Below are 110,530 nucleotides of genomic sequence, written 5' to 3'. Positions count from 1 at the left end.
ACCGCTTTTCGAAGTCAGCCAGCGAGCCCGCCGCAGATGCGGCTGACGCTGCTGCGGCCAGCGCGGCGGCCTCGGCGGCCTCCGCAAAAGGGGCAATCTGCCCGACGGTCACCGCATCGTGCAGGTCTTGGCCGTCGGCCAGATTGCTGATCTTGTTGCCGTTCGCGCGGTATGCGCCGCTGCCGTTCACGTCGCGCGGCCCCAGCATCAGCACGCGCGACAGCGACCACGAACCACCGCCCAGCGAATTCCACAACTGCTGACAGATCATCGTGAGCTTGTCCAGCGCGCGCTCGGTTACCTTGGCCGGGAATGCATCGTTCGGCTGGTACTGCGTCACTTGCGTGACAGGCACCACGCGGTCAATAACCAGCGAGCGGCCGGCGGGGTACGCAATCGACGTCGTGATGGAACCCCCGGCTTCGTTCCCAGCGCCGGCAACCGAGTAGTCCGTGCCGAGCGTGAGAACGACGCCATCGGAGCCGCTGCCATTCACGACCAGCGTTACTACCAGGTTTGTGTCGGCCAGGAAGTAGTAGCTGACCGGGAAATTGACGGATATCCCATCACAGTTGTGCGTGATGGAGGTATCGCTACTGGAAACTGTCATGGGCTCACCCTTGGAAGAATGCGCCCATGTTCATCGCGCGCGCGCGTAGAGTTCTGCGTTTAAGGACTGAGCGCGCGAGACAGATCCGGCGCACGGTCTGGCGCGGCGCTGCCCGGCCGCCAGTAGTAGGACTGGTTGAACTCCTTGCGCGCGCGCTGCTCCATGCGCTGGGTGTAGCCTGGGGACGCCATTTCCTGGAGCTTGTTGAAGATCAGGCGATCCGTCACCGCCTTGGTGTACCAGAGATTCGCACCGGGGACATGGCTCTTCAGCAACTTGACCGCCTCCGCGCCCAGGTCCAGCTTCTTGCCCTCGGCGCCGCGCTGCACATTGCCCATGGCCAGGCGCATGATGTTCTCCGCGTCCCCGATCAGCGGGCCGCCAAGCGTGGCACCGATGGACGACCCGTACTTCGTGTAGTCGGCGAACAGGAAGTCACCGTACAGACCCAATGCTCCACCCTTCAAGAACGCCTGTCCCCAGAACTTGGGGTCAGCCATGTTCTTGGGGTCGCGGCCGCTGGCCACTTCGTTCAGTTGCATTGCGATGCCACCCATCACCGTCGTCATCGCCACCAGCCCGGCGATGTATGCGCCCTTTCCAATGGCGCCCTCTTGCGCCAGCGCGCGGGAGCCGTGCCGCATGAATGCGGCAATCGGAAACCCCTTGAACTGCAGCACGCTGCGCCACAGCTCGCCCGCAAGTGTCCCGCGCTGGATAGCCGATCCCGTGGCAACGCGCTCCTTCACGCCTGGCTCGATCACTGCCATGCCGGTCTCCCCCTCCACATACGCCATGAGCCGCGTGGCAGCCTGCTCGCGCAGCGTCGTCGGGGTCTGCCCGGTCGCGCTCGAAAGCGCAGCCAGCGAGCTGTCCGGGATGCGATAGATGCTTTCGGCCGTCAAGACGGTATCGCCCAGGCCGCGCCAGTCTTCAGGCTGAGCCAGTTTCCAGACGTTGAACTCGGCGTCCGATATGCCCGCCTCCCTCAGCCGGCGCGCTAGGCGAGCGTCGCCGCCTTTCCCAGCGGCCACTGCCCCGAGATCCGCACCGCCGCGCGTCAGGCTTCCAAGGCTATCCATCAGCACGGACCCGAAAGCCTGCTGCCCGGCGCCGGTAAGGGCGTTCATGCCGGAAAGCTTCATCACGCCCGCGGCCGCGCCCTGTGCGTAGCGCGCGATCCTGCTGGATACCTGGGCATCCTGGGCCAGGCCGTCCATACCCCAGCGGTTCACCGCGCCAATGAACTGCTGCACGCCCAGACCCGCGCGCAGAGCCTGGCGGCGATCAGCAGGGTTCGCCGGGTTCAGCGCCCGCAGCTCGTTCATGAAGACCGGGATCGGATTGATGCCGTTGTGAATTGCCGTCAGGGCTGACGTTCCCAGGTCCGTAACGGACGTGATGACCGCCGACCCCAGGCGCGCGGCCACGTTCAACGAACGGTAGGTATCGAACCCTTCGGCCAGCGCTGCCGACGCCGGCGGCCGCTTGCTCCCGCTGACCTCGTCGTAAATGGTTTGCAGCTTCTGTATGCTGGATTCGATCTTGGTGGCATCTTGCGGCGCGCGCGCGGTCATCGCCTTTCGGGCCTCGTCAGACCAGTATTGCATCATCAGGTTCGGATTCGGGCCGAGGGATTCGACCAGGGCAATATCGCGCGCGAGGCGGTCGATGTGGCCGGTCAGCGTCTGCATCACCGCGGTATCGCTGTATTGTCGCTGCGCCTGGAGATAGGATTCGGCATCCTTGTAGTGCACCTGGCGCTCCATGCTGCCGCGATTGGCTCGCATGCCGAAGCCGCTGGCCTTGCCGGGCTCGATCTTGTTGGCGCCGTTCGTGGAGATCGTTTGCCATGCCGCCTCAAGAAAGGCGCGCACCTGGTCATCGCTCATGAGGCTGCCATCCTCATTCACGTAGCGGTTGCGGTCAACCCAAGCCAGGTGATCGCTTACCCATTTGTCCTTGCCTGCGCGCGCCACTAGCATCTGGCTGTGGCTCTGCGGCATGCCCCAATCCTCCAGGCGCCCGATGTTGCCGCCCGCGCGGTTGAAGCGCTGGCGCATGCCTTCGGCGACATCCCGGAACGTCTGTGCCGCGCGCGCCGCGTCGGCATTCCCCGATCCCTGCCCGCGCAGCTCGCGCACCAGATCAAGGACGCCTTGCTGGTTGGTGAACAGGCCCAGCACGCTGCCGCGCGTCGTATCAAAGACATCCAGCATCGCGCCCAGCGATTCGTTGCGGATCGCCTGCGCCGTCGATTCGACGGATATCGTGCCGCTCTTGCCGTCTCCGTAGAACACCAGCAAGCGCTGCAGCGCCTCGACAGGCGAATAGACCGAGCCCGCCAGGTAATTGCGCACCGCGTCGTGCTTCAGTGCCGTCAATGCCACGCGCCGGCGCTTGAGCGCTGCATCGGCCGCCACGTCCTGCGCAGCGCGCGCCGCGCCGGCCTCCATGCGCTCGGCGGCCGTCAGGGTGCGCCACGCCGGCAGATCGCGCGCGGCCTCCTGCCGCATGGCCTGCATGATGCGGTTCTCGATGTTCTGCGCCTCGGCGGCGGTCAGGTTGCGGCCGAGCGCTCGGGAAACGGCTTCTATACATTCGGCGCGCATCAGGCACCTCCACGAAGTTGACACATGACGGCGGCGTCCAGGGTGTCACGGTTTACATATTCCAGCTCTGCGTTGGCTTCTGCCAGGGCCTGACGCAGCGATAGCTGCACTTCATTGCCTTCAGCGTCGACCGCGGGCACGGTGATATCGCCACGCTCTTCCAGCAGCGCCAAGCCGGCGCGCGTCTCTATATCATCGGCAGCGCCTGCTGCGTCTGTGGCGCGCCCAGCTTCGGCCCCGGCCGGCACCGCACCCTCAGCAACGGATGCCCGTGGAGTAGCGACTTCTGCCTGGCGCGCGGCTGGCGCCGAAGCTTCACCGCGCACTTGCCCACCACCAGCAGGCGCCGGCGGACGAGGCTCTGACGCGCCCGCGCCAATGGCGCCGACCTCTGGCGCGGCCGATACGGTATCCGCCTGCGGCGCCGGAGCCTCCGCGGCGCGCGTTATGGCATCCGCATCCCGCGCAGCCTGGGCAACTGCCGCATCGCTGGCCATGCCCGCGTCGCGTAGCGCGGCCGCCACCGGGGTAAACGGTGATGCCGGCGTATCGATGGAAGCGCGGTTGGCCTGCAGGTCAGCTATCCGCTGGTCGATCTCGGCGAGCTGTTGCAGCGCCTGCGCGGCGCCCCGGTTCTGATCAAGCGAATCCTGAAGGCGGCCGATCCTCGCGTCCAGATCTGCGGCTTGGTTCGACAGGTCGCGCTTTGCGTCGGCCAGGGCTTGCTTGTAGCTGATCATGGGGCCGGAGCCCTGGATTTCCTTCGCGCGGTCGCGGAGCGTGGCATCCCCGTCCAGGGCGGCCCGCTGCTCCTGCGTAGAGGCCAGCTCGTCCTGGATCTGGCGCACCTGGCCAAGTTCGGCCGCGTCGCCTGCGGTGGCTGTAAGGTCGGCCCTGGATTGCTCAGCCTGGGCGATCTCATCCTCGATCGCGCGCGCGGCGCGGGCGCGGTCCTGGGGTATCGGCTGGATCGCGCCATCGGTCGGGCCGTTCTGGGACCATGCCCGCTCGCCGCCCAATTCTTCCCGCACACGCGCCAGGTAGTCACGGGTTTCCTTGGCGGGCGGCTGCCGGCCGGCAAGCACCTCGCGCGCCGCGCGCGGGCCGCCGTTGTAGTCGGCGATCACCGCGTCCACATCGCCGCCGTACTGGCGCATGGTGTCGCTCAGGTATCGTCCGGCCGCATCGATCATCTGTACGGGGTCAGCCGGGTCTGTCACCCCATACTTGCGCAGGTTCTCGGGCATGAACTGCATGACGCCGCGCGCGCCGGCCGGGCTGACCGACCTGCTGCCCGACCGTTCGCCGGCGTTCTTCAGCGCATTGATCAGGCCGGGCGGCAGGCCGCGCTGCTGCTCAACGTGGGCGGCGTATTCGTTGAGCTCTGGTGCGTTGTAGCGGAGGTCGGGCCGCTGAGCCGATGGGATATCAGCGAGGCGCGTAGACGGCACCACCGGCACCGGGGCGGTGCCATAAACCCGTGCGGCCTCGTTCACCGCGGTATTGTCCCGGCGCCCGAACACGAAAGCCTGGTTCTGGACGCCCGTGCTGGACACGTCGATCGCGCGGCCATCCCAGACGTCACGCAACGCCTGATTGAGCGCCTTCCCGTGCGCGCCCGCGGCGGCCGGGTCGGAAGGGATGCCGGGCGCGGTGGTGACTGCGGCGTGTTGCGCATCGCGCGCGGCCATGGCGGCGTCGACGCTCCCTTGCGCGCGTGCCGGCAGGTTCAACGCTGCGCCCGCGCCGCTGAAGATTCCCCCAAGGATGCCGTCTGCGGCCATGGCCGCGCCATCCATCGGCGCGTACTGGCGCGCCATCGTGTCATATCCGCCCGCGCGCAACGCTTCCTCGATGGCGCCGCGCTGGGCAATCCCGATGCCGATGTTCGAACCAGCCCCCAACGCGGCATTGGCGGCCACAAACCCCGGCCGGGAGAGGCGAACGCCGTATCCCAGCAAAGGCTCTGCCAGGCCGCTGTACCCGATGCTGGCCGGTAGCAGCGCGCCGCCGCCGGTCGTCACCCCGTCGATGAAGGCAGCGTTTACCGCCGTGGACGGATCCACCCCTTTTTCGATCATCTCATGGTAGGTAGTCCGGCCCGTGGCGCCGCCGGCCATCGAGGCACCACCCCACAGCATGCCAGTGCCACCAGTGAGGCCAGCCAGCGCGGCACCTGCGGCGACCTCCGCACCGATGGTGGCGATGCTGTTGACGATCTGCCCAGCGGTGCCGACGGTGAGGGGATCAGGCGCGAGCTGGCGCACCGTGGCGTCAGACGCCTGGCGCAGGTAGCCAAAGGGGTTCGCCGGTGTAACCCCGGTGGCGCTCTCCAGGGCGTTGTACAGCGGTTGGGTGGCCTGCTCGGCGGCGCTTGTGATCAGGCCCTGCGCAGCGGCCAAGCCTCGGCCAACACCGCGCGGGACCTCTGACAGCACACCAGACATTACGCCGGGCTCGGCCGCACTGCCCAGAATGCCGTCCACCGTGTTCGCCTGGCCGGCGATCTCCCGCGCGCGGCGGGGGTCGAAATCCATCATTTGGGCATATCCTTGGGAATCTGATCTGACAGCTTGCGGCCGAAGCTATCGCGGCCGGCGTCTTCGTCAGGTGTCAGGCGCAGGACCAGCGGGCGCCCCTGATCGTCGGCAATGGGGGTTCCGGCCAGCGTCGGGAAGTACACGCCGCCGCCCGCCCCAATCAGCCCGACGTTGCCCATATGCTGGCCCACCTTGTCCTGCACGCCGGCCGCCTGGAACAATTGCGCCAGCCGGCCTGTCGCGCGGGTGGTGAAATCGTCTGCGCTCATCCCCCACGGGGCCAGCACTTGACCGTTGCCGTGGAAATTCACCGGCGCGCCCAGCACCGCGGTAATGGCCTGGTCCATCCTGTCGCTATCGACCTGACCGGTAATGTCGCCCTGCTGTGCAGCGCGGCCGACGTAGTAGGCCTTGATCGCATAGGCGTCGTTCATGTAGCCCGCAGCATCGCTGGAGCCTGGCCCCGTGCCGCGGTAGAGATCCGTCAGCTTCGCTTGCAGCGCGGTCATGAACTCCTGATCCTTCGGGATCGGGAATTTCTCCGCGCCAGCCTTGCCACCAGCTTTCAGGATGTCGTCACCATGCAGCGCGATGGCTGCAACGTCGCCGGCGGATTGCACGACGTCAGCGCTTACCCAGTTGTTCGTGAGCTGCGCCTGGGCATAGCTGGCCGCGCGCTGGCCCATGCGCGCCATGAATGGATTCTTGGCGTCAATCTGCGCCATGGCCCCCTGGTAGGCCACAGGATCGCCGAAAGCGCGGTACAGCGTGCCGAGCAATCCGCTTTTCTCGGCCGCCGAGCCCTGGTTTAGGGCTTCACCCAGCGCGTCCGCCTCGGCCGGCAGTAGCGGGCGCATGCTGACCGTGCCGGGCGGGTTCTGCCGTTGCAGCGCCTGGATGGTTGTCACCCGGTCACGCAGTTGCGGGCCTATCGCGGCCGCGCCTTCCGGAGTAAAGGCGGTCTGCAGGTCAAGGGGGGCAACCTGCGCATCGATGCGCTGTGCGGCGTACACCAGGGGGGTTTCCTGCAGAGTCTTGACGTTCTGCGCCACGGCGGTTGTCAGGCGCCGCAGGTTGGCTTGATCAGTCAAGGACGCGCCATTGGTGCGCTGGTGCGCGGCTCGCTGGGCAATGAACGCTTCCTGATCGGCGATCGGCATGCGCAGCACTTCCTGAACCTGCTGCTCCGCCTCCATGCGGTCCTTCATATCCTGCTCATACACCGTTCCCGCCGCCGCACCCAGCCACCCGATCATCTTGTCCGGCGGCGCCGGCACGCCGGAATTGATCTGCGCATCGTATTCGGCGATAGCGCGCGCGCCCTTGGCCTCGGCGCGGTCCTGGGCGAGCTGGGCGCGGTTGTCCAGCGCGGTGACTTGCGATTGCGCCCGCCGGCGCAGCACTTCAATTTGCGGCGCCTGCAGTCGGCTGATCCAGTCATAGCCGGCGGTAGCCTCGCCCTTCCCTGCTCGCGTGAAGGCGTCCAGGGAGCCGTGGGGGTCCATATCGACCATGGAAGAGCCTGCCGCGTAGGCCAGCGCGCCGTCGCTCCTGCTGGCCAGCGTCGCACGCACGTCGGGCGGGAGATTCGAAACGCTCAGCGCCGCCATGCGCGCAGCCCGTCGGTCGTCGTACAGGGAAGGATCGAGCGATACTGCGGCGGCGTCGGCATCCGCGCCCTGCTGGTACTGCGAAACGGTGTTCGCCCGGTGCTGCTGGGCCTGCCACGAAATCGAGTTCGTGCCGACGTAATTGCCCAACTGGTTCAACTGCGCTTCATAGAACCTGCGCGCGCTGGCCGGCGCCGCCGCCAATGCCTTGGTTCGGTAGTCGTTGAACTCGGATAGCATGCCTTCGGTGAAGCCAGGGGCGCCAGGCTGCGCCTGCGCCTGGGCCTCCTGCATGCGTGTCATCCATTTGAGCTGGTCATCGCTGGCGGTCTTTGATGCCCACGCGCGCCCGTCCTCGTCCGCGATGGCGATAGCCGCCCGGCCAAGATCGGAAAGGCCTTGCGCAACGTCATTGGTCTGGAATGAGCGCTCAGGCATCATGACCGGCCCAGCGCTGCTGGTGGTGGTCTGCTGCTGTTGAATGACGGGTAGCGGTATGCGTGGCATGGTGCCGGACTCCGGGAATGGTCTAGAACAGCTTGAAAATCTTGCCCAGCGTGCCCTTCTTGAGATCCTTGAAGGCCTTGCCGAACTGGAATGAACCTATGTCAGCAGCGAACGACATGTCATGACCGAAGCCAAACCGGTCACTCTTGCCGAACAACATGGGCGACCAGCGGTTATCCACGTCCTGGCTCAGGACACGGCCCGTGGCCAGGTCCTTGTAATAATCGGAACCGCTTCGGCGGTATCCGTGGTTTTTCGCATAGGATTCGTTGCCCACGATCACAGCGGCGAGCGCGGCCCACGGCCCGGCCGCTGCCAATGAGCCGCCCAGGCCGCCAGATGCAGCCGAGCCGCCACCACCACCGGCGAAGGAACCCAGCGATCCGCCAGCGCCAAGCCCGGAAGTTGCCGTACCGCCTCCCACGAACGCAGGCGACACAGACAGGGCGCCAGCACCACCGCCCGCCGCCGCGCCGCCGCCCAACGCGCCACCAGCCGACGAAGAACCGAACAGGCTTGAACCAGAGTTCGCCATCGAAAGCACTTGGCTCGCAGAGCTGAGCAGCGTTCCGCCCAGTGAACTGCCGCCCTGAGAGCGGTAGCCCTCAGCGTTGAATCGCTCGATCTGCGCCTGGTTGTCGTAGTTCGTACCGCGCAGCAGGCCCACATAGCGCTGTTGCAACGCATCGAGTTCGGCATTGCGCGCGCTGTCGGTCTGAACCTGCAGCATCGACCCGCTCGACGGGTTGAAACCAGACTCGGCCGCGGCCGCGCGCAACTGCCCCATCTGCTGTGCCGACTGCCGGCGCGTCGCCAGCTCAGACGCCAGACCCGCGTCGCGTGCCTGCTGCGCGGCCTGGCTCGCCATGGTGGCGTTGTATTCCGCCGCGTCCGCCTGCGCGTTGTAACCGGCCGATTTACCAAGCCCGCCGGCAAGCCCCCCCACCAGTTGTAGGCCCTGGCCAGCCATTGCTGCGTATTGCATTAGCGCACCCTCGCGTAAAGAAAGCAGTCACGCCCATCAGCGGTGTATGCACGCATCAGGCCCTCCCGCTGAAAACCAAGACGCTCAGCCCAGCGCACGCCGGCCGCGTGGTTGCGGTCCACTGCGATTTCGATACGGCGCCAGGGGCAGTCCGTCAACACTTTGCGCGCGACGCGGTGAATCGCGATGAAGTTGGCCAGCGCGGTGTCGGAGAAGAGCGCCCAGCCCAGCGCGCGGCCAGACCAGACTTCGAACATGCCGGCCGCAGCGATCACCTCCCCGTCCATAACGGCGGCCCAGGCAACGCCGCCCTGGGCAACCAGGTCAGCGCCATAGGATTCCGTCAGCACCGCTTGTAGGCTCGCCTGGTTGTCTTGGAGGCGTAGCCGCGGGAAGTGGTCTGGGCGAAGTCTCTCTAGGATGATCATCGGTCGTCCTGGGTCTCGATAATCGGGTAGAGCGCAAGCAACGTGACCGGCAAAGGCTGGTCATTCACGTAGCTCATCACCGCATGACCCTGATAACCGTCGGGCCAGGGCTCGGCTGGCATGTCCCCGCTGAACAGCGGCGGCGGCTGGTCCATACGGTCGGACGGCTTGCGGAAGTTCAGTTCCGCCGGCGTGACACTATCAGGCGACCCGACCTTTCCGCCCAGAGTGCGGTATAGACGAAGCACCACGTTGGTGATCCGCTTGGTCTTGCCCTGCGACGTGCCATTGGCCGCGCCCGCCTCGATGTCCGTGGTGTCCAGCCGGCACGGCGCCGGAAGTCCCACGTGCACAATGGACGCGGGGGCCTGCAACTCGATGACGCCGCCCGAGACGACACGCCGCGGGTGCGCGGCGCCGTCCACCAGGATATCGACCGTCTGCCCCTCCAGGTGGCCAAGACCTGTGATCACCGTGACGAATGGCGGCCCCCGGTAGGTAAGCCCGCAATCCACATAGAACGATTCCCAGATAGGCTGCTCGTCGTCCAGGGGCGGCTCCATGCGCTCGACATAGCGCTTGGTCTGCCCGTTGATCACGCGGCGCACGACCATCCACAGCTCATCCGTCGTGCCGTTCGGCGAGGGGATCGTTTCGATGGCCTCCACGGCCCCATTGATCATGGGGTGGCGATGCCAGCCGTAGATGTCGCTGCGCTCCTGCTCGCGGTCATAGGTCACGCCCACCAGCAGCCCGTCGGTCCGGGCCGCCCATACGATGGAATTCGGCTCCTGCTGGTATGCCAGGTCGATGATCCCGGTCTTGGTGATCCCGGGGTTCAGCTTCGTGGTGTCGGTCGATGGATAGCTGTTGGAGGTGTAGTCATAGACATAGTCGCGCAGCTTGCGCCCGCTGTTCTGGACAAACAACAGGCGTTCGCCAACCTTCACCGGCTGGATGCCGCGCGACCCGTTCGCAGTCTTCGAGTCGGCGCGGATGTTGCTTGCGCTGACCGCCTGGCTGTCCTGGATAGGTCCGATGATCCACTCATCGCCGTTCGTGCCCAGCAAGAGGTTTTCCGACGGCACCATCCACGTAATATTGTTGATCTGCTCGGAATCCAGGGTTTCGATGATTGCCGAGTCCGCCGTGGCTTCGTCTGGGTCCTTCTCGGCGAAGTTGTCGAAATCGTTGGAGACGGAGCCGGCCAGGCGGCGGCCGGCGCCAAGCCACAGCCGCTTACGCCAGAATGCGCCATGCTCCGGCCAGCCGTCGATGTTTGAGAAGAGCTGCAGCGCCCATTTGGCCGTGCCGGTCGTGACGATATCGGCGGGCAGCACGCCCTGGACGGTGCCACTTATCTGCGTCGGGGACACATAGGCGTCGATCATCAGGACGCCATAGCTGGAGTGCTGATACTCCCACTCGACGCCGATGGGGCCGTAATCGCCATCCCCGACGATGTCCACCCCGTCACCGTCCCATGCCTTGCCGTCCGTGTGCGTGGGCGTGAGCGTGCCGGTGTAGGCTTGCGGGCGATCGGGGTTGGTGATGGGGCCGGTGCCGGTGCATTTGTACACGCGCGAGCCCACGCGCCGCATGTTGCCGACGCCGACGGCCTGCATCGTGGCCCACGGCTTGATCGCGGACAGGTCCTTAGATTGCAGCAGCAGAAGCGTGCCGTTGTACTGCGGCGAGAAAATGCCCGACGTCGAATTCACGAACACCGCGCCTGTCGTACCGGTAGGCGTCAGGATGATGTTCGGATTGAGGTTGAGATCCCGGAACGGGCCGCCCGACATCTGCATGGGCTGCAACGTGAACGTCGTGCCGCTGGTGCGAACCAGCTTCTGCGGCCACACATCAGGATGGAAGATATACATCGTGTCCGCGCTCTGGGCGACACGAATCCGGCAGGTGCCATCTGCGGCCGTGAGCATGGCCGAGTTGTAGGGCGTCACCACCTCCACAGGAGCCCCGCCACCGTCGACGAGCTGCCCGTGGTTCACATAGAAGCGGATATAGAGCGGGCCGAACTCCAGCAGGTAGGACAGCGTTTCCGCCACCTGAAACTTGATGAGCCAGACCCGATCGGCCGAGTTCTTCACCTCGCCCACGAAGCGCGTGCCGCCGCGGCGCTGCGCCGGCCCCTGGATCAAGGGGATGAAGTTCTCCATGCGTGAGCAGGCATTCGGGTACTTGGCCAGGTCAATACGGCCACCCAGAAGCGGCGAAAGCTCGCCAGCGTCGAACGTGACAAGCGCGGGCGCAGCCTTGGGCATGCTTACCTCCGAGAATCAAGCCAGGTGTCGTCGTCTACAGCCTGGGACGGCCTTTCAATGGCGTTTGCAGAAATGGCTTCGCGCAGAGCGCGAGCGTACAGCTGGGACGCCACCTGGAACTTTGACGTGCTCTGTGTGAGCGTTTCGCATGCCTCCATGGCCAGCCGGCCGGCGAAGGCTTCGATAAAGGTCGAGTCGAATTGGTTGGGATCGCCTACGCGCTTCACGTAGCGAATCTGCAACGGCGCGTCCAGGTTCGTCAGGAGCCTGCGCCCCTCGATGCTGTACAGCCCTTGGCAGCGCCGCGCGTGATGGCGGTAAAAGACTTCGTTGCCGCCGATCTCGATCAGGCGCAGGAAGTCCGCGGGCAATTGGTATTGCTTCGAAAAGCCGAAGAGCGGCGCCTCTGCCAGGGCTGGCAGAACGGCGCGCGCCTTCGAAAAATGCCACAGGTGCGCCCGCAGCTCGGCGTCCAGCACCGTGTCGTACATCGCGCTGATGGTCGTCGCCGGCTTGCTCGGGTCATCGAGCGAGACGATACGCGACTGGCCCAGCTTGGCCAATGCACGGTTGGCGATGAGGACGGCCGAGGTCACAGGCTACTCCGTTAACGCGACGCGGGGCCGCTTTCGCTGGCGCCGGAAGCTTGCGCTTGCGAGCCAGCCAGCCCCGTCTGGCCGTCGTTCCCGTCCTTGGACGTCGAACCCGAAGCCGTCGAACCCGTCTCGGATCGGCGGCGACGGGCGTTTCCCGTCTGGCCGTCGTTCCCTTCGGTGACCAGCTCCATCCACTTGCCCGGCTTGCCGCCGTACTCGAAGATTTCGCCGGCCTCGATCATGCGCATGACCTGCCGACCATCCGGCTGGTCTGCGCGCTTGACCGCGGCGACATCGATGGCGGGGATCTGCCCCCGCTGCAGAGCGCGGTAGATAGGCATCGTTACACCACCGTATAGCCGGACTTGTAGCTGCGGCGGCTGGCCTGCACGTCCTTGACCAGGAAGGCCGAGAACGCGCCGGCGGTCAGCGGGCCGGTGCCGACGGTGTAGCGCACGCCCAGATAGCGCTTGTAGTCGCCGGCCGGCAGCTTGAACTTCGCCAGCTCGGCGCCCGCCGTCATCGTGCCCAGAGCAACCGCGCCCGTGGTGATGTGGACGGTCGACGAGGTCAGGCCGGCGTTGTCCGCCGATTCCAGGCTGACGGTCACCGTGGCGGCGCCCGCGGCCGTGGCCGTCTGGTCGACCTGCACGACCAGATAGACGTCCTCGCCGGTGCCGATGTCGCGGATGGGGTTCTCGCCCGTGGGCGAAATGTCGATAACGTTGGTCGAGATCGCGGTAGCGGTCACGGCCTGGCCGTCAGAAAATTCGTTGGTCTTGTCCAAGATCATGATGTTCTCCTGATTCTGCTTTCAGTGGCGACGGGCCGCCCGTGCTGGCGCGGCCTGACGGGCTTAGCTGATCGCAGCCTCCGTATTGAGCAGTTGATCGACCAGGCGGATGGGGATGCCCAGGAAGGCGGTTTCGAACTGGCCGGCGGCCTCGCGGATCGACAGCGCATTGCTCGACTTGTTCAGCGCCATCTTTTCCAGCGCCGACTTGATCGTGCGGTTCACGTAGAAGCGCGGGCGAACGGCGCCGGTCAGCATCGGCAGGCGGTTCTTGGCATCGATCATCAGCTCGATCAGCTTCTGATTGGTCATCGTGCCGGTCCCTGCCGCAGCGTCCGAAACATCGATGTTCGCAATGCGCGAGACATAGCGCCAGTCCTTGACCACCAGGCCGCAATCCCATTCGAACAGGTCGCCATAGGCGCGGTAACGGTCGTTGTTCGCGTCGAACGCATCCAGCTCGCCCAAGTCCTGATGCTGCAGGCCAGCCTTGGAGTTCTTCGGGTAGATGCCGAACACGCTGCGCGAACCCCAGCCGATGATGTAAATCGACGTGTTGTCGGAGCCGCTGCCGCCGCCGTTGATCACGTTCGCGGTGCTGGGCGCCGTACCAACGCCGGGGAGTTGGTTGTAGCGTGCCTGCAACCCGAAGAACTGTTCCGGGTTGAGCGACGTGTCGCCATACAGCAGCGCGGTGCAGAAGTCCTGGCCCATGGCTTCAACGAACGACGAGGCCTCATCCAGGCGGAAGCGGGCCGGATCATTGGCAAGGCGCACAGCCTTGACGTCCGGTTCGCTGCGCGCGGTCAACATGCCGCATGCGTCATCCACTTGGGACGTCTGGGACTTGGACACCGGCGTTCCCTGATATAGCTTGCGCCAGGTGGTACTGGGCAGGCCCGTGCGAATCGTCGTGCGGTTACCGGTGGCCAGGTTGCCCTCGATCCACGGTACGTCCTGCACGATTTCATTGGTTTGCGCCAGCAGCTCGGCCACATCGGCAGTATCGCCATTGGGGTCGAGTCGCTTGGCGACGTCGATAATGTTCAGCGAGTTGGAACCGATGGTGGCCATCGAGATCTCCCTATAGGTTTAACTGCGCATGCTCGGGAACATCCGAGATGCCCGTGCAGCTTCAGGATCCGAATCCGGTGCGGTGGTGCTGCTTGCCCCCGCGCCGGGGTTGAGCGTGGATTCGCTCATGCTCTTGCCGATGGTGGAAAACAGCTTGATGGTCGCGGCATCGCCCATCTGGCCGGCTATCTTGTCGATCATGTCGGTTCCGACACCGAAGGCTTTCATGGCCTTGCGCGCCGTTTCGACATTGGCGGTGTATTCCGTCCCCCACTCGCCCTTCAGCGCCTCTACCTGGCGCGCACCTTCGGCTTGCTGGGCCTGCGCCTGGGCGGTCTGGAATTCGTTCCACTGCGCGGCCACTGCCTGCGCCTGGGCCACGTTCAAGCCGGCTTTCTGGAACCATCCGCTTGCCACCTGGGCAAACTTGCCGTCATCGCCTTGGGGCACCGGGAGCTGGTAGGCGGCGGCATCAGCCGGTGCTGCGTGCTTGCCTTCCAGGTCCTGCAGTGCCTTGGCAGCGTCTGCCGCGGTCTTGAAACCCTTGCCTTCTGCGTACTGGCGCAGCGCTTCGTCAGCGATACTTTGCGTCCAGGGCTGGTCAGAGTTCTGCGAATTCGGGGCCGCAGCGGGTGCCGGCTCGGCAGCGGCAGCAGCAGGCGCAGCAGGAGCGCCAGCAGGGGCGGCGCCAGCATCACCACCACCACCGCCACCAGCGGTGCCGTCGTTGGCTTGGTTGAACAGTCGGTAATTACGCTTCCTCATTTGCTCGTTCCTTTAGGTTGTGAATCTCGTCTTCGGTAAGGCGGCTGTAGTACTTGATGCGGTTGTGGACTTCGCGCCGGCCCTCGGCCAGCATCGTCGCGTGCGTGTCGACCACTCGGCTGACCGGTGACACCACCACGGTGGACGTGTCGGCCCGGGAGAACCGGGCGATGTCGGCCAGCACGACGGCGCGGGCACTCTCCAGGGACATGCCGCCCTCGCCCTTGAACAGGACGGCGTAGGCCTTGCGGAGGCGGAACATTCGCCGCATGCGTTCATAGATGGCTGTCATAGCTGTGCGCTCTGTGCAGTTGCTTGGGCTTGGGAAAGGTCTTTTGCTGCGCCGGCGGCGATCGGTGCGGCTTCGAGCATTGCGGCGGCCTGCGCCTGCTCTTCCTCGGCGGCGATCTGTTGCTTGGTCACGTCATCGGGGTTCACGAAGCGCGTGGGCACGCCAAACGTATCGGCCAGGCCGCGCACCGATTCCACCGCGTTGACCACCTTGGCGGCGCGCGGGTCCAGGCTGAAGAACGGCGCGGACGCCTCCATCCAGCGCAGCACCGCCGTGCCCTCTTCGGTGCGCATGGCACGGTTGAGCGGGCTGTCATATTCAATATCGACCTCACCCTCCGCCTGGTAGATCTCCTGCGGCATATCGGGTAGCAGGCCGACGTACGAGCCCAGGATGTCCAGCTCTCGGGTGGTCAGCGAACCCAGCATTTCTGACTGAACCCGGCCCATGGTCGGCGCCAGCAGAAAGCCTTTTTCCTGTTGGCGCTGCAGCACCTCGGTGGCAGTCATCTGCGGGTTTTCCACCATGATCTGGAACAGGGTGACGTAGAAGGCCAGGTTGATCGATTCGCGCTTTTGCTGCGCGTAGTCGACGCCAAGCGGCACGTTCTTGCCGAGTTCCAGCGGGCGCACCATCTGGTCGCCGCGGTCGCTGATGCCGCCATAGTTCAGGGCGCCCGACCGTAGATCGAAGCCCTCAAGCGCGCCGTCCTCGGGCAGCAGGAGGGGCGGATCCACCACCTTCTGCGCGGCCCGAATGTTCGTGCGCTCCATGTCGTTGAGCATCTTGATGTCGGGCAGCGCGTCCATGGCAGGGCCATAGGCGTACTGCGAGCCATCCGCGACCGCCAGGCGGCCGATAGCCACCGGGAAGGTGCGGAAGCCGCCATGCTCGATGATTTCTTTGCCTTGCTCCAGGATCCAGACGGACTGGAATGCCATGTTGCGGCCGTCCACCTTGCGGGGGTCGCGCTCGCGGCGCGGGCGCACGGCATGCAGGAAGGTGTATTTCTGCTCGGGGTTGCGGTCCAGCTGCAACTGCATGCTGGGCGGCAGTGCGGCACGGCCCCACCGTTGCGCAGCTTGGCGCACGGTCAGACACCAGCGCATGTGGGCTTTGTCCACCAGCCCGCTCTCCCCCTCGGTGTAGAAGAGGTCAGCAAGGCGGATCTGGCGGTAGCGCAACGGGTTGCGGCGGTCGCCGGTATCCTCGACCATCACGCCGCCGGCGCCGAATGCCACCTGGTTGCCGTACACCTCGTTGATCGCAGAGGCGAACTGGGCGCGCCACTTGTAGCGCATCGAGAATTGAATGTCCCCAGTCTGCTCCAGGTACGCCTTCACGGCGTCGGATTGCTTGGTCGCGGGGTCGGACGCCACCAGGCGCTGGTACTTCTGCGTGCGCGGGGTGATCATCGAATCCATGGCCGCCGACATGTGGCGGTGCGCTAGGGCCGGCGTCGCGTCGAAGATCTTGCTGGTGTTCTTCTGCCCCGGCTGCTCATAGCCTTGGCCGAAGCGCCGATAGCGCGGCAGCATGATCTCGATGACCTCGTTCCACTGCGCCTCGAAGGCCGTGCGCTCGGTCTTCATGGCCTCCTGATCGGCCATGATCTCCCGCACCAGTTCGACGTCTTGGTTGTTCACGTCTTACTGCCCGAGGAGGGTTTTGGTGGCGACGGAGGATTGCGGCACCACCGCGGTATCACCCGCGATGATGGTGGCAGCAGTCCCCCGCCGGCGGCGCAGGCGATCAGCTTCAGCATCAGCAGCCGCCGCCGCGTCCGTCGTTGCTGGCGGCGCGGGCGGCGTCACCGGGTCCGGCGTGCTGATTTTGGGGCTCTTGAATGGATTAAGGCCGCTCATGTGGCTCTCCGTATTCGACCCCTGAACTTTATGGACGCGCGCGCGTAGAGTTCTGCGATTTACGTGTCCTGGGATGCCAGCTCGTACATCTCAGGCAACGCCAGTAGCTCAGCCGCCATGAATTCGCGACTTGCGCCGGCTTTGTCGACGATCTCGGCATAGGTAAGGATCTGTCCATCCAGGGTCTCTACGGCTACAACCAACTGCTTGACCTGCCGTGAAGCGATGGCAGACAGGAGATCGTCGATGCTCGGGGTTTGCGGGAAATCGACGTTTTGGCTTTCTTCCATGGTCACTGCTCCTAGTAAACGAGCCCTTCGCGATGACCGGCCAATCCGGTATTGCGGTGGGCTCGGAAATCAATCTGTGGTGGCGCGCGAGGCACGCGGCGGTGCGTCCCGGTCGCGGGGTCGGCGCACCAGCGGCTTGTGTTCCCCGATGCCCACCAGCAGGTACTGGCCCGCCTCCGCGACGTGGGAATAGGCGTTCTTGTCGGGCTTGTCAGCGTAGCGATCGCCAGAAACGGCCAGCCGGCGGTAGCAATAGCCGCCCGCCAGCGCCTTGCGCAGGGTCTTGCAGTCCGGGTGCACCAAGAGGCCCGGTTCGTCGTCGATCATGAGCCCCAGGGCGTTGTCCACCGCTCCGGCGCGCAGCAGGAAATCGTTCGTCGGCGCCGGGACGGCCGGCAGCCCTGCCGCGCGCAGCATCTTGAATGGCGTCTGTTCGTCGTCGGCTTGGCTGCGGCTATCGCCGGACGGGTCGCCCCAGAATCCGCCCAGCTCGAAACCCTGGTACTGGATGGCCAGATGTGCGTGGATTTCGCGCGCGAATGCCTTGGCGCCCATACTGGTTGCCACCAGCTCGGAACGGATGCGCACTCCGCCCATGGGCCGCCGCTGCCCGAACACCGCCGCTGGCGTGAGCCCGAAGTCCATGCCCATCAGCAGGGGCAGGCGCGGATCCAGTTCGAACGGGCGGCAATGCCTGCTGTCCGAGTAGCCCGGATGAATGGGCCGGCCGTCCATGACGAAGCCGTATTCGTTGGCCAGGTTGACCTTGATCCAGTCCTCTTTCTTGCCCTGCAGGCCGCGCTCGTAGTAGCCCGGCGGCAGGTTCGATATGTTCTCGGCGTTCGGGTTCACCTTCCAGCCGTCGCCGTCGCGCACAACGCCGCCAGGCTGGGCGAGGAATAGCCAACCGTTCGGCCGGTCTTCCTCGGCCAGCTTGTAAAGCCAGTGGTCATTGTCGGGGGAGTTGGTGTCACCGAACATGCCGTACCACGTGGGCGGCACGTCCTTGGGGTAGCGTCCGACCCGCAGGTCGAGCATGTCGACCACCGGCTTGACCAGCTCCTTGACCTCGTTCAGCCATACCCAGGTGGCCTGCAGGCCGCGGGCCTTCTTGACGTGTTCCTCGCGGTCGAAGGCGATGAACACCACCTCGGCCTCCACGCTGGTGCCGTCGTCCAGGTCGAAGGACATGTGATGCGTCGGGGGCTCGCGGCCGCCGCCCACGTATCGGCCCAGATCCCCGAACATGTCGAGCCAGTCCTTGATGGTCGTGGACAGCAGATCGGAATAGGTATTCCGGACGGCAATGCCGCGAGTGCGCCGCACGCCCTGCGCGTCGGGCTGCTGGTCGCACATGATGCGGAAGCCCTTCCAGCAACTGCCGTTTGTCTTTCCGCTGCCCAACGGCCCGCGAATGATCGTTCGCTGCTCCTGAGACAGGATGTAGCGCTCCAGCGTCTCGCCCTGGGCTTGATAGCGGAATTCGACCTCCTGCTGGCTCATTGCTGGTCGTCCTTCGGCTTGCGGCCCGTCATGTCCTTGATGATGGCCTTCGGCCGCTGCACCAGCAGCTTGTCGTTCAGCAGGCCCAAGTGGCGCATCAGCAGCGTGCCGACGGCCACTTTGTCCAGGGCCTTGACCTTGATGCCCTCTTTCGAGCGCTCGACGCCGGCCAACTGGGCGCGCTGCTCGATCGACAGCTTGCGGGTGTCGTGGATGAACACCTCGCCATGGCCGTCGCCGAAACACTCCGGACATTCCGGATTCGGGTCGCGCCGCGGATCCCAGCCCGTGCCACCCTTTTCGTCGAACGGCGGCGGCACTTCCTTGCCTTCGTCGTGCGCTTTGGTCGTCGCCGCGGCGTGCGCTTCTCGCTCCCGCTCCATTTCGCCAGCCGTGCGCTGGTAGCGGTAGCCGGCGCCGTAGCAGTACCGGCAGCAGGTGCGGCGGTAATCCACCAAATCATTGGGATCCGCCGTGTACGCGTCCCACAGCGGGCGCACCACGTCGTCCTGCTCGATCCTCAGCCTGGCCGCGCGCTCAGTCTTCGCCTGGTTGATCGCTGCCTGAATTTCCGGCCTGACCATCAGTTCGACGGCAGACTGCCGATTCTTGTATCCGGCGCGCCGCGCAGCCGCGGCCCCGTTCAGGTCCACAAGGTACTCGTCGACGAAGCGCTGCATCTTCGCCGAGATCTTGAAGGGCTTTTTCTTCATTCCGTGTCCATCCCTGGCAACGTCAAATTGGTGTGGACCCTGGCGCGCGCACGGCGCTGCATGGCCTTGTGCAACAGGTTCATGACCGCGACGGGCGACAGCCGGTACTGTCGGCACAAGTCGTCCAGCGCGTCAGGGTTCGTGATTCCGCGATTCCGGCGCGGGCCGCGCACCGCGTGGGTAAGGTGGGCCGGCCTGGTGGGCGCTTCTTCGCGGGCATGCCCCGTGCGCTCGCACCAGAGATTCAGAAGCAACTCGCCGCGCCAGTGGCTGGGCGCGCTGGTGCCGGCCATGTACTGGCGGATCATGCTTTCCGTGAGGCGACGGTTCAGCGCAGCACAGATCCGGGACTGGTCCATGCCGCTTCGCTTGAGGTCGAAAACGATCTCCGACCAGTCGAAATCCATCACCTCACCCGCCAAATTTCGAGCCCTCCGCAAGGTTGCGCAATGTTTCATTCATTTTCACGCATTGTGCGCAATATTCGTTTCGCTATGCCTGAGCCTCTAGGCACGCCGCTCCTGTATGCCGGCTAGGGAGCGCAATGGTTCTTGCGCGGCGCGCGCTCGTTGGGCGGCCAGCGCCATAGCCGGGGACATGGTCAGGGCGCGCGGTGCCGCCTTCGTGCCGGGGATGACAATGACCGGGCCGCGGTAGGGCTGCTCGGGCTCGATAGGCTCCGGCGCCTTGGCCACCTTGGCCGCGTAGGGCGCCAGCTGCTTGTCGAACTCGCTGACCAACGAGGCATTGAGCCAGCGGTCGTAGGCTTCCCTGGGTGTCTCGCCGCGGCGCGACATGCCGGCATCGAAGCATTCCCACAGGCCCAGTTCGTCCTTGCGCAGGCGCGGGCGGATTCGTTCGGCCGCCTTCTCGCGCTTGGCGGGTGCCTTGGTCCGCGGCCTGGCCGGGATCTCGCCCGCCTTCTCCCGGTGGCGGCGCACCAACTGCCCGATACGCGTGGGCGTCATGCCGTACTCGCGCGCCAGGACGCCTGTCGTCTCGCCACCCAGCCGGCGCTGGACGATTTCCGCGTTGCGCGCGGTCTGTTCGTGGGTGGTCATGATTTGCGCTCCTGCGGCTGGCGGCCGCTGCGTGCATTCGAGGTAATCGCCACGCCCAGCGCAGGCCATGCGTGAGTGCTGACGCCGTACAGTGGCCCAGGCTGTCCCTTGGTGCCGACCTGGGGTGTGGCCCCGCCGCCCGTCCGGGGGAACAGGTCCAGAATGGCCTGGCGCACGTTTCCATCTTTCGCCTTGGTCGTGCCGCACAGGTGCATCTTCACGTCCTTGCGATAGACCAGGTCGACGGACTCGGGCAGCGCCAGCGCCTGCATGAACCGGCCGATCCATACGCAGGTTTCGAACACCTCGCGGCCCACGGGCATGCCGTAGCTGGCGATCATTTCTATGGCGATGCGGCCGTAGCTGACAGTCTGCAGGCGCTCCAGCACCACTGCGTTTTCCTCCACGCCGCACGACAGAACACGGTGGGCGTCTGGCAGGTAGATGCACCAGCCGGTTTGCGTGGGACCGGGGTCGATGCCGAGGACGGCATAGACGGGTGTCGCGCCCATCGTGGGCACCACCCTAGATCCAGCATTGGCGCGGCGTGGCGAGGCATCGGGGGCCGTTTGGGCACCATCCTTCGCCCAGGTGTCGACGCTGTACGGCACGCGCGCGAAGCTGTCCGAAGCCGCGCGCAGCGCGCACGGGCAAAGCTTCTCGCCCGGCTGCGGGCCAATGCAATGGCAAGGCGTCGGAACGTTCGCCGGGCTGGGCAGGCTTCGAAAATCCGGGGCGTAGGCAATGCACCCGGTCTGCAGCGTTCCCGCCATCGGGTCCAGCGCCACGTCGGCGGATTGGGGGGTGAGGTTCGGTGGGGTCATGCTTCGTTTGCCTCCGAGGGTGCAGCGACCGCGTTTTTGGCCAACTGCAGCACGGTTGGGGAAATGGACTCACCCTTCTGAGCCCGATCGATAAGGCGCTGGGCCCAGGCACGGTGGTCAGTGACCTGGGGAAAAAGGCCGTGGCCGGTGCGTTTCTTGATCTCGCGCAGGAACGCCTGGGCTTCGTCGCGGGTTGCGACGTTCTGACCAGGCGCAACCAAGGCGATAGTCGGAGCTGGGATCTGTTCCCATCTGCCCTGCTCCATCACGTCGCGCAGCGCGTATTCCCAACGCCCGCGAATGGCCTGCCAGCCCATGTTCAGCAGGTCGTGGTGCCCTATACGAACAGCGGCCCAATAGACACCCGGATGCGACCAGGTGCCCATGGCCCCGCTTGCTCGCGCAGCCACGCCGGCGACGGCCTCGTGATACGCGGCCTCCGGGTTCAACGTCGGGCGGCACAGGCCCAGGAATTCGGGCAGCGTGGGCGGGAAAGTGCGGCCACGGCACGAGGCCAGTCCCCGCTGGATTTCCTCGGCCGTGTAGTCGGCGATCTCCTGCGCCCATACCTCGGCCAGCCTGGCGGGCGCGATGCCTTCCCACTGCTGGGTGAACTTGGCGCCGTACAGCGCCTGCATGCGCTCGATCAGACGCGCAGCCCAGGCGAGCGGCACAGGTGCCGTGGTTTCAGATGAGCGTGCCAGTTGCATCGATCACTCCCATGTCGACCTCCCGCCGCGGTCCCGCGCCGGCCTGGTCAATGACGGTTTGCAGTTCCGCATTCCACGCGGCTCGCCGGTCAGCACCGGAAGGTGGCAGGCCGGAACCGGACCGCCGGCTTGGTTGGCGTGCTATGCGCTCGTTCAGTGCCTTGGATAGCCAAGCAGCTGGCTCCAGCGCCTCGGCGCGCATGCATTCGGACGCCAGTTCCCACGCACCCTGATCGCCCAGCTGCTTACGCGCACCGCCGAGCAGGGACCGCGCACTGCCGTCGCGCACGCCGCGGGCAATGAGCCATGGCACGGCGACCTGAAACAGGGCTTCGGCCGGAGCTAGGCCGACAGGCTCCGGTTCCGCAGGTTCGGCAGGAGGCGGAGCTTTGCCCGGGACCGCGCCAGCGGTCGTATCACCGTCAGGTGATACGTTCTCTTTTCCCTTCCCTTCCTTATCCACTCCACTCCCTTCCGGGGGTGAGACCTCGTCGAGCGCTCGACGAGCAGCTGCAGGATCACCCGGCTTATACGGCGGATGCTTGTAGGTCGGGCGGTCTATTTTCTGGTGATGCCAGCCCGTTACGTGTAGGAAGTCCTTGTTTTCAAAGGAGTAAAAGGCGATTAATCCATTCGACGACAGCTCGTCGAGTAGTTCCTGAATGCTCGACGACGTAATGTCGTCTCCGGGGAACACGTTGGCCTTGATCGTCTTCGGACTGGCGACGTGGTTACCGGCGTCGTCGCAGAAATTCCACAGGCCGATGAACAGTAGCCGAGCAGTCGGCGAGCAGTTCATGACCTGTTCGCTGGTCCAGAATTCGGGTTTTATGGAGCGTATGCGGGCCATGATGATCGTCCTACCCGCCGAAGCCGAGGGGGTCTTCGGCGTCATACTCTTCGCGCACACCGAAGAAGACAGCGAGCAGTTCTAGCGCTTCGTACGCAACTTTGAACGGATCGGCGCAGACCTCGCTGCCAGTAAAGTGCACGACCCTGAGACCCTTCTTAACCAGAAACCTATCGCGGCCCTTTTCGTAAGCGCGTTGGTGTTTGTCCTTATCGTGGAAAGCGTGGCCGTCCAACTCCACCACCACCGGAGTCACGATGTTCTCCGGCCCGATTCCAACCTGACTCAACAGGAAATCAACGCGGTACTTCCCCACCATGGCCTGGGTTTCCATATAGACCCCCGGCTGTAGCCGCAAGACCCCATCAGGCCCGCTGCGAGGAGACGGATTCACCTCGTAACGCTCGGCGGCGCACATTGCATGCACAGCGATGAAAAACAGGTCTTCGATGGGCGATTCGCAGGCCCCATTACTGAGGTGCCCATACATGTCCTGGGAGAATTCTTCTTCACAGCGGCGGCCATGTAGCGCTGCCGCGCGCTCCATAAATTCAAAGACGTTGGGCGCAAGTTTTCGGCTTTCAGCCATGAGAGTTCTCCATCTTGCTGGCGCGCATTGGCACCCACCGGGTGTATGCCCAGTCGAATGCGGCGCGCTTGAATTCCCGGTTGATGCCGGATTGGTCGTACAGGGCGTGACAGAAATGGCACGCGGGAACGGTGAAACGGTCGTGAACCTTCAGGCCGGTGCCCTTTCCCTCGTTCTGGTGCGCCGGTACGACAGTGGGGTCGTCCTGGTAGCTCTTGCAGCCGGGGAAGTTCAGGTAGCAGCACTCGCCGCGGCAAGCGGCCAGGTACTTGGGTTCGTGGCCGGCGCGCTTCTTCGGTGCGCGGCGCTTGATGGCGGCACGCTGGAGGGTTGCCTGCCGCTTGATACCGGCGGTGAATGGGGTGGGCCGCTGGAATTCGGTGGCGCGCAGCGGGGTCTTGCGGGTGAGAGGTGCGGAGCGTTTGAGCATCACGGCGCCTTCACTTCAAGGAGAACGCCGCGCGCCGCGAAGTCATCGCGCACTGCGTCGGCGTACTTGGTCAGCTGGCGGGTGTTCATCCGGGACGTAACCGGGAACACTCGCATGGCCAGCAGCTTTTTCTCGTAGGACAGCGGCTTGATGGCGCCGTCATAGGCTTCGCGGAAGGCGGCATCCTCGGCGCGCAGAATCGGCACGCCGTGGTGCAGCTTGCAGTAGCACTTCCAGCCGAGCGTGTCGTCTTCCGGCAGGGCTAGGGCAATCTCGCCGTACCAAGCATGGGAAAAGGCGTTCTGGGCGCGCGTGCGCGGCTTCTGGCGCTCACGGATCAGTACTTCGTAGGGACGCTCGGCATCCAGTGGCAAACGCGGCAGCAGCTCCAGCAACGCCGACAACTGGCTCGGGCCGACCAACAGGAAAGATTTGGGGTTGAGCAGGCGCGCGCGCATCAGTGCCTCGTCGCGTATGTGTCGTGCAGGCCCACCACGATGAAGGCCTCACGCAATTGGGGGTTCAGGTCTTCGCGCAGCATCATTTCCTCGTATGCCTTGGCGCGGTCCCATCCGTGCAAGCGCAGCGCTTCCTCGAATGCGCGCTTGGTAATGGCCAGGGCTTGCTCATAGGTCATGCGGCCCTCTGGGCGATGACTTCTTCCATGATCGTCAGCCGGCCCAGATGGTTCAGGTACTGGCGGATGGCGTGGTTGCCCACGGCTTCCTCGAAGGCGTCGATACGGTCAGCGGGAAGGTTCAGCCGTGGGCGGTTCTTTTCGTCGTAGGGCTCCGGGTGCAGGTAACTGCTGACGTGGGGCGCGTACAAATCGCACTCTTCGGCCAGGCTGCGCTGCGTCATATTCGGGCGCGTCCGGTTTTCCCAAGCAAGGCGCACGGCCTCGCGGAAGGTCCTGCACGCGGCAACCGTCGACTGCGGCAGGAACCGTTTTCCGGCGGGCGCCGCTGCGGTACTGGCGCTGTATACGACTGCGGGATGGGTGTGCATTTCTCTTCGCTCAGTAGGAAAAATTCATGGAGTTACAAGGTGAATTACAGGGTCGGACCCGGGCAAAATTTTTTGCATCGACAACAACGCGCGAAACGACATGACCGAAACCGAAAAGCTTCTGCAGCACGCCCAGGACATCGCCCGCCGGACCTTCGTGGACCCGAGCGAGAAAGCTGTGCTGGATATCTTTGACGAGCTGCGTGCCGAGCGTGACCGCACGGCATGGGCTACCGATGGGCGCGAGAGCGCCACGGTGCATTGATGGGTTCATTGCTCGCTCCGGCGAGCGCTTTGCATCGCGGGCCGCGACCCATATGAGAAAGCGCGCAATGCCATAGCCAGTTGCGAAACCGAGCGTGGCCGATCCGGCGGCCTGAAGGAGCAGGTCCATTTACGCCGTCTCCTGCTGGCCGGCGACCTCTGGCGGCGGCAGTGATCGAGCCAGTTCCGCCAGCTTCAGGGCGTCGTTTGCCCCCGCCGATGGCGAGCCTGCTTCCCAACGAGACAGGCGCGGTTGAGGTATGCCCGTTCGTCGTGAGATTTCCGACTGGGTCATTCCGGAGGCGCGAATGCGCTTGATGAGATCGGTAGCGGTGTCCATGGGTGCCAGATTATACGTTTCCGAATAACTAAGCAATACCCAACCGAATTATTCATTCATGCATAGTTTCGCCATGAACTCCCGAGAATTCCTCCAGGCCCTGATGGATCGTGCCGGCGACACTGCGAACTCGTTGGCGCGCAAAGCCAAAGTGCCGCAGCCGACTATCTACCGATTCCTATCTGGCACGGCGGCAGAGCCGCGTGTGTCCACATTCGAACCAATAGCGCGCCATTACGGCGTGCCTGTCGAGGCGTTTCTCAGCGACCGCGCGCGGGCCGACGTGGTCGACACGATCTTCAGCGGATTCCCTGCCAAGGAGGTAACCCCTACGCCTATACCAGTGAGCGACGACATTCCGATTCCGCAATTCGACACGGGGGGAAAGATGGGAGACGGATTGGAGCTGCGTGACCAGCCAGGCATGATCAAGAGCTGGCACGTGGACCCCGAATGGCTGCATAAGAACGTGCGCGGCGCCTCGGCGGCCTCGAACCTATGCATAGTCACCGGCTTCGGCGATTCGATGAAGCCAATGTTCAATCCCGGCGATCCGTTGCTGGTTGACCGCGGCATTACCACAGTCGAGTACGACGCCGTCTATTTCTTCCGCGTGTGCGACGAGGGTTTTATCAAGCGGCTGCAGCGCATTCCTGGTCGCGGATTGACCGCCATATCCGAGAACAAGGCCTATGAGCCTTGGATTGTGGAGGCGGGCATGGACTTCGAGGTCTTCGGCCGGGTGTTGAAAGTGTGGCGCAGCGAGGACTTCTAAGGGGAATCTCCGATGGGAAAAGCCAAGTTCATCCCCCTGACAATGGACGCGTTCAGAGCATTGCCAGAGGCTGATAAGCAGCTCTACCGCGAACGCTTTGCCGCACACGAAGCGGCCAAGGCGAGACTGGCGTTCTGGGGTGCCGGTGCAGCTTTAGCGGCGGGCCTCGTTTACTGGCACGACACTCCAGACCTGTTCGAATCCGTCATCACGATGGTCCCGCTCTGGATAGTGTGGGCGTTCAATCGGCTTTGAGCCCCAGCACCGCCCGACCAAGTCGCCATAGGGCGGCTTTTTTTTGATCTCGGGTATACCCTTACGAATTATTTATTCGTTTTCGTATTGACGGCACTATTCGTTTGCGAATATTCTACCCCCATGCACTCACCACCCGGTGAGCAGACAGGGAGAACAGCATGAGCAACGCAGAAAATCTGAAACGCGAGGTAGCCGATGCCCGCGAGTACGTAGGGAAGATCGGCCGGCCGCAGCATCACTTCCGCGACGGCTCCGTTGGCAGGCTTCACCGGCTGGACGTTGCCAGCGAGATCGGCCACCAAGAGTCGACGGGTTCCACGAATTACTGGAAGGACAAGGCCTTCGATCTGGCGCTGGCGAAGATTGTGCGCGACCGCTTCGCCGAGCTGTCGGCCGCAGCTCTGGAGCTGATGGAGCAGGGATACAAGGCTGCACGCATCGCCGAGAAAGACGCATTGCTTGCCAGCCTCGCCGAAATCGAAGCGCTGGAATCCGAAGCCTGACCACCCCGCCCCGGGTGCCGGGGCAAGGAGACATCCATGTCCATCATCTTCGAAGCGACCACCGCCGAGCAGGCCATCAGCACGATGGAGACCTATGGCGGCAAGTTCATCAAGCAACTTGCGCACCTGTGGCGCCTGGCTGACCCGGTCAATCGCGGCCGCCTGCAGCTGGCCTTCCGCGCTGAGTTCGACAAGTACGCCGAGGACGCCAAGATCCTGAAGCATTACCAGGGCATGGCGCGCGAGGCTGAACTGGCGGCGAGGAACTGAGCCATGAACGCCCGCCAAGCCTTCCTTGATGACCCGACGCGGGTTGCGGACTTCGGCCTGCTGGCCGATGAGGTGGACGCCGACGCGCCGACCGTGACGCGCGAGCGCGCCGTGGCCCTGGTCCGTGCATGCCTGGAGAACGAGACGGCCGGCGCCTTCGGCCAGTCGGCGCGGATCTGGGCTGATTGCCTGCTGGATGAGGTCAGCGACAACCAAGCCGCGGCCGCGCTGGTGCTGCTGGCCGGCACGGTGAACATGAGCATCCACAGGTTCCTGTCGCAGCACCTGGAGAACTATATCCACGCCGAGGCCAACCGCCTGCTGGCGGACATGGACCCCGACGAAGCGGAGGCCTGCAAATGATCCTCTTCATTTTCATCGGCGCGCTGTGCCTCTACGACGCGATCGTCGAATGGCGGGCCGGCAAATGACCGCCGCCTACGCCATCTGGGGCCTGTGCGCCCTTTATCTGATTGCCTTGATAGGCGACGAAATCGCGGCGCGCCGCAGGAGAAATGTATGACCACGATCACCCACGGCGGTCCGGCGTTCCCCGTCCCCCTTCACCCGGGGCAGTCATACCAAGGGCATGCGCCATGCGACGGCATGACCCTGCGTGATTTCTTCGCCGCCAAGGCCATGCAGGCGTTTCTGTCTGGCCACATCACGCATTACGGTCATGAACGGCATTGGCCCTATGCCGAAATGGCCTCAGAAGCCTTCGATGTGGCTGACGCCATGCTGGCCGCGCGAGGTGCCCAATGATCCGCCGCCTCCTGCGCTGCCTGCTGCGCCTCGACCGCTATGAATGGGTCGGCATCGCCTGCGGCGTCATCGTGCTGGCCGCCGTCACTGGCGTGCTGGGCCCGACCGTCGACAGCAAGTCCCCCACCCCCACCCTCACCGCCTGCGAAGGCTGCGGCAAGACCGCCGTGGCCGCGCGCGAACAGCCATGAAAGCCGAAGACTTCTATGCGCCAGGCCTGCCCGACCAATTTCTGCGCGCCCACCGCGGCCGCTCGGTAGCACTCGCAGCAATCGACAAATCAGGAGCACTCAATGAGCACCGTAACAATGATCCTCGGGCAGTCTGGCACCGGCAAGACCACCAGCCTGCGCAACCTCGACCCCACGCAAACGCTGCTGATCCAGGCCATCAAGAAGCCCTTGCCGTTCAAGAGCGGTGACTGGAAGCCAGTGACGAAGGACACGCCCGCGGGCTCGATCTTCGTCTGCGATTCGGCCCAGACCATCGTCGGCGCCATGAAGCGCACCAAGCGCCCGGTGATCGTGATCGACGATTTCCAGTACGTGATGGCCAACGAGTTCATGCGCCGCAGCGCCGAAAAGGGCTTCGAGAAATTCACCGAGATTGGCCGCAACGCCTGGGACATCCTGGCCGAAGCCGCCCGCCTGCCGGACGACGTGCGCGTCTACATCCTGTCCCACGTCGAAACCACCGACGACGGGCGCACCAAGATCAAGACGATCGGAAAGATGCTGGACGAGAAGATCACCCTCGAAGGCATGGTTTCCATCGTCCTGAAGGCGGTCGTGCAAGACGGTCAGCACTTCTTTGCTACGCGCAACAACGGCAGCGACACCGTCAAGACGCCTATGGGCATGTTCGACGCAGACCTGATCGACAACGACCTGGCCGCCGTGGACACCGCCATCTTTCAGTACTACGGCCTCACCGAAGCCGCCTAACCCAGGAGCAAGCATGTACGCACTCGACCCCGCAGCCGCGAAGGCGGCCGAATCGACCGGCAGCCGTATCGCCGAGAAGGGCAAATACAAGGGCAAGTTCACGCGCGCCCAGCACGTCGTGTCCGAAAAGGGCACGTTCGGCATCGACTTCGATTTCGTTGCCGAAGGTGGCCAGAAGGCCCGTTTCGCCATCTACACGCAGCGCGAAGATGGCACGCAGGTCTACGGCTTCAAGCAGCTGTCCGCAATCATGGCTTGCCTGGCATTGCGCGGCCTCGCCGACCCGAAAGAAACGCCGGCCAAGGTCTATGACTACGACCAACAACGCGAGGTCGATGTGGTCGTCCCACAGTTCACGGAACTGCTGGGCAAGCCTGTGGGCCTGCTCTTCACGATGGAAGAGTACAGGCCGGGCAAATGGCGGCCCAACCTCGCTGGCGCCTTCCAGGCCAGCACCGAGCTGGTCGCATCCGAGATCCTGGAACGCAAAACCCAGCCCCTGCAGCTCGCCAAGATGGTCCAGGCCCTGCGGGACAAGACTTACCGCGGCGCGGCGGGCGGTTCCATCGACGAAGGCAATCGCGCAGCCGCTGCCGCTGGCGCAGACCCTTCGGATGACATTCCCTTCTGAGGACCCTGCCATGAACATGCCTCTCTACGCTCTCACGCAGGAATACCGCACGTTGGCCGTGCGCCTCGCAGAAGGTGAATTCGACGAAAAGACGGTGGCCGACACCATCGAGGCCAGCGGCCTGCCGGAGCAGATCGGCGAAAAGGCCCAGGGCTGCGAAATGGTGGCTCGCACCTTCGAGGCCGACATCCCGACCATCGACGCGGAAATCAAGCGCCTGCAGGAACTGAAGAAGGCGCGCCAGGCCCGCGCGGACGCACTGCGCGACTACCTGCTGCGCAACATGATCGCCGGCGACATCCAGGTGATCGAGTGTCCGCTGTTCCGCATCAGCATCGCCAAGAACCCGCCCGCGGTGGAAGTGTTCGACGAGAAGCAGATCCCGGTCGACTACTTCACCAGTCCGCCCGCGCCGCCGCCCGTGCTGGACAAGAAGCTGATCGCCCAGGCGCTGAAGGACAACCACGACGTTCCCGGCGCGCGCCTGCGTCAGGGCCTCCGCCTCAACATTCGTTAACCGCTGCACCCATCCCTGGAGAACACCATGAGCAATCCCATCGTTGAAATCAACGGCGTGAAGCTGGAACTGGACCAGCGCACCGCCACCGCCACCCGAATTGACACCTTGCGTATCGGCAGCAAGGTCAAGGTGCTCAAGAAGGAATACAGCGACTTCCGCGTGCATGCCGGCGTGGTTGTTGGCTTTGAAGCCTTCCAGGCACTACCCACCATCATCATCGCCTACCTGAAGAACGGCTACGGCGAGAACCCGGTGGATTTCATCAGTCTGAACGCTCAGACCAAGGATGTTGAGGTCATGGCCACCGAAGAAAGCGAGCTGATGGACCTGCAACAGGAAGCCATCCTGAAGACGCTGGACCGAAACATCGAGTCAAAGCGCGCGGAACTGGCGAAGGCCGAACAGCACCGCGAACTGTTCGTGAAGCACTTCGGCGCAATGGTTGGCCTGGCTGAGCCGGTCAGCGCCTAACCCTTCCCCAGCAGCACAACCTACGGAGCAATCCCGAATGTTCTCGATCACCGAGCAAACCGCAACCCTGGCGCATATCAACGTGCGCACCGAGCGCCACGGCGAAGAGCCGGCGGGCGCGGCTGACCTGAAGATCCAGTTCACCGCTGGCAATGGCGGCCTGTCCGAGTTCCACCCGCGCCTGCGCCACGCCCTCTACAAGGCCGAGGAAAACCCGGACCAGGCCAGTGTCGAAGGCGTGCATCCCGAGCCGACCGTGCGCGTATTCGGCGACCTCATCGAGAAGATCCGCCTGAAGCACGAGCTGGTGGGCGCCAAGGTCGTGATCGACTTTGGCCTGGGCGGCGATTCCGATATCGAACTAGACCCCGCCGACGTCGATGGATTCGCTCTGGAGTTGATGGAAGGCGGCAGCGTGATCACCACCTTCCGCGTGAAGTGCCACCCGAGCGGCGAGCAGGTCAAGAAGCTCTACGAGGTGCTGGGCAACGACATCACGATCAGCATCACACCGGCAGCCGAGAAGCAGGGTTCGCTGGGCCTGAACCTGGAGCCGGAGACGGCGTAACTCTTTGGCCGGCCCGGCGGCGGGACTCCCTCCCTACTCCGACCGCTGCCGGTGCCCGGCCTCCTTATCCCGAGAAGAACATGCCCGAATTCAAGCCCGCCACGGTCAAAGTCGCCGCCCAGCAAATGATCGGCGAGTACATCCAGCAGGTCGGCGCCTACGGCGATCCTGACAAGGTGCGCAAAGCGCTGGAAATGCTGATCAGCTCGGCGGCGCTGGGTTACGGCTTCGTGTCGAACCAGAAGGCTGTCATCGACCTCTTGCTACGCACGGCTGCGCACGTCGCCCACCGTATGGAAAGCGGCGACGCCTACCCTGAAACGGTGCAGCAATGACCCACGCCCGCAAGCCCCGCAACAAGGCCTACAAGGGTCCGACTTTGCCGCGCATCCCCGTCATGGGCCCGCTGCGCGACGAGTTCGGCATGAGCCTGCACACCGCGCTGTCCTGCCTGGAGCATGCCCCCACAGAGGACGCCTGGAACACGCTGGCGCGATCGTTCAACCTGCTGCAACTCACCCTTGAACACGACGAGCGCCACGCCCACGAAGCCCGCCTGATCACCGGCGGCGCGTCTGCGCTCATCCAGGTTGAAAAGCGGGCTTGCCGCGGCGTGATCTTGCACGACTACGAGCTGGCGCCGATCCGCGTCGGCGTCAACACCATCGACGGCCTGCTGGGAAAGCTGGACGTCATCAAGCTGAACTACGCACGCATGCGCCTGAACGCCATGCAGATCCAAGGAGCCTGACCATGACTACCCTCCCCGCCGGCCTATTCCGCAAGAAGCCGATAGCTGTCTCTGCCGCGCATTGGCTCAAGAACGGCGACCATCCCCTGGACTACAGCAAGACGCATGACGGCCTGGAAAATGGCGAGCTGCGCCAGTTCTCGCCAGAAGAGCGCCGGGCCAATGGCTGGGAAGGCGACATCGTGCGCTACTACCGCCACCCGGACGATTCCGGCGAGCGAGCCTGCCAGCACTGCGGCAAGACCATGCACGTGCACGGCTGGATCGACACGAAGGAAGGCGGCCACATCGTCTGCCCTGGCGACTGGGTCATCACGGGCGTACAGGGCGAACACTACCCTTGCAAGCCTGACATCTTCGCCAAGACCTACGAACCGGCCAACACCCCTCCCGCCACCCCCCAGGACGCTCCAATCACCGTATCCCTTGACCCCGACCCTCGCGGCGTAAGCGTAGGCGTATGGCAGGGATCGCGCTGCATCTATAACGGCGCGCCTGCGGTGCCGGTCAGCGCACAGGACGATGCGAAGGACGAGCAGGCCGCATTCGAAGAATGGCTTGAACGCACCTGCCCGTCTGGCGACGTCGAAGCCGTGCAGCGGCAATGGGAGGCCAGCAGCGACTACGCCGACTTCCACGCTCCCGCTGCTGGCGATGCGCGGGATGATCTGACGCTGGCCCAGAAGTACGAAGACGCTTGCACCTTAGCCAACGCCAATGCGCGGGATGCGGAGCGGTTGGAATTCCTTATTACCCACGGGGCATGGGTTGCGTGGTCGAAGGATCACGAACTGTGTCGCGTGTTCCACCGGGACGAAGACGGCGATATCGAACCGTTCATGGGCTGGCACAGGTCCGAGCTCGCGGCGTCACTCACAGCGAGAGACGCGATTGACAAAGCGATTGCAGCCTCTCAGCAGCAGGAGGGGTGATGTGCCGGGCGCCTACTACAACGAAATCGACCCCTACGCCGCCGACTGGCTCCGCAACCTGATCGCAGCCGGCCACATCGCGCCCGGCGACGTGGACGAACGCAGCATTGAGGACGTATACCCTGATGACCTTCGCAGCTACACACAGTGCCATTTCTTCGCCGGCGTCGGCGTCTGGTCGTATGCCCTTCGGCGCGCTGGGTGGCCCGATGATCGACCTGTTTGGACTGGTTCCTGCCCGTGCCAACCTTTCTCCGCGGCAGGCAAAGGAACTGCGTTTGATGACGAGCGGCACCTCTGGCCGGCCTGGCATTGGCTCATCAGCCAGCGCCGCCCTCCAGTCGTCCTTGGTGAACAGGTTGCAGGCACGAACGCGGAGCCTTGGCTCGACCTTGTATTCACTGACCTGGAAGCCTTGGGCTACGCCAGCGGGGCGGTCCCTTTCCCGTCTGCGGGCATCGGTGCGCCGCACATCCGAGATCGATTGTTCTGGATGGCCCACGCCGACCAAGGGCGACGGGGACGGCGGGCACTTGATGGGCAATGCCTCGGCGACGGGCCGACGCCCAGACGGCACCAAAACACAGGTGACCCTTCCGGGCGTAGCGCAGTTCGCGGGCTGGCCCACCCCAAGCAGCACCGTCGTGGATGCGAAGCCGCAGCCACCAATCATCGGCAACCGCAAGCCGACAGATCCGCAGATTGGCCTCGCGGATGTAGCTGTGCATCTGGCGGGGTGGCAGACACCCACCTCGATCGACGCAAGACGCGGGGACTATCAATACGACCAGGGGCAGAAGGATCGCCCGCGTGCGTCGAACCAGGGAGTATCCAGGGTAAGCAGCCCGGCCCGGTTAACGGCTTCTGGCGAGCTGCTGATTGGCTCCTCTGCCGCGATGGAAAGTGGCGGCCAGTTGAACCCGGCACATTCCCGCTGGCTCATGGGGCTGCCGCCCGAGTGGGACGCCTGCGCGCCTACGGCAACGCGATCAACGCGCAGCAAGCGCAAATCTTCATCGAGGAGAGCATGAAATGTCTCTGACCGACCACACCCCCGCCGCCCAGGCGGCAATGCAGGAAGCCGACCGAATCGCAGCAGCCGATGAGTATTTCGCGGCCCGCACGTGGATCATGGACACGAACGATAACCGGCGCATCTTCGAGGCCGGATTCGACCGCGCCTACGCCCTGCTGTCCAAGCTGCGCGCCCCTGTAGCCGATGAGCGGGCGGCGTTTGATGACAACGATCTGCTGGCGCTGGCCCGAGACAACGGCATCTGCGCAACCGATCAAGCCGATATGTACAGCGCCCACAAAGGCAATTTGGTCGACTTCGCTCGTGCCGCTCTGGCGAGCGCCCCTGTAGCCGGGGAGGCGAACTCGACGAGTTGGCAAGACGCGTTGCGTATCTCCGAATTGCCGGAAGTGGATGAGGTGCTGAGCAACTTCGCCAACGACAGCACGGGGGACAACGCCGTAGGACTGGTACAGGCGATTTTGAATGCCGCGCCCCAGGTCAGCGAGGCGGTGCGCGATGCGCTCTGGACTCTCACCGAGCACAACGCTCTGCATTTCGGAGAGCAGCACAACACCGTGATTCAGGGACGCGCCGCCCTGTCCGCGCAACCGGGCGCGCAGAAGGAGAGCCGTGATGCAGAGTGACCGCGAATTGCTGGAGCTGGCGGCGAAGGCTGCTGGACTGACCATCGTGCATATGCCGCTGTCAGGCCCGGGCATCTTGGAAGGCCCTGGAATGGGGTCTTCCTGGAATCCCCTCACCGACGATGGTGACGCGTTGCGGCTGGCCTGCGAACTTCGAATACACGTGGGGTTCTTTCGCGGGATGGTCGCCGTTCAAGGCCCTAAAGGAGGTCAAAAATCTGTCCCAATTCGTGAGAATGGAGCAGGAGAACCTACTCGCCGTGCCATCGTTCTTGCTGCCGCCGAGATCGGTATTCAGACGAAGGAGGTGAATGATGCCAACTAAGACCTATCCACTGAAGATCGAGAACGTGGGCGAGGACACCTATATCCTCATGTCCCGAGGCCACCACGACCCGCACGAGTTCATGCGGCAAGCACGCGCCGATGGCTACGACTGGCCCGTTGGCATGCCCAAGCACTATTGGACGAAGCGAATACCTGCGGCTCCCAGCTCCGGATACACCTGTCACTACGTGATTGTTGACCAGGGCACACGCGGAGCCTTCCCGACCACCTACGCGCATGAGGCATATGGTGCAGACCAGTACGAGGCCCTATGCGCCCGGGCCCACCCCGACCACAAGGACGGAGGCGCCGTATATGAATGAGCTGAAACGTTGCCCGTTCTGCGGGTCCGAAGCGTTTGCGACCTACAAGACCGGCGACGATGACATCCGCCGTCATTCGGTGCATTGCCGTGATCGCTGCGGCGCGCAGATGGGCAGCAGATTCGTCGGTCACTACAGCGAGGAAAGCGCCGTCAACGCGTGGAACCTGCGCGCATCAGAGGAGCGCCTAGCGGCCCAGCTCCGCGAGTGCGCCGACACCCTCGGGGCCGACCAGATCGACGAGCAGCGCGCCATGCGGGCCTATGCCGACGTGGTGAAGCTGCTGGATGAATTGAAGGAGAAGCCGTGATGGGATGGCCTGAAGCAACCGTGGCGTGCGTCGGCATTGCGACCGCCGGCGCCATCGTTTGGAAATTTCTTAGCGTGCTTGGTGGCTCCCAAGCACGGGACGACAAGGAGTAGTCATGACCGAGCGCGATCTGATCGACACCAACAAGATCGCCGAACTGCTCGGCGGCATGAACCCAGCCCACGTGCGTAATCGGATCTGCACGCGCGAAGACTTTCCGCGAGCGTTTCGAATCGGGGGCCGGAAGCTCTACGACCGGGGTGAGGTCCTCGAATGGATCGAGGAGCGCCGGCAGGCACCCGACGGGCGGCGCACGCCATCATTACGCCAAACACCCTCGCAAGCCGCATAACTATTGGGTTTGTGGTGTCCGGCCCCGGGCACCAGAATTCAAAAAGCCGTTGGCGTTTACCGTCAGCGGCTTTTTTCTTGTTCGACTTGGGCACGGACCGCTGTAAACAATCTTGGGGTGCTGACAGTCCTGTGCCCAGTTCCGCGCGAGTCGATCAATTAACCGTCACGCCCGCCTCGCGCACCACATCGCCCCACAAAGAAATCTCCTTCACGATCTGATCGCGAAAGTCCTTCGGGCTACCCGGCGCGGCCTCTTCCCCTGTCGCCTTCAGACGATCAGCCATCTCAGGCATGACAACAGCCGCATTGATCGCGGCGTTGAGCTTGGCCTGCACCTGCGGCGGCACGCCCTTGGGCGCGATGATGCCGTACCACACCGTCACGTCATACGGCACGCCAGCCTCGCGCACCGTCGGGATGTCCGGCGCCGAGGACACGCGCTGCGGCAAGGTCACGGCCAGCACCTTCAGGCGCTTGTCCTCGCGGTAAGGCAGGGTCGAGCCGGCCGTGGTCAGCATCGCGTTGACCTGGCCTGAGACCGTGTCCGTCAGAGCCGGCGCGGACCCTTTGTACGGGATATGGACCATGGTGATACCGGCCGTCTTCAAGAAGGCCTCCATCGCCAGATGCGATATGCCGCCCGTGCCGGACGATGCATAAGTCAACCCGCCGGGCTTCTTCTTGGCCAGAGCCACCAGATCGCCCAAGCTATCCGCCGGCACGCTGGGATTGACCGATACGAAGAACGGCGCACGCGCGATCATGCCGATCGGCGTCATGTCCTCGACCGGATCGAACGGCAGCTTGTACAGGCTGGGGTTGACGGAATAGCTATTGGAAATCAAGGTCAGGGTGTAGCCATCGGGCGCTGCCTTCAGGCCCTGCTCCACACCCAGCTTGCCGCCTGCGCCGGGGCGGTTCTCCACCACCACGGGCTGCTTCAGGCCATCGGACAGCAGCTGCCCCAGAAGACGCGCGATCCCGTCATTGCCGCCTCCGGCGGCAAAGGGCACGATCAGTTTGATCGGCTGCGAAGGGTAGTCATCCGCCTGCGCATTGGAAACCGATGCGGTAAACGCCACGGCAGCCAGCGTCATCCCCAGTACCGCCTTGCCCAGCTTGGCGCCGGATCGCGTTGTCATAGTTATCTCCTCCCTGATCGGCCGCAGCGCGGCCATGTTTATTGGCGAAAGGCGCAAGACTACAACTTAACGAGTGAAGTTGCAGGCTGGCCCAGCCTATCGATGGCGTTGAAAGGCTTCTCTATGTTGTATGCCTGGCCCGGACCGCAGGATCCGCGAGCCGCTCCACCAGCGTTGCCACCACCGACTTGTCCAACGATTGCACTGCATAGCAAAGTCCGATGCGCCGCGACATCTCCAGTCCTTCCAGCGGCCTGATCGCCACGCCGGCCTGGCTACGGGCGAGGGATTCCGGCGCCACGCACATGCCCGCGCCGGCGGCCGTCAACGCCAAGGCCAGGCGCAGCGATCCGGCGTGCGTGGCCGGCGTATTTGCACCGGCGCCATAGAAGGGCAGCAGGCGCTGATGCGTCGGGTGGCTCGGGCACACAATCCACGGCAATGCCGCGTCGGCGCCGCTGCCCGCGGGCAGGGCCAGCACATAGGGGTCGACGGACAGCGGCAAGAACAGCTCGTCCTCGCAACGCTCGTCTTCGGTCGCCAGTCGGGCATCGCCCTGGCATCCTTCAAGCAGATTCACGAAAAGCCCCGGCACGACTTCCTGTGCCGCGCGCATGAAGGCCGCGATGTCCGGCCCTGCGATATCCGCCTCCACGCCGATCTCGATGCGCGACGCAGACGAACCATGGCGGAACTGATGCGTCATCGAGTCCGTCTGCGACAGGATGCGCCGCGCCTGTGGATACAGGATGCGGGCGTCCTCCGTCACGGCCACGCCCCGCGCCTGGCGTGCGAACAATTGCGTGCCCAGCAAGTCCTCCAGGCTCTTGATCGTGCCGGACAGAGCCGGCTGGCTCAGGTGCAGGCGACGGGCGGCGGCCGTGATGTTGCGCTCTTCGAAGACGGCGACAAAGGCCTTGAGCTGGCGGCTATCCATAAGATTTTCCGATTTCTTCCAAAGGAATAAACCATTTCTCAGGGAGAATCCCCGGGAATAGAATGATTTCCGATCACTCAAGCATACATAAAACCGATATCAGGAGCCCACCATGTCAACCATGAAGAAACCGCTGGTCATCATCACGGGCGCCAGTTCCGGCATCGGCCTGGCCACCGCCGGCCTGTTCTCGGCTCACGGCCACCCGCTACTGCTGCTGGCCCGCCGGCTGGAAAAAATGCAGGCGCTGAACCTGCCCGACACCCTGGCGCTGTCCGTGGACGTGACCGACCGCGCCGCGCTGGCCGCCGCCGTGCAGCAAGGCGAAGCGCGCTTCGGGCCGGCCGATGCGCTCATCAACAATGCGGGCGTCATGCTGTTGGGCGACATCACGCGCCAGGACCCGGACCAATGGGACCGGATGCTGGACGTGAATGTGAAAGGCGTGTTGAACGGCGTCCATGCGGTCGCGGCCGGCATGGTCCAACGCAAGCGCGGCAGCATCATCAACATCAGTTCAGTGGCCGGGCGCAAGACCTTTCCCAATCACGTGGCTTACGTGGGCACCAAGTTCGCCGTGCACGGCCTCTCGGAAAACCTGCGCGAGGAACTGTCGGCGCACAACGTGCGCGTGACCACCATCGCGCCGGGCGCCGTGGAAACCGAGCTGCTGGGCCATACCACCGATGCGGACATCAAGACGGGCTACGAGGCCTGGAAGGCCGAGATGGGCGGCAAGGTGCTGGCCGCCGAGGACGTGGCCAACGCCATCCACTACGCCTATGCGCAGCCGGACGGGGTTTGCGTGCGGGAAATCGTGCTGGCGGCCACGCGCCAACAGGCCTAATGCATCCGTTGCCGTGGCCGCATGACGTTCAACCCTGCGCCTCTGCGCGCAGCGCGGCCCGCACCGCAGGGCGCTCTCCGATGCGGGCCGCGTATGCCGCCAGGGAAGGCCAGCGATCCAGGTCGGTCGCGAAGAACCTGCACCACCCCAGCACGGTAAACAGATAGGCATCGGCCACGCTGAACTGCTCGCCCATCAAGTAGGTGCTTTCGGCCAGGGTGCCGTCCAGGTAGTCGAAGCGCTTGAAGAGCCGTTCGCGGAAATGCGCCTTGGCGGCTTCGGGCAAGGCCGACTGGAACAAGGGCGCCGATCCTGCGTGGATCTCGCTGGTTAGGAAGTTCAGCCATTCCTGCAGCCGCGTGCGTTCGCGCGTGCCATTGGGTGGCGCCAGCTGCATGCCAGGACGCAGGTCGGCCAGGTACTGGACGATGGCCGGCCCTTCAGTGAGCACATCGCCATCTACCAGTTCCAGCGCGGCGACATAGCCTTTGGGATTGATGGTGCGGAAATCGCGGCCGTCCGCGGTCTGCTTGGTCTGGTTGTTCACCTTGACCAGTTCGAAGGGCAATTCAAGTTCGCGCAAGACGATGTGCGGCGACAGCGAGCAGGTATGCGGGGCGTAGTAGAGCTTCATGGCATCTCCGGGAAACAACAGAGGGCAGTCTCTCGCGCCACGGTGCATCAGTAAAATTAATGCTCTAATTCCTTATCATTAGCTCAGCTACTTAATATGTTGAACCTGGGACATTGGCGCCTGCTCGTCGCGACGGCCGACACGGGCAACATCTCCCGCGCCGCCGAGCGCGTGGGCATCACCCAGTCCGGCGCCAGCCAGGCCATTGCGCAGCTGGAAGCGTCGCTGGGGCTCCAGGTCTTCACCCGTTCCCGCAAGGAAGTGGCGGTAACGGCGCTGGGCGAACAGGTCATCGATCACGCCCGCGCGATGCTGTCTCACCTGGAGTCCATCCGCGCCCTGGCCGACGACAGCCAGGGACTGAGCCAAGGCCGCATTCGGCTGGGCAGCTTTCCCTCGGTCATCTCGACGCTGCTGCCGCCCCTGCTGCACGGCTTCCGGCTGCGCCACCCCGGCATCGAGGTGGTGGCCTTGGAGGGCACGGATGAAGAGGTCGAGGAATGGCTGTCGCGCGGCGCCATCGATCTGGGCGTGGTGATGAACCCCGCAACGCAAAGGCAAGCCCTGATCCTGGGCCGCGATCGCTGGATGGCGCTGCTGCCGGGCATGCATGCGCTCAGCCGCCGCGCGTCGTCGCGGGGCGTCGCACTGGCCGAGCTGGCCGATGAACCGTTCATTCTCGCGACCGGCGGCTGCGCCGTGAATGGCCTGAGCCTGGCGCGCAAGGCCGGACTGGAACTCAACGACATCCGCGTCACGGTCCGCGACTGGGCCAGCGCCTGCGCGCTGGTGCGCGAGGGCATGGGGGTCGCGGTGGTTCCCGAGTCCACGCTGCCCGCGGACATGCGCCAGTTGCGCGCCTTGCCGCTGAGCCCGGCGGCGCGCCGGGAGTTCGGGCTGGTGCGCTCTGCCGCTGGACGGCAATCCGCGGCAGTGGGCGCGCTGTGGCAGCATGCCGCCCATGCCCTCAGCTCAAAAGCTTCGGCCAAAGTACGTACCCACTGAGACGAATCGCACGCGTATCCCAACCGCCAGCCGAAACTCCGCGCTACGATCTGATCATCGTTCCATCCCGCTTTTTCCGGACACGATCGCCGAAGCGCTGCCCAAGGGAAACACCGCGCCATGACACCCCGCCTGTACGCGCTCACCCTGCTCTCCATGCTTGCCTTCGCCGGCAACTCGCTGCTGTGCCGCCTTGCGCTCAAGCAGACCGCGATCGATCCAGCCACCTTCGTCGCCATCCGCATCGCTTCCGGCGCATTGGTGCTGTGGCTGGTGTTGCGCCTGCGCAAGCCGACGAAGGCGCTGGAAGGCAATTGGCATGGTGCGTTGGCGCTGCTGGCCTATGCCGTGGCCTTCGCCTATGCGTACACCCAGATCCCGGCTGGCACGGGCGCCTTGCTGCTGTTCGCGTCGATCCAGATCAGCATGATCCTGTACGGATTCTTCATCGGCGAGAGGCTGAGCATCACGCAGGGGCTGGGCATAGGCCTGGCGGTGGCCGGCCTGGTGATCCTGATGTTGCCCAGCGTCAGCGCCCCGCCGTTGTTCCACGCCTTGCTGATGATCGCGGCCGGCGTCGCGTGGGGCGCCTATTCGCTGCTGGGCCGCAGCGCCAGGGACGCGGCCTCGGCGACGGCGGGCAACTTCATCCGCGCCACCCCTGTCGCATTGTTGCTATTCCTGCTGCACGGGCTGAGCTCACGCGTGGGCTACGACGCTGCGGGCGTGGCATATGCTGTGGCTTCCGGCGCGGTGACCTCGGGCCTGGGCTATGTCGTCTGGTATGCGGCGCTCAAAGGCCTGAAAGTGACTCACGCCGCCACCGTGCAGCTCAGCGTGCCAGTGTTGACGGCATTTGGCGGGACCCTGTTCCTGGATGAGCCCGTGACCGGAATCCTGGTGACGGCGTCGGTGCTGATCCTGCTCGGCATCGCGTTGGTGGTGCTGGTCAAGCGGCCGGCCTGACGGCGCGATGCCTCGCTAATCGCCTGCCTGCCGTTCCAGGTAGGCGCTGGCGTCTCCGTCGCGCTTCATCGCATCCCATTGTTCCACGCTGGGCGTGCCGACCTGAAAGGCCGACCCGATACGGCCATACCAACCAGGGTTCTGCATCCGCGCGATCAAATCCATGGGATTCGGATCGAAATGCATGCGCTCGGCATTGAGCACGGCGGCATCCATCACATGGACGGCCAGCACGTCTGCAAGCACCAGGCTGCGCACCCCATCGATGTCGAACAGCTCGCGCACCCGGCATTCGAAAGACGCGGGGCTGTCCTCGATACGAGGCGGCTGCACCAGCCGCGACGCAGCCAGACACAACTGGGCCTCGGCGGATTCGTCCACTTTTGGTTCGAATTCGATGGAGGTGGCCACCATGCGATGCACCAACGCCCCGGAAACAAGGTTCACCACAAACTGGCGGGTCGTGGCGATGTTGTGCGCCGTGTCCTTCGGACGGCCATCCTTCTTTCCGATGCAGACGCAAAGCAGCGGCGGGTTCCCGGAGATCACGTTAAAGAAGGAAAAGGGCGCGGCGTTGACGTTTCCTTCGGGGTCGGTGGATGTGATCCATGCGATCGGCCGCGGAAGCACGGTCGAATGCATGATTTTGCTGCGTTGATCGCCGCTGAGTTCGGCCATGGGAAAGTACATGTTTTCTCCTGATCGTTTAATCCCGATCCCGTCGCCCTTGCTCGCGCGATGCCGTTCCCCCTGGGGAAATCCACTACAATTTGAAGCATCAAAGAGGAGCTTCAATTGACCAAGGAAACGCGGCGCCGGGACAGGATATTCCTAGCCGCAGAGTCGCTATTTGCCCTCCACGGATACAACGGCGTGTCCATACGAGACATCTCGAAGTCGGCTGACGTGAATTCGGCGCTAGTCCAGTACTACTTCGGTACCAAAGAATCTCTTTACAGAAGCATTTTTGAGCAACGCTACCGCTCGGTGACCGACGAGCGGCTGTCCAGAATCGAACTGATCTCCCCCGATAAAGACAAGCGGGCCTGGACTCATGCCCTGGTGCAAGTCTGGGTGGCGCCTTCGCTGCTGCTGACGAAAAAACGCGGCGGCGCGCGCTTCATCCGCCTGCTTGCCCGCGAATACTATGACCCCGAGAGCGAACAGCGCGGCATCATCAAGGAGTACTTCGATCCTTCGGCCCGCGTGTTCATCGGCAAGCTGCGCCAGGTGTTTCCACAGGCATCGAATTCGGACATCGCTTACGCCTATCAATCGATGATTACCTTGCTGCTGACGCTGGGCGTGAGCGCACGGCAAGCCATCAGATTGTCCGAAGGCGATGCGGCCAAGAACCTGGAGCAACGCGTCGCCTATATCGTGGACTTCGTTGCGGCGGGCGTGTTCGAGTCGCTGTCCCGGTCCAGCTGACGGCACTCAACCAGGCAGGTTGTCCAAAATTCCACAGATCAGTTCCTCCGCGCCCGCCAGGGTCTTCAGCGCCAGGGGATTGGCGAATGGCAACATCTGCATCATCACCTGCACGGCCACGCCTCGTTTCTGATCAATCCAGAAGAACGTATTGGCGGCGCCCGCCCATCCCACGCTGCCCGCCGAGCGCCCGGCGGCGCCGACCTGCAAATTGACCAATCCGCCTAGCGCCCATCCGCTTTCCGCGCCGGCATGCAGGTCGACGTCGGCCGCAACGCGAGGCATCGCAGTACGCAGGATGCCGATGTGCGTCCCGCTTACCTGAGGCTGCAGCAACAGGGCTACCGTTTCAGTGCGCAGTATCCGCCGCCCTGCCAGCTCGCCGCCTCGCAGCAGCGCCGTCAGCAGCTTGGAGAAATCATCTTCGGTTCCGTACAGCCCGGATCCGCCCATGAACGTCTCGGGCGTGGGGAATGATCGCTCTACTGGAGCCATCGCGCCCGTGTCATCCCTGGACATGAGATCGACCATTCGTTCACGCATGGAGGCGTTTACGAGGAAACTCGTGTCGCGCATCTCCAGCGGTTGAAAGATCGCTTCCTGAAAGTAATCCTCCAGCGTTTTCCCGGAAACGCGCTCGACGATTTGGCCAGCCCAATCCAGGCCTATCCCATACATCCAGCTGGTTCCTGGATCGAACACCAGCGGCAAGGCCAACGATTCGATCTTGCCGCTGCCCGGCATGGGTATGCCGCGCTGACTTATGTAGCGCGCAATATCGTTTTGCCAGATGGGATATGCCAGACCGGACTGGTGCGTCATCAACTGGCGTAGCGTGATCGGGCTTGCCGCGGGCCGAAGCGCCGGCTCCTGCCCGCTAAACCCTTCGAGCACGCTCGGCGACGCCAGCTCAGGCAACCATGTGGCAACCGGCGCGTCCCATTGCAACAAGTCCCGCTCCCAAAGCTGGAGAACGGCGATGGCAGTCACCAGCTTGCTCATCGATGCCAGCCAGTAAACCGCTGGCGCCTCGGACGACCGGGTTGGGGAACCGTCGGCTCCTTGTTGCCGGGATCCTCGGTAAATGAGCCCGTCGGGCCCGACCACCGCCGCCGCGAGTTGCGGCACTCCCCAGGAGACGGCATCTTCAATGTAACTATCCAGCTCAGGCCAGCGCGCCATGGTTTCCTCAGTATTGTTTGCCGGTGTTTCAAAGGCCGTCTCGATGCACGCTTTCGGGCGGCATTGAAACGGCGAGAACCCCAGCTCAGTTGATCAGCAGGTTGCCGCGGTCATCGACCGAAAGCCCGGTGTCCCGCGCCTCGACGATCACGGACGGATGCCAATCCACGCGCCCGGCATCGGGGCCGCCGACGATCGCCATCAACAGCGAATTCTGGTCGTCGTTGGCGCTGCGGAATCCGCGGAAGACGCCGGGCGGCACGGCCACGAGGTCGCCCTGGTTCAAGAGGATGGATCGCTCCTCATCTCCCTCCAACCACACCACGCGCCACGCACCGCTTATCGCCACGAATATTTCTTCCGTGGGATGGCGATGCAGGGCTGCTCCATCGCCGCGACGCACGCCGCGCACGTAGGCGATTGCGAAGCCATGCGCGCCACCGGCGAGTTTCGGCGCCAGGGCGGACTCCTTGACGTTCTCGGTCACACCCATTCCGATCACGTTGATGATTTCCCGCTGATACCGCGGAATGCGCTGATCGAGAAAACAGAGATCGGACCCTTCCTCGTTTTCCGCGCGGAATACGCAATCGCGTTCCATCGCCTCCACCGGTACGACGGGAACGGTTTCACCCAGGAACCTGCTGTCCATGTATGCCATGTTGTCTCCTCTTTTTTACACGACTGTGTAAAACGAACTATAGGGACTGGCCCAACGGGTGTCAACAGCAATGCGGCCCGGGAAAACGCGCAGGCGGGACCCCTCGCCCGGCTCGCGTAGCGCGGGGGCGGATCCGTGGATCAGGCGGAGATGAAACGGGGCGTAGCGGCTGGCGCCGTCAGTTCACGCGCTTGGGCAGCACCGCCCGCATCCAGCGCGACAGGCGCGGCCGGATGCGCTGGTTGTGCAGCAGCACGGCGCCCACGGCGCCGATGAACGCGCCGACCACCGTATCCAGGAAGCGAGCCTCGATGACGGCCGCGGGATAGCCCTGTCCCAGGTGCGGCGCCTCGGCCAGGAAGATCGTCAAGGGCGTGATCAGCACCACGGCGCTGGCGTAATGGCGCACCACCAGCGTTTCTATGCCGAACGACAGCGCCATCATCACCAGGCTCAAGGTCCATACGTTCAGCGGCAGGCTCAACAAGGCCCATGCCACGCACAAGCCCACGGCGGTGCCCAGGATGCGATGCAGCTGACGGTTCCAGGCCGCCATCAGGGTCGCGCCCTGAATGATCGCCAAACAGCTGACGGGCACCCAGTAAGGCCGGGGCAGTTGCAACAACTCGGCCACCAACAGCGACACGCCCACGAACAGGCCAATGATTACGGAGTCGTAGACCACGAAGTCGAACGTGGGCCTGGGCAACGCGGTTTCGGGCGGCGGCGGCGCGACCCGCGTCATGTGCAGGGAATACACAAACGCCACCAGGCACGCGACCAGGCTGCCCAAGGCCACCATGCCGACACGTGTGGGGATTTCTTCCACGCTCCCCGGCGTGTAGGCCGCGATCGCAGTCGCCATGATGTAGAACAGGCTGCCCGGCGGCCCCAGCCGGTAGCAGCGGCAGACCATGTTCACCACCATGGCGATGAAGGTCAACGCCACCAGCATGACAGCAGGCCAGAACTGCGTCAGCGCGCCCACCGCATAGCAGGCCACCATGCCGAAGGACGCCGCCAACAGCATCATCATGCGGTGCTGTAGCGAGGAATTGGGCAGGCTCAGGAACACCATGCCGCCCAGGCTCGACATCAGGCCGTAGTCCATGCGGCCGAAATAGGCACCCACCAGCAAGGGCAGCCCAGAGGACAGGGCCGCGGCCAGGGGCATTTCCCAGGGCCGGTCGCTGGCGTTGACCCGGATCAGTTCGCGCCACACGCCCAAAAGGCGCGCTTTTGCAAAGGCGAATGAACGCCAGGAATCGGGACGGCCGCCGCCGCCCTGCGGCTCATCGCTATTGTTCATGTACAGGCCCGATCGGAAATTCCATGCTTGCCATTGTCGCCGCCTGGCTGCAATGTGGATAGAGGCGGCAAGGACGCCCAACCGGCGGCATCACAGTAAAATCCGTGCTCAGTCCGTACGTTCAGCACGTCCAATGCGTGTGCCGTTGACAAAAATCATGATGCTCATTGCATTGCTTCGGATAGGCTTATGCGCAATATAAAAGGCAAGTCCTCGTCCAATACGGATGGCTATTTGTTTTCTGATCAAGTCGGTCACCTGCTGCGGCGCGTGTACCAGCGGCATACCGCCCTATTCCAGCAGTACATTCCCGATTCCCAACTCACCGCTGCGCAGTTCGTCGTGCTGTGTTCGGTGCGGGACAAGGGCGCGAGCTCGCTGGCCGATCTGGTCAAGGCCACGGTCATCGACCAGGCCACGGTGCGCGGCGTGGTCGACAGGCTCAAGCAGCGTGAACTGGTCCAGGTGGACCATGACCCCGTCGACCGCCGCAAAGTCGTCATCAACCTGACGCCCATCGGCCAGGAACTGGTGCAGCAGATGGAGCCGTTCGCCAAGCAGATCACGGAAAGCACGTACGGCAACCTGAATCCTGCCGAACGCCTGGCGCTGAACTATCTATTGACGAAAATGCTGAACGGCGACGAACAGGGTTGACTGTTCGCCGCCGTTCGTCAGGCAAAGGTCAGTCCAGCGCGCGGTTGCGCGATTCCACGTCGACAGACCAGATCGCGATGGCGCCTGCGACCAGCATGCTGGACAGCACGGCCAAGGACAGCGTGAAGTGGCTGGCCATGATGGGCGCGATGATGGCCGGCGCGAAAAGTCCGCCGAAACGCGCCACGGCTCCCGCCATGCCCATGCCGCTGGCACGCAGGTCGGTCGGATACACCTCCGGCGTGAACGCGTACAAGGCGCCCCACGTTCCCAGCAGCGAGAAACTCATCAGCAGGGTAGATCCGATCACCACGAACGGCGACGTGCCCAGGCTGTACAGCATGCATCCCACCGCGCTCAGCAACAGGAATCCGACCAGCGTGGGCTTGCGTCCCCAGCGCTCCACGCCGTAGGCGGACAGCGCGAAGCCGGGCAGTTGCACCAGCGCCAGCACCACCAGGAACTCCTGCCCGCGCATGAATGCGAAGCCTTCAGTGCTGAGCTTCACCGGCAGATAGACAAAAACGCCGTAGTACGCGATGGAGATCAGCGCCCATGCAAGGAACAGCCCGATACTGCGGCGCCGATAGTTGCCCGAGAACAGCGCGAACATGGACTTATGCACCGGCGTCTCGGGCTGCAAGTGGGGCATGTCCACATCGCGGCGGTTGACCCGCGCCACCCTTTCCAGCACCTTGCGCGCCCGGTCCGACTTGCCGTTGCGGTTCAAGTACATGGGAGATTCGGGGATATAGAAGCGCAAGGCCACCCCGACCAGCGCCGGCAGGCCGGTCACGAAGAAAATCACGCGCCATGCATCGTCGCCCCACGACGTCGCCGCCAGCGCCAGCAGCGCGAGAAGAATGGTGCCCACGGCCCAGAACGATTCCAGCAGCACCAGCCAGCGGCCGCGGCGGTCGCTGGGCAGGAACTCGGCCATCATCGTGTAGTCCACCGGTAGCGTGCCGCCCACGCCGATGCCGGTCAGGAAGCGCAGGAACAGCAGCCAGGTGAATTCAGGCGCAAAGGCCGACGCCACGCCGGCGCAAGCGTCGATGATCACCGCAATCATCAGGACAGGGCGGCGGCCAATGCGGTCGGCCATGCGTCCGAACACGAACGCGCCAATCAGCATGCCGATGAAGAAAAACGTGCCGCTTTGCAGTGCCTGCGGCACCGTAATGCCAAAGGTCTTGGCGATCGACGGCGCGCTGAAGCCGATCGACAGCACCTGCATGGCATCGGCCATCCAGACCAGGCCAAAAATCACGAATAGCCGATACTGGAACTTGCCGACGCCGGCCACCAAAATGGCCTTGTCCACTGAAACCAATGAAGCTGACATAGATGAAACCCCTTGTTGTGATCAACACAAACTGCCGCACGCGTTGTGGCCGCGCTTCCTTTAGTTCAGCTCCGCGTGCTCGCGCAGCTTGCTAATCGTGTTCGTCGTGTCTGGCCAGGCGTCTTTCCCTGGCGCGTGGCGTTCCCGCAAATAGCCGACCAGGTCCGCGATCTGTCTATCGTCAAGGCTGTCCTTGAATCCCGGCATGTAGCCCAGCTCGTCATTGGCCGGATTCTGGATGCCGTTAAGAATCACCTGGATCAGGTTGTCGGGCGTAGCGGCGTGCAGATTGGTGTTCGCGTTCAATTGGGGTTTCACGCCAAACAGCGTCGGGCCGCTGCCTGCCTCGTGACAGACCGCGCATGCGTTCTGGTAGACACGTTCGCCGTTTGCCCGCCGGCCCTGTAGGGATTGGATCGTGGCTGCGGCCGGCGCGGGAGCCGACGAGGCCTCAGCAGCTTTGGCCCCGGCAGCGCCCGCCGCTTGCGGCAGATCCAGCAAATACGTGGTGATGGCCCTTACGTCGCTGTCCGGCAGCTCGGCCAACCCCTGGATCACCGGCGCCATCGGACCCGCCGCCACACCGTGGCGGGGCGAGTACCCCGTGCGCAGATACTGGAACAATTCCTCTCCCGTCCAGGCCCGCGAGCCCGCAGCCAATTGGTTCAGCGCGGGTGCGGTCCAGCCCTCGGCCTCGCCGCCAGCCAGGTAATGCACGCCCGTCTTTTCCGCCCCCAGGCGGTTGCGCGGCGAGTGGCATGCCGCGCAGTGTCCGGCCCCCTGCACCAGATAGGCTCCCCGCAGCCACTCCGCGCTGCGCGACGCATCGGGCGTGAACGGCGTGGCGTCGTGAAACAACGCATTCCAGCCTGCCAGCAAGGGACGGAAACTGAAGGGGAAGGCCAGCTGCGTCTTTGGCGGCTCGGCGCGCACGGCGGGCTGCGACATCAGATAGCCGTACAGCGCCTGCATGTCGGCGTCGCTCAGCTTGGCGTAGGCCGTGTACGGAAAGGCCGGGTACAGCTGGCGCCCGTCCTGATGCACGCCTTGGCGCATGGCGCGCTCGAACGCCGTGTATGACCACCGGCCGATGCCTGTCTCGTTGTCGGGCGTGATGTTGGTGGTGTAGATCGTGCCGAATGGCGTGTCCAGCGCCAGGCCGCCGGCATTGGCCTTGCCGCCCGGCGCGGTGTGGCAGGCAATGCAATCGCCCGCGGCCGCCACCAGGCGACCGCGCTCGATCGCGCGTGACGAATACAGCGACACGTCGGGACCGGCCGTCAACGGCAGCGCCGGTTTGACAGGCCAGAGCGCGGCGGCCATGCCGGCGACGCCCGCCATGCCTGCCGCCAGCCAGACCCAGCCGCGCCTCAGCGGATTGCGCATGCGCTCGCGGCGACGGCTGGCGAGCGCCAGCCGCAACTGCTCGGAATCGAAAGGCGCCTGCCGCAGGCGCACGCCCGTTGCGTCCTGGATGGCGTTGGCAATGGCGGCTGCGGCGGGCAGCGTAACCACGCCATCCATGCCCAATTGTCCCTGGACCAACACGCCGTTCTCGGTTGCATCACGGCGCGACAGGCCATCGTGTCCTTCGTATAGGCTCAATGCGCCGTGCTGTTCGTCTTCGGCATCCGGCGCTCGACTGCGCCAGTCATCGAAGACTGGCGGCCCCGCCAGCAGGCGACGGGCATTGGCCAGCAGCCGGGGCGACTGATGCTCGATTGCCGCACATATCGGCGCGCCTTGGGCCTGCCGCAAGTGCTGACTGTCATGCCCGGCGACCACCCGCGTCACATCGACCTGACCGGTAAGAGGCTGTACGGTGACCTCGGCCACCCAGGCGCTCCATACCGTCCGCGCGGCGCCCGTCTCGTCCTCGCACTGCACCTGCGCCGTGGCGAAGCCTGTGCCGCGCAACGCGCCGATCCGCGGCGCGTCGTTGTCGTCCCTGGACAGCTCCGCCCGCTCCACCACCTGGCGCGCGAGTTCGAGCCCCGGTCCTTCGGGCAAATGCCGCAGGCGCCACGCGAGCGGTTCCTCGCCGCGGGCCAAAGCCTGCTCATGCCACAGGCTTTCCTGGGCAAACACTTGCGCCGCATTCAACTCGTCAACGCTGGCGCGCAAGGGGAGCGCCGCCCGAGTACCGGCCTGTACCGCGAAATCGCTGCGCACCGTCGCTTGGGCGGACGCGCGCGCGTGCCCGGGCTGGCTCAACAAGCGCGCCAGGCTCGGGCGCATGGCCCAGGATGCGTCCGCCCACAGGATCGCGGGCTGATCGCGAGTGCTCTCGACGCCAGGCGTCGTTGCATGCGGGTTCGAGGCAGGTTCCGGCGCTACCGCTGGTTGAGGGGCTTGCAACACCAGTTCGTCCGCAGCCTCTGCGCGGCAGGCCACGCAGACAGGCCGGCCCACGGCCTGCGACAGCAAGGCAGCGTCTGCAGCCGCATCCATCAGATCCAGCGGATGCGGCATGTTCTGGTGGACTGCGGTCGCACCATTGGCGTCAACAATGTTCAGCCGTATCGCCGCCTCGGGCAGCTGTAGCAAGGCCGCGAGCTCACGCCGCAGAATATGCTGCACGCCAGGCGCACACGCCGGCAGCCATACGCCTGCATACCCATCGACGCTCCAAGCCGTGACGCGAACGCCGGCTTGCGGCTCGGCCGACGGCAGGCGCAAGCCGTAACGGATCTGCTCCGAGCCGGACGTGGACATGCGTGTTGTCTCGCCCGCATCAGCCGATTGCCACACGGGGGCCAACTCTGCCGCGGCTTGCCGGGCATACAGCAGGGTCACCGCAACCACGCCGATGAACTGCGCACGCTGCGTCGTCGCCACCACGCCAGCCAGGGCTCCGGCCTCTGCCAGTCTCGCGCTCAGCAGCCGGCTGCCGCGATAGCGCACGCCGTCCCACGCCAGTTCAGGCGGCCGCAGCGCAATGCCATGCAATATGTCGGCGGGTAAAACCGTCGGCAGGCCGCCATTTGCCGGCGGGGCCCCGAAAACGTGCGCGCTCATGGGGCGGGATCGTCCGCGACGCCAGCCGTGCGCAATTGCACGGCGCGCACGGCCGCCTGCATGATCTCTACATGGGTGCCGCAGCGGCACAGGTTGTGGTGCAACTCGCTGCGCAATGCTGCTTCAGTGGGGCAGGGATTGCGCCGCAGCAGCGCCTCCACCGTCATGATCATCCCGTTCAGGCAGTAACCGCATTGCGCCGCCTGACACTCGATGAAGGCTTGCTGGGTTGGCCCGGGCCGTTGCCGCGTACCCAGGCCCTCCAGCGTGGTGATCGCACGCCCAAGCGCGGCCTTGACTGGAATCACGCAGGACCGCGCCGCCACGCCATCTATCAACACTGTGCAGGCCCCGCACTCACCCAGGCCACAGCCGTACTTCGGGCCATTGAGTTCGAGATCATTGCGCAGCACGTGCAGCAGCGCCGTGCCGGGCGCAGCCGGCACATCGTGCGCGCATCCATTCACCATCAGGCGGATCGGCTGCGGGGCGCTGCTTGGATAGACGGTGGATCCCATGGGCGTGGCACGTGGCTGAGTTTGAAAGGTAGGAAGGTTGCCGCTACGCAGGCCGGGGATCAAGTCCATTTTTCCCCACGCAGCGCAAACCCTTACGCCACGGCTCGCGCCTTGGGTTCGACCAACGGTTCGTTGAACACGTCATAGCCGAAGCACCACGAAGGGTCTTCATTGGTGCGCAGCCAGGTGTTGTCGTGCGAAATGCGCTGCACCTTGCTGGCGCGTTCCGCGCGGTTCGCCTCATACAGTGCAAACGCCAGTTCATGCTTGTCTACGCCTACTTCCCGGAAGCAGCGCGCCAGCATTGCGCCGTCCTCGATCGCCATGGCTGCGCCCTGCGCCATGTGCGGCTTCATCGGATGGCAGGCGTCGCCCAACAGCACCATGCGCCCGCGGCTCCACAGCGGCAGCGGATCGCGTTCCAGCAACGACCATTTGGTCACTTCGACGGTGGCGTCGATCAGCGCCTGCACCGTGGGATGCCAGCCGTTGAAAGCCTCGCGCATTTCATCCTTGCTGCTGGGCAGCCAGCGGTCGTTCAAGTCCCAGTGTTCTACCGGCACGCCGGTCACGTAATAGAGCTCGTCGGCCTTTCCTGTCACGAAATAGACCATCATGTGGCGGTCGTCGCTCCACCACTTGACGCAGGAATCGAAGGGCAGCATGCCGTTCTTGACCGGCGGCGTGGGGAACACCGCGCGGTGCGCCAGATAGCCCGCGTACTTAGGCAGTTCCGGCCCCAGCAACTCTTCGCGGATGCGGGAGTTCACGCCGTCGGCGCCGATCACGATATCGGCCTCTTCGGACGTACCGTCGGCAAAGTGCATCACCACCACATCGCCCCGGTCCTCGACCTTGGTCAGCGATTTGCCGTAGGCGACGGCGCTTTTCGGCAAGGCATCGATCAGCAGCGCGTGGAAGTCGCCCCGATGCACGGTGAGATAGGACGCGCCGTAGTTCTTGACGGCGTAGTCGCCCAGCGGGATCTGCGCCAGGATATCGCCCGTCTCCCAATGGCGGCTATACCAGTAGTCCGGGTGGGAGCCTTGCGCGTTCAGCGCATCTTCGACGCCGATCCGCCGCAGGATCTTCATGACGTTCGGCCCCACATGGATGCCAGCCCCTAGCCGCGAAAACCCCGACGCCTGCTCGTAGACACGGACGTTCAGTCCTTCCTTGAGCAGCAGCGCAGCGGTTGCGGCGCCGCCAAGACCGGCGCCAACAATGGCGATACGAGGGGATTTGGACACGGGGGCTACTCCTTGCTGAATGATGAATGACTGGACAAGTGATTGCGCGAACGCGTTGCCGGCCGGCTTACGAAGATGCTGCCGCCAGGCGCTGGAGTTGAAAATTTATGAAGTACACGCTTTATTTTTTGATATCAAGAATTTCAACTTGCTCGCAATTCCGAAAATCAAAATCAAAAATATCGTATGTTTTTCACCTTATTAGGTGAAAACCACTACTAAAACCAGGTTGGCTACCGGCCTCACTCTTTGCAAGAATAGAGCGTATACACTTTATTTTGAATTTATCGGAAACCCTAGGTCCGATTCTCAAGGCACCCCCATGACGACGAACTCCAGCACCTATCTCTACGGCGGCCAGGTCCATGCGAATGGCATCCGCCAGCACTACCTGCGCTATGGCGGCCCTGAGGGCGAACGCGCCGAACGCCTCGCGGTCATCATCACTCCCGGCATCACCAGCCCCGCCGTCACCTGGGGCTTCGTGGCCGAACGCCTGGGCCGCCAATTCGACACCTATGTGCTGGACGTGCGCGGACGCGGGCTGTCGGCGTCCGGGCCTGACCTGGACTATGGCCTGGACGCGCAAGCGGCCGACGTGACGGCGTTCGCGCAGGCGCTGGGACTGGAGCGCTATGCGCTGGTCGGTCATTCCATGGGCGGCCGCATCGCCGTGCGCGCCGCGGGCAAGAAGCCGCAGGGGCTGGCGCGCCTGGTCATCGTCGACCCGCCCGTCTCGGGCCCGGGCCGCCGCGCCTACCCCGCCAACCTGGCGTGGTACGTGGACTCCATCCGGCAGGCGACGCGCGGCATGACCGCCGAAGACATGCGGGCGTTCTGCCCGACCTGGACCGAACCGCAACGCCAGTTGCGCGCCCAGTGGCTGCACACCTGCCACGAACCCGCCATCGTCCAGAGCTTCGAGGATTTCGGCCGCGACGACATACACGCCGACCTGCCTGGCATCGCCTTGCCCCTGCTGCTGATGACCGCCGAACGGGGCGGCGTCGTGAGCGATGAGGACGTCGCCGAATGGCAAGGCCTGGCGCCGCAGACGCAGCACGTCCGGGTGTCGGGCGCCGGCCACATGATTCCGTGGGACAACGAAGCCGGCTTCTACGCCGCCTTCGGCGATTTCCTTGGCCACGCCGTGGACTGATACCGCGCACGGGACCTGCACGCCTCCATTCAGCCGCTTCAAGGAACCCTCATGTCCGTCAGCGATACCGATCTGATCCATGCCTGGAAACAGGTGCTCACCCTCTCCCGGCTGGAAGCCGGCCAGATTGTCACCGTGCTTACCGGCGCCGACACGCATCCGCAGACCCTGCGTTGCGCCATCGCCGCAGCCACCGACATGGGCGCGCGCGTCACCCGGCTGGACCTGCCGCCCGTCAACGCCGACAAGTCCATCAGCCGCGACGCCCTGGCGTATCTGGGCGCCACGCCACTGACCGGCAATGCCGCGGCCATCGCGGCGCTGACCGCCAGCGACCTCGTGCTGGACCTGATGACGCTGCTGTTCTCCCCCGAACAACACGAGATCCTGCAGACCGGCACCAAGATCCTGCTGGCGATCGAGCCGCCTGAAGTGCTGTGCCGGCTGGTGCCGAGCGAGGCGGACCGCGCCCGCGTGCAGGCCGCCGCCCGCCTGATCGAAGCATCGCGCCAAATGCACATCACATCGGCGGCCGGCACCGATCTGCGCTGCCAGTTGGGCGACTTCCCCGCCATTTCCGAATATGGTTTCGTGGACCAGCCCGGCCGTTGGGATCATTGGCCCAGCGGCTTCGTGCTGACCTGGCCCAACGAGGGCCATAGCCAAGGCCGCGTAGTACTGGATCGCGGAGACATCCTGCTGCCTATGAAGGATTACGTGACCGATCCGATCGAGCTCGTGGTCGAAAACGGCTACGTCACCCGCATCAATGGCGGGCTGCAGGCCGACATTCTCAAGGAATACATGGCCGCGTATGAAGATCCCGAGGCCTATGCCGTATCCCACATAGGCTGGGGCCTGCAGCCGCGCGCCCAATGGTCCATGCTGGCCCACTACAACAAGGAAGCCCATATCGGCATGGACGCCCGCGCCTTCGAAGGCAATTTCCTGTGGTCCATGGGCCCCAACAACGAAGCTGGCGGCAGCCGTACTACCGCCTGCCACATCGACATCCCGATGCGCCGCTGCAGCGTCGCCCTGGACGGCCAGCCAGTCGTAATTAACGGAGTCGTGCAGGATGCACCGGGACTGGCCCGCGCTGCGCGCCGTGGAGAGCTCAAATGAACGCGCCCCAGCAACCCGCCCGCATCGATGACACAGCCGGCGACATCTCCGCTTATGCGCGGCAGGGTTTCGGCACTCCGCTGCCGCTCAAAGCCCCCTATGGGCTGCTGATCATCGACTTCGTCAACGGCTTCGCCGACCCGGCCGTTCTGGGCGGCGGCAACATCCCCGAAGCCATCTCGCAGACGCGCCATCTGTTGGCCCACGCCCGCGCGCAAGGCTGGCCGGTAGCGCACAGCCGCATCGTGTTCTCGGACGACGATGCCGACAGCAATATCTTCTGCCTGAAGGTACCGGCCATGCTGGCGCTGAAAGAACACAGCCACAACAGCGCCATCGTGCCGGAACTGGCCCCTGCCGCCGGCGAGTATGTGGTGCGCAAGAGCACCCCGTCCGCCTTCTTCGGCACCATGCTGGCGCCATGGCTGGCGCAGCGCGGCGTTCAGACCCTGCTGGTTGCGGGCTGCGTCACCAGCGGCTGCGTGCGAGCCAGCGTGGTGGACGCCATGCAGGCGGGGTTCCGGCCGCTGGTCGTGTCCGATTGCTGCGGCGACCGCGCGCTGGGGCCGCACGAGGCCAACCTGTTCGACATGGCGCAGAAGTACGCCGCCGTCATGCCCATGGACCAGGCGATAACCGACACGCGGCCATGAACGGCGGCCCTGCCCATGGCGTCCGGTAATGCCGGCATAATCATCCACCGGCCCGGACTCTGTCAGCCCCATGAACCTGCCTCAACCTGAAGAAATGCCTGGCGCGCTGCTCGCCCATACCGACGCCTTGCTGGTCGTGCGCGAACCCACGGCCCCGCCGCGCCCCGCGCCCGGCCAGCCCGGTGTCGCGTCGGACTATGTCCAGGCTACGCCGGAGATCTTCATTGCGTTGCTGGGCGACAGCGGCCAGCCATCCCAGGACACCGCGTCCGCCGGCTGGCGCGTGCTCGCCTTCAACGGCCACGTGGACCTGGGCACCGGCATCCGCACTTCGCTGGCCCAGATCGTCGCGGAAGAACTCGAGGTTCCCTTGTCGCGCCTGGAGATGGTGCTGGGGCACACCAATGCCGCTCCGAACCAGGGGCCCACCATCGCCAGCGCCAGCATCCAGATATCGGCGGTACCGCTGCGACGCGCCGCGGCCCAGGCCCGCGAACATCTGCTGATGCTCGCGGCTCGGCAATGGGACATCCCGCGCGATGCCTTGCGGGTGCGCGAGGGCGTCATCCGGCCCGCCGACGCCAACGACCCGCGGCAGCTGCACTATGGACAGCTGCTGCGCGGCCAGCACATACGGCTGCTCCTGGCGCCCCCTGACCAGGAGGTCCGCCTCAAGCCCGCCCACGAATACAAGATCGTGGGACAGGGCGTCGCCCGCGTCGACATTCCCGCCAAGGCCACCGGCGAACTCAGCTTCGTGCACGACGTGCGCGTGCCCGGCATGCGCCATGGCCGCGTGATCCGCCCTCCCCATCCGGGGCGCGACGCCGGCAGCTTCATCGGCCGTTGCCTGGCCGATCTGGACCGCGACTCCGTCGCCCACCTGCCGGGCAACGTCCAGGTGGTGGCGCAGGGCGATTTCATCGGCGTGGTCGCGGATCGCGAGGAACAGGCGATCGCCGCCATGCGTGCGCTGAAAGTACGCTGGAAGCCTGTTCCGCCCGCGCCGCGCCTGGATGATCTCGAGCAAGCCATCCGCGCCAATCCATCGACCGCCCGGCCGCTGATCGAGGAAGGCAACATCGATACGGCCTGCGCCCGCGCCGCCACGCATCTGCGCCGCAGCTATGTCTGGCCCTATCAAATGCATGCCTCCATCGGCCCGTCTTGCGCTGTCGCCGACTTCAGCGGCGGCCGCCTGACGGTCTGGACCGGCACGCAGAATCCCCACATGCTGCGCGCCGACTTGAACCGCTTGCTCAAGCTGGGCGAGGATCGGATAGACCTGATCCGCCTGGAGGCCGCGGGCTGCTATGGCCGCAACTGCGCGGACGACGTCTGCGCCGACGCAGCGCTGCTGTCGATCGCCGTCGGCGCCCCGGTCCGCGTACAGCTCACGCGCGAACAGGAGCATCAGTGGGAACCCAAGGGCACAGGCCAATTGATGGACGTGAGCGCCGCGATCGATGCCGACGGCGAACTGCTGGCCTATGACTTCGGCGTCCGCTACCCCTCCAACGACGCGCCATTGCTAGCCCTGCTGCTGACTGGCGCCATTCCCGCCGAACCTCGCACGCTCGAAATGGGCGACCGCACGGCCGCGCCGCCCTATCGTTATCCCAACCGGCGCATCGTCTGCCACGACATGGCGCCGCTGGTACGCGCATCGTGGTTGCGCGGGGTGTCGGCCCTGCCCAACTCCTTTGCCCATGAGTGCATGATCGACGAACTGGCGCACGCGGCCGGCGCTGATCCTGTCGAATACCGACTGCGCCATCTGGAGGATCCGCGCGCCATCGCGTTGCTGCAAGCCACGGCCGCCCGCGCGCAGTGGTGCCCGATGACGCCAGGCAGCCGGGGCCGCCCCGGCGCCGATGGCCGCTTGCATGGCCGGGGCGTCGCCTATGCGCGCTACGTGCATAGCAAGTTCCCCGGTTTCGGCGCCGCCTGGGCCGCATGGGTCATCGACCTGAGCGTGGATCCGGCAAGCGGGCGCATCGAGGTCGAGCGCATCGTCGTCGGCCAGGATACCGGCATGGTCGTCAATCCCGACGGCGTCCGCCACCAGATCCATGGCAACGTCAATCAGACGCTAAGCCGCAGCCTGTTGGAGAAGGTCGTTTTCGACGACGCCGGCGTGGCCTGCCGGGAATGGGGCGGATACCCCATCATCGGCTTCAAGAACCTGCCTGCCATCGACGTGCTGTTGATGCCGCGCCAGGACGAGCCGCCCATGGGCGCCGGCGAATCCGCGTCGGTTCCCGGCCCCGCGGCGATTGCCAATGCGCTCTTCGACGCGACGGGGCTGCGCTTCTACGAAGCGCCTTTCACTCCTGAAGCCGTGCATGCCGCGCTATTCCCGGCGGCTCGCGACGCGTAAATTCCGCCTCATGGATTTAACGGGAATTCCCTGATACTCCCGCCCCGGCCCGCTGGCTACCATTCGCCGCACCTCAGCCTTCGGCTGATCGCTACAAATGCGCCGGATGGCGCGGAGACACCCATGAAAGCACTCAAACTGGCCGCGGCAGGCACCGCCTTACTCATTTCGTCCTTGACCGCCCACGCCGGCGCGACTTTCGAGGCGGTCAAGAACAAGGGCTTCGTCCAATGCGGCGTGTCCACCGGCGTCGCCGGCTTCTCGGTGAACGACAGCAAGGGCGGCTGGATCGGCCTGGACGTGGACCTGTGCCGCGCACTGGCCATCACGATGTTTGGCGACGCCTCCAAGGCCAAGATCATGGCGGTCAGCGCGCTGCAACGCTTCACCGCCCTGCAGTCCGGCGAAGTCGACGTGCTGCCCCGCAACACCACGCTCTCGCTGACGCGCGACACCACGCTGGGCCTGATCGGCGTGGGCGTGAACTACTACGACAGCCAGGGCATCATGGTGAACAAGTCCCTGAACGTGAAAAGCGCCAAGGAGCTGGACGGCGCCACGGTCTGCGTGCAGCCCGGCACCACCACCGAACTGAACCTGGCCGACTGGTTCCGCTCGCAGAACATCGTCTTCAAGCCCGTGGTCGTCGAACGCCTGGACGAAATCATCCGCGCCTTCGCGGTGGGCCGTTGCGATGCCTTCACCGGCGACAAGTCGCAGCTGGCCGCGGCGCGCAGCAACCTGGAGAACCCGGAAAAGTACGACATCCTGCCGGAGAACTTCTCCAAGGAGCCGCTGGGCCCCATGGTCCGCCAAGGCGACGAACAATGGTTCAACGTCGTGCGCTGGACCATGTTCGCCATGCTGGAAGCCGAGGAATACGGCATCACGTCCAAGAACGTCGACGAAATGCTCAAGAGCACCAACCCCAACGTGCAGCGCCTCCTGGGCGTGACGCCGGGCATGGGCAAGAACCTGGGCGTGGACGACAAGTGGGCCTACAACATCATCAAGAACATCGGCAACTACGGCGAGAGCTTCGAGAAGAACCTCGGCCCCAGCAGCCCGCTGAAGCTGCCGCGCGGCCTGAACGCTTCGTACCGCGATGGCGGGCTGATGTACGGCTGGCCGGTGCGTTAAAGTCACAGCAGGACCACGCCAGGCATCGCCCGCTACGGCTTCGCGCCGTGGAACAGCGGCGATGCCTGGATTCTTTCCAGCATGCCTCTAGCCGCGCTGGTCAACGGCCGATTCGCCCGCACGATCAGCCGCGTCTGCGCCGCCTCGAAGATGGGATTGGTGGTGCGCAGCGCCACCAACTCACCCCGAGCCACCTCCTTCACCACCGAGTTCGCCGACGTGAAGGTCAGCCCCAGGCGGCTCTCCACATAGCGCTTCAAGGTCACCACCGAGTTGGCGATGAAGCTGGGCGACAGCACGATGTTCTCCGATAGTTCCGCCATCTCGATCAGCTGGCGCAAGCCGAAGCCCGGCCCCATCAGCGCAATCGGATAGCGCGCCACGTCCTTCAGCGTCGGCCGCTTGCGCTGCCGCGCCAGCGGATGATCCGGCCACGCGATCACGCACAACGGATGGTTGCGCGTGTGAACCACGCGTATGCCGGGGTCCGCCGGCGCGCCGAACACCACGCCAATATGGGCGTCGTCGTGCACCACGGCGCGCACCGCGTCGGAAGCGCCGGCCACTTTCAGCGAAACCCGCACGCCAGGATGCTGCCGGCAGAATTCATCCACCACGCCGCTCATCAGGATATCGACGAAGCCCTCGCTGGTGACGATCTGGATATCGCCGCGTTGCAAACCATTGACCTCGTCCAGCCGGGCCCGCAAGGCCTGCTCGCTGGCCTGCCGGTCGCGGCAGTGGTCCATCACAATCGAGGCCATGTCGGTGGGCACGATGCCCCGGCCCTTGCGCTCCAGCAGCGCCACGCCCAGCTCCGTCTCCAGCAACTGGATCTGACGGCTGACGATGGAAGGCTCCACCCCCAGGCGCTCGGCGGCGCCGCGCACCGATCCGGTCGTCACCGCCTCGAAGAAGTATTGCAGGCGCCGCGCGCTCAGTCCTCCGTCCATGCTTGTCCCCTTTTTCTACGATTTCTCTAAATCGTTGCCTTTTTGGCAACAAAATCCCTCGCAGCTTACATTGATTTACAGGCCTGCGATTGCGAATAATGCGCGTACTTTCAAATCCGCTCGGTTGCGAGCCGCAAGCTGGAAGCCAGCGGCGGCGGCAATGCGAGGTAACGCCCATTTCGAGCCTTTAAGCATGAAACTCTTCGCTTCGATCCTCGCTGCCGCAACCCTGAGCGTATTCAGTCAACAGGCCGCTTTCGCCTCGCCGGAAGCTGCCTACCCGAGCAAGCCCGTCAAGGTCGTGGTCGGCTACGCGCCGGGCGGCTCGTCCGACGCCGTGGCGCGGCTGATCGCCGGCCGCCTGTCGGACAAGCTGGGCCAGACCTTCGTGGTCGAGAACCGTCCCGGCGCCGCCAGCAACATCGCCGCCGCGACCGTGGCGCGCTCGCCCAACGACGGCTACACCATCCTGCTGGGCTCGAACGCCAGCACCATCAACGTGTCGCTGTACAAGGAACTGTCCTTCGACTTCCAGAAGGACTTCGCGCCGGTGGCGCTGCTGACGCGCTTTCCCAACATCATGGTGGTGAACAACACCGTGCCGGCCAAGACGGTGCAGGAGTTCATCACCTACGCCAAGGCCAACCCCAAGAACATTTTCTTCGCCTCGTCCGGCGCAGGCTCGTCGACCCGCCTGTCGGCTGAACTGTTCAAGATGATGACGGGCGTGGAAATGGAACACGTGCAGTACAAGGGCAGTGCGCCCGCCCTCACCGACCTGATGGCCGGCCGCATCCAGGTGATGTTCGACACCGCGCCTTCGGTCATGCAGCTCATCCAGGGCGGCAAGCTGCGCGCACTGGGCGTCACCAGCGCTACCGTCCAGCCCTTTGCGCCCGAGATCCCCACCATCGACGCCACCGTCAAGGGTTACGAGATGACGTCCTGGTACGCGCTGTTCACGCCTGCCGGCACGCCCGCCGGCATCGTGGAAAAGCTGAACAAGGAAGTCAACGCGATCCTGGCAGAGAAGGAAATCCAGGAGAAGCTCGCCGGCATGGTCGCCACGCCCGGCGGCGGCACGACGGAAGAACTGCGCCAGCACGTCGCTTCCGAAATCGCCAAGTACGCCGACGTCGTCAAGGCCTCTGGCGCCACCGCGGACTAAGCACTCGTACCATGCGCGTTTTCACCGGTTCGCTGTCCACGGAGACCAATACGTTCGCTCCGCTGCCCACCTCGCTGGATGATTTTGCCGACCGGGGCTACTACCCCGCAGGCACCCATCCTCCCGAGATGACCATCTTCAGCGGACCTCTGTGGGCAGCGCGCCAGCGTGGCGCGCAACACGGCTGGACCGTGATCGAAGGCATGGCCGCCGGCGCCCAACCCGGCGGCATTACCACGCGCCATGCCTACGAGACTTTGCGCGATGAACTGCTGCGCGACCTGCGACAGGCCTTGCCCGTCGACATGGTGGTGCTGGGCCTGCATGGAGCCATGGTGGCCGACGGCTACGAAGACTGCGAAGGCGATCTGCTGGCGCGCGTCCGCGGCATCGTCGGCCCCGAGGTCGTCGTCGGCGCGGAGCTGGATCCGCATTGCCATCTGTCGGACGCCATGGTCGCCAACGCCGACATGCTGGTCGCCTACAAGGAATATCCCCACACCGACATCCGCGAACGCGCGCTGGAACTGGTGGACTTCTGCGCGGCAATCGTCGATCGGCGCATCGCCCCGGTTGCCGCCGTGGCCGACTGCGAGATGGTCGTCACCATCCGCACGCCACAGGAACCGGCGCGCAGCTATATCGGCCGCATCAGCGCGCTGGAAGGCAGCAACGGCATACTCTCCATTTCCGTGGTGCACAGCTTCGCCTGGGGCGACGTGCCCGACATGGGGACCAAGCTGCTGGTCTATGCCGACGGCAACGCCCAGGCCGCCCAGCAGCTTGCGCGGCGCCTGGCTGACGAGCTCATAGGCATGCGCGAAGTGTTGACGCCCATCTACCCCAAACCGGACGAAGCCATCGACCAGGCTCTGGCATATGGCGCAACGCCTGTCGTCATTGCCGATGCCGCTGACAATCCCGGCGGCGGGGGTGCGGGCGACTCCACCTTCCTGCTGCGCCGCCTGCTGGAACGGGGCGTGCGCAATGCGGCGATAGGCCCCATGTGGGATCCCATCGCCGTCCGCATCGCTTTCAGCGCTGGCGTCGGCGCGCGCTTGCCCTTGCGCATCGGGGGCAAGATCAGCCCCCTGTCAGGGGAACCGCTGGACTTGATGTGTACGGTCAAGGCGCTGACGCCGGACATGGTCATGACGGGCTTGTCCGGATCGCCGGCTGTCGTGGGGAATTCCGCCCTGGTCGAAGCAGATGGTATCGAGATCGTGCTGATCACGGTGCGGGCCCAGGCCATGGATATCGATGTGTTCACGCAGTTGGGGTGCCGGCTGGAGGAGAAGGCGCTGATCGTGGTGAAATCGGCGCAGCATTTCCAGGCGTCGTTCTCGAAAGTAGCGCGGCATGTGATCTTTGCGGATGCGCCGGGGTCGGCGACGCTGGACCAGAGGAACCTGCCGTATAAGCATATTCCTAGGCCAAAGTGGCCGATCGATATGTGACAAAATTTCCGGAACGCTGGCCCCCGGACGTCTTGTATTGAAGGGATACACAACAGTCGTCAGTGGTTCATCATCCGCGAGTTACCCTAGCCTAGCCAGCGCCAGTCCGCTGAATGCGTTACTCTCCCCCTCCCCAATTCAAGTCCGCAAGGAGCCCCAAATGGCACAAGCCTCCGCCCGCCACATCCTCGTCTCCACCGAAGCCAAGGCCAACGAACTGAAGACCGCCATCGAGAACGGCGCCGACTTCGCTCAGCTGGCCAAGGAAAACTCCAGCTGCCCGTCCTCGCGCGACGGCGGCAACCTGGGTACGTTCGGTCCGGGCCAGATGGTCAAGGAATTCGACACCGTGGTGTTCAGCGCCCCGGTCGGCGAGGTCCAGGGTCCGGTGAAGACCCAGTTCGGCTACCACCTGGTTGAAGTGACCAGCCGCAAGGACTAAGTCCAGCAGCAGTCTCAAAGAAAGCCGCCGCCAGGCAACTGGCGGCGGCTTTCTTTATGGCTCGCGCATCTGGGCCGCCGCTCTCAGGCAGTCCACGAACGCGGTCAATCCGGCGCTGTCACGGCGGCCACTGCGGGTGACGATGGCGTAGTCCAGCGCGACGCGGGGCGTAAGGGCCCGGAGCTGCACGCGCCAGCGCGTGCCGGTCAAGGCGGCAAACGAGGGTACGACGGCTTGGCCCAGCCCGGACTCGACCATGGCCAGGATAGTTTCCAGGTGGCTGTAGACGCGGCGCGGCGGGAGGTTCGCGACATCGGGCATGCGAGGAACGTGCCGGTCTATCAGTTGCTGGATGGGGTTGCTGGAAGGCAGCACGATGAGACTGGCGGGATCGAGCCGCTGCCAGGGCAAGGGAGCGCGGCGGGTCCGGGCGGCATGTTCGGCCGATTGCGCCAGCACCAGTTCGGCGGGGAACAACCCGCGGCGGCGCAGGCCAGCCGCCTTCTGGAAGAAGGCGCCGAAACCGGCGTCCAGGGTTCCGTCTTCGACACCCTGTTGGATCAGGCTGCGGTCCATGTCGGCCACTTCGACACGCCATTCCGGCTGTGCTGCCGAGCAGGCGCGCAGCACCTGCGGCAGGATGCTGCTGGCGATGAGCGGGGTGACGCCCACGCGCAGCACGCGCGCCTGCGGCGTACTGGCGGCGGCCAGTTGACTCAGCGTGCCGCCCAGTTCATCGACCATGCGCTGGGCGACGGGCAGGAGCGTTCGTCCCGCATCGGTGAGCAACACGGCGCGGGTGCTGCGTTCGAACAGGCGGCTGCCTATGCTCTGTTCGAATTCGCGCACCATGGCGCTCAGGCCGGCCTGCGTCAGGTGCAGTTGGGCCGCGGCCTTGGTGAAGCTGGCATGTTCGGCTACGGCAAGGAAGCCGCGCAGTTGGCGCAGGGAGAAATTCACGCGTGTACTACCAGATAATTAATAAAACTTCTTTGTTAATAGACAAGATAACGCAGTTTTACTTGTTTATCCGTTTGCGTTGCAATTGCGAAATGCGCTGCCTTCCGTCCGGATGGGCCCAGAACAAAAGCGCAAATGCGCCTACAGGAGACAAGCATGTTCCGATTCCCCCTGCGAATTGCCTCGGCATTCGCCATCGCGTGCGCGGCCCTTGCGCCGGCGCCCGCCGTCCAGGCTGCGGACTTCCCCGAGAAGCCGATCAGGCTAGTGGTGCCATTTCCGCCCGGTGGCCCGACCGACACGAGCGCGCGCCTCTTCAGCAAGACCATGGCCGAACAGCTGGGCCAACCGGTCATCGTGGAGAACCGTGCAGGCGCGGGCGGCTCGGTGGGCACCACGTCGGTAACGCGCGAACAGCCTGACGGCTACACGCTGCTATGGGGCGGCACCAGCAGCATGGTGGTGGCGCCCGCGCTCTATCCCAAGCTCGACTATGACCCCAACGCCTCCTTCACCCCCATCGGCATGGCGGTGCGCGGCCCGCTAATCCTGGTGAGCCGCCCCGCCCTGCCCAGTGCTGACCTCAAGGCGCTGCTCGACCTTGCTCGGCGCCAGCCGCTGACGGTGGCCTCGGCCGGCACGGGTTCGGTCGGCCATCTCACGGCCGAACTGTTCGATCGCAGCGCGAACGTGGACATTCTGCACATTCCTTACCGCGGCGGCGCGCCGGCGCTCAGCGACGTGCTTGGGGGCCAAGTTGATCTGTTGTTCGACACGGTGACTCTGCTGTATCCGCAGATCGCGGCGCAGAAGCTGCGCGCCTATGCCGTTACCGGCGCGCAGCGCTACCCGCAACTGCCCAACGTTCCCACCGTGGCTGAAGTGCTGGGCAAACCTTTCGAAGCCTATTCCTGGTTCGGTCTCATGGCGCCCGCCCACACGCCGCAGCCGGTGATCGAGCGCCTGACCAAGGCGCTGGCCGCCGCAGCGCGCGATCCCGAGGTCAAGCGCCAGCTGGCCGACCTGGGCCTGGAGCCTGTGGGCGATACGCCGGAGCAATTCGCGCAATCGATCCGCACGGACCTGGACAAATGGACCCAGGTCGTCAAGCAAGCCGGCATCAAGCCTGACTAACCCACACCCCCGCAACATATGTCTCACAACGCCTCCCCCCTATATCTCATCGCCGGCGCCGGCCTGGGCGGCCTGACCGCCGCGCTGGCCCTGCAGCGGCGCGGCTTGCGCGTGCGCGTGCTGGAACAGGCACAGGAGCTGCGCGAAGTCGGCGCGGGCATCCAGCTCAGCGCCAACGCCAACCGCGTGCTGTATCAACTGGGTCTGGAACACGCCCTGACGGAGGTCGCACGCCCGACGGCCGGAAAGCGTATCCGCTTGTGGTCCAGCGGGCGAACCTGGCCGCTGTTCGACCTGGGTGCGGAATCCGTGGCCCGCTATGGTTATCCGTACCTGACGATCTATCGCGCCGACCTGCACCGGATTCTGGCGCAGGCGGTGCAGGCCAATGACCCGCGGGCCATCACCCTGGGCGCCAAGGTCACCAGGTTCACGCAGGACGACACAGGCGTCACCGCCGTACTGGAGTCGGGCGAAAAAATCGAAGGCGCGGCGCTCATCGGCGCCGACGGCGTGCACTCGCGCGTGCGCGCCGCGCTGTTCGGCGCGGACGCCGCGGCGTTTTCTGGCACCGTCGCCTGGCGCGGCGTGATCCCGGCCGAAAAGTTGCCCGCGCATCTGCGCGAGCCCTATGCCTGCAACTGGGTAGGCCCGGGCGCCCACGTCATCCACTATCCGCTGCGGCAGGGAAAACTGGTGAACTTCGTGGGCATCCTGGAGCGCGACGATTGGCAGGTGGAGTCCTGGACCGAGCGCGGTAGCGTAGCGGAATGCGCGCGGGATTTCGCGGGCTGGCATGAGGATGTGCAGACACTGATCCAGGCGCTGGACGAACCCTACAAATGGGCGCTGATGCTGCGCGAACCGCTGCCTGAGTGGTCGCAGGGCCGCGTGACCCTGCTGGGAGACGCCTGCCATCCGACGCTGCCCATGCTGGCCTCGGGCGCGGCAATGGCGATCGAGGACGGCTATGTACTGGCGCGCGCATTGGAGGCGCAGCCGGACGATGTTCCCCAGGCATTCAAACGCTACGAAGCGGCGCGCGTGGAACGGGCATCTCGCGTGGTGCGCGGTTCGGCCGAGAACGCTCGGCGCTTCCACAATCCGGCACTGGCACACGCGCAAGGCGCCGCCGACTACGTGGATCGCGAGTGGAACGAAACGCGCGTGCGTGAACGCTATGAATGGCTGTTCAGCTATAACGCGGATGAAGCGCCGGTCTGACTCTGCCGCCACATGAAAAAAAGGCCGCCGCCGGGTCTATCGCTGGCGGCGGCCTTTTTCATTCGCATGGCCGCTGGGGCCAAGCGCGGCCTTACTCTTTGCCCGTCATCACCATATGCGCCAACGCGTCCGCATCCAGCCCGGCCACGTCGCGCTCGATGACCTTGGTTCCGCTCTTCAGGATCGCCACCCTGTCCGCCAGCGCCACCACGTCGGCCATGTTGTGGCTGATGAGGATCACAGTGCGGCCCTCTTCGCGCAGCTTGCGCACCAGGTTCAGCACCAGCGCCGTTTCCTTGACGCCCAGCGCGGCGGTGGGTTCATCCATGATGACGACGCGGGCGTCCCAGCGCAGGGCGCGGGCGATGGCGACGGCCTGGCGCTGGCCGCCGGACATGCGCTCCACGGGCCGGTCCATGTCATCGATGGGCACGGACAGGCGTTGCAGGTAGCCGCGCGCATCCTCGGCCATGCGGCGTTTATCCAGGATGCTGAGCGGCCCCACGCGCCGCACCAGTTCGGCGCCCATGAAGATGTTTTCCCAGATCGACAAGCGCGGAGCCAGCGCCAGATCCTGGTAGATGGTGGCGATGCCTTGCACCAGGGCGTCGTGGGGCGATCCGAACGCGACCTGCTGCCCGTTCAGGCTCATCGCGCCGGCGCTGGGTTCCTGCGCGCCTGAGATGATGCGGATGAGCGTGGACTTGCCCGCGCCGTTGTCTCCGCAGATGGCCATGACCTTGCCCTGGGGCACGTCCAGGTCCACGCCCCTCAGGGCTTCGACGGCGCCATACGACTTCTTGATCTGGCGTAGCGACAACGCGGCGGTCATGGCTCTTGGCTCTTACTTGGCGGGTTGCAGGAATTTCTGGACATTGCTGGCGTCGACCAGGACGGAGTCCATGAAGAGGTAGGGCCCGGCGGCGATGCTTTCCCTGGGTTCCTTCTTTACGACGATCCGGTCGATGGCGTAGATGGCCTTGGTGCCCATCTGCTCGAAGGGAATCATCATGGTCGCTGTGATGAGACTGTTGGGATCGGCGATGCGGCGGTAGGTCTCCGGGCTGCCGTCGACGGACACGAGCGTGATGTCGCCCTTTTTCATGCCCTGGGCCTGCAGCAGATCGTCGATGACATAGGCCTGGCCGTCGAACGAGGCCCAGATACCCTTGAACTGGCCCTGATGGCGCAGCAGCAGCGCCTGCATGCCGTTGCGCACATCGTCGCGCCAGCTCTGGGTGCGGGCCATGCTGAACTTGGCCAGGTCCTTGACGGCGGTGTTCTCGGTCAGGACGGCGTCCAGCATCTTGCCGCGGATGCGGGTGCCGGAGTTGCCGTCGAAGCGGGCGGACAGAATGTTGCCCTGGTAGCCCATCTTGCCCAGCATGTAGAGGACGGACTGGGCGCCAGTGGCGTATTCGTTGACCTCGACGTCGAACAGCATGTGGGGGCTGGCGCCGGACATCACGCCGACGACGGGTATGCCCTTCTCCTTGGCGGCCTGCAGCTGCGCGTCGGTCTCCACGGGCTTGCCCATGGCGATGACGATGGCGTCGACCTTCTTGTTGACCAGGGTGTCGAGCTGTTCGGCCAGCTTGGGCAGCGAGCCTTCGGCGTTCAGCTGGGTTACGGTCCAGCCCTTGGAGCGGGCGGCTTCGGCAGCGGCGTTGGCGACGCGCGCGTGGGTTTCCGAAGACATCTGGAACGCGACGATGCCCACGTCGAAGGCGTGCGCCGCCGCGCCCACGGCCAGGGCCGGCACCGAAAACACGGCCAACAGCAGATTGCGCATCAAGGATTTACGCATGGTTCTCTTCCCCTTCCGATCAGAATTTGAAGGCCGCTTTCTTCAGCACGGCCGATGACACCGCGACGGACGCGATGATGATGAAGCCCAGAACGATGTCCTGCACGTAATACGGCGCACCCATGAGGACCAGGCCGTTGCCCAGCACCTTGAGGATCAGCGCGGCGACCAGCGTGCCGGGTATGTTGGCATGGCCGGGGTTGAACATGGTCATGCCCAGCAGCACCGCGGCGATGGCGTACAGGAAGTAGTCGCCGGCCATATTGGGCGCGGCCGAAGACAGGCTGGACGTGAGCAGCACGGCCGCCAGCCCCGCGCACAGGCCGGAAAGCGCCAGGCCTATGCTTTTCATGGCACGTATGTTGATGCCGGCCAGCCGCGCGGATTCGCCGGCCTCGCCGGTGGCGGTCATGCGGGCCCCGGTGCGGGTCCATTTCACCAGGAAGAACGCCAGCAGCACGGCGCCCAGCATCCACAGCACCAGGGCAGGAATGCCGAAGGGCTTGCCGCGCGCCAGGTCGGTGAATGCCGCGGGCCAGCGGCCCACATAGGACACGCCATCGGTCAGCATGAAGGCGAAACCGCGCGCCATGGCTGCCATGCCCAGCGTCGCGATCAGCGAGGGCACGCGCAGCCGCGTGACGGCGATGCCGTTCACCAGGCCGCACAGCAGGCCTACGCCGAGGCCCGCGCCTATGGCCAGGAGCACCGGCTGGCCGGTATGCACCAGGGCGCCCGTGACGACCGCCGCGAGGCTGGCGACGTCGGCCACCGACAGGTCCAGTTCGGCCGTGACCAGCGCCAGCGTGAAGCCGATGGCGATGATGGCCAGGAAGCTGGTTTCCTTGGCGATGTTCAGAAGATTATTGGGCGCCGCGAAATTCGGGGCTGCCAACGCGAAGAAAACCACCAGGACCAATCCCGCGATTGCCGTGCCGTACTTTTCCAGGATGCCGCGCATCGACTCAACCCTTACTGCGTTTTGCTTGTTATGTGGGCGCGTCGCTGCGCCCCGCTGATGGCGAGGTAGTTTATACCTGGGCCATCAGCCCATGTCGATGCCGGCCAGCGCGCGCGATACTGGCGCCAGCGCGGCTTCCGCGGCGCGGAACTGACGGTACATGCGGCGATAGGCGTGCGCCCGCTCGGCCTGGGGTTCATAGCGTTGCGCCACGCGCACCAGCGCGTCCTGGGCGGATGCGAAGCTGCCGTAGCGTCCCAGGCCCGTCCAGGCGGCGACCGCCGCGCCCAGCACGCCGGGCTGTTCGGCCTGGCCGACCACCAGAGCGCGTTCGCAGATATCGGCCTTGACCTGGCACCACTGGGCATTGGACGCCGCGCCGCCGCCAAAGCGGATTTCTTCCACGGGACTGCCCAGCGCGCTTTCGGCGCGCTCCAGCACGATGCGGTTGAGAAAGGCCACGCCTTCCAGCACGGCCCAGGCCAAGTCGCCAGGGCCGTGGCGACGGTTCAAGCCCAGGAAGGCGCCGCGCAGGTGTGGATCCCAATACGGCACCCGTTCGCCTTGCAGATAGGGCAGGAACAGCGCCGGTTGCGGATCGCGCGGCGCATCGAGCAAGGCGTCCATGGCCTCGCCCACCCCGGCCATGCCTTCGTCGCCCAGGCGGCCCAGCAGCGGCAAGAGCCACGCCACCGTATCCGCGCCATTCTGGCCTGGCCCGCCAATCTGATGATGTCCGCCGCCCCAGTCCACCGTCATCAGGCCTTGCGCCTGCACCGGCTCGGCGCCCACGGCGCCGAAAACTTCGGTGGTGCCGGAGATGTTGTAGGCGTAACCCGGCCGCAGTGCGCCCAGGCCGGCCACGGCCGCCCAGGTGTCGTTGGCGCAAGCCACGACAGGACGTCCCGACAGACGCGCCAACGCGCCCGATAGACCCTTTTGCACGACGCCTACGACCTCCAGCGGATCGAGCAGACGCGGTACCCAGGCCGGATTGGCCCCCACCGCCGTCAGCAGGTCGGCGCAGTCCGGTCCGGCCGTGGCGGCCGCCGCCAGGCGCGCCATCGACACGGTGTCGCTCACGGTGCGTCCGGTCAGGCGGAAATTCAGATAATCCTTGGGTTCCAGCACCAGCCGCACCCGCGCCGCGTGCTCTGGCTCGGCGTGCAACAGCCAGGCCACGCGCGCCCAGGGATGGAAGGCGTTGATCTGTCCATGCTCGGGATGGGAGGACGGCATGGACGCGAGCCACGCGCCCACGTCCGCCGCCGCGCGCGTATCGCGCCAGGTGATCGCCGGCCGGATGGCAGCGCCGTGCGCATCGATGAAGACCTGCGTGCGCGTGACGCCGCAGATCGCGATGGCCTCTACCGCACTGAAAGCGGCGTCCGCCTGCGCCGCCAGCGCATCGGTCAGGGCTTGCAGCCCGTTCCACCAGGCATCGGCGTCGATCTCGTCCCAGCCAGGATGAGCGGCGGGGCTGGCACGCGCCGGACTTTCGATGAAACACGAATGCGCGATGCCGCCGCGATCGTCCACCAACGCGGCGCGAAAGCGCGTGCCACCCAGATCCACTGCCAGGACGTAGCTCATGCCGGCACCTGCATCAGGCGGATCTGGCCGCGCCCGGGCTGCATGGCCCGCAGCGGGCGGAGGGTCTGGATATCAAGCATGGGAGGCGGCTTCTGCGTGATCGGATGGCCGTCGGAACGGGCGTTCCGGCATAGGCAAATTGTAGTCCTGTCAGGGCCCGCGCGCAGCGCTGGCGCCCAGCGTCGCTGCACCGCAGCACCGGAAATCCTATCAATTGATTATTTCTGTTCAGGTGACACGGGCCGCGGGCGTGGGACAGAATGGCCCACACCCGGAGGAGACAACCGGGGCCATGAAAACCATCAAGAACGCATGCGCAAGCGCGCAGCCCGAGGCCCATGAAAAAGTCCAGGAACAAGGTCATCATTACCTGCGCCATCACCGGATCGGTCCATACGCCGTCGATGTCGCCCCATCTGCCCGTCACGCCCGATGAGATCGCGCAGTCCGCGTTGGATGCGGCCAAGGCCGGCGCCGCCATCGTGCATCTGCATGCGCGCCAGCCCGATACCGGGCAGCCTACCCAGGACCCCGCGCTGTATGCGCAGTTCCTGCCCCGCATCAAGAACGCTTCGGACGTGGTGATCAACATCACCACGGGCGGCTCGCCCGTGCTGCCGCTTGCCGACCGCATGGCGCCCGCGCTGCAATTCAAGCCCGAGGTGGCCTCGCTGAACATGGGTTCGATGAACTTCGGCATGTATGAACTGCTGGAGCGATTCAAGGAGTTCAAGCACGCCTGGGAACGTCCGTATCTCGAAGGCAGCAATGACCTGATCTTCAAGAACACCTTCAAGGACATCGAGCGCATCCTGACCTCGTGCGGCGACAACGGCACACGCTTCGAGATCGAGTGCTACGACATCGGGCACTTGTACACGGCGGCGCATTTCGTCGACCGCAAGCTGCTCAAGCCGCCCTTCCTGATCCAGTCCGTGTTCGGCATACGCGGCGGCATCGGCACGCATCCCGAAGACGTGATGATGATGAAGCGCACCGCGGACCGCCTGTTCGGCGACGACTACATCTGGTCGGTGCTGGCCGCCGGACGCAAGCAGACGCCGCTGGCGACCATGGCGGCCACCCTGGGCGGCAACGTGCGCGTGGGCCTGGAGGACTCGCTTTGGGACGGGCCGGGAGAATTGGCGCACTCGAACGCGGACCAGGTGCGGCGCATCCGCCGCATCCTGGAAGACCTTTCGCTACAGATTGCCACGCCCGACGAGGCGCGCGAAACGCTGCAATTGAAGGGCCGCGACAACGTCGCGTTCTGAACCAGATCCATTCAGTGGGGAGACAGACATGAAAAAGACATTGTGCGCAGCCGCGCTCGCGACGCTGTTGGGGACGGCCGGCATGGCGCAGGCCGACGACGGCGTGATCCGCATCGGCTTCATCACCGACATGTCCGGCCTGTCGGCGGATGCCGACGGCCCGGGCGGAGCAGAGGCGATCAAAATGGCGGTGGCGGACCTGGGCGGCGTGGTGGCGGGGAAAAAGGTCGAGGTGCTGGTGGCAGACCACCAGAACCGGGCCGACATCGCCTCGTCCAGGGCGCGCGAATGGCTGGACCAGAAGGGCGTGAACATGCTGATTGCGGGCGCCAATTCCGCGGCAGCGCTGGCGATGGCGAAAGTGGCCGAAGAAAAGAAGACGCCGTTCTTCGTGGTGAGCGCGGGCGCCTCCGAGCTGACGAATTCGCAATGCACGCCCTACACCGTGCACTATGTGTACGACACGGTTTCGCTGGCGCGCGGCACGGCCCGCGCGATGATGAAGGAAGGCAACAAGGACTGGTACTTCCTGACGGTGGACCACGCCTTCGGACACGCGCTGGAGCGCGATGCCTCAGCGGTGGTGCAGGCCGACGGCGGCAACGTCAAGGGGCGGGTCCGGCACCCGCTGAACGCGGCGGATTTCTCTTCCTTCATCCTGCAGGCGCAGGCATCCGGCGCATCGGTGCTGGGGCTGGCGAACTCGGCCAGCGACACCAGCAATGCCGTCAAGGCAGCCAATGAATTCGGCCTGACGCCCAAGATGAAGATCGCGGGCCTGCTGGTATTGATTACGGACGTGCACGCGCTGGGACTGCAAGCCGCGCAGAACATGTATCTGACCACGGCCTGGTACTGGGACCAGGACGACGCCTCGCGCAAGTGGGCCGCGCGCTTCGAAGCCACCATGAAGAAAAAGCCGTCGATGCTGCAAGCCGGCGACTATTCCGCCGCCACGACCTATCTGAAGGCAGTGGAAGCCACCAAGAGCACCGATGGCGACACCATCATGAAATGGCTGAAGGCGAATCCGGTCAACGACTTCTTCGTAAAGGACGGAAAGATCCGCGCCGACGGCCTGATGGTGCACGACATGTTCCTGATGCAGGTGAAGAGCCCGTCGGAGTCGAAGGCGCCCTGGGACTACTACAAGCTGGTGGCCCGCGTGCCGGGCGATCAGGTCTATACCTCGCCGGCGGAATCGACCTGCCGTTTGATGAAGCCCTGAGCCGTAACGACAAGGATCTGGCATGACTATGAAGAACGTTGTTCCGGGGGACATTTCCGCGTTGCCCGTGGATCTGTCCGGCAAGCGCGTCATCGTGACCGCGGGCGCCGCCGGTATCGGCGCGGCAATCGCCGCCGCATTCGCGGACCGCGGCGCCAAGGTGCACGTCTGCGATGTGGATGGGCAGGCGCTGGCGGCCTGCCCTCACCCCTGGTCGCGCGCCGACGTGAGCCGGCGCGAAGAGATCGACCGCTATATGCAGGAAGCGCTGGCGCAGCTGGGCGGCCTGGACGTGCTGGTCAACAACGCCGGCATCGCCGGCCCCACGGCAGGGATCGCGGACATCCAGCCGCAGGAACTGGACGCCACGCTGGACATCAACCTGGCATCGCAATTCCACACGGTGCGGCATGCGCTGCCGGCGCTGCGTACGTCGGGCGGCGGCAGCATCATCAACATCAGTTCGGTGGCGGGCCGCATGGGCATCCCCATGCGCACGCCCTACGCAGCGACCAAATGGGGCGTGGTGGGCTTGACGCGTTCGCTCGCGGTCGAACTGGGCGGCCATGGCATCCGCGTCAACGCGCTGCTGCCCGGACTGGTGGCGGGGCCGCGGATCGACCGCGTGATCGAGGCGCGTGCCCGGAACATGGGCCTGACCGTGGAAGAAGAGACCCGGCTGGAGCTGGCCGGCGTCAGCCTGCGGCAGTTCGTGCGGGCCGCCGACATCGCCAACATGGCTTTGTTCCTGGCCAGCCCGTTCGGAGCGATGATCAGCGGGCAGGCGATCAGCATAGACGGCGACCTGCAATCGCTGCCCTGGCAGCCGCCGGCGGAGTAGGACCGGCGTCTACTCCAGCAACTGGACCGTATGCGCATAGACGCCCTGGCGGCGGTCCTGAGCCGTGGCGCGCAGGGCGTCCAGCAGCCGCTCGGCCAGGTCCTGCCCGCGCTCTTCCTTGCGGGTGATGAGGTAGAAATCGAACCACTGCCGCGACGCCAGGGGCCGGGCGACCAGATCGGGATAGGCCGCCACGATGTCCCAGGCGGAGAGCGCATTGACCAGGCTGATGCCCCGGACCGCCCGCACCGTGCCGGGCAGCAGCGACATGTGCGCCCGCATGCCCGAGCTAAGCAGCAGCGTATCCGCGATGTCGCCCTGGGCCACTACATAGTCGGACCACAAGGGCTTCACATAGGTGTCTGGCGGTATATCGGCCGCCGCGATGGTGTCGCGCCCGGCCAAGGGGTGGTCGCGATGCGCGATGGCCATGACGTCGGCGCGCAGAAACGGCGTGAACGCCAGGCGGGCGCTGTCGCGCTCCACCGCGCCCAGGCCGAAGTCCGCGCGCATGGTTTCGACCGCGCTGATGGCCTGCACGGATGATTCGATGTCGATGGAAAAAGGCCGGGTGCCGTTGGCGTCCAGATAGCGCCGCACCGCGTCGGGCGCGTAGCCCAGCGCCAGCGCGGGCGAAGACGCGATGCGCAGGCCGCGCCCGCCGAATTGTTCGATGCTGTGCAGGGCCTCGTCGATGCGGACCAGCTCGTCCAGCACGAACTTGGCCTCGCTGTACAGGTACTGTCCGGCCTCGGTCGGACGCAAGGTCTTGTGGGACCGGTCAAACAGCTGCACGCCGGTCGCGCCTTCCAGGCGGGATATCGCGTGGCTGACCGCCGGCTGCGTCAGGTGCATGGACTGCGCGGCCTGCCGGGTCGATCCGGTCATGACCACCGCGTAGAAAATGCGCAGGTCGTGAATATTGAAATTGCGCTTCATGCGGCGCGAGCCTCCCTGGGTGGTCGGTTGCCCGACTGCGCCCGGCCGGACGTCGATGGCCGGCCTGCGCGAGGCCTTCTTGTAGCCCAGACCGCCGCTAGTGTCGAACCTGGAGCGGGGAAGGCGCGGACCGCGCCTGCGGCGCCTGTCTGGCCCGTTCAATCTGCGGCGAAGTCCACTTGCCTTCCAGCAGCGCGGGCTTGGGCCAGTAGTACCTCAACGTGACCATGAAGGGCCCCGCCGGCGCGGGCAGCCAGTTGGACTCCTTGCCCTTGCCGGGCGACTCCGACTGGATGTAGATCGTGATGCCGCCATCGCGATCGCGTTTGAGCGACGGCAGCATGGACGAATTGATCAGGTACCGCTTGAGCGGATTGGACGCCAGCAGCTGTTCGGGCAGGCGATACATGGTCATGGACCAGAATGCGTTGACGGGCGGCAGGCTGCGCGGGGCGAAGCGCAAGGTGTATTTGTTGCGGCCGTCCAGCGGCTGGCCTGTGCTGTCGTTTTCCAGCACGGGATAGAGCGCTTCCTCGCGGCTGTTGCCGCCGATGCCGACCTGCGTGCCGGTGGCGCGTGCGAGGTAATCGTTCTTCAGCGTATTGCGGTCCCCGAAGAGCCGATCGGTCTTGCCATTCAGGGCCTCGCGGTTCTTGTCGATATCGTTCTGGCCGTCGTGCATGCCTTCCTGCAAGGCGCGGCGCAACGCGGGGTTCATGCTGTTGAAGTCGAACTCCCGGCCGGGTTCCAGGCCGATGCTGGCAAAGCGTTCGCGCAATGATTGTTCCGAAGAATGGGTCGGCGCGAACTGCAGCAGGAAGGCAAGCTGGTTGTAGAACTCCAGCGAACTGCGCATCTGCGCGGGCGGCTCGGGCGCTATCCAGTCCACCGCCGGCGCCGGTTCCGGCGCGCGCTGCTTGCGGTAGGCGGACAGCGTCTGGATCTTGTAGCGTGACTGGATGCGCTTGACGTTGGGCAGGTCGCCCGCATTAAAGAGCTGGGTGCGCCCGACCAGATTGACCAGATCGGTCTCCGACCGGATTACCTTGGTGATGCCTGCCGGCGCCTTGCCCTTCCAGCGCGGGCCGGCCACCAGGAACCGGCCGCCGCCATTGCCCGTGCTGCGGCTGCCGATGTAGGCGAAGTTGTAGGTGTACAGGTCCATCAGCTGCAGCACGAAGTAGCGGCGCGGCTCCATGGCGGGCACGGTGATGACCACGGGTTCGGCGCGCAGGTCCAGCACCGCGAAGGTGTACGGCGTGTCGGCGTTGGGCGTGACGAAGGCGGTGTCTTCGGGCGTGAAGACGCGCGCGACGTTGTTGACCGTATTGAACGGACCTTTGTACTGGGGGTTGTTCTTGTCGATGCTGAAGGCATGCATGGTCTGGTAGCTTGCGACCATGGGCGTGCCGTAGAGATAGGCTTCGCGGGCGATGGCGCGCGCCTGCTGCGCGGTGACGCCGTCGATGCCTACCGATTGCGAACCGCTCGAATCATGGGAGTTGAAGGCGCATCCCGCCAGTCCGCCCGCCAGCGCGGCCGCGACCATCAGGCGCGCCGCCATCAGCGCGGGACCGCTGCCGCGGACCTTGGAGGAAAATCCAGTGCTACTCTGGCTATCGCGCATCCGGTGCTCCAACACAACACTGCGTGAGGTTGGCGACGCCCATGCGGCCGGCATCGCATTCAAAGCGTAAAGTCCGGGGAATTCTGGCATATTTCCTGGCGATGTAGAAGAAACAGCGAGCCAGAACGGGAACAGCACCAACCCATGCATACGCAAGATCCGGCCGCGGAATACCCGCAGATGAACATACGCGCGTCCTCTTACTTCGTGCTGCAGGCGACGCATGCGTGCATGCGCTGCGGCGAAGAAACGCCGGTGCACGCCCTGGCGGTGCCGCCCGGCCATCAATGCACGGAAGCCGACATCGAGCTGGACGAAGCCGATGCCGACAGCCCCGGGCTGAGCCCCACGGATTTCAGCACGTGGCTGTTCAGCCCGCCGCAATGGCTGGATATTGCCGATCCCGCGCTGATTTCCCAGACCGGGCTGCTGTCGCCCGCGGTGGCGCAGGCCATGCAGGCACTGTCTCCCCACTACCGCCAGAACCCCGACAACCAAGGGCAATGGACCAACTTTTGCGCCCACTGCGGCAAGCCGATATGGGAGGGCGATCTATACCCGACACCGGGCCAGGCTTTCAGCCCCGCGGACGCCGAGGCGGCCGCGCGGATCCAGGTCCGCAAGGTGGAAGAGCCATTCGAGGCCTACTACGGCATGTGCTGGACAGCCAACTACCGCAACAAGTGGCCGCTGTTCGCCCGCCTGGGCTACGAATACAGCGAAGCGGATTGACGGCGAGGGCGGCTCCGCACTCTAGCGGGACGCCTTGCCCGCCACGAATTCCAGCCCCTGCCTGGCCACGTCGAACACGGGGTAGGCCAGCGACTGCATCTTGATCATGGTGTCCAGCACCGCCGTCAACACCGGCTGCCCGCCCGCGGCTTGCGTCCACGCCTGGTAGGTGGGATGCGAGGTCAGCGGCGTGCTGATGGCCGCGCGCGCCAGCAGGCAGACCAGCAGCACCGCGGCCAATAGCGCCCCCGCCTTGACCAGCGGACTCCTGAAGCGCCAGCCGCTCGCAAGCTGCGCCAGCAGCAGGCCGGTCTTGCCGATGTGGACCAGGGCGCCCAGCAGCGACAGCGTCAGGGCGAACACGGGCGCGATCATGGCTTCATAGGCCTTTTTTCCTTCGGCCTCGCGCTTGCCGCCGGCGCCGTAGTCCCGGGCCTGGCTGCGGTAGTCCTGCAGGCGGTCCATGGTGCGGCCGGCCAGCACCGGCTGGTAGTAGCGCTTGTTGAATTCGTCCGCCGAGATCACGGCCAGCGTCAGGCGCGCCACCTTGTCCGGATAGCCCAGGCTTATGCGCCATTTCTTCTGCACGACCGGATGCGCGGCAAACGCCTCCAGCCCCAGGTTGGGCGGCATGCCTTCCAGTTCGCGTTGCAGCGCCTCGTCCATCTGCTTGCGGTACTTCTGCTGCGCCAGGCGCACGAAGTAGGCTTTGTCGCCGGTGCGCCAGGAATCGGGCACGTCCAGCCCCATCTTGCGCACTTCGTCCCGCACGCGCGGCGCCACGAAGCCGGGTACCAGCTCGCCGCTGCGGTCGCGCAGGCGGGCGCGGCCCCACTTGCGGTTCTTGGCGTCCAGCCGGTCCAGGTAGTGTTCCCAATCGCGCTCGGCGCGCGCCGGGATTCGCGCCAGTTCTTTCTGGTGGTTCTGGATGCCGCGCTCGTAGAAGTATTTGTGGCGGCCGCGGATATCTTCCTGGCTGTCGACGAAACGCTGGTACTCCGCGTCCCGCCCGCCCACGTTCTGTTCGATCACGGCGCGCACCACCTCGGGCGCGATCGCCATGGTCTGCCGGCGCGCCGCGTCGGATTGCGCGGCCATGTAGGACACCACGCCCACGAAAGCCTTGCCGGCCACCGACTGTGCGTTCTCGTCGGCCCATAGCCCATCGAGCATGCTGGCGCTTACGGTGCCGGTGGCCAGCCCTTGACGCAGCAAGGCGCCAGTGACGGCGGCGGCGCGGCTTTCAGCGGTGGAGCTGTCCACCAGGGAGTCGATCAGCTTGCGCTCCCCCTGATACACCGCGGTGATGATGGCCAGCGACACAACGATCAACAACGGCACCGTGATCCGCCATCGGCGGGTGCGCGCGAAAATGACGGGCCAGACCAGCAGGGCCACGGCAAAGCCCGAAATCAGGCGTCCCCATGCCTCGGCCGTGTCCACGCGGTTGCTGGCGTTTTCAGACATCACGTCCAGCAGCCAGGCGCTGAAGCTGAATTCGATGTAGAGATACAGCAGCGTGACCACGGTCAGGACACGCAGGCCGCGGGCCTTGGGATCGCGAGTCAGGAAGCGCTGGCGCAGGCGCTGCCAGCGGGTGGGCGGCGGATTGGGTGTTTGGGTGGCCTGCTTTATCTTGGCTGCGAGATTTCGTCTCAGCGCCTCGATCGATACTTCACTCATGGGGGAATTCTTGGGTTGCTATGACCGGAGGCGGCAGTCTGCCATCCCGCCTGCCTGCCGGTAAGCGGGAATACGCCGCGACTAGCGGCGAAGATCAGCGTTTAGGCGGCCTGGGCCTGGGCTTCGAGCCGTTGGACCGGAATCGCGACAATGGCGCTTTCGCTGGCGGAAGCATCCGTGGTCAGGTGCTGGATCAGGTCCACTGTGGTGGAACGGCGGGTCAGCATCAGGCAGGTGACTTCCTCGTCCGTGACGCGCGTGGCGTGCCAGCAGCCCGGGCGCATGCAGACGCCCTGCCCCTGCGGCACGCGGAATGCCGCGAGCGTGGCCAGGTCCGGACTGCCGTCAGCCGCGCTGCGCGCCACGACCTGGATGATCTCGCCCGTCAGCGGCACGATGGCCTGCTGCGTCAGCAGATGCTTTTCCAGGCTGGAGATTTCAAAGGACTGGCTGCGGTAGTTGACCCACAGCAGCTCGGCGTCGCCGCCGGCGCCGGTGTTGAACAGATGCTCCTGCCAGAAGTCAGTATCCGGATTGGAGAACAGCGGCACGCCATTGCCGTCCGGCATGGGCTTGCCCAGCATCCAACCGTAGGCCCTGAAGGCGTCCGGCGTCAGATCGTTGATGTCCAGCTGCTTGTCGCTCGTCATGCGGAACCCTGTGGTGGCTTGGTCGCGCCGCCGCGCTTGGGAAACTCGGCGTCGTAGTCGAATTCGCCGCGCGCGATGGCCTCGAGAATGGCGGCCCGCCTGTCGGCGGCGCGCTTGAGGTTGGCGGCGGTGGGCTTGGCCCGGATGCGTTCGACGCAATGCCGGCCTTCATAGAAGAAGCCGATCTCGATGGAAGACTCGGACGCGGGCCTGACCCCGTCGAATCCCTGGCGCATCGCCCTCTCCTGTTATAGCCGATGAAGATGCACATGATATCGCTTTACACTGGCCCGACACTTCTCACCCCAGGAAGCGCAACATGACTACCAATCTGTCGTCGCACTATCTCCTGCTGGACGCCTCAGGCGCCTGTAGTGCCGTCGAAGGCGGCAACGCCTTCTGGTCGCAGCCCGAAGAGGAACTGGAGCGGTTCGGCCGCGGCTGGCTGGTGTCCGAATACGCCTTCGAAAAGGACTGGCCACAATGGGAAATGCACCCGCAGGCCGACGAGGTCTTGCGCCTGATCGAAGGCGCCGCGGAATTGCGGCTGGAATGGCCGACGGGCGAGCAGGCCGTGCGGATGCAGGCGGGCGACGCCTATGTGGTCCCCAAGGGCATCTGGCACACGCTCAAGGTGGCCGGTCCCTGCCGCATGCTGCACATCACCATGGGCGCGGGCACGCAGCACCGGCCGCTGTAGGCCACCCGCTATCCGGGCGCGCCCGCGGTGCGGACGCGGGGAATCTCGCGGTCGTCTATCGGCCAATGCAGCGCCGCCGACAGCACGCCCAGCGCCATCGCGCCCAGCCAGATCAGGTCGTAGGACCCCGTGGCCTCGAACACCACGCCGCCCAGCCACACGCCCAGGAAGGAACCGAGCTGGTGGCCGAAGAACACGAAGCCGAACAGGGTCGTGATGTAGCGCACGCCGAACACCTGGGATATCAGCCCGTTGGTGAGCGGCACCGTGCCCAGCCAGACAAAGCCCATGACCGCCGCGAACACATATACGGTCCACGACGACAGCGGCAGCAGCACGAACAGCGCGATGGCGGCCGTGCGCAGCAGGTAGATGCCGGCCAGCAGGTACTTGCGGCGGTGGCGTCCGCCCAGGACGCCGCAGACATAAGTGCCCATGACGTTGGTCAGCGCGATGATGGCCAACGCCGCCACCGCGTCGGACGCGCGCAGGCCTTTGTCCATCAGGTAGGCGGGCAAATGCGTGCCGATGAAGGCCAGCTGGAAACCGCAGGCCAGGAAACCCAGGTTCAGCAACCAGAAGCCGGGCTGGGCGAAGGCCTCGCGTATGGCCGCGGACATGGACAGCCCCGCCTCGCCCGCGGACGCGCCCTGCTCCCGGCCGGGAGACTCCCGCAGCGGCCAAGCCAGGGGCAGCAGCACGGCCAACGCCAGCGCGAACGACAGCAGGGCCGCGACCCAGCCCCAGCCGCTGATCAGCCATTGGGCGGCCGGCACCATGGTGAACTGGCCCAGGCCGCCCACGGCGCCCGCCACGCCCAGCGCCCAGCTGCGGCGCTCGGGCGCCACCAGCCGGCTGAGCGCGCCGTAGATCGCGGCAAATGCAGTGCCGGACAGCGCGATGCCTATGCATACCCCGGCGGTCCACAGGAACCCGGCGGGCGTAGTGGCATGCGCCATGCCTACCAACCCCAGCGCATAGAACACCAGCCCGCCCGCGATCACTTTGGCCGAGCCGTAGCGGTCGGCAATCATGCCGGTAAAGGGTTGGACCACGCCCCAGGTCAGGTTCTGCACCGCCATCGCCATGGCGAAGGTCTCGCGGCTCCAGCCCCGGTCCATCGTGACGGGCAGGAGGAACAGGCCCTGCACGTGGCGCACGCCCAGCGCCAGGCCCATGATGACGCCGCCGGCCAGCACCAGCAGCAACAGCTGAGAAGCATCCAGTGAAGACTTGCGCAGGACGGGCATGGCGGACCTCGGCAGTGGAACGTCGCCTGCGTGCGAGCAGGCACCGGCGTCCATTACAGGGCCGCACGACGCGCGCATCAACCGATTATTTTTTGTCCGCTGCATGCATGGCGGGAATGCCAGCGCTGCCCCTTTCCGGACAGCGGCGGCAGTGTTGTTAACGGTTTGTTTTCTAAAGTTACATTTGCCGCGCAATTGCCCGCTGACGCTGGTTACAGTGCTGCCTTTCCCATCATTCTTGGCAGGCATACGACCATGTGGCACGCCCAGCCCGGCCTTTACGCTTGCGCGGTTGCAGCCCGCGCCGCTGCACAATGAAGACCCCGCTCGCCCTCAAACCCCTGGCGCTGGCCGTGGCGCTGGCCGCCCTGCCCGTCGTGCCTGGCGCGGCGCAGGCCAGGTCCAACTGGATCGACCAGTGCGCCCCTGGCTACAACGAATACAACGGCGCCAACCTGGAATGCCAGCAGGCCTTCCACGAAGGGCTGGCCGCCGTGCTGACCGGATCGGCCGATGACGACGCCGGCCGCTGGGGCTATCTCGACAAGCGAGGCCGCATGGCCATCGCGCCGTCCTTCCAGGAGGCCAAGTCCTTTCAGAACGGCCTGGCCGCCGTGAACCAGGATGGGCTATGGGGCTATATCGATACGCAAGGGCAATGGGCGATCAAGCCGCGCTTTTCCGAGGCAACGGGCTTTAACGCCGAGGGTTCCGCACTGGCCGAGGAAGACGGGCACGATGTGCTGATCGACCGCAAGGGCAACATCATCAAGACCTTCGAGCTGGGCACGCGCTCGTGGGGCTTCCAGCGGGGGCAGAAGCTGGCATCGATGGAGATGCCCATGCCGCCGCGCCTGTTCAATACCGCAACCGGCAAGGCGGCGACGCTGCCTGCCGGCGTCATGGCGCTGGCCGCGCCCAGCGGCGGCTACCTGCCCGCCCAGTTGCGCGATTCGCGCTACAGCGGTTGGTGGGGGCTGCTGGACGAGCAGGCCCGCTGGGCGATCGCGCCGGACGTGTTGCGCGCCCGCGAGCCCGCATTGCGCGACGGCGACGTGCTGGCGGTGAGCCGCGACGCAGGCTGGACGTTCGTGGATCCGCGCGGCAAGACCATCCACAAGCAGCGCTATGAGCATGTGCAACTGGCGGGGCCTGGGCTATGGCTGGTCAAGCAGAAAGGCGCGGGCAAGGCGCTGCTGTTGAACGCCAAGCTCGGCGTCCAGCATGCATTCAAGGGCAATTACATCGGCCTGGATGAACGCGAGGGCTGGCGCGTCATGATCGATGACGAAGCCGTGCTGCTGATCGATCCCGCCGGCAATTTCCGCAAGATAGACGCGCGCCATGGCCGCGTGCAGCTGAGCAACGGGCAGGCCTGGGTGACGGCTTCCTTGCCGCCGCGCGCCGTGGATATGGCGGTCGACGCGGCCGAGGCCGCGGCAGTGGCAGCCGATGCCGCAGCGGCCGGCGCCGCCGCGGTCCCTGATGACGGTCCCGGAGAGGCGGTGGAGGCCTCGGCCGACGCCGCAATTGCGGCGCAGGAGGCGGTCGCCGCGGCAGCCGCGGCCTCGGAAGCCGAGACCGTGGCCGTCGACGTCGCCACGCCTGCCGCAATGGACGTGGCCGCCGCCGCAGTGGACGCCGCCGCAGTGGACGCCGCCGCGCAAGCGACGAGCGCGGATGCCGCGCCCGACACCGGCGGCGGCTTGCTGCAGATCTATACGCGCGAAGGCAAGCCGCTGCTCGACGCCGACACCGTCGCACGCCTGCAGGACTACGACATCAGGGCCTTTTCCGCGCGCGAGTCCGCACACGGCCGGGCCTTCGCGGACAGCTTGCCGCTGGCCCTGTTGCGGCCCCTGGACTACACGCAGCCTCTCGGCATACTGACGTCCAAGGGCAAGATCGTGACCAACCCGGACTGGGAGGACATGTCCAGCTACGACGTGACCATGCCCTTGCCGGTGCGCGCCGCCAACGGCAAGTATGGCGCCATCGACGCCGACGGCAACTGGGCTGTGCAGCCGCGCTACAGCGTCATCCATCCGTTCCGCGGCGGCTACGCGCAGGCGGGCGCGGGGCGCAGCCGCAGCGACGGCGACCAGTTGATCGACGCCCGAGGCAAGGCCGTCGCGGTCCCTGCCGAGATACTGGACGGCGCCAGGTATTTCGACGGCGAACTGATCCAGTACCGCGCGCCGGACGAAAACCGCGAGAACCGCTGGGGCATCTGGAATGTCGCCAAGGGTGCGCCCGCCGTCAAGCCGGTGTACGAAAGCATGGAGAAGTTCGAAGACGATTGGACCAAGGTCCAGCACCAGGACCGCTGGGGCGTCATGAACCGCGAGGGCAAATGGGTGGTGCCCGCCACGCAGGACAGCTCGTACAAACTCGAATATCTGGGCAACGGCCTCATGCTGGTCGAGGACAACGCTCCCGGACAACGCTCCCGCAGCTCTTTCGACGCCACCTACCGCCTGGTGAACCTGCGCACCGGCAAGCCCAGCGAGCCCGTGACCGGCAAACCTGAGCGCCTGAAGGACGGACGCTACCTGGCCGCGCTGGCGGGCGGCGGAACCATGTTGTTCGACGCCAAGGGCGGCGCCACGCGAGTCTCCGACGGCCGAGCCAAGCGCACGGAGCTCTACCAGCACTGGCTCTACATCGAACATGACGACCGCGAGGGCGCCATCGATGCCCGCGGCAACATGAAGGTTCCCGCCATCTACGGCGAGTTCAATCCCTTCTTCGCGCAGCCCGAGGGGCTGGCGCGCGCCTACAACGGCTCCGACTACCGCGTGATCGACCAGGAAGGCAAGACCGTGCTGGGCAAGCTGGGCGACGGCTCGCCGCTGGCAACCATGCAGCGCATCGTGTTCCACGACTCGGAAAATTCCGTCAGCATCATGACGGACCTGCAGGGCCGGGAGATCACGCGCATCGACGGCACCTACAGCGTGGAAGACCGCAGCGCCAACGAAGGCGTAGCCCCCTATCGCAGCCGCTCGGGCAACGGCAGGCACGGCTTCATCGATGCCAACGGCAAGCGCATCGTGGGACCGCACTTCGACACGCTGGGCCCGCTGAACAACGGCCTGGCGGTGGCGCGCCGCCTGCAGTATTCCGGCACGCTATATGGCTACATCGACCTGACGGGACGCTATGCGATTCCGCCCGTCTTTACCTGGGCCGGAAACTTCAGCGAAGAACGCGCGCTGGTCCGCAGCAACCACCAGGGCCGGAACACGCAGTACATCGATACCAAGGGCGTGCCCATCGCCACGTTCACCGAGGTATGCGACACGGTGACCATCCTGGACGACCAGGGCAGGATCACCTGGCCGCAGCAGAAAATGGATTGCCCCGTGGCCGACAAGTTCGAACTCGCCCCCGACAACGCCAAAGCGAAACAACCATGAAGTCACGCGCGATACGCACCACCCGCCTTGCCTGCGCCCTGGCCGCGCTGGGCGCGTCCCTGTCGGCGCATGCGCAATACTCGTACTGCATCGAGGAAAAGCCCTACAGCGTCGCAGCCGACGACGACATCAGTCCCTACGCCAACGGCTGCATCCGCACGCTGGCGGACCAACGCGCCGCAGTGCTGCTGCCGTCCGCGCTGGTGAACATCGACCGCGTGCCGCGCGATCATTCGCTGCGCCGCCATGCCTGGGGTTTCCTGGACCAGAACGGCCGGCTGGCGATTTCGCCCATCTTCGAAGCGGTGGGCGATTTCCGTCACGGCCTGGCCGCGGTGAAATGGAAAGGCAAGTGGGGCTTCATCGACACCAAAGGCCGGATGGCGGTGCCGCCGCGCTATGACGCCGTGCAGGACTACGCCGAGATCGGCCTGACCGTGGCCATACTGGACGGCCGCTATCTATTGATAGACCGCAAGGGCCAGCCGGTGGGCGCACCGTTGGACGAAGGCGTGCAGTCCTTGCACGTGGGCGCGGGCGTGCCGGCGCTGGCGACGGTGGAATACAAGCCGGAGTACCGCTCCAGCACCGGCGAACGCCGTTACAGCGATGCCGGCGTCAGCATCATCAAGTCCTATGGCAACGGCCTGTACATCGCCACCAACAAGGAAGGCCGGTACGGCCTGGTGGACCGGGACTGGAAGTGGGTGCTCGAGCCCGACTATCAGGACATCTCGGTGCCGGGCGAAGACGGCTCGATGGCCGTCGCCTATGCCGACGGCGGTGCGCTGCTGCTGGACCTCGATGGCAAGCCCGTGGGCGCTGACCAGGGCTATCGCAGCCTGATGCCCGTGACCAAGGCATTCTGGAGCGCCGAGCTCGGCCGCGGTTCCTATGTGGTGCTGGATAGCGGCGGCAAGCCCGTCGTTACGCTCAAGTCCGCCGAAGCGCAGGAATCGCAGCGCCACGGCGACGCCATCGTCTACCCCTCGGGCGGCAAGCAGATGGCGCTGGTTCCGGGGCGCGCGGAGCCGCTGACGCTGGGCGCGGGCCTGTTCGTGGCCGAGGACCAGAACGGCTACGTGCTGTTCTCGAACGAGGACCGCGTACCGGTTGGCCTGCTGACGCCGATGGGCAACTGGCTGCACGGCGAAACGGCGCCCGCCTGGCTCAAGGACACCGGCAGGATGGTGGTCAGCCAGGGCAAGCTGTGGCTCTTCAAGCAGGAAGGCGAACTGCTCAACGTGCTGGACGATGAAGGCCGCCTGCTGCTCAAGCCCGAAACGGTGGAAGCCGCCAAGAGCCGCTCGCTCAAGGAGCTGCCGCTGGACATACCCGGCAGCGCACTGGGCCTGCTGGCCCAGGACCACTGCCAATGCACCGAGGACGGCGCCGGCCTGCTGCTGGCCGACGGCGGCATTGCCTCCGATCCGGCCTGGCGCAGCATCATCCCGCTGGACGGATCCGACGAGGATTACGGCGCGCAGGCGGATGCGGAAGCCGCCGGACTCAAGGCGGAGCAGCTGCGCTACGCAGCCCAGACCGCCGCAGGCCTGCTGCTGCTCGATGCCGTGGGCAAGCCCATGGATCTGCCCGCGCAGCAGCACATCGGGCCGTTCCGCCATGGTTACGCACCGGCCTACGCCGATGGCGTGAGCCGCATGCTGGACCGCAGCGGCAAGACCTACGACCTGCCCCGCGACTTCTTCGAAGCGCAGATCGTCGCCCCCGGCGTGGTCCGTTTTCTCAAGACCGCAGCCGAGGGCTCGCCCTGGGGCCTGTACGACTTCGTCGCCGGCAAGGAAATCGCCGCGCCCGCGTTCCAGGACATCGGCCTCTTCCAGGACGGCCAGGCGGTCGCCTCGCTGGGCCAGGATCGCGTCGGGATCATCGACCTTAAGGGCAAGTGGATCGTGCCGCCCAGCCACCACAGCGCGGAACGCATCACCGCCAAGATCTGGAAGCTGCGCCAGGCCGGCCCGCAGCAGGAAGAGTACGAACGTCCCGCCGCCGTCTTCAATGCCGAGGGCCGCGCGCTGACCGCCTTCCGGCCCAAGCTCTCGGTCGGCGTGGACAGCGAAGGCGCAATCGCAGCCAGCGACGACAAGCACCGCTGGACCATTGCGCCTGACGGCTCGCAAGCGGTGGACATGGAAGATGCGGACTACGTGCGCATGGGCGACTGGACGGTGCTGCGCCGCCAGCCGCGCCAAGGCTATCTGGACAGCCAGGGGCAATGGCAGATCGCGCCGTCCTCGGCCGTCGCCGGCGCCTTCCGCGGCGCCCCCGCCCGCGCCCTGCTGGCGGGCGAAGACGGTCCGCGCCTGATCGACGACCAGGGCAAGACCGTGACCGCGTTGCCCGCCGGCGAATGGCGCTGGCCGCTGGGCTCCGACATGCTGCTGCGGCATTACTACGCGGGCAACCGGGAGATGACCGACTACACCGGCCTGGACGGCAAGAAGCGGCTTTCCGTCGAGGGCCTTGCGTCAGCCTATTCCGAAGGGCGCGCGGTAACGCGCGTGTCCAACCGCGGCATGCGCGCGCTGGACGGCAAAGGCGCGCTGTCCGGCCCGGCATTCGACGCGCTGGGCCCGCTGCGCGAAGGCCTGGCGCCGGTCGGCATCGATAGCGGCTACGGCTACGTGGATGCGCAGGGCAAGGTCGCGATCGCCGCGGATTACCGGGTGGTCGCGCCCTTCAGCAAGGGCCGCGCGGTGGTATCCACGCTGGAGCAATCGATGATCATCGATCCCACCGGCAAGCAGGTGGCGCGCGTGGAAATGGAATGCGGCATTCGCACGCTGTACGGCTCGCACAACCAGCGGCTGTGGCCGCTGAGCCTGCCCAGCCGCTGCCCCCGCTAGCGCCGCGCGCTTACTGCGTGTCCAGCGCCAGGTAGCGGCGCGTCTGCACGATCTCCTCCCGCTCCTTGAAGCTGGTGAGCTGATCGGCCAGCGCGCTGCTGTCGCCTGTCTGCTTGATGGCCGCAAGCGTGGCCTGCATGGCGTGGATGGCGGCGCGCTGCAGGTCCGATGGGATGATCGCCAGGCGGTAGCCCATGGCCGCCAGGTCGGCCAGCGGCGTGAGCGGCGTCTTGCCGCCGTAGAACATGTTGATGAGCTTCAGGCCCGGCAGGCGTTCGGCGATGGCGCGGATCTGCTCCAGCGTCTCGGGCGCTTCCACGAAGATCATGTCCGCGCCCGCCTTCAGATAGCGCTCGGCGCGCGAAAGCGCGGCCTCGAAACCTTCGACCGCAATGGCGTCGGTGCGCGCGATCACCAGCGCATCGGGGTCGCTCAGCGTCTGGCGCGCGATATGCACCTTGCGGCACATTTCCTCGGCGTCCACCAGGCTCTTGTCGTCCAGGTGGCCGCAGCGCTTGGGGAAGGACTGGTCTTCGATATGGAAGGCCGCCACGCCGGCGCGTTCCATGATGCGCACGGTGCGCTCCACGTTGGCCGAACCGCCAAAGCCGGTGTCGGCATCGGCCACCACCGGCAGGCCGCTGGCGTCCACGATCTTTTCCACGCGGTCCATGACCTCGGTGAAGCTGAGCAGGCCGATGTCCGGATAGCCGGCTGCGCGCGCGATGGCGCCGCCGCTGGCGTAGACGGCGGAAAAGCCGGCCGCGGCCACCAGCCGGGCCGACATGCCGTCATAGGCGCCGGGCGCCACGACGATGTCGCGGGCCAGGTGCTGGCGCAACAGGGTGCTGGGTTTGATGGAGGCAGTCATGCGGATTCCTTTGCGGGTGTCGTCGATGTATGCATGATCGGCCCGTCGCAATAGAATGTCCAATATATGGAAAATTCATAATCAATACTTTCAAAGTACCAATATGGAACTGCGTCACCTGCGTTACTTCGTCGCCACAGCCGAGGCCCAGCACTTCACACGCGCGGCCGAGCAGCTGGGCATGGCGCAGCCGCCGCTGTCGCAGCAGATCCGCCAACTGGAGCAGGAAGTCGGCACGCCGCTGTTCGATCGCACCGGGCGTGGCGTTGCGCTGAACGATGCCGGACGCGCCTTCCTGGTCTGCGCGCAAGACATCCTGCAGCGGGCAGACGCCGCTGTGCGCACGGCGCAGCGGGCCGCGCGCGGCGAAGTCGGCGAACTGACATTGGGATTCACGGAATCCGCGTCCTTCAGCGGCGTGGTGACGGAATTGATACGGCAGTACCGGCAGCGCTATCCGGACGTGGAGATGACGCTGTCGCAGGGCGATAGCGAAACGCTGGTGACGCAACTGCGCAGCGGCGCGATCGACGCGGCCTTCGTGCGCCCGCCCTTCGCGCTGGACGGCGGCCTGGCATTCACGCAACTGGCGCAGGAACCGCTGGTGGTGGCGCTGCCGCTGGGCCACGCGCTGGCGCGGCGCAAGCGGCTGGCGCCTGCCGATCTGCAGCAGGAACGCTTCATCCTGTATTCGCGCAAATCCGGCTATGGGCTCAGCGCCGACATCATGGCCGCCTGCCGCCAGCATGGACTGAATCCGCAGATCGGCCAACGCGCGCCGCAACTGTCATCAGCGGTGAATCTGGTGGCGGCGGGCATGGGCGTGGCCATCGTGCCGGAATCGCTGCGCCATCTGCGTCCCGACGGCGTGGTGTACCGCCCTTTCGCGCTGGACTGGCCGCGCGCGGTGCTGGGCCTCGCAGTGCGCGAGCAAGGCGCGGGCGGACGCGTGCGCAATCTGCTGGCGTTGGCCGGCGGCTGAAGGTCTCTACCCCGCCGCCAGCCGGCGCATCGATTCAGCCTTCGTGCGATTCGTGCACGGCCACGGCGCCGCGTTTCCAGTAGCTGGCGGCGCGGATGCGGCTCTTGTCGACGCCATGCTGCGCCACCATGATTTCCCGCACGGCCTTGGCCGCGGCCGATTCCGCGGCCACCCAGGCATAGCCTTCGCCCGGCGGCAGCGTCAGCTCGCGCGCGGCTTCCAGCAACAGGGTGCTGTAGCCCGCCGCGGTGCCGTTGCGGTGCAGCCAGCGCACCGAAGCCTGCGCTGCGGTAGCCAGCGGGATTTCGTTGGAGGCGTCCGGCACTTCGATCAGCACCAGCGCCTGCGCGCTGGCCGGCAGCTCTTCCAGGCGGCGGGCGATGGCGGGCAAGGCGGTTTCATCGCCGATCAGCACATGCCAGTCAAAGCCCGTGGGCACGACGAAGGAGCCGCGCGGCCCGCCTATGCCCAGCAGCTGGCCCGGCTTGGCCTGTTCGGCCCAGGTGGACGCGGGGCCGTCGCCGTGCAGCACGAAGTCGATGACGAGCTCCTTGCGCGCCGCGTCGAAAAAGCGCGGCGTGTAGTCGCGCGCGGCGGGCTTGGGCGTGTCCTCCGGGAACTTGATGCCGTCCGGGGTCACCACCGGCAGCGCCGGCGGCAAGGACGGATCGGCGGAAAAAAACAGTTTCACGTGGTCGTCGAACGAGGCGGACACGAAGTCCTGCAGCTCGTCGCCGGTGAAGGTGACGCGGGCCATCAGGCCGGCGACGCGTTCGACGCTGACAACGGTCAGCGTGCGCATCTTCAGGTTGTGGCGGACGCGTTCGACATTCAGGTCGTTGCGGGTCATGGATACTCCAGGAATGAGGTCTTCAGGAACAGCTCTGTTCCGTGATGTCGGCAGTGGCGCGGGCCAGGATGGCCGCGATGCGCCGCTGCTCGGCGGGCGAGGCGTCGGTGCGGTCCAGCAGCGCGCGCTTGAGCGCCTGGCGCGCGGCCACGAATTCCGGCAGCCAGCCGGTGGCGGTGTCTTCGCCTTCGGGGCCGACGTTGCGCGGCTGGCCGCTCCAGGCCTGGCGCATCCAGTCCATCTTGCGCGCCACGTGCTTGAGCTTGTTGAACATCAGCGCCAGGCGTTCGCGATTGCCGTCCAGGTGCGCACGGCCCGGTTCCGCCAGGTGATAGCGCTTCTTCGCGCCCTCTTGCTCGACGGTGGCGTAGCCCAGCTCTTCCAGGTAGGTCAGCGCGGGATACACCATGCCGGGGCTGGGCGTGTAGAAACCGTTGCTGAGCGCACCCAGCGCCTTGATCAGCTCGTAGCCATGGCTGGGATTCTTTTCCAGCAGGCCCAGCAGCATCAGCTGCAGGTCGTCGGCGCTGACTTTGCGGCTGCGGGTCCAGCCGCGGCCGTCGTCGCCGAAACCGCCCCCGAAGCCGCCGCCTTCGCCGCGCTCGTCGGCCGGACCGGAGAACCAGTCCCCGCCCGCGGCGGCGTGGCGCTGGTGGTGGCCATGGCCTTCGCCGTGGTGGCGATGGTGCCCATGGGGATGATGGGAATGGGAATGATCGTGGCGGCCCTGCGGCTTCTGGCGGGCTCGGCGCACGAATGCGGTAAGGAATTGGGCATCACGCATGGTTTACCTCCGATATCTATCGTACGAGTTATATCTTACGACATATATCTTACGATATACCTGCGATAGTCCAGCCGTCAAGCGCGACGTTCGATCACCCCTGCCGCGATCCCGCCCACGATGAGTGCCATGCCCGCCAGCAGCGAGGCGCTGACCGGCTCATGCAGGAACAGGGCCGCGCACAGCAGGCCGAACACGGGCACCCCCAGGAGCCCGATGGCAGTCACGCCTGCGGGCAATGCACGATTTACATTCACGGCAGCCCAGTGCGCCACCGCGATGCCGAACACGCCGGCATAGCCCAGCAGCCATGCCAAGTCGGCGCTCCACGCCACTTGCGGCGGACCTTCGGTTGCGTACGCTACGGCCGACAATACGGCCGAAGCCAACAGGGCCTGCCACAGCGCGAGTTCGAAGGGCGGCGTAACCCAGCGGTGTGCGCGCACGTAGACGATATTGGCCGCCCAGCACAGCGCCGCCAGCAGGATCAGGCCATTGCCCAACAGGGCATCGCGATTGGTCCAGTCGAAGGCCAGCGGATTGAAGATGACGACCAGCCCCAGGATGCCCAGCGCCAGCCCGGCCCGCCGGGCTGGCCCCACTGCCTCCCTCAGGAACAGCCAGGCGCCCGGTATCACCCACAAGGGCGTGGTGTAGGCCAGCACGGCCGAGCGGCCCGCCGGCACGTACAGCATGCCCAGGCTGACCAGCGCGGCAAACGCCCCCATGTGCAGCAGCCCCACGCTGAAAATCACCGGAAGGTCGGCCTTGACCGGCCGGGCCACGCGGCGCAGCGCGAGACCCAGCAACAGCAATGCGGCGGTGCCCGCAATGCTGCGCGCGGCCGCTGCCCAGATAGGCGTCATGTACTGCAACAGCAGCTTGTTGACGATCCAGGTGAAGCCCCAGGCCAGCACCACCACGCCCAGCAGCAGCAAGGCGTGGCGGCGGGAAAGCGCAGTGGTGGACATGGCCGGCGGAAGCATCCGCGAGGACGCGGCGGTATGAAGACGCCCCGACTATAGGAGCCGCCCACCACGGCTCCGTAGACCCACGGCGCGCCTATTCCCTGGTGCCACGTGCGGGCTTGGATCGGGCCGCTACGCGCCCCGCGAGCCAACGCTCGAACGCCGCCGCCTTGGGTTCGTCGGGCGCGGGCGCGTAAACCACCAGCCGCAGGTGCCGGCTCTCGTCCACCGACAAGGTGGAATGCTCGAACGCCAGCGCGCCCAGGGCTGGCAGGCAGAGGCTGCGCAGGCCCATGCAGGACCCGTGCACATCGTGTTCGCGCCACCAGCTCTTGAAGTCCGGCGATACGCGCTCCAGTTCATCCACCAGCTCTCCGACGTCCGGTGCCTGGCCCGCGCTGGCGAAGTCGCGCCGGAATGTGGACAGCATGGCGGGCGCTTGCGCTGGCCAGTCCACGAACAGTTCGCGCATCGCCGGATCCGCGAACAGCATCCACAACAGGTTCCTGCGGCCCGGCGCCTGCGTTGAAAAATTGAACACGCGGTCCGCGGCCGCATTCCACGCCACTACGTCCCAGCGCAGATTGAGGATGTAGGCCGGGCGCGTGGGCAGGTCGTCCATCAGGCGGCGCACCTGCGCGGGCACCGTGCACCAGGTGCGCCCCGGTTCCGATGGCGGACGCTGGTGCGCCAGCAGGTAGAGATGACGGCGTTCGGCCGCGTCCAGCTTCAGCACGCGCGCCAGGTTTTCCAGGAAGCCTGCCGACACGCTGATGTTGCGCCCTTGTTCGAACCAGGTGTACCAGGCCAGGCCCACGCCGGCCAACGCGGCCACTTCCTCGCGCCGCAATCCCGGCGTGCGCCGGCGGCCTCCCGCGGGCAGCCCCAGCGCGGCAGGACTGAGCCGTTCGCGGCGCAGCCGCAGAAATTCCGACAGATCGGCGCGGGTGCGCTCCAGGCGCTTGGGGGCTGCGGTTGCGGTCATGAGTCTATTGCACCTGGTAATAGCATAAACAGCTAAATTGTATAAGGCTAAAAGCCTCTCCAGAATAGCGCCCATCCTGACTCCGATGGCGCTTTCCATGTCTTCTTCCACACTCCCCTGCCCTGGCGCGCACGCCGCGCCGCAGCCCGCCTTGGGCCGCCTGGGCCTGGCCGTGCTGCTGTCTGGCGGCTTCATCACGATCTTCGATCTGTTCGTGGTGAACGTCGCCATTCCCAGCATGCAATCCACCTTGTCCGCCAGCTTCGCGCAGATCAGCTTCATCATCGCCGCCTACGAGCTGGCCTATGGCGTGCTGCTGATCGCGGGCAGCCGGCTGGGCGACCGCCATGGCCGGCGGCGCCTGTTCATGCTGGGCATGGCGGGGTTTGCGCTGGCCTCGGCGCTGTGCGGCCTGGCGCCCACGGCCGACACGCTGATCGCCGCGCGCATCCTGCAAGGCATGGCCGCGGCCATGCTGTTTCCGCAGGTGTATGCGTTGATCCGAGTCAGCTATCAGGGCCAGGAACGGCAGCGCGCCTTCGGCTTGTTGGGCATGACGCTGGGACTGGCGGCCATCGCCGGACAGGTGCTGGGCGGCTGGATCGTGCATGCCGACCTGTTCGGGCTGGCATGGCGCAGCATCTTCCTGCTCAACGTGCCGCTGGGCCTGTTGGCGTGGCGGCTGGCACGCCATATCCCGGAATCACGCGAGCCCTCGGCCGCCAGCATGGACTGGCCCGGTTCGGCGCTGGTGGGCGCAGGACTGGCCCTGCTGCTGCTGGCGCTGATAGAAGGTCCCGCGCGCCGCTGGCCCGTGTGGACGGTGGCCTGCGGCGTGGCGGCGCTGATCGCGCTGGCGCTGTTCGTGCGCATGCAGCGGCGTGTCGCGGCCCGCGGCGGCGCGCCGCTAGTTGACATGGCCTTGCTGGCGCAGCCGCGCTTCGCGGCGGGTTGTCTGCTGGTCATGCTGGTGTTCTCCACCGCCAGCGCCATGTTCCTCTGCTATGCGCTGCTGGTGCAGACTGGCTTCGGCCTGGACGCGCTGACGGCCGGTCTGATCTTCGCCCCCGCCAGCGTGGGCTTCGTGGCCGGATCGATGGCGGCGCCGCGGCTGGTGGCGCGCTTCGGCACGCTCGCCATCGCACTGGCCGCCCTGCTGTATGGCGGCGCCACGGCAACCTTGATGCTGCAGGTGGACGCGGCCGGCGCGAGCCTGGCGCCGTGGTCGCTGTTGCCGGCGCTGGTGTGGCTGGGCGCGGCCCAGGGCGCCGTCAACACGCCGCTGGTGAATCTGGCGCTGGGCTTCGTCGACGACCGCCACGCTGGCATGGCGGCCGGCGTGGTGTCGACCTTGCAGCAGGTGGGCGCGGCGCTGGGCGTGTCGGCGGCGGGCATGCTGTACGCCGGCGCACTCGATGCGCATGCCGCTGCGGGCGCGGCCGAACGTCATGCCAGCGCTTTTGCCAACGCCATGCAGTTCAATGTCGCCGCGATCCTGATCGCGGCGGTTCTGTTGTGGCGGCTGGGGCGCCGCTACTGATAGCTCATCGTGAACGTGGCCCGCGCATTGGCGGTTCCGACAGTCACGACCTCGTCGGTTTGCACGTAGCGCGCCGTCAACGGGATGGAAAAGACACTGGCTCCGGGCGACACGGTGCCTGCCTTCCATTGGCCAGGGTTGCCAAGCACGTTCGAGTCCGCGCCATATCCCAGCACCGTGGTGCCATTCAATATTTCGACCCCGACGCCCGTGGCGCCGGACCCGGGCGACAAGTTCAGCACCTTGGAGCGGTTGCCTGGCTTGGTGGCGTCCGTCAACGTGGCGTACACATCCAGCGAGCTCAGGCCATCCCCTCCCTTGCAACTCAGATCGATCTTGAAAGGGCGCTCAGCCGACGTCGAGCCGATACCCTTGAAAACCGTCTTGGAAACCACGCCCAGCGAGGTATGGATGGTGTCATTCGACGAAAAGGAACAAGTCGGCGGCCTTCTCACTCGTACGGTGGTCGTCCCGGCGTACCGGAACCGAGCATAGGTGTTCTGGGTACTTCCGAAGGTCCAAAAGGCGATATCCTCGCAACACCCAAAGGATCCAGAACCCACATTCCCAGTCTTGATCAGTTCATACTCGATCGTTACCTTCGGAGGGGTCCCTTCCACTACGGTCTCGCATTCCGTCGGCCAATAATTGGAGACGCAGGACCTGTACCGGGACTTGATGCGAGCGCCTACCCCGGGAATGCCAGTATTAAAGACCCCATTCTGTTCATATACGTCTAGGTAGATAAGCAAAGCGCCCGGGGGAGACTCTTCGGACGCACATCTACCAGGTATAAGCGCTCGGGTGCCCACCGTACCGGACCACATCACCTGACCGACACCCACGTCGGCATTAAGCTCGATCGTGGCAGGAAGGACGATCCCCAAAAAATGGGGTTGCTCACACGGAAATTGATCGCCGGCAGCGTTGGCGGGGGAGTAGACCAGCGACAGCAACGTCGCGCCAAGCAAAAACAGTATTCGAAACGTATTCATCTTGCGATTCCGGTCGAAGGTAAATTGAGAGATATCTAGCTGCAGCGGGTTTCGATCTGCCGATAGCTGTCCGGACCCGTGCCTTTTTCCGTGGCCGGAAGTTCATAATCCATGCGGCATACATCGCCAGGCAGTTCGCCCCACTTGACGGTCAATTGGCCGCGGTCCTGCAGGCCGCGCGCCAGCACACGGCTGGCCTGCCCGACCAGACCGACTTCCACACCATGCTCATCCACCACGCTGGCGCCGAACGGCAGCGGCTTGCCATCGGCTTTCAGCACCTGCAGCATGGCCGACCGCCCCGAGACCGTGGCGTACCGCAGCATCGCGACCGCACCGGCGCGCGGCGCCACCTGCTGGCTGGTGACCTGCAGTTCCACATCGGTGGACAGCCCCTTGGGATCGATTTCCACCGTGTTCATGCGATACGGCGTCAGATGCGGCACGACGGCATATCCACGGCTGTTGACGCGCACGCCCGAGGCATTGAGCAGACGCGCGCCTTCGGCGTCGGGCGCTTCAACGATGCCGAAGGTTTCCGAAAGCGGCTGCGACAGCGTCAGGCCGCCCGGATGCGCGACGAGCGCCCCGCGCACGCCTACCGAGCTTTGCGAATAGCCCGTACCCACGCCTGCGCTGCCCGTGAATTCGGCGACCGGCGCGCGGTAGAGCATGCTGGCGCTGCCGCCGTTCATGCTGTCGCCCGAACCGCCGGAAGCATGGTCGGCGCTAAGGCTGTAGGACAGATCATTGTCCTCGCCCGTGGAGCCGGACAACGTGCTTTGCACCCGCAAGCGGCCGTCGGAGTCGCGTCCGGCATTGGTCGACAGGCTGAGCGGATTGCTCTTGCCCAGCGGAATGCTGATGGTCGCGTAGACCGCGGTGCCCATCTGCTGCCGGCTGTCGCGCTGACGCTGGACGCTGATGTTGTAGCCCACGGTCTTGTACCGGTTCGCATAGGCGATGCTGTAGTTCACGTCGCGGCCGTCGCGGTTCCAATGGTCCACGCCCGAGGCGGTCAGGTTGATGCTGCCGCGCTGCCCGCCCAACTGCTGGCTCAGCATGATCGAGGCGCGGTTGCGCTCGCGCACCATGCTGCCGGTATAACGGTACTGGCCATAGCCGTAGAGCGAATTCATGGCTTCGTTCAGGCCGTAGAAGCCGCTGGTGGAATAGCGGTACGCCGCGATGGAGACGTTGGTGCCAGTGTTGGGCAGGTTCTTTGCATAGCTGGCGCGCATGCTGGTGCCGGTATGCGTAGCGTCTGCCTGCGACAGGCGCGACTGGGTCGCGTCCAGGCCGAACGCTCCGGCCGACGTATTCAGGGCCCCGCCCAACAAGACCGAGGTGTAGTTTTGCGCCACCGTGGCGCCGGCATAACCCGTGACCAGATTGGACAGGCCGCGTTGGTAAGTAGCCTGCAGGAAATGCGGGCTTTTCGACAACTGCTTGTTGCGCACGGCGCCGCCGACCACGCTATAGCGGCTCACGCCCGGGCGCAGCGACATCGGCACGGCGGCGTAGGGCACCGAAAACCTGCGCACGCTGCCGTCGGCTTCCTGCACCGACACATCCAGGTCGCCGCCGTAGCCGGTGGCGTACAGGTCAGTGATTTCAAAGGCCCCCGGCGCCACCGTGGTTTCGTAGATGACGACCGAGTTCTGCCGGATGGTGACCCGCGCGTTGCTGTTGGCCATGCCGCGCACCACGGGCGCGTAGCCGCGCATCGAGTCGGGCAGCATGCGATCGTCGCTGGCCAGGCGTACGCCCTTGAAGGGCGTGGACTCGAACAGTTCGCCGCTGGTATAGGCTTCGCCCAAGGTGAGTTGGGACGACAGCGCAACGATTTCGCGCTGCGCGTAAGTCGAGATGTTCTGGTACTGGCGCTGGCCCTGGGAATCGAAAGAATAGGAGCCGTTGTGGCGCAGACGCCAATCACCCAGGTTGACGCCCGCGCGCAAGCCTAGATAGCCCTGCCGCTGCGTGCCGCCGAACGCCTTGTTGCGGTAGTTGTACAGGTTGAAGTCGTAATCGACCATGGCCGCGTTGACGCCCGAGTCCCATAGTTCCGGACTGACGTAACCGCGGGCGTGGCGGCTCATGGCGGCCTGGGGAATGCTGAGGTCCAGGCGCTGGTCGCCGAAGTCGAAATCGCTGCCGGCGTCCGCGGCGATCTCGTCCAGGCGCAGGCTGGCGTCTTGCGCCAGCTTTGCGGTCGCCTCGGCGGGCAGCTTGCCCAGGTCGACGCCGATGCGCTGCAACAGCCGACGGTCGAACACGGGCTGCGCCGCCGCCTCGCCGGCAACCGCCGCGAACGGCACATCGACGCGGCCCACATAGCTTTGGTTGATGAACAAGTCCACCGAATAGTTGCCGGGCGCGGCCATGTTTCCCTTGGCGAAGCGCGACAGGTCGGTGCGCTGGCCCGAGCCGCCCATCAGGAAGGCATCCTCGAATTCCACCGAAGCCACCATCGTTCCGGATGCGTCGGCCTCGGCGGCCTGCGCCACCCGCTCATGCGCAACCAGGGCCACCAGCAGTGCCGCGCAAAGAGGGGTCAGACGCAGACTGACGCTATCTCGCGTATGCAGGAGCTTCGAAAGGGTTTTCTTCATGACGGCGGAGCTGAAAGAGTGGATTCGATGAAAACGCTGGACAACACTCTCCCCGCGGATGCCGTTGCCAGCATCCATCACTAAGGGAGTTTGGTGAGATGGGCGCCGCGCGCTTGCGCGGCCTTGCGACCTAGCGCAGGGAGGACGCGGGTCCCGACATGAGCGGCAGGGAGCCTTCGACGTTCGCGCCCCAGTCGTTGATGCTGTTGAACTTGACCTGGGCACCGCCTGCCGGCGGCGATGTCATTCCCGCGAGGGGAAACAACGTGGAGTCGCCCGGCTTGACGTAACCGGCTCCGGCATCGAAGGTCTGGCCGCCAGACTGCAGGCTGATCTTGCCCAGGTTCACGACATAGGGCGTGGGATTGCTGGCCTTCAGCGCATAGCCTTTGCCGGCCGCGGCGGGAGCGACCTCCCAACGCAGCTGCGCCGGCGCCTCGTCTGCCTGGCCCGGCAGGCCTTGCGGGCGATACATCACCTTGATGCGCGTGCGAAAGGCAAGCTGCAGGCGATTGGCGTCTTCGCCGGCCTGAGCCTTGGGCGGGACTTCCAGCACGTTAAGCCAGTACATGCTTTCCTTATCCTGCGGCATCGATTCCTTGGTGTGGATCAGACGCAGGGTCTGCCCCTTGCCGGGATCCACGCGGAAGATGGCGGGCGTCAGCACGAAGGGGACCTTCAGCGTTTCCGGCGCGTCGGTGATGCTGCCGTCGTCCAGCCACGACTGAACCAGGGCAGGCGTACGGCCGTCATTGCTCAGCTTGATGGTGACTTCGCGCTCCTGCGCCGGATAGATCACGCGCGTGCTGGAAATAACGACGCTGGCCTGCGCCTGGAGTGCAAAACAGCCCGCGGCAAGCGTTGCGGCGGCCATCAGGGTGCGGCGTAGAGTTTTCATGATGTAGCCCTTGGTGGTGGATGCTGCGTCTATGGTCGGTTTCCTTCCAAGCCGTCTCGGGGAGCGGGTGAGACGGCTTGCAGGGAAACACCTGCCTCGGCGGCCCCGGGAGGCGGCCGCCGAGTCGGCGCATTACTCGTAGGAGATCGAGTACTGCACGCGCGAGTTGGCGGCGCCGGCGGTGGCGTTGCCCAGCGAGTGGTACTCGACGAAGTAGTCCAGGTCAGCCTTGCCGCCGGACAGCGTCACGGTCTGCGAGTTCTGCTGGCCGATGGCCGCGCCGGCCATGATTTCGCCGAACGAGTTGTTCAGCAGGCCCAGTTCGACTTTCTCGGCGCCGCCGGCGTCAACGACCAGACGGCCGGTGGTTTGCGAAACGGTGGCGCCGCCTTCGAAGTGAACCGAAACCGGCTGGTCGGAGGTGCAGCCGCTCAGCGCAATCTTGAACGGCGTGCGGCCGGCGGTGGCGCCTGCGGCTTCCAGCGTCTTGGCCGACACGGCGGGCAGCGCAACGGTAAAGTTCTCGCCGCCGTTGCCGCCGTTGATCATGCAGGTATTGGCGGTGATGTTGCCGGTGAATTCGATGGTGCCGTCGGCGGCGTGGGCGCTGGCGAAGGAGACGAGGCCGGCGATGGCCAGAGCAGCGGTCAGGAGGGTCTTTTTCATGATGAGTCTTTTGAGTTGGGTTTTGAGGTGAGGGAAATCGCCTTTGCGGGCGGATCTTTGCTGCGTGCGCTAGTGCTTGAGGGACCGTTGGGGACAGGTCTTTTCAGTTCGCGTACTCAACAACTGCATCGTAGATTTCGCGGCGCAGGCCGCCCATCGGGCTAGTCCTCTCCGATCCGGGCAAGACATAGGACTAGGCCCATTTTTTGGCGCAGGCCCTCTCAGCACCGGAAAAAGCGCCCGCAGCCGAGCCCGCCAGCGAGCGGGCGCAGTGGTCGACAATCAAGGGGAAAGATCCCGTCAGGACACGAACCCGGACCGGGAAAGTCGGCGCATGCGGGGCCGCGCCCGGAAAAATTTCAGGCGGACTGCACGGGCCGCAGTGGCGGCTGATCGAGAAAGGAACAGCGCCGCAGAATGCGGCGCTGACTCAGAGCATCAGGCGGCCGGGACCGTCAGCGGCACGCCCGGCTGGCTGGCCGAGCGCGTGCCCGGCAGCGGATGACAGGACTGTGGATGGTAGGTATGCACCAGCGACAGCTTCACGCGGTCGCTGGCGTTGCCCTGGGCGGCATGCAGGGTCCGGCAATGGAAGAACACCACGTCGCCCGCCTGCAGTTCGGGGCAGACCGCGCGGGCGATCCACTCGGCGTTCTGGGGCGCGTCGTCGCGGAAGAACTTCTGCTGGTCGAACTGTTCCGGCGCGAAGGCGGCCGCGTGCGAACCCGGGATGAAGGACAGGCCGCCGTTGGCGCGCGTTTCCGGCCCCAGCGCCAGCCAGGTGGACACCAGATCGGTGTCGGAAAACGACCAATAGCGGATGTCCTGGTGCCAGCCGGTCAGGCTGCCATAGGCCGGATGCTTGGTCATCACGCAGTTGTGATGCACGGTGGACAGCACCGGCGTTTCGCCGAAGTAGCGTCCCAGCCACTGGCCGATGCGGGAATCGGCGGCCCATTGCGCGAACAAGGGGTCGCGGCCATAGGCGCCGAGCAGGCGCCGCACGGTCAGCCCGCCTTCGGCCGCGCGCGACTCGGGCGCGCCGGGATAGCGCAGGTCGGCTTCGTATTCGATGGGCGCGACGTGGTCGCGCAAATGGCGTTCGGCAACAGCGCGCAGCGCCGCCACCTGTTCCGGGCTGGCGAACTGGCGCGCCACCACGAAGCCCTGCTCGCGCAGGACGGCTATCTGGTCATCAGGCAACAACATGGCATTCAAGCAGCAGGGGGTTGGGCGGGAGGATTGATGCGGGCGGCATCGCGTTCCTGCACCTCATGGTGCACCCATTCGCGCCACACCGCCACCAGCAGGGCCATCAGCACGGGGCCGACGAACAGCCCGACGATGCCCATCGTCTTCACGCCCCCCACCAACCCGAAGAAGGTCGGCAGGAAAGGCAGCTTGACCGGCCCGCCCACCAGCCGCGGACGCAGGGTCTTGTCGACGATGAAGAGTTCCACGCTGCCCCACACCATCAGCGCGATGCCCGCCACCAGATGGCCCGAGCCGACCAGATAGAGCGACACCAGCGTGAACGACAGCGGCGCGCCGCCGGGTATCAGCGCCATGAAGCCGGTGACCACGCCCAGCAGCACGGGCGACGGCACGCCCGCCACCCAGTAGGCGATGCCCAGCACCACGCCCTCGCCCAGGGCGATCAGGCCCATGCCGGTGACGGTGGAGTTGATGGTGGCCGGCACCACGCGCGAAAAGCGCTGCCAGCGGGCAGGCAGGATGCGTTCGCCCAGCACGTCCAGCTGGGCCACCATGCGGATGCCGTCCTTGTAGACGAAGAACAGCGTGATCAGCATGAACAGCACGGTCAGCAGCAACTGGAACACATTGCCCGTGGCCGCCAGGACCATGCGGTAGATATTGCCCAGATGCTCGCCGCTGACGGCCTCGACCAATGCGCCCAGCGCATGCGGCTGGCCAATATAGGATTCCCAGTACTGGCTCAGGCGCTCGCCCACCACGGGCATGGAGGTGATCCAGTTGGGCACGGCCACGCCATGGCGGTTGGCGGCGATGGCCCAGGCGAAGAAGGTACTGGCTTCCTTGATGGCGTAGGACAGCGCGAACGACATCGGCACGATCAGCACGACGATCACCACCAGCAGCGCCAGCGAGGCTGCCAGCGCGTTGCGGCCGCCGCAGCGCGCGACCAGCCGCTGGTACAAGGGCCAGCTGGCCAGGCCGATGATGAGTGCGGCGAGCGCGGGGACCAGGAAACCGCTGAGGAAGTACACCCCCGCCAACAGCACGAGCAACAAAAGCCAACGGGCGATCAGGTAAGCGGGTAGTACAGGCTGCATGGAGCGGATCGACAGTAAGGACGTTGTAGGCTTTGACTGTCGGACTATACAGACGTTTCATGCAATTCGAGGGACGCAAGGTCTGTATTTACTACGGGGTTTCCCGTGATTCCCCAGGTGGAGGGCGGATCCGCCCCCCACGCCATGCGCTTACAACGCGTACTCCGCGGCCTCTTCGCGCGCGGTACGGCGGCGCGGCGGCAGGTATTCCTCCAGCGCAGGCCTGGGCGCGGCAGACGGCGCGGCGTTCGCCTGGCCAGCCCCGCGGGCGTAGACGCTGCAACTGGCCGCGGCCGGATCGGTCTCGTCGCGGCCGCTCAGTAGCGGGCAACTGGCGAACAATTCAGCGGCCCAGTCGGTGAAGGCGCGCACCTTGGGCGAAAGCTGGCGGCTTTGCGGATACAGCACCGAAATCGCGGTGGGGCTGGGCTTCCATTGCGGCAGCACCTCGATGAGTTCGCCCGATTGCAGGTGCGGCAGCGCCATGTAACGCGGTGTCTGGATCAAGCCGAAGCCCTTGAGCCCGCAATCCAGGTAGGCGCCGGATTCGTTCACCGACACCACGCCCTTCATTTCGACTTCCTGGTGCTTGCCGTCGACCCGGAAATCCCAGGCGCAATTGCGGCCGGTACGGCTGGAGAAATAGTGCACGGCGTGATGGTCGCGCAGTTCGTCGATGCTCTGCGGCAAGCCATGGCGCGCCACATAGGTGGGCGAGGCGCAGGTCACGCTCTGCAGCGTGCCGATGCGGCGCGCGACCAGGCTGGAATCCTCCAGGTCGCCGGCGCGGATCACGCAATCCACGGCCTCCTGCACCATGTCGACCGGGCGGTCGCCCAGGCCCAGCACCAGCTCCACGTCGGGATATTTGTCGTGGAAATCACACAATGAGGGGATCAGGATCAGCCGCCCGATGCAGGTTGGGGCATCGATGCGCAGCCTGCCCTTCAGGCGCAGGGCCGCTTCCTGGAAGCAGGCCTCGGTTTCCTCGACGTCGGCCAGAATGCGCACGCAGTGCTGGTAATAGCCCGCGCCGTCGGGCGTCAGGCCGATACGGCGCGTGGTGCGGTTGAGCAGGCGCACGCCCAAGAGGCGTTCGAGGTTCTGGATGATGGTGGTGACGGTGGTGCGCGGAAGCGAGAGGCTGTCGGCCGCCCGGGTGAAGCTATTGGCGTCCACGACGCGCACAAACACCTGCATAGCCTGAAAACGGTCCATGGCGACGGTGTCCTTTAGGGGAAATAGTCGGTGTGGACGGAGCATAACCCGATTTCGGCGTTGATTAGTCGATCCTTACGACTAGTGTTGCCGAAACATCAGGGTTTATCCGACCCCCTAAACCGCTCAGAATGCAAACCATCTTGAAGTGCCCTTGCCGCCAGGCGCCATCAAAGGGCAAGCCTATCCTCAGATTCCGGCACCCGCAAAGACCCGCCCCGATCAGGCGCCTTTGCCTGGGATGCGCAGCAGCATTGCATGTTGCATTGCGGCATTTCCGCCGGATCCCGAGGACAGGCCTGCCCCAGGCCGCCGCAGCCGCCTCCGCCCCCAGGCTCATCCAGGCAAGCGCGCTTTCGCCCCATCATCTCTCAAGGAAACACCATGGTTTCGCGCAATCGTATTGCTGTGCTCGCCGTCTTTGCCGCCATCGTCGCCGCTGGCGGCGGTTATGCCCTCTTCCGCGCTCCCGCTGGCGCCAATGCGGCGCAGGCGCAGACTGCCCCCACGGCGCCGCCAGTCGAAGTGGCCGAGGTCCTGAACAAGACCATCGTGGACTGGCAGCGCTACTCCGGCCGCCTGGAAGCCATCGACCGCGTCGACATCCGTCCCCTGGTGTCGGGCACCCTGACCGCCGTGCACTTCCAGGACGGCAGCATCGTCAAGAAGGGCGACGTGCTCTTCACCATCGACCCGCGTCCCTACGCGGCCGAGGTGGACCGCGCCGCCGCCGCCCTGACCGCCGCGAAGGCCCGCGCCTCGTATACCGCCAGCGAACTGGCCCGCGGCCAGCGCCTGCTGACGGACAACGCCATCGCCCGCCGCGATTTCGAGGAAAAGCAGAACGCCGCACGCGAAGCCGCCGCCAACCTGCAAGGCGCCCAGGCGGCGCTGGACTATGCCAAGCTGAACCTCGGCTACACCCGCATCGAAGCCCCGGTGGACGGCCGCGTGTCGCGCGCCGAGGTCACGGTGGGTAACGTGGTGGCGGCTGGCGCCGGCTCCGTGCCGCTGACCCGCCTGGTGTCGGTGTCCAAGATGTACGCATCGTTCGACGTGGATGAACAAACCTTCCTGCGCTATGTGAACCCTGCGCGCGGCGGCCGCGCCGGCGCCGTGCCGGTGGAGCTGGGCCTGGCCAACGAGGAAGGCTATTCGCGCACCGGCGTCGTGCAGTCCGTGGACAACCGCCTGGACACCACCTCCGGCACGATCCGCGTGCGCGCCGAGTTCGACAACGCCGACGGCCAGCTGCTGCCCGGCCTGTACGCCCGCGTCCGCCTGGGCGGCAGCGAACCGCGCCAGGCCGTGCTGATCGACGAAAAGGCCATCGGCACCGACCAGGACAAGCGCTACGTGCTGGTGCTGGACGACAAGAACCATGCCGTCTACCGCCAGGTCAAGCTGGGCGCCAACCAGGAAGGCCTGCGCGTGGTCGATTCGGGCCTGGCCGCCGGCGAACGCATCGTCGTCAACGGCCTGCAGCGCATCCGTCCCGGCGATGCCGTGACCCCCACCGTCGTCCCCATGGTTGCGGCCCAACGCAACCCGGTCAAGACCGCCTCGGCCACCCTGAACTGAGCCGGCGCGTCTAACGAGAACGTCCATGAATATCTCGAAATTCTTCATCGACCGGCCGATCTTCGCCGGCGTGCTGTCGGTCCTGGTGCTGCTGGCGGGCCTGCTGGCCATGTTCCAGCTGCCCATCTCCGAGTATCCGGAAGTGGTGCCGCCGTCCGTGGTCGTGCGCGCGCAGTATCCAGGCGCCAACCCCAAGGTCATCGCCGAAACCGTGGCCTCGCCGCTGGAGGAATCCATCAACGGCGTCGAGGACATGCTGTACATGCAGTCGCAGGCCAACAGCGACGGCAACCTGACCCTGACGGTCAACTTCAAGCTGGGCGTGGACCCGGACAAGGCGCAGCAGCTGGTGCAGAACCGCGTGTCGCAAGCGCTGCCGCGCCTGCCGCCGGACGTGCAGCGCCTGGGCGTGACCACGGCCAAGAGCTCGCCCACGCTGACGCTGGTGGTGCACCTGATCTCGCCCAATGACCGCTACGACATCACCTACCTGCGCAACTACGCGATCCTGAACGTCAAGGACCGCCTCGCCCGCATCACCGGCGTGGGCGAAGTGACGGTGTGGGGCTCGGGCAACTATTCCATGCGCGTCTGGCTGGACCCGCAGAAAGTCGCCCAGCGCGGCATGACCGCGAGCGAAGTTGTCGCCGCCATCCGCGAACAGAACGTGCAGGTCGCCGCCGGCGTCATCGGCGCGTCCCCCACGCTGGGTGACGTGCCGCTGCAGCTGAACGTGAATGCCCGCGGCCGCCTGCAGACCGAAGAGGAATTCCGCGACATCATCCTGAAGACCTCGCCCGATGGCGCGGTGACCTACCTGTCGGACGTGGCCCGCGTGGAACTGGACGCGCAGGAATACGGCTTGCGGTCGCTGCTGGACAACAAGCAGGCGGTGGGCATGGGCATCATGCAGTCGCCCGGCGCCAACGCGCTGGACGTGTCCAGCCAGGTGCGCGCCGCCATGGCCGAGCTGTCGCAGGACTTCCCGCCGGGCGTGGAATACCGCATCGAATACGACCCCACCCAATTCGTGCGCGCCAGCATCAAAGCCGTGGTGACCACGCTGCTGGAAGCGATCGCCCTGGTGGTGCTGGTGGTGATCCTGTTCCTGCAGACCTGGCGCGCGTCCATCATCCCGCTGCTGGCGGTGCCCGTGTCCATCGTGGGGACCTTCGCCCTGCTGCTGATGTTCGGCTATTCCATCAACGCGCTGTCGCTGTTCGGCATGGTGCTGGCCATCGGCATCGTGGTGGACGACGCCATCGTGGTGGTGGAAAACGTGGAGCGCAACATCGCCGCGGGCCTGAGTCCGCGCGACGCGACCTATCGCGCCATGCGTGAGGTCAGCGGCCCCATCATCGCCATTGCGCTGACGCTGTGCGCGGTGTTCGTGCCGCTGGCCTTCATGACGGGCCTGACCGGCCAGTTCTACAAGCAGTTCGCCATGACCATCGCCATCTCGACGGTGATCTCGGCCTTCAACTCGCTGACCCTGTCGCCCGCGCTGTCGGCCATCCTGCTCAAGAGCCACCACGACAAGCCCGACTGGCTGACCCGTGGCATGAACCGCGTCTTCGGCCGCTTCTTCAACTGGTTCAACAATATGTTCGGCCGCGCGTCCGAGTCGTACGGCACGGGCGTCACCAAAGTGATCCGCCGCAAGGCCAGCGCCATGGGCGTGTACGCCGTGCTGGTGGCCGCCACCGTCGGCGTCTCCTATCTGGTGCCCGGCGGTTTCGTGCCCGCGCAGGACAAGCAGTACCTGATCGCCTTCACGCAGCTGCCCAACGGCGCCTCGCTGGACCGCACGGACGCGGTGATCCGCCGCATGAGCGACATCGCCCTGAAGGAACCCGGCGTACAGAGCACCATCGCCTTCCCCGGCCTGTCGATCAACGGCTTCACCAATAGTTCGAGCGCCGGCATCGTGTTCGTCATGCTCAAGCCCTTCGAAGAGCGCAAGAACGCCGCGCTGTCGGGCGACGCCATCGCGGGCTCGCTCAACCAGAAGTTCGCGGCCATCCAGGACTCGTTCATCGCCGTGTTCCCGCCCCCGCCCGTGATGGGCCTGGGCACGCTGGGCGGTTTCAAGTTCCAGATCGAAGACCGCAGCGCCGCCGGCTACGCCGCACTGGACAAGGCCAAGCAAGCCTTCCTGGAAAAGGCGCGCCAGACGCCGGAACTGGGCCCCGCCTTCTCCAGCTATGAGATCAACGTGCCGCAGCTGGACGTGGACCTGGACCGCGTCAAGGCCAAGCAACTGGGCGTGCCGGTGACGGAAGTCTTCGACACCATGCAGATCTACCTGGGCTCGATGTATGTCAACGACTTCAACCGTTTCGGCCGCGTCTTCCAGGTGCGGGCGCAAGCCGACGCGCAATTCCGCGCGCACGCCGACGACATCCTGCAACTGAAGACCCGCAACGTCGCCGGCGAAATGGTGCCGCTGTCCTCGCTCGTCACCGTCAACCAGACCTTCGGCCCGGAAATGGTGGTGCGCTACAACGGCTACACCGCCGCCGACATCAACGGCGGTCCGGCGCCCGGCTACTCGTCCGACCAGGCCCAGGCCGCGGCCGAGCGCATCGCCGCCGAGACCCTGCCGCGCGGCATGAAGATGGAGTGGACCGACCTGACCTACCAGCAGATCCTGGCGGGCAACGCGGGCCTGTGGGTGTTCCCGATCAGCGTGCTGCTGGTGTTCCTGGTGCTGGCCGCGTTGTACGAAAGCCTGACCCTGCCGCTGGCCGTGATCCTGATCGTGCCGATGAGCATCCTGGCCGCGCTGACGGGCGTCTACCTGACCGGCAACGACAACAACATCTTCACGCAGATCGGCCTGATGGTGCTGGTGGGCCTGTCGGCGAAAAACGCGATCCTGATCGTGGAATTCGCCCGCGAACTGGAAATGAACGGCCGCAGTCCGCTGGACGCCGCCATCGAGGCCAGCCGCCTGCGCCTGCGCCCCATCCTGATGACGTCCATCGCGTTCATCATGGGCGTGGTGCCGCTGGTGCTGTCCTCGGGCGCGGGTTCTGAAATGCGCCAGGCCATGGGCATCGCGGTGTTCTTCGGCATGCTGGGCGTGACCCTGTTCGGCCTGTTCCTGACCCCCGTGTTCTACGTGCTGCTGCGCACGCTGGGCGGCAAGACGCTGCACTCCGCCGCGCCGCACGAGGCTCCCGTGTGCGTCCCGCACGTGGCCCCGAACGCGCAACCCGCCCAGCAACATCACGCCTGAGCCGGCTCACCACAGTAGCTAGACAGCGCCTTCCGCCCCCTAGGCGGAAGGCGCCCACAAGAGAATAGTCATCATGATCAAAAGACTGACCCGCGGTTCCGCCCTGCTTGCCGTCCTGCTCGTGCTGGCCGGCTGCGCGGTGGGCCCCACCTACGAACGCCCCTCGGCCGCGGTGCCCGCGGCCTTCAAGGAAGCCGCCCTGCCCGCATCCGAGGCCGGCACCTGGAAGACCGCCGAACCGTCGGAAGACGCGCTGCGCGGCGCCTGGTGGAAAGTGTTCGGCGACGAAGGGCTGAACCAGCTGCAGGAAGAAGCCCAAAAGGCCAACCAGAACCTGCAGGCCGCCGCCGCCCGCCTGACCCAATCGCGCGCGCTGCAACGCGAAGCCCGCGCCGGCTTCTTCCCCAACCTGGACGCCGCCTTCGGCCCCAACCGCCAGCGCCCCTCGGCCGTGTCGCAGGGCCTGCCCGACGGCACCTCGACCAGCCCGGTCACGACTTGGCGCGCCCAAGGCGCCGTTTCCTACGAAGCCGACCTGTTCGGCCGCGTCGCCTCCACCTACGACGCCGCCAGCGCCGACGCCCAGCAAAGCGAGGCCCTGTACCGTTCCGTGCTGCTGGCCCTGCAGGCCGACGTCGCCACCACCTACTTCCTGGTGCGCGAACAGGACGCCGAATCGCAGCTCTACCGCCAGACGGTCAAGCTGCGCACCGACACCCTGCAACTGATCCAGCGCCGCTACGACGCCGGCGACATCAGCGAACTCGACCTGGCCCGCGCCAAGGCCGAACTTGCCAGCGCGCAATCCGAAGCCCTGGGCATCGACCGCCGCCGCGCCGCCTCCGAGCACGCGCTGGCCGTGCTGCTGGGGCGCGCCCCGTCAGACTTCGCCATGCCCGAGCAGCCCATCCAGAAGGTCGCGCTGTCGATCCCCGCCGGCCTGCCATCCACGCTGCTGGAACGCCGCCCCGACATCGCCGCCGCCGAACGCGCCATGGCCGCCGCCAACGCCCGCATCGGCGCGGCCAAGTCCGCGTTCTTCCCGCGCCTGGACATCACCGGCGCCTTCGGCTACGAGTCCTCGGACCTGGGCAACCTGTTCCAGTGGTCCAGCCGCACCTTCCTGCTGGGTCCGCTGGTCGGCGCCGCGCTGTCCATGCCCATCTTCGACGGCGGCCGCCGCCAGGCCGGCCTGGACCGCGCCCGTGCCGTCTACGAGGAAGACGTCGCCGTCTACCGCCAGACCGTGCTGAACGCGTTCCGCGAAGTGGAAGACAACCTGGCCAACCTGCGCATCCTGGCCGACCAGACCAAGGCGCAAGACGCAGCCGTCGACGCAGCCGCCCGCGCCGCCAAGCTCTCGCACACACAGTACCGCGAAGGCTCCATCAGCTACCTGGACGTCATCGAAGCCGATCGCAGCGTCCTGCTGCAGCAACGCGTCGCCGTGCAGCTCAGCGGTGAACAAGCGCGCTCGGCCGTAGGCCTGATCCGCGCAATTGGCGGCGGCTGGGAGAACCCGGTGCCGCCGGAAACGGTGGCATCGAAGTAAGAGGCAGGCGCGCCACGGGCAAGACACGGCAGCCCGTTGGCACCAGTTCGGAGCGCCCACGGCAGCAACCGCAATCGCTGTCGGTGTCACGGGCGCAGTAGCAGTAGCAGTAGCAGTAGCAGTAGCAATAGCAAGACCAAGCGTAAGCCCCAGATCGGCCGCCCGCGCGGCCGATCTGGGGCGGGCCCCGCAAGATCTTCCGCCAACCGCTACCGGCGCCAAGAACGCCAAGCAAACCACCCGCCCCAGCGCCCGTAAAGATCCAACCAGCCGAGCCCTGTCTCTTATACACATCT

112 protein-coding genes (1 of these 112 cut by a window edge) are annotated in these 110,530 nt (G+C 65.5%); 47 read left to right on the top strand and 65 right to left on the bottom strand.

Annotated elements, in window-relative coordinates; genetic code table 11:
* From DXK93_RS27415 to DXK93_RS27275, 30 genes are all read right to left on the bottom strand, one after another.
* Positions 1-610: the start of a hypothetical protein gene (locus DXK93_RS27415; RefSeq protein WP_119451759.1), read on the bottom strand. It extends 1,643 nt beyond the left edge of the window; 610 of the gene's 2,253 nt are visible here — the first part of the coding sequence; it begins with the start codon at positions 608-610; the stop codon falls past the left edge of the window.
* Positions 611-669: 59 nt separating this feature from the next.
* Positions 670-3,222, bottom strand: coding sequence for a hypothetical protein (locus DXK93_RS27410; protein WP_119451758.1), 2,553 nt, complete (start codon positions 3,220-3,222; stop codon positions 670-672).
* Positions 3,222-5,762 (bottom strand): lytic transglycosylase domain-containing protein, encoded by a 2,541-nt coding sequence (locus DXK93_RS27405; protein WP_119451757.1) that lies wholly within the window; start codon positions 5,760-5,762, stop codon positions 3,222-3,224. Before DXK93_RS27405 ends, DXK93_RS27410 begins: the two co-directional genes overlap by 1 nt.
* Complete coding sequence (locus DXK93_RS27400; RefSeq protein ID WP_147400288.1) at positions 5,759-7,879, bottom strand: hypothetical protein; 2,121 nt, start codon at positions 7,877-7,879, stop codon at positions 5,759-5,761. Before DXK93_RS27400 ends, DXK93_RS27405 begins: the two co-directional genes overlap by 4 nt.
* A gap of 22 nt (positions 7,880-7,901) precedes the next feature.
* Entirely contained in the window at positions 7,902-8,864 is a 963-nt protein-coding gene (locus DXK93_RS27395) for a hypothetical protein (RefSeq protein WP_147400287.1), read from the bottom strand.
* On the bottom strand, positions 8,864-9,292 hold the full coding sequence (locus DXK93_RS27390; protein ID WP_119451754.1) for a GNAT family acetyltransferase: 429 nt from the start codon (positions 9,290-9,292) through the stop codon (positions 8,864-8,866). Before DXK93_RS27390 ends, DXK93_RS27395 begins: the two co-directional genes overlap by 1 nt.
* Positions 9,289-11,574, bottom strand: coding sequence for a hypothetical protein (locus DXK93_RS27385; RefSeq protein ID WP_119451753.1), 2,286 nt, complete (start codon positions 11,572-11,574; stop codon positions 9,289-9,291). The genes DXK93_RS27390 and DXK93_RS27385 overlap by 4 nt, the downstream gene beginning before the upstream one ends.
* 2 nt (positions 11,575-11,576) lie before the next feature.
* Positions 11,577-12,170, bottom strand: a complete 594-nt coding sequence (locus DXK93_RS27380; RefSeq protein WP_119451752.1) for a hypothetical protein — start codon at positions 12,168-12,170, stop codon at positions 11,577-11,579.
* Between the two features lie 11 nt (positions 12,171-12,181).
* The gene (locus DXK93_RS27375; RefSeq protein ID WP_119451751.1) at positions 12,182-12,511 is read right to left on the bottom strand and encodes a hypothetical protein; all 330 of its coding nucleotides are present in this window, start codon (positions 12,509-12,511) and stop codon (positions 12,182-12,184) included.
* Positions 12,512-12,513: 2 nt separating this feature from the next.
* A complete protein-coding gene (locus DXK93_RS27370; RefSeq protein ID WP_119451750.1) occupies positions 12,514-12,963 on the bottom strand; it encodes a Bbp16 family capsid cement protein in 450 nt (149 codons plus the stop codon).
* Positions 12,964-13,026: 63 nt separating this feature from the next.
* Positions 13,027-14,037, bottom strand: coding sequence for a major capsid protein (locus tag DXK93_RS27365; protein WP_119451749.1), 1,011 nt, complete (start codon positions 14,035-14,037; stop codon positions 13,027-13,029).
* An 18-nt stretch (positions 14,038-14,055) separates the two neighbouring features.
* Positions 14,056-14,802 carry a hypothetical protein gene (locus tag DXK93_RS27360; RefSeq protein ID WP_119451748.1) on the bottom strand — a complete coding sequence of 249 codons (747 nt, stop codon included), beginning with the start codon at positions 14,800-14,802 and terminating at the stop codon, positions 14,056-14,058.
* The gene (locus tag DXK93_RS27355) at positions 14,789-15,094 is read right to left on the bottom strand and encodes a hypothetical protein (protein ID WP_147400286.1); all 306 of its coding nucleotides are present in this window, start codon (positions 15,092-15,094) and stop codon (positions 14,789-14,791) included. Before DXK93_RS27355 ends, DXK93_RS27360 begins: the two co-directional genes overlap by 14 nt.
* The gene (locus tag DXK93_RS27350; RefSeq protein WP_119451746.1) at positions 15,091-16,740 is read right to left on the bottom strand and encodes a portal protein; all 1,650 of its coding nucleotides are present in this window, start codon (positions 16,738-16,740) and stop codon (positions 15,091-15,093) included. Before DXK93_RS27350 ends, DXK93_RS27355 begins: the two co-directional genes overlap by 4 nt.
* Before the next feature lie 3 nt (positions 16,741-16,743).
* Positions 16,744-16,959, bottom strand: a complete 216-nt coding sequence (locus DXK93_RS27345; RefSeq protein ID WP_119451745.1) for a hypothetical protein — start codon at positions 16,957-16,959, stop codon at positions 16,744-16,746.
* A 59-nt stretch (positions 16,960-17,018) separates the two neighbouring features.
* Positions 17,019-17,249, bottom strand: a complete 231-nt coding sequence (locus DXK93_RS27340) for a hypothetical protein (protein WP_119451744.1) — start codon at positions 17,247-17,249, stop codon at positions 17,019-17,021.
* Positions 17,250-17,318: 69 nt separating this feature from the next.
* Entirely contained in the window at positions 17,319-18,752 is a 1,434-nt protein-coding gene (locus DXK93_RS27335; protein WP_119451743.1) for a TerL, read from the bottom strand.
* Positions 18,749-19,465, bottom strand: coding sequence for a terminase small subunit (locus DXK93_RS27330; RefSeq protein ID WP_119451742.1), 717 nt, complete (start codon positions 19,463-19,465; stop codon positions 18,749-18,751). The genes DXK93_RS27335 and DXK93_RS27330 overlap by 4 nt, the downstream gene beginning before the upstream one ends.
* On the bottom strand, positions 19,462-19,872 hold the full coding sequence (locus DXK93_RS27325) for a hypothetical protein (protein WP_147400285.1): 411 nt from the start codon (positions 19,870-19,872) through the stop codon (positions 19,462-19,464). Before DXK93_RS27325 ends, DXK93_RS27330 begins: the two co-directional genes overlap by 4 nt.
* Positions 19,873-19,971: 99 nt before the next feature.
* The gene (locus DXK93_RS27320; protein WP_119451740.1) at positions 19,972-20,526 is read right to left on the bottom strand and encodes a hypothetical protein; all 555 of its coding nucleotides are present in this window, start codon (positions 20,524-20,526) and stop codon (positions 19,972-19,974) included.
* Complete coding sequence (locus DXK93_RS32430) at positions 20,523-21,350, bottom strand: hypothetical protein (RefSeq protein ID WP_233564625.1); 828 nt, start codon at positions 21,348-21,350, stop codon at positions 20,523-20,525. The genes DXK93_RS27320 and DXK93_RS32430 overlap by 4 nt, the downstream gene beginning before the upstream one ends.
* Positions 21,347-22,060, bottom strand: coding sequence for a hypothetical protein (locus DXK93_RS27310; protein WP_147400284.1), 714 nt, complete (start codon positions 22,058-22,060; stop codon positions 21,347-21,349). The genes DXK93_RS32430 and DXK93_RS27310 overlap by 4 nt, the downstream gene beginning before the upstream one ends.
* A complete protein-coding gene (locus DXK93_RS32200; protein WP_199728339.1) occupies positions 22,038-22,910 on the bottom strand; it encodes a hypothetical protein in 873 nt (290 codons plus the stop codon). Before DXK93_RS32200 ends, DXK93_RS27310 begins: the two co-directional genes overlap by 23 nt.
* A gap of 10 nt (positions 22,911-22,920) precedes the next feature.
* Entirely contained in the window at positions 22,921-23,499 is a 579-nt protein-coding gene (locus DXK93_RS27300) for a DUF559 domain-containing protein (protein ID WP_119451738.1), read from the bottom strand.
* A complete protein-coding gene (locus tag DXK93_RS27295; RefSeq protein WP_119451737.1) occupies positions 23,492-23,929 on the bottom strand; it encodes a DUF1364 family protein in 438 nt (145 codons plus the stop codon). Before DXK93_RS27295 ends, DXK93_RS27300 begins: the two co-directional genes overlap by 8 nt.
* Positions 23,929-24,387, bottom strand: a complete 459-nt coding sequence (locus tag DXK93_RS27290; protein ID WP_119451736.1) for a hypothetical protein — start codon at positions 24,385-24,387, stop codon at positions 23,929-23,931. The genes DXK93_RS27295 and DXK93_RS27290 overlap by 1 nt, the downstream gene beginning before the upstream one ends.
* Complete coding sequence (locus DXK93_RS27285) at positions 24,387-24,566, bottom strand: hypothetical protein (protein WP_119451735.1); 180 nt, start codon at positions 24,564-24,566, stop codon at positions 24,387-24,389. The genes DXK93_RS27290 and DXK93_RS27285 overlap by 1 nt, the downstream gene beginning before the upstream one ends.
* Complete coding sequence (locus DXK93_RS32425) at positions 24,563-24,790, bottom strand: hypothetical protein (protein ID WP_233564624.1); 228 nt, start codon at positions 24,788-24,790, stop codon at positions 24,563-24,565. Before DXK93_RS32425 ends, DXK93_RS27285 begins: the two co-directional genes overlap by 4 nt.
* 157 nt (positions 24,791-24,947) lie before the next feature.
* The gene (locus tag DXK93_RS32195; protein ID WP_199728338.1) at positions 24,948-25,331 is read right to left on the bottom strand and encodes a hypothetical protein; all 384 of its coding nucleotides are present in this window, start codon (positions 25,329-25,331) and stop codon (positions 24,948-24,950) included.
* Positions 25,332-25,541, bottom strand: a complete 210-nt coding sequence (locus DXK93_RS27275) for a helix-turn-helix transcriptional regulator (protein ID WP_119451733.1) — start codon at positions 25,539-25,541, stop codon at positions 25,332-25,334. It lies immediately after the preceding gene.
* A 73-nt stretch (positions 25,542-25,614) separates the two neighbouring features.
* Here DXK93_RS27275 and DXK93_RS27270 point away from each other — a divergent pair, with 73 nt between their 5' ends.
* From DXK93_RS27270 to DXK93_RS27180, 20 genes are all read left to right on the top strand, one after another.
* A complete protein-coding gene (locus DXK93_RS27270; protein WP_158598580.1) occupies positions 25,615-26,316 on the top strand; it encodes a S24 family peptidase in 702 nt (233 codons plus the stop codon).
* Positions 26,317-26,328: 12 nt separating this feature from the next.
* Positions 26,329-26,571, top strand: coding sequence for a hypothetical protein (locus DXK93_RS27265; protein ID WP_119451731.1), 243 nt, complete (start codon positions 26,329-26,331; stop codon positions 26,569-26,571).
* A 161-nt stretch (positions 26,572-26,732) separates the two neighbouring features.
* Entirely contained in the window at positions 26,733-27,077 is a 345-nt protein-coding gene (locus DXK93_RS27260) for a hypothetical protein (protein ID WP_119451730.1), read from the top strand.
* Positions 27,078-27,113: 36 nt separating this feature from the next.
* A complete protein-coding gene (locus DXK93_RS27255) occupies positions 27,114-27,347 on the top strand; it encodes a hypothetical protein (RefSeq protein ID WP_119451729.1) in 234 nt (77 codons plus the stop codon).
* A gap of 3 nt (positions 27,348-27,350) precedes the next feature.
* On the top strand, positions 27,351-27,710 hold the full coding sequence (locus tag DXK93_RS27250; RefSeq protein ID WP_119451728.1) for a hypothetical protein: 360 nt from the start codon (positions 27,351-27,353) through the stop codon (positions 27,708-27,710).
* A gap of 156 nt (positions 27,711-27,866) precedes the next feature.
* On the top strand, positions 27,867-28,112 hold the full coding sequence (locus DXK93_RS31910; protein WP_147400283.1) for a hypothetical protein: 246 nt from the start codon (positions 27,867-27,869) through the stop codon (positions 28,110-28,112).
* Entirely contained in the window at positions 28,109-28,303 is a 195-nt protein-coding gene (locus DXK93_RS27245) for a hypothetical protein (protein ID WP_119451727.1), read from the top strand. Before DXK93_RS31910 ends, DXK93_RS27245 begins: the two co-directional genes overlap by 4 nt.
* Positions 28,304-28,405: 102 nt before the next feature.
* Complete coding sequence (locus tag DXK93_RS27240; RefSeq protein ID WP_119451726.1) at positions 28,406-29,056, top strand: AAA family ATPase; 651 nt, start codon at positions 28,406-28,408, stop codon at positions 29,054-29,056.
* A gap of 13 nt (positions 29,057-29,069) precedes the next feature.
* Complete coding sequence (locus DXK93_RS27235) at positions 29,070-29,687, top strand: hypothetical protein (RefSeq protein WP_119451725.1); 618 nt, start codon at positions 29,070-29,072, stop codon at positions 29,685-29,687.
* 10 nt (positions 29,688-29,697) lie between these two features.
* Complete coding sequence (locus DXK93_RS27230; protein ID WP_119451724.1) at positions 29,698-30,204, top strand: siphovirus Gp157 family protein; 507 nt, start codon at positions 29,698-29,700, stop codon at positions 30,202-30,204.
* Between the two features lie 27 nt (positions 30,205-30,231).
* On the top strand, positions 30,232-30,678 hold the full coding sequence (locus DXK93_RS27225) for a hypothetical protein (RefSeq protein WP_119451723.1): 447 nt from the start codon (positions 30,232-30,234) through the stop codon (positions 30,676-30,678).
* A 37-nt stretch (positions 30,679-30,715) separates the two neighbouring features.
* Positions 30,716-31,246, top strand: coding sequence for a hypothetical protein (locus DXK93_RS27220; RefSeq protein WP_054453451.1), 531 nt, complete (start codon positions 30,716-30,718; stop codon positions 31,244-31,246).
* 80 nt (positions 31,247-31,326) lie between these two features.
* On the top strand, positions 31,327-31,581 hold the full coding sequence (locus tag DXK93_RS27215; RefSeq protein WP_119451722.1) for a hypothetical protein: 255 nt from the start codon (positions 31,327-31,329) through the stop codon (positions 31,579-31,581).
* The gene (locus DXK93_RS27210; RefSeq protein ID WP_119451721.1) at positions 31,578-31,997 is read left to right on the top strand and encodes a hypothetical protein; all 420 of its coding nucleotides are present in this window, start codon (positions 31,578-31,580) and stop codon (positions 31,995-31,997) included. Before DXK93_RS27215 ends, DXK93_RS27210 begins: the two co-directional genes overlap by 4 nt.
* A gap of 2 nt (positions 31,998-31,999) precedes the next feature.
* Positions 32,000-32,929, top strand: coding sequence for a hypothetical protein (locus DXK93_RS32420; RefSeq protein WP_233564623.1), 930 nt, complete (start codon positions 32,000-32,002; stop codon positions 32,927-32,929).
* Position 32,930: 1 nt separating this feature from the next.
* Positions 32,931-33,971, top strand: coding sequence for a DNA cytosine methyltransferase (locus tag DXK93_RS27205; protein ID WP_233564622.1), 1,041 nt, complete (start codon positions 32,931-32,933; stop codon positions 33,969-33,971).
* Positions 33,962-34,591: a hypothetical protein gene (locus tag DXK93_RS27200; RefSeq protein ID WP_119451719.1), complete on the top strand. Its 630-nt coding sequence runs from the start codon at positions 33,962-33,964 to the stop codon at positions 34,589-34,591. Before DXK93_RS27205 ends, DXK93_RS27200 begins: the two co-directional genes overlap by 10 nt.
* On the top strand, positions 34,581-34,916 hold the full coding sequence (locus DXK93_RS27195) for a hypothetical protein (RefSeq protein WP_119451718.1): 336 nt from the start codon (positions 34,581-34,583) through the stop codon (positions 34,914-34,916). The genes DXK93_RS27200 and DXK93_RS27195 overlap by 11 nt, the downstream gene beginning before the upstream one ends.
* A gap of 317 nt (positions 34,917-35,233) precedes the next feature.
* Positions 35,234-35,551, top strand: coding sequence for a Lar family restriction alleviation protein (locus DXK93_RS27185; RefSeq protein ID WP_158598579.1), 318 nt, complete (start codon positions 35,234-35,236; stop codon positions 35,549-35,551).
* A gap of 115 nt (positions 35,552-35,666) precedes the next feature.
* Positions 35,667-35,903 carry an AlpA family transcriptional regulator gene (locus DXK93_RS27180; RefSeq protein ID WP_119451716.1) on the top strand — a complete coding sequence of 79 codons (237 nt, stop codon included), beginning with the start codon at positions 35,667-35,669 and terminating at the stop codon, positions 35,901-35,903.
* 154 nt (positions 35,904-36,057) lie between these two features.
* Here the strand turns inward: DXK93_RS27180 and DXK93_RS27175 are convergent, their stop codons facing one another.
* Together DXK93_RS27175 and DXK93_RS27170 are read right to left on the bottom strand one after the other, a co-directional pair.
* Positions 36,058-37,047, bottom strand: a complete 990-nt coding sequence (locus DXK93_RS27175; RefSeq protein ID WP_119451715.1) for a tripartite tricarboxylate transporter substrate binding protein — start codon at positions 37,045-37,047, stop codon at positions 36,058-36,060.
* 121 nt (positions 37,048-37,168) lie between these two features.
* Positions 37,169-37,984, bottom strand: a complete 816-nt coding sequence (locus DXK93_RS27170) for a LysR family transcriptional regulator (RefSeq protein WP_119451714.1) — start codon at positions 37,982-37,984, stop codon at positions 37,169-37,171.
* 112 nt (positions 37,985-38,096) lie between these two features.
* On the opposite strand from DXK93_RS27170, the gene DXK93_RS27165 reads away from it, so the two are divergent.
* The gene (locus DXK93_RS27165) at positions 38,097-38,831 is read left to right on the top strand and encodes an SDR family oxidoreductase (protein ID WP_199728337.1); all 735 of its coding nucleotides are present in this window, start codon (positions 38,097-38,099) and stop codon (positions 38,829-38,831) included.
* 28 nt (positions 38,832-38,859) lie between these two features.
* Here DXK93_RS27165 and gstA read toward each other — a convergent pair whose 3' ends face one another.
* Positions 38,860-39,465, bottom strand: a complete 606-nt coding sequence (gstA, locus tag DXK93_RS27160) for a glutathione transferase GstA (RefSeq protein WP_119451713.1) — start codon at positions 39,463-39,465, stop codon at positions 38,860-38,862.
* Positions 39,466-39,561: 96 nt separating this feature from the next.
* Between gstA and DXK93_RS27155 the strand changes: the two genes are divergently transcribed.
* Both DXK93_RS27155 and DXK93_RS27150 read left to right on the top strand, forming a co-directional pair.
* Positions 39,562-40,470, top strand: a complete 909-nt coding sequence (locus DXK93_RS27155; RefSeq protein ID WP_054458891.1) for a LysR family transcriptional regulator — start codon at positions 39,562-39,564, stop codon at positions 40,468-40,470.
* A 120-nt stretch (positions 40,471-40,590) separates the two neighbouring features.
* Positions 40,591-41,436, top strand: coding sequence for a DMT family transporter (locus tag DXK93_RS27150; protein WP_119451712.1), 846 nt, complete (start codon positions 40,591-40,593; stop codon positions 41,434-41,436).
* A gap of 15 nt (positions 41,437-41,451) precedes the next feature.
* Here the strand turns inward: DXK93_RS27150 and DXK93_RS27145 are convergent, their stop codons facing one another.
* On the bottom strand, positions 41,452-42,126 hold the full coding sequence (locus DXK93_RS27145; protein ID WP_119451711.1) for a flavin reductase family protein: 675 nt from the start codon (positions 42,124-42,126) through the stop codon (positions 41,452-41,454).
* A 105-nt stretch (positions 42,127-42,231) separates the two neighbouring features.
* Between DXK93_RS27145 and DXK93_RS27140 the strand changes: the two genes are divergently transcribed.
* The gene (locus DXK93_RS27140) at positions 42,232-42,867 is read left to right on the top strand and encodes a TetR/AcrR family transcriptional regulator (RefSeq protein ID WP_125470277.1); all 636 of its coding nucleotides are present in this window, start codon (positions 42,232-42,234) and stop codon (positions 42,865-42,867) included.
* A gap of 6 nt (positions 42,868-42,873) precedes the next feature.
* Here DXK93_RS27140 and DXK93_RS27135 read toward each other — a convergent pair whose 3' ends face one another.
* The 3 genes from DXK93_RS27135 to DXK93_RS27125 all read right to left on the bottom strand — a co-directional run bounded on the left by DXK93_RS27135 (position 42,874) and on the right by DXK93_RS27125 (position 46,019).
* Positions 42,874-44,049 carry a serine hydrolase gene (locus tag DXK93_RS27135; protein ID WP_119451709.1) on the bottom strand — a complete coding sequence of 392 codons (1,176 nt, stop codon included), beginning with the start codon at positions 44,047-44,049 and terminating at the stop codon, positions 42,874-42,876.
* 85 nt (positions 44,050-44,134) lie between these two features.
* Complete coding sequence (locus tag DXK93_RS27130) at positions 44,135-44,710, bottom strand: cupin domain-containing protein (protein WP_119451708.1); 576 nt, start codon at positions 44,708-44,710, stop codon at positions 44,135-44,137.
* A gap of 178 nt (positions 44,711-44,888) precedes the next feature.
* On the bottom strand, positions 44,889-46,019 hold the full coding sequence (locus DXK93_RS27125) for an FUSC family protein (RefSeq protein ID WP_054458887.1): 1,131 nt from the start codon (positions 46,017-46,019) through the stop codon (positions 44,889-44,891).
* A 189-nt stretch (positions 46,020-46,208) separates the two neighbouring features.
* On the opposite strand from DXK93_RS27125, the gene DXK93_RS27120 reads away from it, so the two are divergent.
* Positions 46,209-46,676, top strand: coding sequence for a MarR family winged helix-turn-helix transcriptional regulator (locus DXK93_RS27120; protein ID WP_054458885.1), 468 nt, complete (start codon positions 46,209-46,211; stop codon positions 46,674-46,676).
* 28 nt (positions 46,677-46,704) lie between these two features.
* Here DXK93_RS27120 and DXK93_RS27115 read toward each other — a convergent pair whose 3' ends face one another.
* From DXK93_RS27115 to DXK93_RS27100, 4 genes are all read right to left on the bottom strand, one after another.
* Positions 46,705-48,021, bottom strand: a complete 1,317-nt coding sequence (locus DXK93_RS27115; protein ID WP_119451707.1) for an MFS transporter — start codon at positions 48,019-48,021, stop codon at positions 46,705-46,707.
* Between the two features lie 60 nt (positions 48,022-48,081).
* Positions 48,082-51,039, bottom strand: a complete 2,958-nt coding sequence (locus DXK93_RS27110; protein ID WP_119451706.1) for a cytochrome c — start codon at positions 51,037-51,039, stop codon at positions 48,082-48,084.
* Complete coding sequence (locus DXK93_RS27105) at positions 51,036-51,557, bottom strand: (2Fe-2S)-binding protein (protein WP_119451705.1); 522 nt, start codon at positions 51,555-51,557, stop codon at positions 51,036-51,038. Before DXK93_RS27105 ends, DXK93_RS27110 begins: the two co-directional genes overlap by 4 nt.
* Positions 51,558-51,649: 92 nt before the next feature.
* A complete protein-coding gene (locus DXK93_RS27100) occupies positions 51,650-52,807 on the bottom strand; it encodes an FAD-dependent monooxygenase (protein WP_054458878.1) in 1,158 nt (385 codons plus the stop codon).
* Positions 52,808-53,129: 322 nt separating this feature from the next.
* Between DXK93_RS27100 and DXK93_RS27095 the strand changes: the two genes are divergently transcribed.
* The 5 genes from DXK93_RS27095 (at position 53,130) to DXK93_RS27075 (ending at position 59,264) form a co-directional block, all read left to right on the top strand.
* Positions 53,130-53,966 (top strand): alpha/beta fold hydrolase, encoded by an 837-nt coding sequence (locus DXK93_RS27095; protein WP_119451704.1) that lies wholly within the window; start codon positions 53,130-53,132, stop codon positions 53,964-53,966.
* 51 nt (positions 53,967-54,017) lie between these two features.
* Entirely contained in the window at positions 54,018-55,091 is a 1,074-nt protein-coding gene (locus DXK93_RS27090; RefSeq protein ID WP_119451703.1) for a 2,5-dihydroxypyridine 5,6-dioxygenase, read from the top strand.
* Positions 55,088-55,744 (top strand): isochorismatase family protein, encoded by a 657-nt coding sequence (locus tag DXK93_RS27085; protein ID WP_054458873.1) that lies wholly within the window; start codon positions 55,088-55,090, stop codon positions 55,742-55,744. The genes DXK93_RS27090 and DXK93_RS27085 overlap by 4 nt, the downstream gene beginning before the upstream one ends.
* A gap of 70 nt (positions 55,745-55,814) precedes the next feature.
* Complete coding sequence (locus tag DXK93_RS27080; RefSeq protein WP_119451702.1) at positions 55,815-58,124, top strand: molybdopterin cofactor-binding domain-containing protein; 2,310 nt, start codon at positions 55,815-55,817, stop codon at positions 58,122-58,124.
* Positions 58,125-58,247: 123 nt separating this feature from the next.
* On the top strand, positions 58,248-59,264 hold the full coding sequence (locus DXK93_RS27075; protein WP_054458869.1) for an amino acid ABC transporter substrate-binding protein: 1,017 nt from the start codon (positions 58,248-58,250) through the stop codon (positions 59,262-59,264).
* A 32-nt stretch (positions 59,265-59,296) separates the two neighbouring features.
* Here the strand turns inward: DXK93_RS27075 and DXK93_RS27070 are convergent, their stop codons facing one another.
* Positions 59,297-60,217, bottom strand: coding sequence for a LysR family transcriptional regulator (locus tag DXK93_RS27070; RefSeq protein ID WP_119451701.1), 921 nt, complete (start codon positions 60,215-60,217; stop codon positions 59,297-59,299).
* Positions 60,218-60,410: 193 nt separating this feature from the next.
* On the opposite strand from DXK93_RS27070, the gene DXK93_RS27065 reads away from it, so the two are divergent.
* The 3 genes from DXK93_RS27065 (at position 60,411) to DXK93_RS27055 (ending at position 63,284) form a co-directional block, all read left to right on the top strand.
* On the top strand, positions 60,411-61,385 hold the full coding sequence (locus tag DXK93_RS27065) for a tripartite tricarboxylate transporter substrate binding protein (protein ID WP_054458863.1): 975 nt from the start codon (positions 60,411-60,413) through the stop codon (positions 61,383-61,385).
* An 11-nt stretch (positions 61,386-61,396) separates the two neighbouring features.
* Positions 61,397-62,842: a M81 family metallopeptidase gene (locus DXK93_RS27060; RefSeq protein ID WP_119451700.1), complete on the top strand. Its 1,446-nt coding sequence runs from the start codon at positions 61,397-61,399 to the stop codon at positions 62,840-62,842.
* Between the two features lie 160 nt (positions 62,843-63,002).
* Entirely contained in the window at positions 63,003-63,284 is a 282-nt protein-coding gene (locus DXK93_RS27055) for a peptidylprolyl isomerase (RefSeq protein ID WP_006385706.1), read from the top strand.
* Between the two features lie 54 nt (positions 63,285-63,338).
* Here the strand turns inward: DXK93_RS27055 and DXK93_RS27050 are convergent, their stop codons facing one another.
* A complete protein-coding gene (locus DXK93_RS27050; protein ID WP_119451699.1) occupies positions 63,339-64,244 on the bottom strand; it encodes a LysR family transcriptional regulator in 906 nt (301 codons plus the stop codon).
* A gap of 156 nt (positions 64,245-64,400) precedes the next feature.
* Between DXK93_RS27050 and DXK93_RS27045 the strand changes: the two genes are divergently transcribed.
* Both DXK93_RS27045 and DXK93_RS27040 read left to right on the top strand, forming a co-directional pair.
* Entirely contained in the window at positions 64,401-65,378 is a 978-nt protein-coding gene (locus DXK93_RS27045) for a tripartite tricarboxylate transporter substrate binding protein (protein ID WP_119451698.1), read from the top strand.
* Positions 65,379-65,396: 18 nt separating this feature from the next.
* On the top strand, positions 65,397-66,602 hold the full coding sequence (locus DXK93_RS27040; RefSeq protein WP_054458857.1) for an FAD-dependent monooxygenase: 1,206 nt from the start codon (positions 65,397-65,399) through the stop codon (positions 66,600-66,602).
* A gap of 91 nt (positions 66,603-66,693) precedes the next feature.
* Here the strand turns inward: DXK93_RS27040 and DXK93_RS27035 are convergent, their stop codons facing one another.
* The 4 genes from DXK93_RS27035 to DXK93_RS27020 all read right to left on the bottom strand — a co-directional run bounded on the left by DXK93_RS27035 (position 66,694) and on the right by DXK93_RS27020 (position 70,963).
* A complete protein-coding gene (locus DXK93_RS27035; RefSeq protein ID WP_119451697.1) occupies positions 66,694-67,434 on the bottom strand; it encodes an ATP-binding cassette domain-containing protein in 741 nt (246 codons plus the stop codon).
* Positions 67,435-67,446: 12 nt separating this feature from the next.
* A complete protein-coding gene (locus DXK93_RS27030; RefSeq protein WP_119451696.1) occupies positions 67,447-68,409 on the bottom strand; it encodes a substrate-binding domain-containing protein in 963 nt (320 codons plus the stop codon).
* Between the two features lie 19 nt (positions 68,410-68,428).
* A complete protein-coding gene (locus DXK93_RS27025) occupies positions 68,429-69,370 on the bottom strand; it encodes an ABC transporter permease (RefSeq protein WP_054458851.1) in 942 nt (313 codons plus the stop codon).
* Between the two features lie 84 nt (positions 69,371-69,454).
* Positions 69,455-70,963, bottom strand: a complete 1,509-nt coding sequence (locus tag DXK93_RS27020; RefSeq protein WP_119451695.1) for an FGGY-family carbohydrate kinase — start codon at positions 70,961-70,963, stop codon at positions 69,455-69,457.
* 338 nt (positions 70,964-71,301) lie between these two features.
* Between DXK93_RS27020 and DXK93_RS27015 the strand changes: the two genes are divergently transcribed.
* The 3 genes from DXK93_RS27015 to DXK93_RS27005 are packed head-to-tail and all read left to right on the top strand — an operon-like array spanning position 71,302 to position 74,306.
* Positions 71,302-72,237: a 3-keto-5-aminohexanoate cleavage protein gene (locus DXK93_RS27015; RefSeq protein WP_054458847.1), complete on the top strand. Its 936-nt coding sequence runs from the start codon at positions 71,302-71,304 to the stop codon at positions 72,235-72,237.
* Positions 72,238-72,265: 28 nt separating this feature from the next.
* A complete protein-coding gene (locus DXK93_RS27010; RefSeq protein WP_054458845.1) occupies positions 72,266-73,465 on the top strand; it encodes an ABC transporter substrate-binding protein in 1,200 nt (399 codons plus the stop codon).
* A 22-nt stretch (positions 73,466-73,487) separates the two neighbouring features.
* Positions 73,488-74,306, top strand: a complete 819-nt coding sequence (locus tag DXK93_RS27005; protein ID WP_119451694.1) for an SDR family oxidoreductase — start codon at positions 73,488-73,490, stop codon at positions 74,304-74,306.
* 9 nt (positions 74,307-74,315) lie between these two features.
* Here the strand turns inward: DXK93_RS27005 and DXK93_RS27000 are convergent, their stop codons facing one another.
* Positions 74,316-75,245, bottom strand: a complete 930-nt coding sequence (locus DXK93_RS27000) for a LysR family transcriptional regulator (RefSeq protein WP_054458840.1) — start codon at positions 75,243-75,245, stop codon at positions 74,316-74,318.
* Positions 75,246-75,342: 97 nt separating this feature from the next.
* Complete coding sequence (locus DXK93_RS26995; RefSeq protein ID WP_054458837.1) at positions 75,343-76,872, bottom strand: DUF1254 domain-containing protein; 1,530 nt, start codon at positions 76,870-76,872, stop codon at positions 75,343-75,345.
* A gap of 144 nt (positions 76,873-77,016) precedes the next feature.
* On the opposite strand from DXK93_RS26995, the gene DXK93_RS26990 reads away from it, so the two are divergent.
* Positions 77,017-77,604, top strand: coding sequence for a hypothetical protein (locus tag DXK93_RS26990; RefSeq protein WP_119451693.1), 588 nt, complete (start codon positions 77,017-77,019; stop codon positions 77,602-77,604).
* Between the two features lie 21 nt (positions 77,605-77,625).
* Here the strand turns inward: DXK93_RS26990 and DXK93_RS26985 are convergent, their stop codons facing one another.
* From DXK93_RS26985 to DXK93_RS26975, 3 genes are all read right to left on the bottom strand, one after another.
* Positions 77,626-79,287: a hypothetical protein gene (locus DXK93_RS26985; RefSeq protein ID WP_119451692.1), complete on the bottom strand. Its 1,662-nt coding sequence runs from the start codon at positions 79,285-79,287 to the stop codon at positions 77,626-77,628.
* Between the two features lie 101 nt (positions 79,288-79,388).
* Positions 79,389-79,937 carry an ureidoglycolate lyase gene (locus DXK93_RS26980; RefSeq protein WP_054458830.1) on the bottom strand — a complete coding sequence of 183 codons (549 nt, stop codon included), beginning with the start codon at positions 79,935-79,937 and terminating at the stop codon, positions 79,389-79,391.
* A complete protein-coding gene (locus tag DXK93_RS26975; protein ID WP_054458828.1) occupies positions 79,934-80,173 on the bottom strand; it encodes an Arm DNA-binding domain-containing protein in 240 nt (79 codons plus the stop codon). The genes DXK93_RS26980 and DXK93_RS26975 overlap by 4 nt, the downstream gene beginning before the upstream one ends.
* 83 nt (positions 80,174-80,256) lie before the next feature.
* Between DXK93_RS26975 and DXK93_RS26970 the strand changes: the two genes are divergently transcribed.
* Positions 80,257-80,637: a cupin domain-containing protein gene (locus tag DXK93_RS26970; protein WP_054458825.1), complete on the top strand. Its 381-nt coding sequence runs from the start codon at positions 80,257-80,259 to the stop codon at positions 80,635-80,637.
* Positions 80,638-80,645: 8 nt separating this feature from the next.
* Here the strand turns inward: DXK93_RS26970 and DXK93_RS26965 are convergent, their stop codons facing one another.
* Positions 80,646-81,887: an MFS transporter gene (locus DXK93_RS26965; RefSeq protein WP_119451691.1), complete on the bottom strand. Its 1,242-nt coding sequence runs from the start codon at positions 81,885-81,887 to the stop codon at positions 80,646-80,648.
* A gap of 314 nt (positions 81,888-82,201) precedes the next feature.
* Between DXK93_RS26965 and DXK93_RS26960 the strand changes: the two genes are divergently transcribed.
* On the top strand, positions 82,202-85,306 hold the full coding sequence (locus DXK93_RS26960; RefSeq protein WP_119451690.1) for a WG repeat-containing protein: 3,105 nt from the start codon (positions 82,202-82,204) through the stop codon (positions 85,304-85,306).
* On the top strand, positions 85,303-88,173 hold the full coding sequence (locus DXK93_RS26955) for a WG repeat-containing protein (protein ID WP_119451689.1): 2,871 nt from the start codon (positions 85,303-85,305) through the stop codon (positions 88,171-88,173). The genes DXK93_RS26960 and DXK93_RS26955 overlap by 4 nt, the downstream gene beginning before the upstream one ends.
* Positions 88,174-88,183: 10 nt before the next feature.
* Here the strand turns inward: DXK93_RS26955 and DXK93_RS26950 are convergent, their stop codons facing one another.
* On the bottom strand, positions 88,184-89,044 hold the full coding sequence (locus tag DXK93_RS26950; RefSeq protein WP_119451688.1) for an oxaloacetate decarboxylase: 861 nt from the start codon (positions 89,042-89,044) through the stop codon (positions 88,184-88,186).
* 103 nt (positions 89,045-89,147) lie between these two features.
* On the opposite strand from DXK93_RS26950, the gene DXK93_RS26945 reads away from it, so the two are divergent.
* Positions 89,148-90,026, top strand: a complete 879-nt coding sequence (locus DXK93_RS26945) for a LysR family transcriptional regulator (RefSeq protein ID WP_119451687.1) — start codon at positions 89,148-89,150, stop codon at positions 90,024-90,026.
* A gap of 34 nt (positions 90,027-90,060) precedes the next feature.
* On the opposite strand, the gene DXK93_RS26940 is transcribed toward DXK93_RS26945, so the two are convergent.
* From DXK93_RS26940 to DXK93_RS26925, 4 genes are all read right to left on the bottom strand, one after another.
* Positions 90,061-90,876 (bottom strand): siderophore-interacting protein, encoded by an 816-nt coding sequence (locus tag DXK93_RS26940; protein ID WP_119451686.1) that lies wholly within the window; start codon positions 90,874-90,876, stop codon positions 90,061-90,063.
* A 22-nt stretch (positions 90,877-90,898) separates the two neighbouring features.
* Positions 90,899-91,660, bottom strand: a complete 762-nt coding sequence (locus DXK93_RS32415) for a PadR family transcriptional regulator (RefSeq protein WP_233564621.1) — start codon at positions 91,658-91,660, stop codon at positions 90,899-90,901.
* 77 nt (positions 91,661-91,737) lie between these two features.
* On the bottom strand, positions 91,738-92,631 hold the full coding sequence (locus DXK93_RS26930) for a DMT family transporter (RefSeq protein ID WP_119451769.1): 894 nt from the start codon (positions 92,629-92,631) through the stop codon (positions 91,738-91,740).
* Between the two features lie 91 nt (positions 92,632-92,722).
* Positions 92,723-93,613, bottom strand: a complete 891-nt coding sequence (locus DXK93_RS26925) for a helix-turn-helix transcriptional regulator (RefSeq protein ID WP_119451685.1) — start codon at positions 93,611-93,613, stop codon at positions 92,723-92,725.
* Positions 93,614-93,710: 97 nt separating this feature from the next.
* Here DXK93_RS26925 and DXK93_RS26920 point away from each other — a divergent pair, with 97 nt between their 5' ends.
* The gene (locus tag DXK93_RS26920) at positions 93,711-95,153 is read left to right on the top strand and encodes an MFS transporter (RefSeq protein WP_119451684.1); all 1,443 of its coding nucleotides are present in this window, start codon (positions 93,711-93,713) and stop codon (positions 95,151-95,153) included.
* Here the strand turns inward: DXK93_RS26920 and DXK93_RS32030 are convergent.
* From DXK93_RS32030 to DXK93_RS26885, 7 genes are all read right to left on the bottom strand, one after another.
* Entirely contained in the window at positions 95,147-95,608 is a 462-nt protein-coding gene (locus DXK93_RS32030; RefSeq protein WP_158598578.1) for a fimbrial protein, read from the bottom strand. The two genes, DXK93_RS26920 and DXK93_RS32030, sit on opposite strands and share 7 nt — an antisense overlap.
* Before the next feature lie 575 nt (positions 95,609-96,183).
* Positions 96,184-98,763 carry a fimbria/pilus outer membrane usher protein gene (locus DXK93_RS26910; protein WP_119451682.1) on the bottom strand — a complete coding sequence of 860 codons (2,580 nt, stop codon included), beginning with the start codon at positions 98,761-98,763 and terminating at the stop codon, positions 96,184-96,186.
* 130 nt (positions 98,764-98,893) lie between these two features.
* Entirely contained in the window at positions 98,894-99,661 is a 768-nt protein-coding gene (locus tag DXK93_RS26905; protein ID WP_119451681.1) for a molecular chaperone, read from the bottom strand.
* A gap of 132 nt (positions 99,662-99,793) precedes the next feature.
* Positions 99,794-100,327 (bottom strand): fimbrial protein, encoded by a 534-nt coding sequence (locus DXK93_RS26900; RefSeq protein WP_119451680.1) that lies wholly within the window; start codon positions 100,325-100,327, stop codon positions 99,794-99,796.
* A gap of 438 nt (positions 100,328-100,765) precedes the next feature.
* Entirely contained in the window at positions 100,766-101,536 is a 771-nt protein-coding gene (locus DXK93_RS26895) for a phytanoyl-CoA dioxygenase family protein (RefSeq protein WP_119451679.1), read from the bottom strand.
* Positions 101,537-101,541: 5 nt separating this feature from the next.
* Positions 101,542-102,642, bottom strand: a complete 1,101-nt coding sequence (locus DXK93_RS26890) for an AI-2E family transporter (RefSeq protein ID WP_054458797.1) — start codon at positions 102,640-102,642, stop codon at positions 101,542-101,544.
* A 150-nt stretch (positions 102,643-102,792) separates the two neighbouring features.
* Positions 102,793-103,860, bottom strand: a complete 1,068-nt coding sequence (locus DXK93_RS26885; protein ID WP_054458795.1) for a LysR family transcriptional regulator — start codon at positions 103,858-103,860, stop codon at positions 102,793-102,795.
* A 384-nt stretch (positions 103,861-104,244) separates the two neighbouring features.
* On the opposite strand from DXK93_RS26885, the gene DXK93_RS26880 reads away from it, so the two are divergent.
* From DXK93_RS26880 to DXK93_RS26870, 3 genes are all read left to right on the top strand, one after another.
* Positions 104,245-105,441 (top strand): efflux RND transporter periplasmic adaptor subunit, encoded by a 1,197-nt coding sequence (locus DXK93_RS26880; RefSeq protein ID WP_054458793.1) that lies wholly within the window; start codon positions 104,245-104,247, stop codon positions 105,439-105,441.
* Between the two features lie 25 nt (positions 105,442-105,466).
* Entirely contained in the window at positions 105,467-108,682 is a 3,216-nt protein-coding gene (locus DXK93_RS26875) for an efflux RND transporter permease subunit (protein ID WP_054458791.1), read from the top strand.
* 73 nt (positions 108,683-108,755) lie between these two features.
* Positions 108,756-110,234, top strand: a complete 1,479-nt coding sequence (locus DXK93_RS26870) for an efflux transporter outer membrane subunit (protein WP_054458788.1) — start codon at positions 108,756-108,758, stop codon at positions 110,232-110,234.
* The last annotated feature ends 296 nt before the right edge of the window (positions 110,235-110,530 follow it).

It is taken from the genome of Achromobacter sp. K91 (genome assembly GCF_003576205.1).
Taxonomy (GTDB): domain Bacteria; phylum Pseudomonadota; class Gammaproteobacteria; order Burkholderiales; family Burkholderiaceae_B; genus Achromobacter; species Achromobacter aegrifaciens.
This window is presented reverse-complemented; position numbering and strand designations above follow the sequence as displayed.

What these genes read in the sequence shown, in the direction of transcription:
- DXK93_RS27410 (WP_119451758.1), bottom strand. Translation starts at nt 3,222, where the DNA reads ATGCGCGCCGAATGTATAGAAGCCGTTTCCCGAGCGCTCGGCCGCAAC.
- DXK93_RS27405 (WP_119451757.1), bottom strand. Translation starts at nt 5,762, where the DNA reads ATGATGGATTTCGACCCCCGCCGCGCGCGGGAGATCGCCGGCCAGGCG.
- DXK93_RS27400 (WP_147400288.1), bottom strand. Translation starts at nt 7,879, where the DNA reads ATGCCACGCATACCGCTACCCGTCATTCAACAGCAGCAGACCACCACC.
- DXK93_RS27395 (WP_147400287.1), bottom strand. Translation starts at nt 8,864, where the DNA reads ATGCAATACGCAGCAATGGCTGGCCAGGGCCTACAACTGGTGGGGGGG.
- DXK93_RS27390 (WP_119451754.1), bottom strand. Translation starts at nt 9,292, where the DNA reads ATGATCATCCTAGAGAGACTTCGCCCAGACCACTTCCCGCGGCTACGC.
- DXK93_RS27385 (WP_119451753.1), bottom strand. Translation starts at nt 11,574, where the DNA reads ATGCCCAAGGCTGCGCCCGCGCTTGTCACGTTCGACGCTGGCGAGCTT.
- DXK93_RS27375 (WP_119451751.1), bottom strand. Translation starts at nt 12,511, where the DNA reads ATGCCTATCTACCGCGCTCTGCAGCGGGGGCAGATCCCCGCCATCGAT.
- DXK93_RS27370 (WP_119451750.1), bottom strand. Translation starts at nt 12,963, where the DNA reads ATGATCTTGGACAAGACCAACGAATTTTCTGACGGCCAGGCCGTGACC.
- DXK93_RS27365 (WP_119451749.1), bottom strand. Translation starts at nt 14,037, where the DNA reads ATGGCCACCATCGGTTCCAACTCGCTGAACATTATCGACGTCGCCAAG.
- DXK93_RS27360 (WP_119451748.1), bottom strand. Translation starts at nt 14,802, where the DNA reads ATGAGGAAGCGTAATTACCGACTGTTCAACCAAGCCAACGACGGCACC.
- DXK93_RS27355 (WP_147400286.1), bottom strand. Translation starts at nt 15,094, where the DNA reads ATGACAGCCATCTATGAACGCATGCGGCGAATGTTCCGCCTCCGCAAG.
- DXK93_RS27345 (WP_119451745.1), bottom strand. Translation starts at nt 16,959, where the DNA reads ATGAGCGGCCTTAATCCATTCAAGAGCCCCAAAATCAGCACGCCGGAC.
- DXK93_RS27340 (WP_119451744.1), bottom strand. Translation starts at nt 17,249, where the DNA reads ATGGAAGAAAGCCAAAACGTCGATTTCCCGCAAACCCCGAGCATCGAC.
- DXK93_RS27335 (WP_119451743.1), bottom strand. Translation starts at nt 18,752, where the DNA reads ATGAGCCAGCAGGAGGTCGAATTCCGCTATCAAGCCCAGGGCGAGACG.
- DXK93_RS27330 (WP_119451742.1), bottom strand. Translation starts at nt 19,465, where the DNA reads ATGAAGAAAAAGCCCTTCAAGATCTCGGCGAAGATGCAGCGCTTCGTC.
- DXK93_RS27325 (WP_147400285.1), bottom strand. Translation starts at nt 19,872, where the DNA reads ATGGATTTCGACTGGTCGGAGATCGTTTTCGACCTCAAGCGAAGCGGC.
- DXK93_RS27320 (WP_119451740.1), bottom strand. Translation starts at nt 20,526, where the DNA reads ATGACCACCCACGAACAGACCGCGCGCAACGCGGAAATCGTCCAGCGC.
- DXK93_RS32430 (WP_233564625.1), bottom strand. Translation starts at nt 21,350, where the DNA reads ATGACCCCACCGAACCTCACCCCCCAATCCGCCGACGTGGCGCTGGAC.
- DXK93_RS27310 (WP_147400284.1), bottom strand. Translation starts at nt 22,060, where the DNA reads ATGCAACTGGCACGCTCATCTGAAACCACGGCACCTGTGCCGCTCGCC.
- DXK93_RS32200 (WP_199728339.1), bottom strand. Translation starts at nt 22,910, where the DNA reads ATGGCCCGCATACGCTCCATAAAACCCGAATTCTGGACCAGCGAACAG.
- DXK93_RS27300 (WP_119451738.1), bottom strand. Translation starts at nt 23,499, where the DNA reads ATGGCTGAAAGCCGAAAACTTGCGCCCAACGTCTTTGAATTTATGGAG.
- DXK93_RS27295 (WP_119451737.1), bottom strand. Translation starts at nt 23,929, where the DNA reads ATGCTCAAACGCTCCGCACCTCTCACCCGCAAGACCCCGCTGCGCGCC.
- DXK93_RS27290 (WP_119451736.1), bottom strand. Translation starts at nt 24,387, where the DNA reads ATGCGCGCGCGCCTGCTCAACCCCAAATCTTTCCTGTTGGTCGGCCCG.
- DXK93_RS27285 (WP_119451735.1), bottom strand. Translation starts at nt 24,566, where the DNA reads ATGACCTATGAGCAAGCCCTGGCCATTACCAAGCGCGCATTCGAGGAA.
- DXK93_RS32425 (WP_233564624.1), bottom strand. Translation starts at nt 24,790, where the DNA reads ATGACGCAGCGCAGCCTGGCCGAAGAGTGCGATTTGTACGCGCCCCAC.
- DXK93_RS32195 (WP_199728338.1), bottom strand. Translation starts at nt 25,331, where the DNA reads ATGGACCTGCTCCTTCAGGCCGCCGGATCGGCCACGCTCGGTTTCGCA.
- DXK93_RS27275 (WP_119451733.1), bottom strand. Translation starts at nt 25,541, where the DNA reads ATGGACACCGCTACCGATCTCATCAAGCGCATTCGCGCCTCCGGAATG.
- DXK93_RS27270 (WP_158598580.1), top strand. Translation starts at nt 25,615, where the DNA reads ATGAACTCCCGAGAATTCCTCCAGGCCCTGATGGATCGTGCCGGCGAC.
- DXK93_RS27265 (WP_119451731.1), top strand. Translation starts at nt 26,329, where the DNA reads ATGGGAAAAGCCAAGTTCATCCCCCTGACAATGGACGCGTTCAGAGCA.
- DXK93_RS27260 (WP_119451730.1), top strand. Translation starts at nt 26,733, where the DNA reads ATGAGCAACGCAGAAAATCTGAAACGCGAGGTAGCCGATGCCCGCGAG.
- DXK93_RS27255 (WP_119451729.1), top strand. Translation starts at nt 27,114, where the DNA reads ATGTCCATCATCTTCGAAGCGACCACCGCCGAGCAGGCCATCAGCACG.
- DXK93_RS27250 (WP_119451728.1), top strand. Translation starts at nt 27,351, where the DNA reads ATGAACGCCCGCCAAGCCTTCCTTGATGACCCGACGCGGGTTGCGGAC.
- DXK93_RS31910 (WP_147400283.1), top strand. Translation starts at nt 27,867, where the DNA reads ATGACCACGATCACCCACGGCGGTCCGGCGTTCCCCGTCCCCCTTCAC.
- DXK93_RS27245 (WP_119451727.1), top strand. Translation starts at nt 28,109, where the DNA reads ATGATCCGCCGCCTCCTGCGCTGCCTGCTGCGCCTCGACCGCTATGAA.
- DXK93_RS27240 (WP_119451726.1), top strand. Translation starts at nt 28,406, where the DNA reads ATGAGCACCGTAACAATGATCCTCGGGCAGTCTGGCACCGGCAAGACC.
- DXK93_RS27235 (WP_119451725.1), top strand. Translation starts at nt 29,070, where the DNA reads ATGTACGCACTCGACCCCGCAGCCGCGAAGGCGGCCGAATCGACCGGC.
- DXK93_RS27230 (WP_119451724.1), top strand. Translation starts at nt 29,698, where the DNA reads ATGAACATGCCTCTCTACGCTCTCACGCAGGAATACCGCACGTTGGCC.
- DXK93_RS27225 (WP_119451723.1), top strand. Translation starts at nt 30,232, where the DNA reads ATGAGCAATCCCATCGTTGAAATCAACGGCGTGAAGCTGGAACTGGAC.
- DXK93_RS27220 (WP_054453451.1), top strand. Translation starts at nt 30,716, where the DNA reads ATGTTCTCGATCACCGAGCAAACCGCAACCCTGGCGCATATCAACGTG.
- DXK93_RS27215 (WP_119451722.1), top strand. Translation starts at nt 31,327, where the DNA reads ATGCCCGAATTCAAGCCCGCCACGGTCAAAGTCGCCGCCCAGCAAATG.
- DXK93_RS27210 (WP_119451721.1), top strand. Translation starts at nt 31,578, where the DNA reads ATGACCCACGCCCGCAAGCCCCGCAACAAGGCCTACAAGGGTCCGACT.
- DXK93_RS32420 (WP_233564623.1), top strand. Translation starts at nt 32,000, where the DNA reads ATGACTACCCTCCCCGCCGGCCTATTCCGCAAGAAGCCGATAGCTGTC.
- DXK93_RS27200 (WP_119451719.1), top strand. Translation starts at nt 33,962, where the DNA reads ATGTCTCTGACCGACCACACCCCCGCCGCCCAGGCGGCAATGCAGGAA.
- DXK93_RS27195 (WP_119451718.1), top strand. Translation starts at nt 34,581, where the DNA reads ATGCAGAGTGACCGCGAATTGCTGGAGCTGGCGGCGAAGGCTGCTGGA.
- DXK93_RS27185 (WP_158598579.1), top strand. Translation starts at nt 35,234, where the DNA reads ATGAATGAGCTGAAACGTTGCCCGTTCTGCGGGTCCGAAGCGTTTGCG.
- DXK93_RS27180 (WP_119451716.1), top strand. Translation starts at nt 35,667, where the DNA reads ATGACCGAGCGCGATCTGATCGACACCAACAAGATCGCCGAACTGCTC.
- DXK93_RS27175 (WP_119451715.1), bottom strand. Translation starts at nt 37,047, where the DNA reads ATGACAACGCGATCCGGCGCCAAGCTGGGCAAGGCGGTACTGGGGATG.
- DXK93_RS27170 (WP_119451714.1), bottom strand. Translation starts at nt 37,984, where the DNA reads ATGGATAGCCGCCAGCTCAAGGCCTTTGTCGCCGTCTTCGAAGAGCGC.
- DXK93_RS27165 (WP_199728337.1), top strand. Translation starts at nt 38,097, where the DNA reads ATGTCAACCATGAAGAAACCGCTGGTCATCATCACGGGCGCCAGTTCC.
- gstA (WP_119451713.1), bottom strand. Translation starts at nt 39,465, where the DNA reads ATGAAGCTCTACTACGCCCCGCATACCTGCTCGCTGTCGCCGCACATC.
- DXK93_RS27155 (WP_054458891.1), top strand. Translation starts at nt 39,562, where the DNA reads ATGTTGAACCTGGGACATTGGCGCCTGCTCGTCGCGACGGCCGACACG.
- DXK93_RS27150 (WP_119451712.1), top strand. Translation starts at nt 40,591, where the DNA reads ATGACACCCCGCCTGTACGCGCTCACCCTGCTCTCCATGCTTGCCTTC.
- DXK93_RS27145 (WP_119451711.1), bottom strand. Translation starts at nt 42,126, where the DNA reads ATGTACTTTCCCATGGCCGAACTCAGCGGCGATCAACGCAGCAAAATC.
- DXK93_RS27135 (WP_119451709.1), bottom strand. Translation starts at nt 44,049, where the DNA reads ATGGCGCGCTGGCCTGAGCTGGATAGTTACATTGAAGATGCCGTCTCC.
- DXK93_RS27130 (WP_119451708.1), bottom strand. Translation starts at nt 44,710, where the DNA reads ATGGCATACATGGACAGCAGGTTCCTGGGTGAAACCGTTCCCGTCGTA.
- DXK93_RS27125 (WP_054458887.1), bottom strand. Translation starts at nt 46,019, where the DNA reads ATGAACAATAGCGATGAGCCGCAGGGCGGCGGCGGCCGTCCCGATTCC.
- DXK93_RS27120 (WP_054458885.1), top strand. Translation starts at nt 46,209, where the DNA reads ATGCGCAATATAAAAGGCAAGTCCTCGTCCAATACGGATGGCTATTTG.
- DXK93_RS27115 (WP_119451707.1), bottom strand. Translation starts at nt 48,021, where the DNA reads ATGTCAGCTTCATTGGTTTCAGTGGACAAGGCCATTTTGGTGGCCGGC.
- DXK93_RS27110 (WP_119451706.1), bottom strand. Translation starts at nt 51,039, where the DNA reads ATGAGCGCGCACGTTTTCGGGGCCCCGCCGGCAAATGGCGGCCTGCCG.
- DXK93_RS27105 (WP_119451705.1), bottom strand. Translation starts at nt 51,557, where the DNA reads ATGGGATCCACCGTCTATCCAAGCAGCGCCCCGCAGCCGATCCGCCTG.
- DXK93_RS27095 (WP_119451704.1), top strand. Translation starts at nt 53,130, where the DNA reads ATGACGACGAACTCCAGCACCTATCTCTACGGCGGCCAGGTCCATGCG.
- DXK93_RS27090 (WP_119451703.1), top strand. Translation starts at nt 54,018, where the DNA reads ATGTCCGTCAGCGATACCGATCTGATCCATGCCTGGAAACAGGTGCTC.
- DXK93_RS27085 (WP_054458873.1), top strand. Translation starts at nt 55,088, where the DNA reads ATGAACGCGCCCCAGCAACCCGCCCGCATCGATGACACAGCCGGCGAC.
- DXK93_RS27080 (WP_119451702.1), top strand. Translation starts at nt 55,815, where the DNA reads ATGAACCTGCCTCAACCTGAAGAAATGCCTGGCGCGCTGCTCGCCCAT.
- DXK93_RS27075 (WP_054458869.1), top strand. Translation starts at nt 58,248, where the DNA reads ATGAAAGCACTCAAACTGGCCGCGGCAGGCACCGCCTTACTCATTTCG.
- DXK93_RS27070 (WP_119451701.1), bottom strand. Translation starts at nt 60,217, where the DNA reads ATGGACGGAGGACTGAGCGCGCGGCGCCTGCAATACTTCTTCGAGGCG.
- DXK93_RS27065 (WP_054458863.1), top strand. Translation starts at nt 60,411, where the DNA reads ATGAAACTCTTCGCTTCGATCCTCGCTGCCGCAACCCTGAGCGTATTC.
- DXK93_RS27060 (WP_119451700.1), top strand. Translation starts at nt 61,397, where the DNA reads ATGCGCGTTTTCACCGGTTCGCTGTCCACGGAGACCAATACGTTCGCT.
- DXK93_RS27055 (WP_006385706.1), top strand. Translation starts at nt 63,003, where the DNA reads ATGGCACAAGCCTCCGCCCGCCACATCCTCGTCTCCACCGAAGCCAAG.
- DXK93_RS27045 (WP_119451698.1), top strand. Translation starts at nt 64,401, where the DNA reads ATGTTCCGATTCCCCCTGCGAATTGCCTCGGCATTCGCCATCGCGTGC.
- DXK93_RS27040 (WP_054458857.1), top strand. Translation starts at nt 65,397, where the DNA reads ATGTCTCACAACGCCTCCCCCCTATATCTCATCGCCGGCGCCGGCCTG.
- DXK93_RS27035 (WP_119451697.1), bottom strand. Translation starts at nt 67,434, where the DNA reads ATGACCGCCGCGTTGTCGCTACGCCAGATCAAGAAGTCGTATGGCGCC.
- DXK93_RS27030 (WP_119451696.1), bottom strand. Translation starts at nt 68,409, where the DNA reads ATGCGTAAATCCTTGATGCGCAATCTGCTGTTGGCCGTGTTTTCGGTG.
- DXK93_RS27025 (WP_054458851.1), bottom strand. Translation starts at nt 69,370, where the DNA reads ATGCGCGGCATCCTGGAAAAGTACGGCACGGCAATCGCGGGATTGGTC.
- DXK93_RS27020 (WP_119451695.1), bottom strand. Translation starts at nt 70,963, where the DNA reads ATGAGCTACGTCCTGGCAGTGGATCTGGGTGGCACGCGCTTTCGCGCC.
- DXK93_RS27015 (WP_054458847.1), top strand. Translation starts at nt 71,302, where the DNA reads ATGAAAAAGTCCAGGAACAAGGTCATCATTACCTGCGCCATCACCGGA.
- DXK93_RS27010 (WP_054458845.1), top strand. Translation starts at nt 72,266, where the DNA reads ATGAAAAAGACATTGTGCGCAGCCGCGCTCGCGACGCTGTTGGGGACG.
- DXK93_RS27005 (WP_119451694.1), top strand. Translation starts at nt 73,488, where the DNA reads ATGACTATGAAGAACGTTGTTCCGGGGGACATTTCCGCGTTGCCCGTG.
- DXK93_RS27000 (WP_054458840.1), bottom strand. Translation starts at nt 75,245, where the DNA reads ATGAAGCGCAATTTCAATATTCACGACCTGCGCATTTTCTACGCGGTG.
- DXK93_RS26995 (WP_054458837.1), bottom strand. Translation starts at nt 76,872, where the DNA reads ATGCGCGATAGCCAGAGTAGCACTGGATTTTCCTCCAAGGTCCGCGGC.
- DXK93_RS26990 (WP_119451693.1), top strand. Translation starts at nt 77,017, where the DNA reads ATGCATACGCAAGATCCGGCCGCGGAATACCCGCAGATGAACATACGC.
- DXK93_RS26985 (WP_119451692.1), bottom strand. Translation starts at nt 79,287, where the DNA reads ATGAGTGAAGTATCGATCGAGGCGCTGAGACGAAATCTCGCAGCCAAG.
- DXK93_RS26980 (WP_054458830.1), bottom strand. Translation starts at nt 79,937, where the DNA reads ATGACGAGCGACAAGCAGCTGGACATCAACGATCTGACGCCGGACGCC.
- DXK93_RS26975 (WP_054458828.1), bottom strand. Translation starts at nt 80,173, where the DNA reads ATGCGCCAGGGATTCGACGGGGTCAGGCCCGCGTCCGAGTCTTCCATC.
- DXK93_RS26970 (WP_054458825.1), top strand. Translation starts at nt 80,257, where the DNA reads ATGACTACCAATCTGTCGTCGCACTATCTCCTGCTGGACGCCTCAGGC.
- DXK93_RS26965 (WP_119451691.1), bottom strand. Translation starts at nt 81,887, where the DNA reads ATGCCCGTCCTGCGCAAGTCTTCACTGGATGCTTCTCAGCTGTTGCTG.
- DXK93_RS26960 (WP_119451690.1), top strand. Translation starts at nt 82,202, where the DNA reads ATGAAGACCCCGCTCGCCCTCAAACCCCTGGCGCTGGCCGTGGCGCTG.
- DXK93_RS26955 (WP_119451689.1), top strand. Translation starts at nt 85,303, where the DNA reads ATGAAGTCACGCGCGATACGCACCACCCGCCTTGCCTGCGCCCTGGCC.
- DXK93_RS26950 (WP_119451688.1), bottom strand. Translation starts at nt 89,044, where the DNA reads ATGACTGCCTCCATCAAACCCAGCACCCTGTTGCGCCAGCACCTGGCC.
- DXK93_RS26945 (WP_119451687.1), top strand. Translation starts at nt 89,148, where the DNA reads ATGGAACTGCGTCACCTGCGTTACTTCGTCGCCACAGCCGAGGCCCAG.
- DXK93_RS26940 (WP_119451686.1), bottom strand. Translation starts at nt 90,876, where the DNA reads ATGACCCGCAACGACCTGAATGTCGAACGCGTCCGCCACAACCTGAAG.
- DXK93_RS32415 (WP_233564621.1), bottom strand. Translation starts at nt 91,660, where the DNA reads ATGCGTGATGCCCAATTCCTTACCGCATTCGTGCGCCGAGCCCGCCAG.
- DXK93_RS26930 (WP_119451769.1), bottom strand. Translation starts at nt 92,631, where the DNA reads ATGTCCACCACTGCGCTTTCCCGCCGCCACGCCTTGCTGCTGCTGGGC.
- DXK93_RS26925 (WP_119451685.1), bottom strand. Translation starts at nt 93,613, where the DNA reads ATGACCGCAACCGCAGCCCCCAAGCGCCTGGAGCGCACCCGCGCCGAT.
- DXK93_RS26920 (WP_119451684.1), top strand. Translation starts at nt 93,711, where the DNA reads ATGTCTTCTTCCACACTCCCCTGCCCTGGCGCGCACGCCGCGCCGCAG.
- DXK93_RS26910 (WP_119451682.1), bottom strand. Translation starts at nt 98,763, where the DNA reads ATGAAGAAAACCCTTTCGAAGCTCCTGCATACGCGAGATAGCGTCAGT.
- DXK93_RS26905 (WP_119451681.1), bottom strand. Translation starts at nt 99,661, where the DNA reads ATGAAAACTCTACGCCGCACCCTGATGGCCGCCGCAACGCTTGCCGCG.
- DXK93_RS26900 (WP_119451680.1), bottom strand. Translation starts at nt 100,327, where the DNA reads ATGAAAAAGACCCTCCTGACCGCTGCTCTGGCCATCGCCGGCCTCGTC.
- DXK93_RS26895 (WP_119451679.1), bottom strand. Translation starts at nt 101,536, where the DNA reads ATGTTGTTGCCTGATGACCAGATAGCCGTCCTGCGCGAGCAGGGCTTC.
- DXK93_RS26890 (WP_054458797.1), bottom strand. Translation starts at nt 102,642, where the DNA reads ATGCAGCCTGTACTACCCGCTTACCTGATCGCCCGTTGGCTTTTGTTG.
- DXK93_RS26885 (WP_054458795.1), bottom strand. Translation starts at nt 103,860, where the DNA reads ATGGACCGTTTTCAGGCTATGCAGGTGTTTGTGCGCGTCGTGGACGCC.
- DXK93_RS26880 (WP_054458793.1), top strand. Translation starts at nt 104,245, where the DNA reads ATGGTTTCGCGCAATCGTATTGCTGTGCTCGCCGTCTTTGCCGCCATC.
- DXK93_RS26875 (WP_054458791.1), top strand. Translation starts at nt 105,467, where the DNA reads ATGAATATCTCGAAATTCTTCATCGACCGGCCGATCTTCGCCGGCGTG.
- DXK93_RS26870 (WP_054458788.1), top strand. Translation starts at nt 108,756, where the DNA reads ATGATCAAAAGACTGACCCGCGGTTCCGCCCTGCTTGCCGTCCTGCTC.